Origin of the sequence: Aeromonas sp. 3P (genome assembly GCF_051919745.1) — a bacterium.
Taxonomy (GTDB): Bacteria; Pseudomonadota; Gammaproteobacteria; order Enterobacterales; family Aeromonadaceae; genus Aeromonas; species Aeromonas veronii.
Genome location: NZ_JBQBED010000001.1, coordinates 288358 through 403700 on the forward strand (window position 1 = coordinate 288358; position 115343 = coordinate 403700).

Annotated in this window: 94 protein-coding genes and 2 pseudogenes (2 of these 96 only partly in view); 42 read left to right on the plus strand and 54 right to left on the minus strand. The window is 58.1% G+C overall.

The window, feature by feature from the left end; translation table 11 throughout:
- The 3 genes from ACTG19_RS01275 to ACTG19_RS01285 all read left to right on the plus strand — a co-directional run.
- Nucleotides 1-864, plus strand: partial view of an alanine racemase gene (locus ACTG19_RS01275; RefSeq protein ID WP_113739468.1) — the 3' portion only. The gene continues 300 nt to the left of window position 1, outside the view; only the last 864 of its 1164 coding nucleotides appear in the window; its start codon lies off the left edge, out of view; the stop codon is at nt 862-864.
- 10 nt (nt 865-874) lie between these two features.
- Nucleotides 875-2092: a phosphopentomutase gene (locus ACTG19_RS01280; RefSeq protein WP_439988618.1), complete on the plus strand. Its 1218-nt coding sequence runs from the start codon at nt 875-877 to the stop codon at nt 2090-2092.
- Between the two features lie 90 nt (nt 2093-2182).
- Nucleotides 2183-4369: a carbohydrate-binding protein gene (locus ACTG19_RS01285; protein WP_113739470.1), complete on the plus strand. Its 2187-nt coding sequence runs from the start codon at nt 2183-2185 to the stop codon at nt 4367-4369.
- 93 nt (nt 4370-4462) lie between these two features.
- Here ACTG19_RS01285 and ACTG19_RS01290 read toward each other — a convergent pair whose 3' ends face one another.
- Nucleotides 4463-4840 (minus strand): hypothetical protein, encoded by a 378-nt coding sequence (locus tag ACTG19_RS01290; protein WP_228023714.1) that lies wholly within the window; start codon nt 4838-4840, stop codon nt 4463-4465.
- A 75-nt stretch (nt 4841-4915) separates the two neighbouring features.
- Between ACTG19_RS01290 and ACTG19_RS01295 the strand changes: the two genes are divergently transcribed.
- Complete coding sequence (locus ACTG19_RS01295) at nt 4916-5173, plus strand: ADP-ribosylglycohydrolase (RefSeq protein WP_113739471.1); 258 nt, start codon at nt 4916-4918, stop codon at nt 5171-5173.
- 38 nt (nt 5174-5211) lie between these two features.
- Here the strand turns inward: ACTG19_RS01295 and ACTG19_RS01300 are convergent, their stop codons facing one another.
- A complete protein-coding gene (locus ACTG19_RS01300) occupies nt 5212-5868 on the minus strand; it encodes a HEPN domain-containing protein (RefSeq protein WP_113739472.1) in 657 nt (218 codons plus the stop codon).
- Between the two features lie 543 nt (nt 5869-6411).
- Between ACTG19_RS01300 and ACTG19_RS01305 the strand changes: the two genes are divergently transcribed.
- From ACTG19_RS01305 to rplY, 5 genes are all read left to right on the plus strand, one after another.
- Entirely contained in the window at nt 6412-7689 is a 1278-nt protein-coding gene (locus ACTG19_RS01305; protein ID WP_026035113.1) for an HD-GYP domain-containing protein, read from the plus strand.
- Nucleotides 7690-7809: 120 nt separating this feature from the next.
- The gene (locus tag ACTG19_RS01310) at nt 7810-8232 is read left to right on the plus strand and encodes a CBS domain-containing protein (RefSeq protein ID WP_005333273.1); all 423 of its coding nucleotides are present in this window, start codon (nt 7810-7812) and stop codon (nt 8230-8232) included.
- Between the two features lie 240 nt (nt 8233-8472).
- Entirely contained in the window at nt 8473-12372 is a 3900-nt protein-coding gene (hrpA, locus tag ACTG19_RS01315; RefSeq protein WP_439988619.1) for an ATP-dependent RNA helicase HrpA, read from the plus strand.
- A 95-nt stretch (nt 12373-12467) separates the two neighbouring features.
- Entirely contained in the window at nt 12468-13355 is an 888-nt protein-coding gene (locus tag ACTG19_RS01320) for a hypothetical protein (protein ID WP_439988620.1), read from the plus strand.
- Nucleotides 13356-13471: 116 nt separating this feature from the next.
- On the plus strand, nt 13472-13759 hold the full coding sequence (rplY, locus tag ACTG19_RS01325) for a 50S ribosomal protein L25 (protein WP_005333252.1): 288 nt from the start codon (nt 13472-13474) through the stop codon (nt 13757-13759).
- Nucleotides 13760-13865: 106 nt separating this feature from the next.
- Here rplY and ACTG19_RS01330 read toward each other — a convergent pair whose 3' ends face one another.
- Nucleotides 13866-14258, minus strand: coding sequence for a MerR family transcriptional regulator (locus tag ACTG19_RS01330; RefSeq protein WP_113739475.1), 393 nt, complete (start codon nt 14256-14258; stop codon nt 13866-13868).
- Between the two features lie 122 nt (nt 14259-14380).
- Here ACTG19_RS01330 and ACTG19_RS01335 point away from each other — a divergent pair, with 122 nt between their 5' ends.
- The gene (locus ACTG19_RS01335) at nt 14381-15556 is read left to right on the plus strand and encodes a thiolase family protein (RefSeq protein WP_113739476.1); all 1176 of its coding nucleotides are present in this window, start codon (nt 14381-14383) and stop codon (nt 15554-15556) included.
- Here the strand turns inward: ACTG19_RS01335 and ACTG19_RS01340 are convergent.
- The 11 genes from ACTG19_RS01340 to ACTG19_RS01390 form a co-directional block, all read right to left on the minus strand.
- Nucleotides 15553-16776, minus strand: coding sequence for an EAL and HDOD domain-containing protein (locus ACTG19_RS01340; RefSeq protein ID WP_005360324.1), 1224 nt, complete (start codon nt 16774-16776; stop codon nt 15553-15555). The two genes, ACTG19_RS01335 and ACTG19_RS01340, sit on opposite strands and share 4 nt — an antisense overlap.
- Before the next feature lie 115 nt (nt 16777-16891).
- Entirely contained in the window at nt 16892-18160 is a 1269-nt protein-coding gene (locus tag ACTG19_RS01345; RefSeq protein WP_425890746.1) for an OmpP1/FadL family transporter, read from the minus strand.
- A gap of 252 nt (nt 18161-18412) precedes the next feature.
- Nucleotides 18413-19729: an outer membrane protein transport protein gene (locus ACTG19_RS01350; protein WP_201946388.1), complete on the minus strand. Its 1317-nt coding sequence runs from the start codon at nt 19727-19729 to the stop codon at nt 18413-18415.
- Between the two features lie 402 nt (nt 19730-20131).
- The gene (locus tag ACTG19_RS01355; protein WP_088869005.1) at nt 20132-20911 is read right to left on the minus strand and encodes a DUF3379 domain-containing protein; all 780 of its coding nucleotides are present in this window, start codon (nt 20909-20911) and stop codon (nt 20132-20134) included.
- Nucleotides 20904-21503, minus strand: coding sequence for a sigma-70 family RNA polymerase sigma factor (locus ACTG19_RS01360; RefSeq protein ID WP_439988621.1), 600 nt, complete (start codon nt 21501-21503; stop codon nt 20904-20906). Before ACTG19_RS01360 ends, ACTG19_RS01355 begins: the two co-directional genes overlap by 8 nt.
- A gap of 13 nt (nt 21504-21516) precedes the next feature.
- Nucleotides 21517-23028 carry a hypothetical protein gene (locus tag ACTG19_RS01365; protein ID WP_439989586.1) on the minus strand — a complete coding sequence of 504 codons (1512 nt, stop codon included), beginning with the start codon at nt 23026-23028 and terminating at the stop codon, nt 21517-21519.
- 20 nt (nt 23029-23048) lie between these two features.
- Nucleotides 23049-24500, minus strand: coding sequence for a VWA domain-containing protein (locus ACTG19_RS01370; RefSeq protein ID WP_439988622.1), 1452 nt, complete (start codon nt 24498-24500; stop codon nt 23049-23051).
- Entirely contained in the window at nt 24491-25483 is a 993-nt protein-coding gene (locus ACTG19_RS01375) for a VWA domain-containing protein (protein WP_439988623.1), read from the minus strand. Before ACTG19_RS01375 ends, ACTG19_RS01370 begins: the two co-directional genes overlap by 10 nt.
- Nucleotides 25480-26019 (minus strand): DUF4381 family protein, encoded by a 540-nt coding sequence (locus ACTG19_RS01380; protein ID WP_439988624.1) that lies wholly within the window; start codon nt 26017-26019, stop codon nt 25480-25482. Before ACTG19_RS01380 ends, ACTG19_RS01375 begins: the two co-directional genes overlap by 4 nt.
- Nucleotides 26004-26906, minus strand: a complete 903-nt coding sequence (locus ACTG19_RS01385; RefSeq protein ID WP_113739486.1) for a DUF58 domain-containing protein — start codon at nt 26904-26906, stop codon at nt 26004-26006. The genes ACTG19_RS01380 and ACTG19_RS01385 overlap by 16 nt, the downstream gene beginning before the upstream one ends.
- Entirely contained in the window at nt 26897-27847 is a 951-nt protein-coding gene (locus ACTG19_RS01390) for an AAA family ATPase (protein ID WP_113739487.1), read from the minus strand. Before ACTG19_RS01390 ends, ACTG19_RS01385 begins: the two co-directional genes overlap by 10 nt.
- 182 nt (nt 27848-28029) lie before the next feature.
- On the opposite strand from ACTG19_RS01390, the gene fadI reads away from it, so the two are divergent.
- Together fadI and fadJ are read left to right on the plus strand one after the other, a co-directional pair.
- Entirely contained in the window at nt 28030-29340 is a 1311-nt protein-coding gene (gene fadI / locus ACTG19_RS01395) for an acetyl-CoA C-acyltransferase FadI (protein ID WP_113739488.1), read from the plus strand.
- Nucleotides 29340-31487 carry a fatty acid oxidation complex subunit alpha FadJ gene (fadJ, locus tag ACTG19_RS01400; protein ID WP_113739591.1) on the plus strand — a complete coding sequence of 716 codons (2148 nt, stop codon included), beginning with the start codon at nt 29340-29342 and terminating at the stop codon, nt 31485-31487. Before fadI ends, fadJ begins: the two co-directional genes overlap by 1 nt.
- 168 nt (nt 31488-31655) lie before the next feature.
- Here the strand turns inward: fadJ and ACTG19_RS01405 are convergent, their stop codons facing one another.
- The 4 genes from ACTG19_RS01405 to ACTG19_RS01420 all read right to left on the minus strand — a co-directional run bounded on the left by ACTG19_RS01405 (nt 31656) and on the right by ACTG19_RS01420 (nt 38911).
- Nucleotides 31656-33176, minus strand: a complete 1521-nt coding sequence (locus tag ACTG19_RS01405) for a SpoVR family protein (RefSeq protein ID WP_019445117.1) — start codon at nt 33174-33176, stop codon at nt 31656-31658.
- Between the two features lie 9 nt (nt 33177-33185).
- A complete protein-coding gene (locus ACTG19_RS01410; RefSeq protein ID WP_005360363.1) occupies nt 33186-34457 on the minus strand; it encodes a YeaH/YhbH family protein in 1272 nt (423 codons plus the stop codon).
- A 23-nt stretch (nt 34458-34480) separates the two neighbouring features.
- Entirely contained in the window at nt 34481-36403 is a 1923-nt protein-coding gene (locus ACTG19_RS01415) for a PrkA family serine protein kinase (RefSeq protein WP_005333223.1), read from the minus strand.
- A 591-nt stretch (nt 36404-36994) separates the two neighbouring features.
- Nucleotides 36995-38911, minus strand: a complete 1917-nt coding sequence (locus tag ACTG19_RS01420; RefSeq protein ID WP_439988625.1) for a RecQ family ATP-dependent DNA helicase — start codon at nt 38909-38911, stop codon at nt 36995-36997.
- 355 nt (nt 38912-39266) lie between these two features.
- Between ACTG19_RS01420 and sstT the strand changes: the two genes are divergently transcribed.
- Nucleotides 39267-40517: a serine/threonine transporter SstT gene (sstT, locus tag ACTG19_RS01425; protein WP_439988626.1), complete on the plus strand. Its 1251-nt coding sequence runs from the start codon at nt 39267-39269 to the stop codon at nt 40515-40517.
- Between the two features lie 593 nt (nt 40518-41110).
- On the opposite strand, the gene ACTG19_RS01430 is transcribed toward sstT, so the two are convergent.
- The 3 genes from ACTG19_RS01430 to pabB form a co-directional block, all read right to left on the minus strand.
- Nucleotides 41111-42409, minus strand: coding sequence for a serine/threonine transporter (locus ACTG19_RS01430; protein ID WP_439988627.1), 1299 nt, complete (start codon nt 42407-42409; stop codon nt 41111-41113).
- A gap of 216 nt (nt 42410-42625) precedes the next feature.
- Nucleotides 42626-43192: a CoA pyrophosphatase gene (locus tag ACTG19_RS01435; RefSeq protein ID WP_236375078.1), complete on the minus strand. Its 567-nt coding sequence runs from the start codon at nt 43190-43192 to the stop codon at nt 42626-42628.
- Nucleotides 43193-43234: 42 nt separating this feature from the next.
- Nucleotides 43235-44518, minus strand: coding sequence for an aminodeoxychorismate synthase component I (pabB, locus tag ACTG19_RS01440; protein ID WP_234923094.1), 1284 nt, complete (start codon nt 44516-44518; stop codon nt 43235-43237).
- Between the two features lie 294 nt (nt 44519-44812).
- Between pabB and ACTG19_RS01445 the strand changes: the two genes are divergently transcribed.
- Nucleotides 44813-46339, plus strand: a complete 1527-nt coding sequence (locus ACTG19_RS01445) for a fumarate hydratase (RefSeq protein WP_439988628.1) — start codon at nt 44813-44815, stop codon at nt 46337-46339.
- A gap of 204 nt (nt 46340-46543) precedes the next feature.
- On the opposite strand, the gene ACTG19_RS01450 is transcribed toward ACTG19_RS01445, so the two are convergent.
- Nucleotides 46544-47122, minus strand: a complete 579-nt coding sequence (locus ACTG19_RS01450; protein ID WP_111900926.1) for a PhnA domain-containing protein — start codon at nt 47120-47122, stop codon at nt 46544-46546.
- Between the two features lie 184 nt (nt 47123-47306).
- Here ACTG19_RS01450 and ACTG19_RS01455 point away from each other — a divergent pair, with 184 nt between their 5' ends.
- The 3 genes from ACTG19_RS01455 to ACTG19_RS01465 all read left to right on the plus strand — a co-directional run bounded on the left by ACTG19_RS01455 (nt 47307) and on the right by ACTG19_RS01465 (nt 51497).
- Complete coding sequence (locus ACTG19_RS01455) at nt 47307-48527, plus strand: methyltransferase (RefSeq protein ID WP_113739493.1); 1221 nt, start codon at nt 47307-47309, stop codon at nt 48525-48527.
- A gap of 307 nt (nt 48528-48834) precedes the next feature.
- Nucleotides 48835-50298 (plus strand): chitinase, encoded by a 1464-nt coding sequence (locus ACTG19_RS01460; protein ID WP_113739494.1) that lies wholly within the window; start codon nt 48835-48837, stop codon nt 50296-50298.
- 590 nt (nt 50299-50888) lie between these two features.
- Nucleotides 50889-51497 (plus strand): histidine phosphatase family protein, encoded by a 609-nt coding sequence (locus ACTG19_RS01465; RefSeq protein ID WP_113739495.1) that lies wholly within the window; start codon nt 50889-50891, stop codon nt 51495-51497.
- 130 nt (nt 51498-51627) lie between these two features.
- Here ACTG19_RS01465 and ACTG19_RS01470 read toward each other — a convergent pair whose 3' ends face one another.
- Both ACTG19_RS01470 and smrB read right to left on the minus strand, forming a co-directional pair.
- Nucleotides 51628-52923, minus strand: coding sequence for a sensor domain-containing diguanylate cyclase (locus tag ACTG19_RS01470; RefSeq protein WP_064341229.1), 1296 nt, complete (start codon nt 52921-52923; stop codon nt 51628-51630).
- Between the two features lie 57 nt (nt 52924-52980).
- Nucleotides 52981-53505: an endonuclease SmrB gene (smrB, locus tag ACTG19_RS01475; RefSeq protein ID WP_005333198.1), complete on the minus strand. Its 525-nt coding sequence runs from the start codon at nt 53503-53505 to the stop codon at nt 52981-52983.
- 82 nt (nt 53506-53587) lie between these two features.
- Between smrB and prmB the strand changes: the two genes are divergently transcribed.
- The gene (gene prmB, locus ACTG19_RS01480; protein WP_236267394.1) at nt 53588-54523 is read left to right on the plus strand and encodes a 50S ribosomal protein L3 N(5)-glutamine methyltransferase; all 936 of its coding nucleotides are present in this window, start codon (nt 53588-53590) and stop codon (nt 54521-54523) included.
- Nucleotides 54524-54535: 12 nt separating this feature from the next.
- Nucleotides 54536-55624: a chorismate synthase gene (gene aroC, locus ACTG19_RS01485; protein WP_021230156.1), complete on the plus strand. Its 1089-nt coding sequence runs from the start codon at nt 54536-54538 to the stop codon at nt 55622-55624.
- A gap of 111 nt (nt 55625-55735) precedes the next feature.
- On the opposite strand, the gene ACTG19_RS01490 is transcribed toward aroC, so the two are convergent.
- Nucleotides 55736-56566 (minus strand): substrate-binding periplasmic protein, encoded by an 831-nt coding sequence (locus ACTG19_RS01490; protein WP_019445131.1) that lies wholly within the window; start codon nt 56564-56566, stop codon nt 55736-55738.
- Between the two features lie 348 nt (nt 56567-56914).
- Between ACTG19_RS01490 and ACTG19_RS01495 the strand changes: the two genes are divergently transcribed.
- Nucleotides 56915-58315 carry a DEAD/DEAH box helicase gene (locus tag ACTG19_RS01495; RefSeq protein ID WP_429092845.1) on the plus strand — a complete coding sequence of 467 codons (1401 nt, stop codon included), beginning with the start codon at nt 56915-56917 and terminating at the stop codon, nt 58313-58315.
- A 119-nt stretch (nt 58316-58434) separates the two neighbouring features.
- Here ACTG19_RS01495 and ACTG19_RS01500 read toward each other — a convergent pair whose 3' ends face one another.
- The 5 genes and pseudogenes from ACTG19_RS01500 to cra form a co-directional block, all read right to left on the minus strand.
- Nucleotides 58435-59085 (minus strand): hypothetical protein, encoded by a 651-nt coding sequence (locus tag ACTG19_RS01500; protein ID WP_439988629.1) that lies wholly within the window; start codon nt 59083-59085, stop codon nt 58435-58437.
- 116 nt (nt 59086-59201) lie between these two features.
- Nucleotides 59202-59588, minus strand: a complete 387-nt coding sequence (locus ACTG19_RS01505) for an MAPEG family protein (protein WP_439988630.1) — start codon at nt 59586-59588, stop codon at nt 59202-59204.
- A 225-nt stretch (nt 59589-59813) separates the two neighbouring features.
- A pseudogene (locus tag ACTG19_RS01510) lies at nt 59814-60371 on the minus strand (hypothetical protein).
- Nucleotides 60372-60624: 253 nt separating this feature from the next.
- On the minus strand, nt 60625-61818 hold the full coding sequence (locus ACTG19_RS01515) for an aromatic amino acid transport family protein (RefSeq protein ID WP_439988631.1): 1194 nt from the start codon (nt 61816-61818) through the stop codon (nt 60625-60627).
- A 558-nt stretch (nt 61819-62376) separates the two neighbouring features.
- Nucleotides 62377-63363: a catabolite repressor/activator gene (gene cra / locus ACTG19_RS01520; RefSeq protein ID WP_162628382.1), complete on the minus strand. Its 987-nt coding sequence runs from the start codon at nt 63361-63363 to the stop codon at nt 62377-62379.
- Between the two features lie 296 nt (nt 63364-63659).
- On the opposite strand from cra, the gene fruB reads away from it, so the two are divergent.
- Genes fruB through fruA form a run of 3 tightly spaced genes read left to right on the plus strand, consistent with a single transcriptional unit; the run spans nt 63660 to nt 67470 of the window.
- Nucleotides 63660-64760: a fused PTS fructose transporter subunit IIA/HPr protein gene (fruB, locus tag ACTG19_RS01525; RefSeq protein WP_113739502.1), complete on the plus strand. Its 1101-nt coding sequence runs from the start codon at nt 63660-63662 to the stop codon at nt 64758-64760.
- Nucleotides 64760-65749 carry a 1-phosphofructokinase gene (pfkB, locus tag ACTG19_RS01530; protein ID WP_113739503.1) on the plus strand — a complete coding sequence of 330 codons (990 nt, stop codon included), beginning with the start codon at nt 64760-64762 and terminating at the stop codon, nt 65747-65749. The genes fruB and pfkB overlap by 1 nt, the downstream gene beginning before the upstream one ends.
- Complete coding sequence (gene fruA, locus ACTG19_RS01535; protein ID WP_113739504.1) at nt 65746-67470, plus strand: PTS fructose transporter subunit IIBC; 1725 nt, start codon at nt 65746-65748, stop codon at nt 67468-67470. Before pfkB ends, fruA begins: the two co-directional genes overlap by 4 nt.
- Before the next feature lie 100 nt (nt 67471-67570).
- Here fruA and ACTG19_RS01540 read toward each other — a convergent pair whose 3' ends face one another.
- Nucleotides 67571-67822 carry a DUF1289 domain-containing protein gene (locus ACTG19_RS01540; RefSeq protein ID WP_113739505.1) on the minus strand — a complete coding sequence of 84 codons (252 nt, stop codon included), beginning with the start codon at nt 67820-67822 and terminating at the stop codon, nt 67571-67573.
- A gap of 150 nt (nt 67823-67972) precedes the next feature.
- Between ACTG19_RS01540 and mltA the strand changes: the two genes are divergently transcribed.
- Nucleotides 67973-69124 carry a murein transglycosylase A gene (gene mltA, locus ACTG19_RS01545; protein ID WP_019445143.1) on the plus strand — a complete coding sequence of 384 codons (1152 nt, stop codon included), beginning with the start codon at nt 67973-67975 and terminating at the stop codon, nt 69122-69124.
- Between the two features lie 118 nt (nt 69125-69242).
- Here the strand turns inward: mltA and yfaE are convergent, their stop codons facing one another.
- The 5 genes from yfaE to ubiG all read right to left on the minus strand — a co-directional run bounded on the left by yfaE (nt 69243) and on the right by ubiG (nt 75078).
- Nucleotides 69243-69566: a class I ribonucleotide reductase maintenance protein YfaE gene (gene yfaE / locus ACTG19_RS01550; protein WP_219263875.1), complete on the minus strand. Its 324-nt coding sequence runs from the start codon at nt 69564-69566 to the stop codon at nt 69243-69245.
- A complete protein-coding gene (nrdB, locus tag ACTG19_RS01555) occupies nt 69563-70696 on the minus strand; it encodes a class Ia ribonucleoside-diphosphate reductase subunit beta (protein WP_005336708.1) in 1134 nt (377 codons plus the stop codon). The genes yfaE and nrdB overlap by 4 nt, the downstream gene beginning before the upstream one ends.
- 80 nt (nt 70697-70776) lie before the next feature.
- A complete protein-coding gene (gene nrdA, locus ACTG19_RS01560; protein WP_439988632.1) occupies nt 70777-73044 on the minus strand; it encodes a class 1a ribonucleoside-diphosphate reductase subunit alpha in 2268 nt (755 codons plus the stop codon).
- A gap of 622 nt (nt 73045-73666) precedes the next feature.
- Nucleotides 73667-74362, minus strand: coding sequence for an HAD family hydrolase (locus tag ACTG19_RS01565; protein ID WP_338774864.1), 696 nt, complete (start codon nt 74360-74362; stop codon nt 73667-73669).
- Complete coding sequence (ubiG, locus tag ACTG19_RS01570) at nt 74362-75078, minus strand: bifunctional 2-polyprenyl-6-hydroxyphenol methylase/3-demethylubiquinol 3-O-methyltransferase UbiG (protein ID WP_064341269.1); 717 nt, start codon at nt 75076-75078, stop codon at nt 74362-74364. The genes ACTG19_RS01565 and ubiG overlap by 1 nt, the downstream gene beginning before the upstream one ends.
- A gap of 198 nt (nt 75079-75276) precedes the next feature.
- Between ubiG and gyrA the strand changes: the two genes are divergently transcribed.
- Complete coding sequence (gyrA, locus tag ACTG19_RS01575; protein ID WP_439988633.1) at nt 75277-78015, plus strand: DNA topoisomerase (ATP-hydrolyzing) subunit A; 2739 nt, start codon at nt 75277-75279, stop codon at nt 78013-78015.
- 107 nt (nt 78016-78122) lie between these two features.
- On the opposite strand, the gene ACTG19_RS01580 is transcribed toward gyrA, so the two are convergent.
- Complete coding sequence (locus ACTG19_RS01580) at nt 78123-79520, minus strand: alpha-amylase family protein (protein ID WP_439988634.1); 1398 nt, start codon at nt 79518-79520, stop codon at nt 78123-78125.
- A 262-nt stretch (nt 79521-79782) separates the two neighbouring features.
- On the opposite strand from ACTG19_RS01580, the gene ACTG19_RS01585 reads away from it, so the two are divergent.
- The gene (locus tag ACTG19_RS01585) at nt 79783-79938 is read left to right on the plus strand and encodes a hypothetical protein (RefSeq protein ID WP_005336695.1); all 156 of its coding nucleotides are present in this window, start codon (nt 79783-79785) and stop codon (nt 79936-79938) included.
- Between the two features lie 158 nt (nt 79939-80096).
- On the opposite strand, the gene ACTG19_RS01590 is transcribed toward ACTG19_RS01585, so the two are convergent.
- Nucleotides 80097-81152 carry a PA0069 family radical SAM protein gene (locus ACTG19_RS01590; protein WP_439988635.1) on the minus strand — a complete coding sequence of 352 codons (1056 nt, stop codon included), beginning with the start codon at nt 81150-81152 and terminating at the stop codon, nt 80097-80099.
- A gap of 173 nt (nt 81153-81325) precedes the next feature.
- Between ACTG19_RS01590 and ACTG19_RS01595 the strand changes: the two genes are divergently transcribed.
- The 14 genes and pseudogenes from ACTG19_RS01595 to ACTG19_RS01660 all read left to right on the plus strand — a co-directional run bounded on the left by ACTG19_RS01595 (nt 81326) and on the right by ACTG19_RS01660 (nt 98275).
- A complete protein-coding gene (locus ACTG19_RS01595; protein WP_439988636.1) occupies nt 81326-81913 on the plus strand; it encodes a tetratricopeptide repeat protein in 588 nt (195 codons plus the stop codon).
- A gap of 232 nt (nt 81914-82145) precedes the next feature.
- Nucleotides 82146-84074, plus strand: a complete 1929-nt coding sequence (gene thrS, locus ACTG19_RS01600; RefSeq protein WP_005336690.1) for a threonine--tRNA ligase — start codon at nt 82146-82148, stop codon at nt 84072-84074.
- 21 nt (nt 84075-84095) lie between these two features.
- The gene (gene infC / locus ACTG19_RS01605; protein ID WP_196783562.1) at nt 84096-84626 is read left to right on the plus strand and encodes a translation initiation factor IF-3; all 531 of its coding nucleotides are present in this window, start codon (nt 84096-84098) and stop codon (nt 84624-84626) included.
- Nucleotides 84627-84712: 86 nt separating this feature from the next.
- Nucleotides 84713-84910, plus strand: coding sequence for a 50S ribosomal protein L35 (gene rpmI / locus ACTG19_RS01610; protein WP_005336688.1), 198 nt, complete (start codon nt 84713-84715; stop codon nt 84908-84910).
- A 15-nt stretch (nt 84911-84925) separates the two neighbouring features.
- Nucleotides 84926-85282 carry a 50S ribosomal protein L20 gene (rplT, locus tag ACTG19_RS01615; RefSeq protein ID WP_005336687.1) on the plus strand — a complete coding sequence of 119 codons (357 nt, stop codon included), beginning with the start codon at nt 84926-84928 and terminating at the stop codon, nt 85280-85282.
- Between the two features lie 379 nt (nt 85283-85661).
- Nucleotides 85662-86645, plus strand: coding sequence for a phenylalanine--tRNA ligase subunit alpha (gene pheS / locus ACTG19_RS01620; RefSeq protein WP_113739510.1), 984 nt, complete (start codon nt 85662-85664; stop codon nt 86643-86645).
- Between the two features lie 12 nt (nt 86646-86657).
- On the plus strand, nt 86658-89045 hold the full coding sequence (pheT, locus tag ACTG19_RS01625) for a phenylalanine--tRNA ligase subunit beta (RefSeq protein WP_113739511.1): 2388 nt from the start codon (nt 86658-86660) through the stop codon (nt 89043-89045).
- Between the two features lie 3 nt (nt 89046-89048).
- Nucleotides 89049-89345 (plus strand): integration host factor subunit alpha, encoded by a 297-nt coding sequence (gene ihfA / locus ACTG19_RS01630; protein WP_005300715.1) that lies wholly within the window; start codon nt 89049-89051, stop codon nt 89343-89345.
- Nucleotides 89346-89360: 15 nt separating this feature from the next.
- Nucleotides 89361-93350 (plus strand): response regulator, encoded by a 3990-nt coding sequence (locus ACTG19_RS01635; RefSeq protein WP_113739512.1) that lies wholly within the window; start codon nt 89361-89363, stop codon nt 93348-93350.
- On the plus strand, nt 93337-94581 hold the full coding sequence (locus ACTG19_RS01640) for a response regulator (protein ID WP_113739513.1): 1245 nt from the start codon (nt 93337-93339) through the stop codon (nt 94579-94581). Before ACTG19_RS01635 ends, ACTG19_RS01640 begins: the two co-directional genes overlap by 14 nt.
- A 2-nt stretch (nt 94582-94583) precedes the next feature.
- A complete protein-coding gene (locus ACTG19_RS01645) occupies nt 94584-95225 on the plus strand; it encodes a GNAT family N-acetyltransferase (protein ID WP_113739514.1) in 642 nt (213 codons plus the stop codon).
- 60 nt (nt 95226-95285) lie between these two features.
- Nucleotides 95286-96059 (plus strand): Sir2 family NAD+-dependent deacetylase, encoded by a 774-nt coding sequence (gene cobB, locus ACTG19_RS01650; protein ID WP_005351956.1) that lies wholly within the window; start codon nt 95286-95288, stop codon nt 96057-96059.
- Between the two features lie 91 nt (nt 96060-96150).
- Complete coding sequence (locus ACTG19_RS01655; protein WP_113739595.1) at nt 96151-96627, plus strand: hypothetical protein; 477 nt, start codon at nt 96151-96153, stop codon at nt 96625-96627.
- Nucleotides 96627-98275: pseudogene (locus ACTG19_RS01660) on the plus strand (diguanylate cyclase domain-containing protein). Before ACTG19_RS01655 ends, ACTG19_RS01660 begins: the two are co-directional and overlap by 1 nt.
- 86 nt (nt 98276-98361) lie before the next feature.
- On the opposite strand, the gene ACTG19_RS01665 reads toward ACTG19_RS01660, so the two are convergent.
- From ACTG19_RS01665 to potA, 12 genes are all read right to left on the minus strand, one after another.
- Nucleotides 98362-99366, minus strand: coding sequence for a substrate-binding domain-containing protein (locus ACTG19_RS01665; protein ID WP_439988637.1), 1005 nt, complete (start codon nt 99364-99366; stop codon nt 98362-98364).
- Complete coding sequence (gene rbsK / locus ACTG19_RS01670; protein ID WP_439988638.1) at nt 99366-100298, minus strand: ribokinase; 933 nt, start codon at nt 100296-100298, stop codon at nt 99366-99368. Before rbsK ends, ACTG19_RS01665 begins: the two co-directional genes overlap by 1 nt.
- Before the next feature lie 108 nt (nt 100299-100406).
- Nucleotides 100407-101282 (minus strand): ribose ABC transporter substrate-binding protein RbsB, encoded by an 876-nt coding sequence (gene rbsB / locus ACTG19_RS01675; RefSeq protein ID WP_005360585.1) that lies wholly within the window; start codon nt 101280-101282, stop codon nt 100407-100409.
- A 30-nt stretch (nt 101283-101312) separates the two neighbouring features.
- Nucleotides 101313-102281, minus strand: a complete 969-nt coding sequence (rbsC, locus tag ACTG19_RS01680; protein WP_151286004.1) for a ribose ABC transporter permease — start codon at nt 102279-102281, stop codon at nt 101313-101315.
- The gene (gene rbsA / locus ACTG19_RS01685) at nt 102278-103807 is read right to left on the minus strand and encodes a ribose ABC transporter ATP-binding protein RbsA (protein WP_201979177.1); all 1530 of its coding nucleotides are present in this window, start codon (nt 103805-103807) and stop codon (nt 102278-102280) included. The genes rbsC and rbsA overlap by 4 nt, the downstream gene beginning before the upstream one ends.
- Nucleotides 103808-103843: 36 nt before the next feature.
- Nucleotides 103844-104263, minus strand: a complete 420-nt coding sequence (rbsD, locus tag ACTG19_RS01690) for a D-ribose pyranase (protein ID WP_439988639.1) — start codon at nt 104261-104263, stop codon at nt 103844-103846.
- 207 nt (nt 104264-104470) lie between these two features.
- Nucleotides 104471-105088 carry a glutathione S-transferase family protein gene (locus tag ACTG19_RS01695; RefSeq protein WP_439988640.1) on the minus strand — a complete coding sequence of 206 codons (618 nt, stop codon included), beginning with the start codon at nt 105086-105088 and terminating at the stop codon, nt 104471-104473.
- Nucleotides 105089-105276: 188 nt separating this feature from the next.
- Nucleotides 105277-106302, minus strand: coding sequence for a hypothetical protein (locus ACTG19_RS01700; protein WP_439988641.1), 1026 nt, complete (start codon nt 106300-106302; stop codon nt 105277-105279).
- Between the two features lie 367 nt (nt 106303-106669).
- Nucleotides 106670-107737 carry an extracellular solute-binding protein gene (locus ACTG19_RS01705; RefSeq protein ID WP_335863084.1) on the minus strand — a complete coding sequence of 356 codons (1068 nt, stop codon included), beginning with the start codon at nt 107735-107737 and terminating at the stop codon, nt 106670-106672.
- Between the two features lie 81 nt (nt 107738-107818).
- Entirely contained in the window at nt 107819-108589 is a 771-nt protein-coding gene (gene potC / locus ACTG19_RS01710) for a spermidine/putrescine ABC transporter permease PotC (RefSeq protein ID WP_439988642.1), read from the minus strand.
- Nucleotides 108586-109473: a spermidine/putrescine ABC transporter permease PotB gene (gene potB, locus ACTG19_RS01715; protein ID WP_042083135.1), complete on the minus strand. Its 888-nt coding sequence runs from the start codon at nt 109471-109473 to the stop codon at nt 108586-108588. Before potB ends, potC begins: the two co-directional genes overlap by 4 nt.
- Complete coding sequence (gene potA, locus ACTG19_RS01720) at nt 109460-110563, minus strand: spermidine/putrescine ABC transporter ATP-binding protein PotA (protein WP_439988643.1); 1104 nt, start codon at nt 110561-110563, stop codon at nt 109460-109462. Before potA ends, potB begins: the two co-directional genes overlap by 14 nt.
- Before the next feature lie 201 nt (nt 110564-110764).
- On the opposite strand from potA, the gene ACTG19_RS01725 reads away from it, so the two are divergent.
- Together ACTG19_RS01725 and ACTG19_RS01730 are read left to right on the plus strand one after the other, a co-directional pair.
- Nucleotides 110765-111502: a hypothetical protein gene (locus ACTG19_RS01725; RefSeq protein WP_005351939.1), complete on the plus strand. Its 738-nt coding sequence runs from the start codon at nt 110765-110767 to the stop codon at nt 111500-111502.
- 16 nt (nt 111503-111518) lie between these two features.
- Nucleotides 111519-112205 (plus strand): DUF2987 domain-containing protein, encoded by a 687-nt coding sequence (locus tag ACTG19_RS01730; protein ID WP_429195337.1) that lies wholly within the window; start codon nt 111519-111521, stop codon nt 112203-112205.
- Nucleotides 112206-112308: 103 nt separating this feature from the next.
- Here the strand turns inward: ACTG19_RS01730 and ttcA are convergent, their stop codons facing one another.
- The 4 genes from ttcA to ACTG19_RS01750 form a co-directional block, all read right to left on the minus strand.
- The gene (gene ttcA / locus ACTG19_RS01735; protein ID WP_113739526.1) at nt 112309-113217 is read right to left on the minus strand and encodes a tRNA 2-thiocytidine(32) synthetase TtcA; all 909 of its coding nucleotides are present in this window, start codon (nt 113215-113217) and stop codon (nt 112309-112311) included.
- Between the two features lie 74 nt (nt 113218-113291).
- On the minus strand, nt 113292-114239 hold the full coding sequence (gene uspE / locus ACTG19_RS01740; RefSeq protein ID WP_005345417.1) for a universal stress protein UspE: 948 nt from the start codon (nt 114237-114239) through the stop codon (nt 113292-113294).
- 151 nt (nt 114240-114390) lie between these two features.
- Entirely contained in the window at nt 114391-115146 is a 756-nt protein-coding gene (locus ACTG19_RS01745; protein WP_113739527.1) for an FNR family transcription factor, read from the minus strand.
- Nucleotides 115147-115214: 68 nt separating this feature from the next.
- A protein-coding gene (locus tag ACTG19_RS01750; protein WP_019446375.1) for a sulfite exporter TauE/SafE family protein crosses the window boundary here: on the minus strand, nt 115215-115343 show its 3' end. Its footprint extends 558 nt past the window's final position; only the last 129 of its 687 coding nucleotides appear in the window; its start codon lies off the right edge, out of view — the gene reads right to left on this strand; its stop codon occupies nt 115215-115217.

Genomic DNA, 115343 nt, shown 5'->3' on the forward strand with positions numbered 1-115343 from the left:
AGTCATGTTGGGCATTTGGTTCAACCACCTACTGGGATAGTCCATGAATTGGTGAGTGTCACCAAACCAGAGATTATAACCGTTTATTCTATTGAAAAGGCCAAGGAGATTTCATCTGCTGCAGTTAATGCGAATGTAGTTCAAAAGATTATGGTCAAGTTTTATCAGCATGGTGACATTATTTATCCCAGTCAGGAGTCTGGATTTTTACTAAGTGAGCTGGATGAGGTTATCCAATCATTGTCAGCACTACCGAATATCGCTATAGCGGGGGTCACTCATTTTCCCAGCTTTCTCTATGATGAAGATAAAGATGTGACCGTGGCCACACATAATTTCAGGACAACGATGATTGCCAAAGAGCAGGCTGAGCGAATGGGTTGCCGGATAACACAGGTCAATGTTCCGTCTTCAACTAGTTGTGAAACAATACCGCTAATTGCCTCTCGAGGTGGGACGCATGGCGAACCGGGACATGCTTTGACCGGTACAATTCCATCAAATCAGAATGGGGATCAGCCAGAAAAGATTGCAATGCTTTATTTGAGCGAGATATCTCATCAGCATAACGGAAATAGTTATTGCTATGGTGGTGGATATTATCGGCGTGGACGTATTCGTGGCGCACTGGCAATGGATGGCTCAGATCCACACGGACGCTTCATGCCATTTGTGGCAGGTGATGATGGCAGCATCGATTACCACATCCAGTTGGCGGGAACGTGTCCCGTCGGCACACCCGTTATTATGGCTTTCCGCTCCCAGGTGTTTGTGACCAGGAGTGATGTTGCGCTGGTTTCAGGAATATCGACAGGGACCCCGAAAATCATCGGACTCTATGATTCGCAAGGGCGAGAGTTGTAAGGGAGGGATTATGGCAAGGTTTATTGTTGTCGTCCTCGATGGCTTTGGTATCGGCGAAATGCCGGATGTACTGGCCGAGCGACCACAGGATCACGGTGCCAATACAGCAAGAAAGCTCATTGAGCATTTTTCAGATAAACATCTGCCGACGTTGGCACGGCTTGGATTGTTGAATACGGTGTATCCCGTCAACTCAGTGATGCAACGTAGCCAGGCTGCAAACTGGGGTAAGTCAATGCTGGGCCATGAAGGGTGTGACACCTTTATGGGGCATCAAGAGATCATGGGGACCAAACCGAGAGCACCGCTACAAGCCCCCTTTAGTACATATATCGAAAAGATAGAGGCAGGGTTGATTGCCGCAGGATACCAGGTCAACCGAATATATCGCGATGCGCTTGCCCTACTGGAGGTCAACAGCTGTGTCGTGATCGGGGATAACCTTGAGGCCGAGTTGGGACAGGTTTATAACATTACAGCCAATTTGAACTTGATATCATTCGATGACGTCGTGAAAATCGGAAGAGTAGTCAGGAAATATAATGATGCTGGACGAAACATAGCGTTTGGTGGACTGATTGATTCAATGGATGACATCTATTCAGCCATAGAAACCAAACCAGATAAAAACGGAAATATAGCATTTATTGGGGTCAACGCTCCACGTTCTGGAGCCTATAATAACGGATTTAAGGTTATTCACCTTGGCTATGGAGTCGATCCATCGACACAAGTGCCACACTGTCTTAATCAGGTTGGAATCAAGACGTTCTTATATGGTAAGGTCGCCGATATCGTAGAGAATGAACACGGTGTTTCATATCCAGGAGTAGTCGATACCGATACACTGTTTGATTTATTGCTGCGGGATGTTGTTCGGAAAGATAATGCATTTTTCTGCCTCAATGTTCAGGAAACGGATCTTTCTGGTCACCAACAAAATGCTAGGCGTTACTGGAATACGCTCGAGAGAGCTGATGCCGGATTATCAAAGATATTAGACGCTATGTCCATAAGCGACCTCTTGATTGTTATGGCTGATCATGGCAACGATCCCTTTATCGGACATTCTCTTCATACAAGAGAAATGGTGCCAATATTGTTATTCAGCCATGAATTAAAGGGGCTTGAGTTAGGTGTTCGCGATACCCTATCTGATGTGGGGGCCAGTGTTGCCAAATTCTTTAATGCTCCCATGCCAGAATTTGGCTCGCCCATAAAGTTCTAGTTCGACGATATATAAACACTAATTATGTTCTTTACACCTCACTTTTTATGTTGGTGAGATAGGCTTATATTATTAATCAGGAGTTGCTAGATGAAACATGGATTAAGTCTTTCATTATTAGGTGGCATATTTATTGCGACCACGGCATCTGCCTCAACTGGGGGAATGCAAGAGTTTCTCGATAGTCTCAGAAATTTTGAGTCCGGTATCAATCCGGCACTGAGTCCGTTTTACCTCGATAATCTGGATAACCCCGTTTATACCTACGCTAAGGTCACCAAGCCGGGTCGCCTCGTCAGGGACTGCGCCACAGGGAGTATGGTGCAAGAGCCTACAACGATAAGGCAGTACTTTACCAAACTGGGTCTTGGCAGCATCTATAACGAAAATACCCCTCATGACCCGGGCATGTTCAAGTTGATGCAGTACAGCTCGATGAATGCGTGGGGCTTTGTCGGGTATCAGCTGGGTGAAGCGGTATTGATCGATGGAGGCTATTACAGCCCGCCGACAGTACAGATTGCAGGTAAGGAATACGACAGCTTTTATATGTTCGTGCCCGATTCGACCTGGATCGGTTGTAAAACCGAGGCGCTGGCTGAAATCCCGGGATCAGGCGGTAATCAGGTGTACGTAACGGATATTAACCGCTGGCAAGGGCATTTTATCGGCAAGAACGGGGTCAACAATTTCACCGATTTCATCAAGCCCGATAAACAGGAGTTGGTGATCCGGGATGTCATGCACTTCAACTACAAGGTCATCAGCAAGCTCCTACAAGATGCCAATATGACCTGGGCACAGGCCTTGTCGAAAAGCTGGACCGATACGGATGATAACGGGCAGCAGGTAACGGTCAAGGCAACTATGTCCGGTATCCTGGCCGCTGCTCACTTGCGTGGAGCGTGGGGAACCGCCGAGCTGTTGACCAAAGACAAGATCACGTGTGACGAGCAGGGAACTTGTATCACCAAATATGTGCATAAGTTTGGCGGTTACAACACGCTGTTTGATGTACCGGGTGACAGCGTCACTCAAGGCTCCCCTTACGATGAAGTTCTGATGGCGGGGTGGGGGAATGACACCGTTATCTTGGGGGGTGGCAAAAACCAGCTGCTACTCAATGAGCAGAAGGGCTCTATCACCACGGTTACCGACTTTGTTATCGGCAAGGATAAGATCGTGCTACGTGGCTGGTCCAGCGAATCACCTCTGGCGTCCATGGTGGTCACTCAGGGGAAAAATGGCGCTGAAATAGATGTGGCTGGACAAAAAATCATTCTGAACAACATCAATGCTGGCGATGTACTGGCCAATCCTTCACAAGTGGTCATTCAGTCTATGGTGTACACGCTGGCGTGGAATTCAGGCAAGCAGGTCGTCGCCCAGTTTGACCCCAAGGTGGATCGTATCGAGGGTTCGTCGGGGATCGGGTTCAAGCATCTCAAAGCTTATGAGACTAGCTCTTCGGTGGTTATTGGTCCCCAAGCCGATGACGGCGGCATTTATGCTTCGTATGAGCTGATGGGATTGACGTTGGCCGACCTGTCGCCTGATATGTTCCTCAACGTGACCGGCAGCTTTGATCGTCTGGGTTTTATCGTGCCGCTTGATCACAAAACCTGGGGCTGGAATATGTCGCTGGTGGTGAACAGCTTCAATCCGCAAAAAACGGTGCTGACCGTTCCAAGCAATCAGCCAGTGCCATTTTCTGCTGTAAAGTTGACTCAAAATGGTGCCAACACCGAGCTGACCTTGCTCGAGCCGTTTGCCAAGGGTGACAAGAAGATCGTTATCCTGCGCAATACCGATGTGAAGAGTCTCTCTGAACGGAACTTCTCCGGCTTCAGCGGTCAGTACAAAGAGGTGACGATCGATATTCCCGTGATGTTTGACATTCGTGCTAGTGTCGTCGGCACCGGTGGCTCTATCTCTCCTGCACCGGATACTGCAGGTATTATTCAGGCAAAAGGGGGAAGTGCACTGACAGTTGCGTTCATTCCTGATCCCGGATATCGAGTGAAGAGTATCACCGTCGATGGCGCGGCCCAGCCGGTGGCGAGCGCTTATACCTTCCCCAGCTTGGCGGCCAATCACCGCCTTGAAGTGAGCTTCGAGAAGGGTAGTGCCTGTCCGGCCTCCTGGAACAGCACTCAGGTGTACAACACCGGTGACAAGGCGACCTATGTCGGCAACATCTATGAGGCCAAGTGGTGGAACACCAATAACCAGCCGGACCAAGGTGGTCCCTGGAAGCTGCTAGGCGCTTGTCAGTAAAGTGTGTGCTGACACGTGACCCTAACGCGGTCGCTTCTTATCTAAAAATTCCCGAGCATTGCTCGGGAATTTTTCTTTTGAATTTCATTCCCTTTACCCGTTGTTACTCTTGTGTCTGTCAGACGAGCTGTGTTGTGTCAGCAAATCCGCACTCTTGAGCTTGAAGGTACAGCCTTGCTGGATGAGCTCCTCCCGGTTGGCCAGTACCAGCGGGTAGAGCAGGGGATGTTGTTGATGTTCTCCGTTGTAGCTCACCTGCATCCGCTCCAATGCGTAGTGCATCAAAGGGATGCGCTGGTTAATCAACAGCTGGTTCCCTGTCATGGCATTGTCTCTGGCAATGATTGCCTGCTGACCCTCGCTGAGGCCTGGATTGGGAACGACTACCGCATGGGTGTTCCACTCCAGATCCTGCTCCCGGCCGTGAGGGGAGGCATCCAGCAGATCCGGTTCGCCGCGAAAACGACTCATCACAAAGTCCAGATATTCCCCTTTCTTCTCGCAGTAGGCACGAACGTGCCAGCGGATCCCGTCATAGACCAGAGTGTGAGGCTCGATATTGCGGCCACATCCCCGAATAGCTGCGCCGTGGTGCGCGGCAGCTGGCGGCGAAAGTCACGCAATCAGCTGGGCCATGCCAGCTGGTTGGATGTAGTGGAGGCAGCCCTCTGGTGCTTCTGGCATGGTGACGATTTGGCAAGCGGCGAAGTGTTACTCGGTGTGCTGCTGGGCAGGGATGAGCGGGTGCGGTTGGTCTATGGACTGTTAGCCGGGGCTTTCTATCTGTCAGATCGGACAGATTGAAGCCGCGGCGCCATCGTATCCCGCCATCCTGCGGCTGATTAACCAGCCAGCTCAACCACCGGATAACAGGCATCTCCCCACAGGGTATCGGGATGGGTCATCATCAACTCGATGATCACCGGCACCAGTTTGCCGAGCAGGTTGGCACAATCCTTCAGTTGTTTGCGATTGACCGAGCTGTTCCAGGTCGCACCGCCATGAATTAGCTGGTTGCGCAGGGTATAGAGGCGGTTAAACACCACGCCCAGCAACTGTGGGGTGTTGCTGCTGGCGAGGGCCTGGTTTGCCATCTTCTTGCCTTGTGCCAGCCGCTCCTTCCACTGGGCTTCGCTTATTTTGCCGCTGTGATAATCCCAGAAGCCTTGCAGTACAAACGGGGTATCCAGCAGTATGCGGATACTGCCAGAGAACTCCTGCCAAACCAGATGCTCGATCTTTTTGTGCTCATCCAGGTCGCACAGTTTCTCCAGAAAGCCTTTGAAGGTCTCCTGTTCAGAGAGGCGACGATCGTCCTCGATTTCAGTGGCATAAGCCGCATTGAACGCAATCCAGAGAAAGATAAAGCGGCCATCTTCATCTTCGGCCATTTCAGCACGTTGCAGCCAGCTTAGGGCACGATGAACTCGCAGGTTGAGGTTGCTGGGAGAGTGTTCACGCAGCGTCCGGTGATGGTTTTTCAACTGTTCAAAATTCAACGACGATCTCCTTCTCAATCAGATGAATAGCCAGCTTTGACAACCATACTCTCTGTCCTGCTGCTTGATCATCAGGTTTAGAAGAACTGGCTGGAATAGCAATGTGGTGATAGCAGCGGCTACTTGCGGATGATACCCTTCAGCGTTGCAATGGCCAGCTCCGCCATGGTGGCCGACGATTGTTCCAGTGGGGCATGGTGGCACTCGGGACAGGCCTCAAACCAGGTGTGGCCACGTACCATAACATCGCTCTTGTGAACAACCGTCTTGTGCTAGCCACATGTTGGGCAGCGATAAGTCGAAGGGGGGGGGGTATCGGCATGATATCCTTCAGACAAGTTCCATCTGGCCTAAAGTAACACGACTCAAATTATTGCAGTGAGTTCCTAGTTCACACTCCTTTTAGAGTCAGGAAAATACCATATCCATACACATAAATGACTATAAAACAAGGTAAAAGGCTCAGCTATTGACTAAGTTGATAGAAGGCGAAGGATAAAACAGCGCCAGTTTGATACGACAACATCGCATGGGACCCGGATCATGGACAGAGCGCAGGGCGCAGCCCCCTTTTCGTTGCAAGTGGATCTAAGGCAGGTGGTGTATGCCCTGTCAGCCTCGCTGGATCTGGTGGGCATTGGCGATGTGGCCCACGGTAAACGGGTCGGGATTATGGCTGCCGAGTGCAGCCGGGAGCTGGGGATGAGTGAGGCCGAACGCTGTCTGCTGTTCGAGCTGGGGGTGCTGCATGATATCGGTGTCTCCTCGACCATCACCCATCATCATCTGGTCAGCGAGTTCGATTGGGAGTCCTCCCAGCGCCACTGCGAGGTGGGATATCAGCTGCTCAAGGATTTCCGTTTGCTGGCCCCGCTGGCCCTGCCTATCCGTTATCACCATACCCACTGGCACCTGTTGCGCGAGATGGCCGATGTGGACCCCAATGTAGCCCGTCAGGCCAACCTTATCTTTCTGGTGGATCGCTGCGATGCGTTGGCGGCGCCCTACTATGGTGATGGTTCATTGTTGATGCATACCAACGAGATCCGCGCACGCCTGCAGGATTTCCGTGACGAGTTCTTTGCCCCCGAGCTGGTGGATGCCTTCCTCAAGGCGTCTCGCTCTGAGGCATTTTGGCTGCAGCTGGAAGCGCGCTCCATCAATGATTACATGCTGGAGATGCTGCAGGTGCGGGAGCCTTGCCTGACCTTCAACGGGGAGCTTAAAGCGCTGGCGCAGATCTTCTCCGGCATTGTCGACGCCAAAAGCCCATTCACGATGACGCATTCACTCGGTGTGAGCAGGTTGTCTCGGGCATTGGCCGAGCAGATGGGAGTCAGTGCCATCCATTGTGACATGCTGGAGATCGCCGGTTTGCTGCACGATTTGGGCAAGCTCAGGGTGCCGGACGAGATCCTCGACAAGCCTGCCTGCCTGACGAAAGAGGAGCGGGCCATCATCAATACCCACAGCTTCGAGACTTACCAGATCCTGCGTCATATCGAAGGGTTTGAGGAGATTGCCTGTTGGGCGGCCTATCACCATGAGGAGCCTGATGGGGAGGGCTATCCGTTCCACCTGCCGGCATCCGCCATGGCGCTTGAAGCGCGGATCCTGCGGGTCGCTGATATTTTTCAGGCAATGGTGCAGGACAGACCTTATCGGCGCGGCCTGCCTGCCCGTGACGCATTGACCTTTATGCAGCAACTGGCGGATCAGGGGCGGGTCGATCCCGCTGTGGTAGCGGTGCTGGCCGATCACCTGCCGCAGATGATGATGGCAGCCATTCCGGATCGCGAGCCGGATCATGCCATCAATTGAGGGAGAGGCTGGCCGCTGACTCATACCGCCGCGAGCCAGCTATGCTTGGAACAAGCCGAGCATGGTGCCGGTACCGGCGCACAAGACGCCAGCTTGATGGACTACAGTAGGGGAGCAGATATGGAATCGCTAAAAGCCAAGGATTATATGCAGAGCAGACCCATCACCTTCACTGCCGACATGATGGTGCAAGCTGCGGTCGAGAAATTTCTGAACAGTCATCAGCTCGGTGGCCCGGTGGTGGATGGGCAGGGCCATCTGATTGGCTGGATCTCCGAGCAGGATTGCATCGCAGTGCTGCTTAAAGAGGCCTATCACTGCGAACAGGTGGCGCAGGTCAAGGATGTGATGCGCAAGGAGGTGTTGTCGGTGGGGCCAGATACCAGCATTTTGAGCCTGGCGGAGATGATGATGGGGCAAAAGCCGAAAATCTATCCGGTAGTGGAGGAGGGGCGTCTGCTCGGGGTCATCAATCGTCACAATGTCATGCAGGCCATTCACGCCCAGCTCACCACCTGTTTTGTCCATCACACCCACGGTTAATCCTGTTTTTCTCTCTCCCAAGGCAAGCTTCGGCTTGCCTTGGCTATTTCATATGCTGCGATTTATTCATGTTATGCCATCTTACAATGATTGTTTTGTCATGTTTGAGGATCGGCCAATCTCTCAGTCTTCCCATATATAACGCTACGTTAAGGCTTGCACCGCCCCCGCTCGCTCTTTAGGATCGCTCCCAGCTTATCGATATGGCCCCTCTGGGCACCTATTTAAGGAATTCGTACCTTGTCTCTCTCTATCGAGGCGCTGCGCCGCCGTCTCTCTGCCTGCATGAACCTCGACGCTCGCCGCCTTTCCAGCCGTCTGCACGGGGTCAAGAAGCTGCCTGAAGGCAAACAGGCTGCCGTGCTGGAGACCATCGCTGCCGATCTGGATGCCGCGCAAGCGCGCTATCAAACCCGTCTGGCCGGTGTGCCCAAGGTCACCTATCCGGACAACCTGCCGGTCAGCCAGAAGCAGGCTGAGATCGCCAAGGCCATTCAAAAACATCAAGTGGTGATCATTGCAGGGGAAACAGGCTCGGGCAAAACCACCCAGATCCCCAAGATCTGTCTGGCGCTCGGGCGCGGGGTGAAGGGCTTTATCGGCCACACCCAGCCGCGCCGTCTGGCAGCCCGCACCGTGGCGGCTCGTATTGCCGAGGAGATGGAGTCCGAACTCGGCCACTACGTGGGTTACAAGGTGCGCTTTACCGATCAGGTGAGCGAGCAGACCCACATCAAGCTGATGACCGACGGTATTCTACTGGCGGAGATCCAGAACGACCGGATGCTCACCCAGTACGACACCATCATCATCGATGAGGCCCATGAGCGGAGCCTCAACATCGACTTCATTTTGGGCTATCTCAAGCAACTGCTGCCCAAGCGCCCCGATCTCAAGGTGATCATCACCTCGGCCACCATCGACCCGCAACGTTTCTCCCGCCATTTCAACAAGGCGCCGGTGATCGAGGTCTCTGGCCGCACCTATCCGGTAGAGGTGCGCTACCGCCCGCTCACCAGTGATAAAAGTGAAGGGCTGGAGGAGCGTGACGAGCTGCAGGGGATCTTCGATGCGGTGGAAGAGCTGGCACGCGAAGGGCTGGGGGACATTCTTATCTTCATGAACGGCGAGCGGGAGATCCGCGATACCGCCGATGCCCTGCGCAAACTCAACCTGCGCAATACCGAGGTGCTGCCGCTCTACGCTCGCCTCTCCAACGCCGAGCAGAACAAGGTGTTCCAGCAACATGCCGGACGGCGCATCGTGCTCGCCACCAACGTGGCGGAGACCTCGCTGACGGTGCCGGGCATTCGCTACGTCATTGACCCGGGCACCGCCCGCATCAGCCGTTACTCCTGGCGTACCAAGGTGCAGCGACTGCCCATCGAACCGGTCTCCCAGGCCAGCGCCAACCAACGTAAAGGGCGTTGCGGTCGGGTGGCGGACGGCATCTGTATCCGCCTCTACTCGGAGGAGGATTTTAACAGCCGCCCTGCCTTCACCGACCCCGAGATCCTGCGCACCAACCTGGCCTCCGTCATCCTGCAGATGCTGGCGCTCGGCCTTGGCAATATGGAGGCGTTCCCCTTCGTCGAGCCGCCCGAGTCGCGCCATATCAAGGATGGTCTGACTCTCTTGAAAGAGCTGGAGGCGGTGCGTGAGCTGCCTGCCAACGGCGAGCGCGAAGCCAAGTTGCAGCTGACCGAGACTGGTCGCCAGCTCTCGCGCATCCCCCTTGATCCGCGTTTGGCGAAGATGGTGATCAGCGCGGCGCAGACCGGCTGCCTGAGCGAGGTGATGGTGATCACCGCGGCCCTCAGCATTCAGGATCCCCGCGAGCGGCCCATGGAGAAGAAGCAGGCTGCCGACGAGCAGCACAGACGCTTTGAGGACAAGGATTCCGACTTCCTCGCCTTCGTCAATCTGTGGAATTACCTGAAAGAGCAGCAGGATGCCCTTGGCAGCAACCCGTTTCGCCGCATGTGCCAGAAGGAGTTTCTCTCCTACCTGCGGGTGCGTGAATGGCAGGATATTCACTTCCAGCTGCGTCAGACGGTCAAGGAGCTGGGTTTTAAAGCCAACCATGAACCGGCGGATTTCAAGACGGTGCACTGTGCCCTGCTGACCGGCCTCTTGAGCCATATCGGCAACAAGGATCTGGAAAAGCCTGAATTCCTTGGTGCTCGCAATGGCCGTTTCCACCTCTTCCCGGCCTCGGGTCTGTTCAAGAAGCCGCCCAAGTGGGTGATGGCCGCAGAATTGGTGGAAACCTCGCGTCTCTACGCCCGTATCAACGCAAAAATTGAGCCCGAGTGGGTGGAGCCGCTGGCAGGCCACCTCATCAAGCTGCACCACAGCGACCCTCACTGGTCGAAGAAAAACGGCGCCGTAATGGCCAAGGAGAAGGTGACCCTCTATGGTCTGACCCTGGTCAACGAGCGCACCATCAACTTCAGCCGTATCGATCCGGCGCTGTGTCGTGAGCTGTTTATCCGCCGCGCGCTGGTGGAGGGGGATTTCGAGACCCGTCACCGTTTCTTCAGCGATAACCGCAAGCTCCTGGCCGAGGTGGAGGCGCTGGAGCACAAATCCCGTCGGCGCGACATCTTGGTGGATGACGAGGATCTGTTCCGCTTCTACGATGCTCGTTTGCCGGAGGAGGTGATCTCCTCCCGCCACTTCGACAAGTGGTGGAAAGAGGCGCAAAAGCGGGATCCCGAACTGCTCAACTTCGAGAAAGAGATGCTGATGAAGGGGGATGCGGCCCACATCAGCGATCTCGACTACCCCAACTTCTGGCAGCAGGGGCGGCTCAAGCTCAAGCTGACCTATCAGTTCGAGCCGGGGGAGGCCGCCGATGGCGTGACCCTGCATATTCCGCTGCCGCTCCTGAATCAGGTGGAGGTGAAGGGGTTTGAGTGGCTGATCCCCGGGCTGCGTCACGAGCTGTTGGTGGCCCTCATCAAGTCGATGCCAAAGCCGATGCGCAAAAACTTCGTGCCAGCGCCCAACTACGCCGACGCGTTGCTCGCCAGCATCAACCCCGAGCAGGGGCAGCTCTTGGACGAAATGGAGCGCCAGCTGCGCCGTATGACCGGCGTGACCGTGCCCCGTGAGTCCTGGGACTGGTCTGCGGTGCCCGATCACCTGAAACTCACCTTCCGGGTGGTGGACGACAAACACAAGAAGGTGGCGGAAGGTAAAGATCTGGAGGCCTTGAAAGAGTCGCTGCGCGGCAAGGTGCAGGAGACCCTGTCACAAGTGGCGGACGATGATATCGAGCAGTCCGGTCTCACCCTGTGGAGCTTTGGCGAGCTGCCCCAGGAGTACAGCCAGAAGCGGGGCGGCTTCGAGGTGAAAGCCTATCCAGCGTTGGTGGACGAGAAGGACTCGGTTGCTATTCAGCTGGTGGAGAGCCCGGTGGTGCAGCAGCAGCTGATGTGGGCCGGTCAGCGCCGGCTGGTGCTGCTCAATGTGCCATCACCCATCAAGTATCTGCAGGAGAAGTTGCCCAACAAGGCCAAGCTGGGGCTCTATTTCAACCCGTTTGGCAAGGTGGCGGAGCTTATCGATGACTGCATCGCCTGCGGCTGCGACAAGCTGATCGAGCAGCATGGCGGGCTGGCTTGGGACGAGGCCGGTTTCGAGGCGCTCAAGGAGTATGTTCGCGCCGAGCTCAACGATGCGGTGGTGGAGGTGGCCAAGCAGGTGGAAGCCGTACTGACGCTGTCCCATGAGATCAAGAAACGCCTCAAGGGCAAGATGCAGCTCGACACCGCCTTTGCCATGTCGGACATCCAGCAGCAGTTGGGTAACCTCATTCACAAGGGCTTTGTTACCGAGACCGGCTGGCAGCGGCTGCCTGACTTGCTGCGCTACCTGCGGGCCATCGAGCGGCGGCTCGAGAAGCTAGCCATCGATCCCAACCGGGATCGGGTCTACATGCTCAAGGTGCACAGCGTGGAGTCGGAGTACAAGGCACTGCTCGCCAAGATCCCCAAATCCCAGCTCATTCCCACCGAGGTGGCTAATATTCGCTGGATGATCGAGGAGCTGCGAGTGTCGTTCTTTGCCCAGAATCTGGGGACCCCTTATCCGGTCTCCGATAAACGGGTGCTTAACGCCATCGCTCAGTGCTAAGCTGCTATCTAACTGTTTTAACAGCATGATAGCGGGTGATGAGAAGGGGTTGCCGGTCAGGTAGCCCCTTCAAACCGCAAATCAGGGAGGCAAGGATGCTGGGGATCTGGTTGAGTGTGGCGCAGGTGGTGATCAGCGGTTATCAACCCATCGCGGAACAAACCTGGGTGCAGTTGAACCCGGAATATTACCCGCTGGCTCGCACGCCGCCTGCGATGTTTGTGGCTTGGCGTGGCAATCAGTTTCCGCCGCTGGCCCAAAAGCAGAAGCAGGGTCGCTGGCAGATCCTCTTTCCAGCCCGGCTGGTGCCTCCCTTTGATCTGTTCGAGGGGGAGGCGCAGCTCTCCAAAACCTATCTGGCAAGGCTGCGGCGCATCGACGAGATGGCTTACGGGGTCGTCCCCGGGCAGGCTGTTGCGGCTGGTGCAATCGTGCAGCAGGGGAGTGGTTCCCCTGATTATCACGCGCAACCTGTCGCGCCCTTTATCGCCGAGTTCCGTACACCCCAAGAGGCGTTCGGTGGTGTTGATATACCCAGCGACCCCGACGAGAGCGAACCTCTGCTCGCTCAGCTGGGGGCGACCTTTCGCACTGCGGGGATGAGTGGTGCTAAAGGAGATGAGGGAGTAGCGAGCGCCGATATGGCGCTCGCCAGCCACACGGCTAGCTTATCCGCAGGCAGTGACGCCATGCTTACCCTCTCGGCTCCTGCGGCCGGCGGTTCACAAACCGTGTGTCATCAGGTCGCAGCAGGGGAGACCCTGTGGCGCATTGCCAACCAGTTATCCAGTGCCCGGGGAGCCGATACCTACAGCTATTTGCTGGCGCTGGTGGCAGAGAATCAGCCGCGGCTTGGCAAGAGCATTCGGGTCAGAACGGGGGAAGGACTCTACTGCCCGCGCGCCGAGACCCTGGCGCGGTTTGATGCCCTGAGCCCGGCCCAGCGTCAGCAGCAATTCGCCCGGTTGGAGCAGGGGCGCTAAATGCAGAGTCGGTACCTTGTATCCGAATTTGGCCCGTGGTAGTATTCGCGCTCGTTTTGCGAGGTGCTGACCGGTCGCAGTTAGCACCATAAATTCATCCAAAAGAGATACATACTATGTCTTTCGTATTCCAAGCTGAAGTCCGTTCTGACCTGGGGAAAGGTGCGAGCCGCCGCCTGCGTCAAGCTGACCAAGTTCCTGCCATCGTTTACGGTGCAGGCAAAGAAGCCCTGTCCATCACTGTTGACCACAAGAAAATGATCCTGGCTCAAGAGAAGCCGGAATTCTATGAGTCTGTACTGACTCTGGTTATCAACGGTGAGGAAGTTAACGTAAAAGTGAAAGCTATCCAGCGTCACCCGGTACGTTACAAGCTGATCCACCTGGACTTCGTTCGCGTTTAATAGCGAACCGTCAGGTCGAAGAAAAGCCACTCTCAGGAGTGGCTTTTTGCTATCTGGCATCTTGTGATCGGGCTGAAAGAGCTACCTTGTCAGCCCAGCAAGCTGGTTATCCCAGCTGGCTAAGGGCCTGTTGGCAGCGCTGCTCGGCAGCATCCAGCTCCAGCAGCACCATCCTGATATCTTCCATCTGCTGTTGAAGTGTCTCCCGTTTTTCCTCAACCAGTCCCAGCATGGTTTGTAACTGGGTGCGGCTGCTCTTGTCGGCATCATAGAGATCAAACAACTCGCGGATCTCGGCGAGGCTGAACCCGAGCCGCTTGCCGCGCAGGGTGAGCTTGAGGCGAATCCGATCCTGCTTGCTGTAAATGCGGGTTTGTCCCTCTCGGGCGGGATTGAGCAACCCCTGATCCTCGTAGAAACGGATACTGCGCGTCGTAATATCAAATTCCCGGGCCAGCTCACTGATGCTGAAGCGCCGTCCTTCATCCTTGTTGTTCATACAGACTTCTTGGCGAACTAAATCCTGTCTGCACCTTACCTAAACGTAAACTGCACTGCAACTCTTGTTCCATCGCGTCAGAACCCCTATGTTATGGCCATGTAACAAACAGAGGCAGGCAAATGGATATTGCAATTGTGGCGGCAAAACGGACTCCGATGGGGGCGTTTCAGGGGGCATTGGCAGAGGTCACTGCGCCTGAGTTGGGTGCCTGTGCCATTGAGGCGGCACTGCAACAAAGCGGGCTGCGTCCGGAGCAGGTCGATGAAGTGTTTATGGGCAATGTGCTGGCGGCGGGCGTGGGGCAAGCGCCAGCCCGGCAGGCGTTGTTGAAAGCAGGGTTGCCAGATAGTGTGCCTGCTACCACGGTCAACAAGGTGTGCGGATCCGGCATGAAAGCAGTGATGCTGGCGGCGGATACCATCCGCCTTGGTGACAACAGGGTAGTGGTCGCGGGGGGGGTGGAGAGTATGAGCCGTGCCCCCTATCTGCTGGATAATGCCCGCAGCGGCTTTCGGATGGGGCATCAAAAGGTGCTGGACCACCTATTCCTCGACGGTTTGCAAGATGCCTATGATGGCCAGCTGATGGGGATACATGCCCAGCGCAGCGCCGATCAGGCCGGTTTGACCCGCAGTGCCATGGATGAGTTTGCCCTGGCGTCATTGCAGCGGGCCTGCGATGCGCAGCAAGCCGGCGCGTTTGCATCCGAGCTGGCAAGTGTCTATCGCGGTGATCGCTTGTTGCTGGCCGAAGACGAGCAGCCCGGCAAGGGCAGACCGGAGAAGATCCCTACCCTGAAGCCAGCGTTTGGCAAGGAGGGCACCATTACGGCAGCCAATTCGAGCTCCATCTCGGACGGTGCGGCGGCGCTGATATTGATGGATGGCGCCACGGCGCAAGCCTGGCAGGTACCAGTGCTGGCACGGATCGTCGGTTATCAGAGCCATGCAGCATTGCCCGCCGAGTTTACCTCTGCGCCCATTGGCGCCATTTCACGCTTGCTGGCGCGTCTGGCATGGTCGGTGGAAGAGGTGGATCTCTTTGAGATCAATGAGGCCTTCGCCATGGTCACCATGCTGGCCATGAGCGGGGTCGGCATCCCTCATCACAAGGTCAATGTGCATGGAGGGGCCTGTGCACTCGGTCATCCGTTGGGGGCGAGTGGCGCACGCATTCTGGTGACGCTGATTGCCGCGCTGCGGCAACGGGGTTTGCGGCGAGGCGTGGCCGCGCTCTGTATCGGAGGCGGTGAGGCGACCGCTATCGCGGTCGAAGTGAATGATGAGGCGAATTAATTGGTGGCTTCCATCGCCAGCAGTTGTTCCGTGACCCAGGTGGTGGCGGCCAGATAGAGGTGACTCACCTTATCCTCGCTCAGCCCCAGGCGGGCTGTTCTGGCCGTTACCCGTGACCAGTTGGCGCTCTCGTAATCTTCACAAAACGCGAGGTAGAAACCGAGATTGCCTTTTCGCTCCAGCAGCGCCAGCCGAATATCGTCGATAAGAGGGATAGTGCCGAGCAGCTTGTCCATCGGCTGCTCCATCAGTACATCCAGCAGGGAGAAGAGACCAGTGATAAAGGCCTGTTGTGCCTGCTGGCTCGGGGCGTGGGCGTGGGCCAGCAGTTCACAGAATCGGGCTCGGATCATCGACATCTGGTAGAGCTCGGCGCTCTTGCCCTTGCCGGCGCTGGTCGCGGCTACCAGCGAGACAAAGCGCTTTAGCTGGGTGTTGCCCAGATAGATGGCAGCCTGGCGAAATGACGAAATAGGGTTGGTGTGACCTTTGAGATGGTTGACATAGCGCAACAGCTTGAGAGAGAGGGAGATATCCTGACCGAGTAGCTGCTCAATCTTGTTGATATCAGGCTCTGCCTCGTTGACCACGTTGAGCAACTGCATCACCACGACTTGCGCTGGCTCCATAGTGGCTTGCTTGACCATCTCGGGTCTGCTGAAGAAAAAGCCCTGGAACAACTGGATCCCCAGCTGTTTGACCCGCTCGAACTCCGCCTTGTCCTCTACTTTTTCCGCCAGATAGGTGAGCCCCAGCGTCTGATGCCGCTGGATAAACACTTTGATCTGCATCAGGGGGGTGGCACGAAGATCAAACTTGATGATGTGGATAAAGGGGAGAAAGCGCTCCCAATCCGGCGACATGGTGAAGTCATCGAGTGCCAGTTGATATCCCAGCTTGTGCAGCTGTTTCACCTTTTCCAGCAGGGCATCATCCGGTGGGGAATCTTCCAGGATCTCAATCACCACTTTTTCGGGCGGCAGGCACTCTGCCAATCCCTCCAGCAGCAGTGAGTGGGGAAAATTGATAAAGCAGGGGCGGCCCCCCAACAGCTGATCGATATTTTGTTGCAGAAACTGTTCGACCACCAGGCGTGACGTCGCCTGCTGGGAGGAGATACTCGGGAAGACATTATTCAGACTATCGCGAAAGAGCAGCTCATAGGCATGAGTGTTGAGGTCTCTGTCGAGGATCGGCTGTCTTGCTACGTAGGAATACATGCCTTGCTCCAGTAAAGGTACTGGGTTGATTTTATGGTGTTGCAGAACACTATGCCAGTGTTCACCTTATTGAGTAAGGCAATAATTGGCATAGCGTTTTTTGCAGGGAAGGAATTTAGAAGAGATAGCTCAATTGTGCACCAGCCAGCCAGGCATCTCCTTCGGAAGTGCCCTGGAAGGTGGAGGTCGTCATCGGATTACCCGGTTGCAGCTCCATTTTTTCAGTGACATCCACCTTTTTGCCATCGATCAGGGTCAGCCCCAGATCCACGGTCAGGTTGGGCGTGAACTGATACCCCATTCCCAGGCTGTACCAGAGGCGATCGGCATCCGGGATGGAAATGGTACGACGATCGGCTGGCACCGGGCTGGCGTCATAGGCCACACCGGAGCGCAGTTGCCATTTGGGAGTGACCTGATAGGTCATACCGATGGCGTAGCGCCAGCTATCTTCCCAGTGCTCGTCCTTGATGTGCATGTTCTGCAAATTGTTGAGATCAGCTTCCAACTGAACGAATTTGCTCCAGTTGGTCCAGTTCAGGCTGCCGTGGAGAGCCAGCTTGTCAGTCAGCTGATGGAACGCCGCCAACTCTGCCGTCGCTGGCAACGGCAGATCCAGACTACCGGTATCTCTGATCTCGGTAACGGAGCCATCTGCATTGGGTCGGCCCACGATAGCATCTCCCGAGAGGGTCAAAGTGACATCGTGACGGTAGGAGAGGCCAATTCGGGTTTGTTCGGACAACTCCAGCAAGGTGCCGACATTCCAGCCCCATGCCCAGCCATCCCCTTGCAAATGTTTTGCGATCAGGTTGCGAGAAGGGAAGGTGCCACCGACTTCGCCTTCGCCCTGAATAGCAGAGATCCCGGCACCAATTGACCACATCTCATTGATGCGATAGGCGAGTGAGGTACCCAGATCCATGGTCTTGATATCGGAGACATTGCCAAAGTGTCCCGCGCTGTAGTTATCCGGCATCTTGACGCCAAGGCCGTAGTAAGAGGTTGCCGAGAAGCCTAGTCGCCACTGCTCATTGAGTGGAATGATGAGATAGGCGTTGGGAACCCAGGCTGCGGCGGCGATATCGTGTGCACTGGCATCGGAGGTGACGATACCGGCTTTGGTCGGCAAGCGGGTGTTGCCTTCAATATTGACGTCAGGACTGACATAGATGACTCCGCCAGAGAGCGCCATCTGATCGAAGCGGGTCATGGCTGCTGCATTGCGGGAGAGTACACTGGCGTTATCCGCGATGGCTGCCTCACCGGCAAAGGCGCGTCCCAGTCCTGTAGCGGACTGTTCAGCCAGCTGGAACCCGGCGGCATGAGTCTGACTCGCGATCACCAGCAGGGCGATCGCGGACGGTTTGATGATGGGATGCATGGCAAAATCCTTGCTGTTACCCGAAGGTTCAATCGGTCATATGAATGGAGGCAGGATTTTATATGGTATGACCAGTAAGGCAACGGTAATGGCCAGTATCAGGATAAAACAAGATTAAATGCTGGGATGATGCACTCTAATAGCTTGATTAAAAAAGAAAAACAAACAGGTGTGTGCTACATGTGTACGCTGAACTGGCTTTTCCGGATAAAAAAAGAGCGCCTGACGGCGCTCTTTCAATTCTATCAATAATCAGAACTTCATGTTGAACTGGGCAGAGGCCAGGAAGGCGTTGCCGTGGGAAGTACCTTTCCAACGAGACTGGCCTTTGTGGTCAGAGGTCAAACTCTCGTCTACATCAACTTCTTTGCCGTCCAGATAAGCCATACCGAAGTCAACACTCATATCAGTGTTGATATGATAGGTGGCTCCGGCGCTATACCAGATGCGGTCTGAGTCGGGGATGCTCAGGCTGCGGTATTCAGGTTCGATAGGGCTGTTGTCATAGGCAAAGCCCAGACGAGCTTCCCAAGCAGGGTTGACATACCAAGTACCGCCGATTGAATAACGGAGTGAGTCTTTAAATTTTTCTGGTTTTTGCAAACAGACACCCGGGTTGGCTGTACCAACACCACACTGGGAACCAGTTGCTTTAAGTTCTTCAAAGGCACTCCAATCAGTCCAGTTAACTGAATAGTGCACTGCAAATTGTTGGTTTAGACGATGGTAACCTGCGAACTCAGCTTGAGCAGGCAAATCAAGGTTTAGTTGTCCATCAACAGTTTTACCTCCAAGGCCACCTAAACCTGGGATTAGTGGGTTAATGTCATTGCTGTAATCACCTTTAAATTTGAGGTCAACTTGAGAGCGATATGTGAGAGCTAAACGGTTGTTTTCGTTGATCTCATAAAGTGTCCCAATGTTCCAGCCAAAGCCCCAAGTATCACCTTTCATCGATGAAATTTTGGAGTCGGTGTTTAAGCCAGGGATCGGTAATGAGCCTTTGTATCGATTCAGCTCGGCCGCGCCGTAAACTGCGTTGATACCCGCACCAACACTGAACTGTTCATTAACCCTATAGGCGATATTCGGGTTTATGTTAAAAGTTACCAATTCTGTATCGCCAGCAGCCGAGCCTGCTGTGAAGGTTTTGGAGTATTCGGTGGAGAGACCGTAGTTGGAGAAAAGGCCAATACCCCAAGCCCATTGGTCATTCAATGGTTGGATAAAATAGGAGGCAGGTACGAATGCTGCGGGAGCAATGCCACTTTGACTGGCATCCTTACCGTTTAGAAGGGGGCTTGGAGATGAAAGCTTACCCTCCACATCCACATCCGGTTTGATGTAGGTGCCGGAGACAGAAACTGCCATCTTGTCGAAGGTGGTCATGGCCGCCGGGTTACGGGCCAGCACGGAGGCGTTGTCGGCGATAGCTGCTTCACCGGCATAGGCGCGACCCAGACCGGAGGCCGAGTGCTCGTTCAACTGGAATGCCGCGGCATGGACTTGACCGGTGGCCAGCGCGATGGTGGCGGCAATCAGGCTCTTCTTGAAAATAGTTGTCGTCATGGTGTTCTCTCTTGTAGGCAGATTTTTTTGCCGATATTGGCTGCACGTTCAATGCAAACCTCGACAAAATCCGTTTTTATTTCAGCTTCTTCCCAATCAATTCTGGCGTGATTCTATGGATCTGGTAGGAGGTAAGAAATCAGACCAGTGACAGCAGAATACATAAAAGTGATCGATGTGTTAATCATTTGTTTTAACCTGCTGTTTAATTCATCATTTTCAGGGTCTAAAGGTGGATTATTGACCTGGATTGCCGATCTCCGTCACAAAAATAATTTTGTCAATTTTTCGAAATCTTGAGGCAAATGAGTGACAAAGGGGAGTAAACAGGGAGAGAACAGGCTGCGGCTCGTGACCGCCGCCTGCTATTGAGGATGGTTCTGAGGTTGTTAACCGGCGATGTTAAATGTCCCACTGCAGACGTGACTGCAGAGCATTGGCAACGGGGGCAAGTGGCTCTTTCATCTCGCCAATCAGTACCATATTGGCGCCTTTGAGCTGGACAATCTCCCCTTTGAGGGTGCCATCTTCAAAGGTGGCCTGTTGCAGGGTTAATGGAACATGTTTGGGCACTAAAAAGAGGGTGACTGGCCCCATCTTTCCCTGGATCACCATGTGCAAGGCCGGTCCCTGATAAAACGAGCAGTGATTGACATAGGTCACCTTGAGCCCATCCATCCCGCTTAAGGTGGCGCCATACTTCTCCATCTTGGCATTGATGTTATGCAGATTGACCTGTTCATCGACACCTTCAATAAAGGGTTCTTCGCCATAGACATGAGCCATCGCCACCTGTGCGAGGGAGAGGGCCGCAGGAGCCGTTTCTGGCAGCGTGATCCAGCGGGTGCTCATTCCCAGCAGGAAGGCGACCGATGCAGCCAGGGCGATCTGGCGCCAGGATGTTGATGTCCGGATCTTGACCGGCGCCGTGCCAAGGGGGCGGGATGGCGGCAAATCATCTGGCGCGTCACTGTCTTTCTGCATGGCTTGCCTGAGCAGGATCCGCTCGGCCAGTCCGGCTGGGACCTCTACCTGCATGGCGTGCTTGAGAGTTCTGTCGAACTGCTTCATCTCGTCGAGATAGTTCCGATTGGCCTGGCTTGCTTCAGCGGCTTTGAGAAAATCCGGCAGTTTATCGTTGGGCTGGATCATGGCGTTGCGGCGAAATTCGAGTTCATCCATGTCCGTGTCCTCTTGCTTGGTTCTTCTGCTCCATCGCCTCCTTGATCTGGTTGCGGGCGCGAAACAGTCGGGTCATGACGGTGTTCTTGTTGAGGCCGAGCATCTCGGCAATCTCCTCACCACTGAATCCTCCCACGACTTGCAGCAGCAGTGGCTCCTGGTACTCCTCGGGCAACCGGGCGATGTGACGGTGCAACCACTCGTTCTCCATTTCCTGTTCGCTGTGCAGCGCATCGTGCTGGGGCTGAGGGTGATCGTCGAGATCCACCAGCTCCAGCTGTTTGCGTTCAAAGCGGCGGGCGTTCTCCCGTCTGAGGATGGTGATCAGCCACCCTTTGGCCGCCTTGTCATCCTGCAGGGTGTCGATAGCCTTCCAGGCACGCAGGAAGGTCTCTTGCACCAGATCTTCCGCTACGTTGGGATCCCGGGTCAGCCAGTAGGCATACCGGTAGAGATCGCCATGCAGCGCATGAACCAGTGCTTCAAATTTGGTTTGTTTGTCAGCCATGGGATCAGAGACCGGCGAAGTGGCCGGATCATTTCCACCAATATGCTGCTGAACACGTTTTTTTCTAAAAAACAGCAGTGCCATTGGGCAATCCTTGTCAGGGGGCGTGGCGGCGGGAGCGGGAACTCCCGTGTGCCAGCAGGTAAATCAGGTACGCAATACCGGCGGTTTCATCGGCCCTGAGGGTACGCGCCAGAGCGCGCCACTCGATGGGCGGGCCAGAAGAGGGCCGTGCAAAACAGGCTCGCTCGAGTGCGGCTAGCGCGTTGCCGAGCCGATTATGCCCAGCGTCGGGCAACTGGCCTAATTGATAATAGGAGACCTGCCAGCGCAAGGTCGCCCACTTGATCAGCGCCTTGCGACTGGCATCCGGCTGGTGTTGGGCAAGGGCACGTTGCAGTTGATAGAAGGCGCGCCAGCGGGGCCAGTTGCGCCATAGCGCACGCAGCGTTATGGCCAGCACGACCCACCAAAGGCTCTCTCGCAGTGCCACCTGCGATGTCTGCTGATCAGGTTGCCGATTTGTCGTTGTCTGAAACGTCAGCGTGATGGCGGGCAGGCTAGCCTGCTCAATCCGGCCGCTTTGGGTATTAAACCAGGGCAGATCAATGGGGGGCAGCTGATAGTCGCCGCTCTGATCCGCGACCAGAGTCTGGCGCCACTGTCGCTCAAACAACAGCTTGCCATCACGGTAACGCTCCTGCTGTTGCTCGCCATCGGGATGTGCCTGTATGCCGCTTGGCAGTTGATGGGCCATCAGGGGGGCAAGCTGTATCTGGCCGCTGTCACCATTTTCCATGGTCAGGGTGAGGATCCGGATCAGCGGTTCACCCACTTCCCCCTTGGAGGCCGGTTCAAGCCGTTGACTCAGGGTCAGCCGGGTGGCCACCGGCGTGGCGGGTGCCTTGTCGACCCTCACCTCTAGCGGTGCCGCACGGGCCGAGAGTTTTTGCGCTTTTCCCCCTTGCTGCGTGAGCTGCCCCTGCAAGCGGGGCGAGTCGAGGTACCAGAGTCCCGGCGCTTTTGCCTGAACGAGCCAGCTGCGGGTGAGCCGGCCGGGTAGACCAGCCTGAGCGGGGGCGATCCACTCGTCACTACCGAGGCGACGGATAGTGAAGTGAGCAGAGCTGAGCTCGCTCAACGCCGGGTTTTGCATGCTGGTAGGCAGCCACAGTGTCAGCCGGTAGATCACCGGCTGGCCGGGATAGAGCAGGCCCTGATGATCAAGGCTGGCCTGCATCTCGAGGGGCGAGGGGGCTGCGGGTTGCGGCAGCGCCGCTGTTTTCACCTCTCTCAATGGCAGGGTGAGCGAGGGAGTGAACTCATTTCCCAGCTTGAGCGGGGCAATCATCACCTTTGTATTCGCGGGTGAGTCGCTCTGGTGCAGCGGGATCTGCCAGCGAGTCAGTTGTTGTACCGGGGTGGTGACCCGGCTCATGGTCACTCTGCCCACCGCAAACTGGCGCAGTAGGGGGGTGATCTCCAGTTCGCTGCTCTGGCGCTCGCCATCCGCTTCGATGATCAGCAGCCAATCGCTGGGGTCGGCCCCCGGCAGCAGCTCTGCCCGAGGGGGCAAAGCCCAGCAAAGTGGACTCGCGAGTGCGAGCAACAGCCCCCATCCTGCCCGTGTCACCAGGGCTCCTCCACCTTGATAAGATCCCGGCGCAGCGCCTCTTTACGCAGTCGCTGCTCCAGCAGCAATACAGGGGGAGAGGGTGGCAGGGGCATTGCCGTCGTCTGCTGAGCTGCCGATGGTTCGGGTTGCTTGCTGTTGCTGGTATCGGGAGCGGCGGTCGCTCCACCCTGTAACAGAGAGAGGTTATAGAGCGCATCTTCATGGCCGGGTTCGAGCGCCAGAGCGGCAAGATAGGCCTCTTTGGCTGCGGCAAACTCCCCCAGTTGCAGCAGGGCATTGCCGCGGTTGTAGTGGGCAGTGGCGCTTGCTACTTCCTGATAGGCTGCGATAGCTTGCAGATAGACTCCGGCCCGATACCAGGCGTTGCCGCGCCAGACTGGATCGTTGAAGGTGCGGGCAGCCCGCTGAAAATCCCCCTCTTGATAAGCCTGCATCGCTTGCAGATCCCCCCTCTCTGTTGCTTGCAGATCTTGTGGCGCAAGCAATTGCCACCCCACCATCAGCGCCATCATCAACCGGGCGCCGACTCTGGCCAGCAAGGCCAGTGGTAACAAGGGGATCAGCAGCCAGGGGCCAAGATCCAGTGGTGCCGGGGTGAGGGCCGAGGTGGTGGTGGGCAGCGGTGCAAAGTGAGGGACATCGCTATCAAGCCATTGCAGCTCACCGCCGAGGCGATTGGCCAGTGCGGCAATGGCCTGACTATCGGGGGCGGGCAACTGCGCGGGCATGCGGGTGGCAAACCCCAACTCATTGGCCGGAATGGCGGGCATGGGGGCCGGTTGACCGCGGCTGGCAAGCAGAATATCGAGGCGTGCCGACTGGGTGTGGCGGCAAAGAAGGCGTTGCTGGCAGGGCCACAGGGCGGCGATTTGGGTCATCTGATTCTGGGTGAGGTTGTCGGTGATCAGCAGCAGACGCGCTTGTTCTCCAGGGGCCAGCTGCTTCATGGCAAGTTCCACCGCCCGTGCCGGGTTGCTGCCCTGCAGCGGCATGATATCGGGGCGCAAGTCGGGCAGTAGCAGCGAAAGGGCCTGATGATCCCGGGTTGGCGGCATGGCGAGGTAGGCGTCGCCTGCGTAGAGGATCAGCGCAATGCGCTCGCCCTTGGCGCGGCTCAGCAGCTGCTGTAATTGCCATCTGACCCGGGTCGCCCGATCTGGTTTGAGGTCGGTGGCGGTCATCGAGCGTGACAAGTCCAGTAGCCAGATATCGAGCGGTGCTGCAGGCTGCTGTTGCAGCTCACCGCGCAGTGCAGGTCCACTCAGGGCCAAAATGATGGGCAGGGTTGCCAGCCAGAGCCAGGGACGTTGAGGGCGGGATGCTGGCACCAGATAAGCCTGCATCGCAGGTGCGAGCAGCGGGGGCTGGCGACGACGGTGCCACCCTTGCCAGAGCCAGGGGATGAGTGCGATCAGCCACAGGGGGCGGAGCAAGATCAGCTCCATCTGCGCGCGCCTCGTGCCAGCCAGTTACGCACCATGCGAAACTCCAGTCTGCCGTGCCCTGATGGCAGAAGCAGCAAGCCACAAAGCAGTGCCAATGGCCAGGGGTAGAGCTCGATCACCGGCTGGTACTGGGCAATCGGCATAGGGGCAGGTTCAAGGGCATTGAGAGTCGCATTGATGGCATCGAGATCGCTTTGGGTTCGCGCCCTGAAATAGCGCCCCTGTCCTGTTTTTGCCAGCTCTTTCAGGAGCGGTTCGTCCAGTTCGCTGCTGGGATCGGCCTGACCGCTGCCCGCCTCATCGTAGGGTTGGATAAAGGTATCGGGATCGGCCCCGACCCCCAGCGTGTAGATCCGTATTCCCTGCGCTGCGGCGAGTTTGGCCTCCTGCAGCGGGTCGGCATTGCCTGCGGTATTGCGGCCATCAGTGACCAGCAGCAGGGCGGTGGGGCGACCCGGATCCCCATGCTGACGTGCCAGCTGGATCGCCTCGCCAAGGGCGGTGGTTCGGCCGACCAGATCAAAATCGAGCTCGTCGCTCAAGGTCAACAGCGCCGGGATCTCCTGAGTGAGGGGAGAGAGCAGATAGGCGTGATCGGCAAAGACGATGAGGCCCACCCTGTCTCCGGCCCGTTTGGCGATCAGCGCCTTGATCTGCTGGCGCACCGCCGTCAGCCGTGCTTGCTGCTCGCCGTTATCGAGCATATCAGGGGTGCGCATGCTGTCTGACAGATCCACCGCCAGCAGCAGATCCCGACTCCCCTCATATTGGACCACCGGTTCCCCCCACCACTGGGGGCGGCAGAGGGCGAGGATAAGGGCGCACCAGAGCAGCATGGCGCGCCAGAGCGGCAATCCGGCCTGAGGGCGCAGTAGTGCAAACCCGGGGTGAGCCAGATAGCCGTGGCGCAGGGGCGGCAAGCCGAAGCGCACCAGCAAGGGGAGCACCAGCGCCAGCGCAAACCAGGGCCAGGCCAGGATCATGGATGCCTCAGTGCGGCTTTACGCCCCGAGCGGGGAGAGCGTTGCAAGAAGAGGGTTTGACCCCAACGGCGATAATGTTGCCGCAGCAGTTCGCACTGCTCGCGAGTCGGGTTCTGGCTGCCATAGAGCCAACTGCTCCAGTGAGACGAGAACTGGCTAAAATTGCTGCCGCCGTGACGATCGACGAAGGCGAGCCACGCCTCTCCCTGAAGCTGGCGCGCCTCGGGCCAGCGTTGCAATGCTTCATGACGTAGGGCCTCCTGTATGCGTGCCACCAGCAGTGCCGGATCTCCCTCCAGCTGACGACACCAGTGGCGGTAACGTATCACCCTGCGGGCAGTCAGGACGATCAACAGCAGCAATAGACCTGTGATCAATAGCCACAATAGCGCCTGCACTCTGGGATCAAGACTCTGTTCAATCAGATCCGGCCCCGGGTGGATGTCTCGCATCAGAGCGGCCAGCGGCGGAGTGATGGCGTCGGAGGCGGGACTGGCGCTGTCGAGTTCGGCGGGGGAGATCATCCCTGATGACATAACCCCTCCTGCCACTGCTGTTGCAGCGTCTGGCTGTTATCGAGCAGATAGAGACGCTGCACCAATGGCAACAGCAACTGCTTGCCGTGGGCTAGTTGCTTCTCGGCGACATGCCGGTAGCGCTGGGAGAAACCGGCATGGCCCCCATCCAGCCAGCCCTGATAGTGCTGCCCTGGCCGATCGATAGCCACTGGCAGCTGGCCGCCAGGGGGAAGGGCTGCCTCAAGGGGATCGCGGATCTGCCAATAGTGAATATCATGGCGCCGGGAGAGCAGTTGCAATTGCTGACAGAGCACCGACTCGCAGGGTCTGTGATCGGTGATGATCGTCAGCTTGGCACCGTGAGGCAGCTTCACGCCGGACAAGGTGTCGGCCAGCGAGTGAGAAAGCGCCCGGCGGGCCAGCCCTTGCTGATAGTGATGGCAGAGGGATTCGAGCAGGGGCAGCACGTTGCCGCGCTGGCTCTGGTGATGGGGGATAAGCCCGTGGCAGATCAGGGTGTTGTGCTGCTTCTCCCCTTGCCAGATCAAGGCTGCTGCCAGCTCGCACCCCAGACGCGCCTTGAGCTGAAGCGTGGAGCCGAAATACATGGCGGGAGAGAGATCGAGCAGCAGCCAGTGCGCCTGATCCAGCTCCTCGCGATAGAGGCGGGTATAGGGACGACCGAGGCGTGCGGTCACTCGCCAGTCGATATGGCGTACCTCGTCACCAGCCTGATAGGCGCGCAGCTCCCGAAACGTGAGTCCGGGAGAGCGGCCCGGTTTGCCGCGTTCGCTGCTGCTTCTGCCTGCGTGAGGTGGCTTCCTGGCCTTGGCCCAGAGCCGGATATTGAGCAGCCGTGGCAGCGACAGGGCGATATCGGGATGCAGACTGGGATCTAGGGGCATGGCACCTGATCCAGCAGTTGGGCGATCAGGATATCGTTATCCAGATTGTCGGCCAGTGCCTGATAGCTGGGTATAAGGCGGTGGCGCAGCACCGGATAGGCTTGCAGCTGGATATCTTCCGGCAGCACATAATCACGTCCGGCAAGCCAGGCTCGGGCGCGGGCGGAGCGAGCCAGCCCAAGTGTGGCGCGGGGGCTGGCCCCTACGGCAATCAGTGGCTCAAGGGCAGGGCAAAGACCACTGCCCGGGCGAGTGGCGCAGACGAGCTCCACCAGATAGTGCTCCAGTCGGCTTTGCATGGTCACCGCCAGCACTTCGCTGCGCGCACGCTGCAAGCTGGTCTGACTCAGGGTCACTGGCGCCGCGCCAAGTTGTTCGCCGCTGGCGTTGAGCTGCAAGATGGCGAGCTCCATGGTGGGGCTCGGGTAATCCACCATCAGCTTGAGCAGAAAGCGGTCGAGCTGCGCCTCCGGCAGGGGATAGGTTCCCTCCTGCTCGATGGGGTTCTGGGTGGCGGCCACCATAAAGAGGGGTGGCAGCCGCCAGCTCTTTTTGCCCACGGTGATCTGGTGTTCGGCCATGGCTTCCAGCAGTGCAGATTGCACCTTGGCCGGTGCCCGGTTGATCTCGTCCGCCAGCACCAGATGATTGAACAGGGGGCCTGGTTGGAATACAAAACTGGCATCCTGCGGGTGAAACACCTCGCTGCCGGTGAGATCGGCGGGAAGCAGGTCGGGAGTAAACTGGATACGGGAAAAGCGTCCCTCGACGGCGCCAGCGAGCGCCTTGACGGCGCGGGTTTTGGCAAGACCGGGTGCCCCTTCGATTAATACATGTCCTTCACATAACAGGGCAATCAGGAGCCCTTCTATTAGTTCCTCCTGCCCCAGGATCTGACTGCCAAGATAGTCCCTAAGTGCTCTGAACTCGGCCGTTGCCATGCGATAAACCCGTTGTTTTTATGGAAGTTGATCTTTTTATACTCCAGTTGCTTCCCAAGGGCGAGCAAAGGGGCCTTGCCGCGCTTAATTTAGTTTCAATCAGCTGTATGAAACTTGTGATTGGATTGTTAAGATGTGGCGCAATGAGGTCAGACCTCTGCCTTTTAAACCAAGGAGCCAGGATGAAACAGCCATTGAAACTGACGACTCGCCAGGGCGAACGGATTGCCGTCGTGGCGGGGCTGCGTACCCCCTTTGCCAAGCAGGCCACCGCCTTTCATGGCGTGCCTGCAGTCGATCTCGGCAAACTGGTGGTGAGCGAGATGCTTGCCCGTACCGATCTCGACCCCAAGCTTATCGACCAGCTGGTGTTTGGTCAGGTGGTTCAGATGCCGGAAGCCCCCAATATTGCCCGCGAGATCGTGCTCGGTACCGGCATGAGCGTCAATACCGATGCCTATAGCGTCTCCCGCGCCTGCGCCACCAGCTTTCAGGCGGTGGCCAACGTCACCGAATCCATCATGGCCGGTACCGTAGACATCGCCATCGCTGGCGGTGCTGACTCCTCCTCCGTACTGCCTATCGGAGTGAGCAAGAAGCTGGCCCGCGCCCTGGTGGATCTCAACAAGGCGCGCAATCTGCAGCAGCGCTTCAACATTTTGCGCCAGCTGCGGGTCAAGGATCTGCTGCCGGTGCCGCCTGCTGTGGCGGAATACTCTACGGGACTTTCGATGGGACAGACCGCCGAGCAGATGGCCAAGAGCCACCAGATCAGCCGCGAGGCGCAAGATGCGCTGGCGCACCGCTCCCACACTCTGGCCGCGCAGGCTTGGGCTGATGGCAAGCTCAGCGGTGAGGTGTTTACCGCCCATGTACCGCCCTACAAATCACCGCTGGAGCGGGACAACAATATCCGTGAAAGCTCGGATCTCGCGAGCTACGCCAAGCTCAAGCCGGTGTTTGACCGAGTCCATGGCACAGTCACTGCTGCCAATGCGACCCCGCTCACTGACGGCGCCGCTGCCGTGCTGTTGATGCGCGAAGGTCGGGCGAAAGAGCTGGGCCTCGAACCGCTTGGCTATATCCGTAGTTTCGCTTTCTCGGCCATCGATGTCTGGCAAGACATGCTGATGGGGCCCTCCTACGCCACGCCGCTGGCGCTGGATCGTGCCGGTATCACGCTCGGTGACCTCACCCTGATCGACATGCACGAAGCCTTTGCCGCCCAGACCCTGGCCAACCTCAAGATGTTTGCCAGCCACGAGTTTGCCCGTGACAAGCTGGGCCGCGATCAGGCCATCGGCGAGGTGGACATGGAGAAGTTCAACGTCCTCGGTGGTTCGCTGGCCTATGGCCACCCCTTTGCCGCGACCGGTGCGCGGATGATCACCCAGACCCTGCACGAGCTGCGTCGTCGCGGTGGGGGACTGGGGCTCAACACCGCCTGTGCGGCGGGTGGATTGGGCGTGGCTATGGTGTTGGAGGTTGAATGATGAGCGCTAAGACTTTTTCCCTGGATGTTCGCAAAGATGGCATCGGCATCCTCACCATGGATGTGCCGGGCGAGAGCATGAATACCCTCAAGGCCGCCTTTGTGGAGGAGATCCGCACCGTGCTGGCCGAAGTGAAACGCAACAAGGATTTGATCGGTCTGGTGATCACCTCCGGCAAAAAGGACTCCTTCATCGCTGGCGCTGACATCACCATGCTGGCCGCCTGCACCAGTGCCAAGGATGCCGAGACCCTGTCGCGAGAAGGGCAGGAGATCTTTGCCGAGATCGAGGGGCTGACCATTCCTGTGATCGCCGCCATTCACGGCCCCTGCCTCGGTGGCGGGCTGGAGCTGGCGCTGGCCTGCCATGGTCGGGTGGTGACCGATCACGGAAAATCTGTGCTGGGATTGCCGGAAGTTCAGCTCGGTCTGCTGCCGGGCTCTGGCGGTACCCAGCGTCTGCCGCGCCTCATCGGGGTGGCCAAGGCGCTGGATCTGATGCTGACCGGCAAGCAGGTTCGCGCCAAACAAGCCAAGAAATTGGGGCTGGTGGACGATGTGGTGCCGCCGTCAATCTTGTTGGATGCTGCTATCAAGCTGGCCAAGAAGGGAAAACCGCGCCATCAGTTGAAACGGGATCTGCAGGGCAAGGTGCTGGAGACCAACAAGCTGGGCCGCAAGGTGCTGTTCGATCAGGCCAGCAAGGGGGTGAAAGCCAAGACCCGTGGCAACTACCCGGCGCCGGAGCGGATCCTGGATGTTGTGCGCATCGGCGTGGAGGAGGGGATGAAGGCCGGTCTGGCCGCGGAATCCCGCCACTTTGGCGAGCTGGTGATGACTGCTGAGTCTGCCGCCCTGCGTTCCATCTTCTTTGCCACCACCGAGATGAAGAAAGAGGTCACCTATCAGGGGGCCGAGCCGCGCAAGGTGGCCCATGCCGCCGTGCTGGGCGGTGGTCTGATGGGGGGCGGCATTGCGTTCGTCACCGCTACCAAGGCGGGAGTGCCGGTGCGGATCAAGGATGTGGCAAGCGCCGGGATCGGCAATGCCATGCGCTACAGCTATGACATTCTGGCCAAGAAGCTCAAGCGCCGTCACATCCTGCGCAGCGAGCTGGAAAAGCAGATGAGCTTGCTGACCGGCACCCTCGACTACTCCGGTTTTCACCGGGTGGACATAGTGGTGGAGGCGGTGTTTGAAGATCTCAATCTCAAACACCAGATGGTGAAAGATGTAGAGCGTGAGTGCGGTGAACACACAGTGTTTGCCTCCAACACCTCTTCCTTGCCCATTAACCAGATTGCGGCAGAGGCGGCGCACCCGGAGCGAGTCGTGGGGCTGCACTACTTCAGCCCGGTGGACAAGATGCCGCTGGCGGAGATCATCCCCCACGCAGGTACCAGTGCCGAGACGGTCGCCACCACTCTGGCCTTTGCCCGTGCTCAGGGTAAAACGCCTATCGTGGTGAAGGACGAAGCCGGTTTCTACGTCAACCGCATCCTGGCGCCCTACATGAACGAAGCGGCGCGACTGGTGCTGGAAGGGGAGCCGGTGGAGGTGCTGGATAGCGCACTGCTGGACTTTGGTTTCCCGGTTGGCCCCATCACCTTGCTGGACGAGGTGGGGATCGATGTGGGCGCCAAGATCTCCCCTATTCTCGAAAAAGAGCTGGGCGGCGAGCAGTTCCAGGCGCCCAAGGCGTTCGACAAGCTGCTGCAAAATGATCGCAAGGGACGCAAGAACGGCAAGGGCTTCTATCTCTATGGCAAGGCGGCACCGCGCAACAAGCTGACCGGCAAAGAGGGCAAGAAGACGGTGGACGAGAGCGTCTATGGCGTGCTCGGCATCAAGCCTTCTGCCAAGCTGGCCCGTCAGGAGATCGCCGAGCGTTGCGTATTGTTGATGCTCAACGAAGCAGCGATGGCGCTGGATAGCGGTGTGGTGGCGTCGGCCCGTGATGGCGATATCGGCGCCATCTTCGGCATCGGTTTCCCGCCCTTCCTCGGCGGCCCGTTCCGTTATATGGACACGCTCGGGATCGATCATCTGGTTGGCCGTCTGGAGTATTACCAGAAGCGCCACGGCGACCGGTTCGCCCCCTGTGCCCGTCTCAAGGCGATGGCCGCGGAGCAGCAGAACTTCTACTGATAACCGCTGCAGAGTGACCGCAAAGCAAAGAGGCCCGCACACCATGCGGGCCTCTTTCTATGTTGTGGTTTGTTCGGGTTGTACGGCTTGGGCAGCGCTCATGCTGGCAGAAGCAACCGATTAAAAAACGGCCCACCGAAGTGGGCCGTCGAGATATCACGTCACGGGTCAGATCCCCGGTTTGCGCTCCGGGCAACGACCTATGATATCGGGTGGCAGCTCGCCGTTATCCTGCTCTAGCACCACGTCGAATCCCCACAGTTGATGCAGGTGTTTGAGCACCTCATGGCGAGAGTCGCCAAGGGGGATGCGGTTGTGGGGCACATAGCGCAGGGTGAGGGAGCGATCCCCCTTCACGGCGACGTTGTACACCTGAATATTGGGCTCCAGATTGCTGAGGTTGTACTGGGCCGACAGGGTATTGCGCACCTGACGGTACCCCTCGTCATTGTGGATGGCGGAGACTTTCAAATAGTTCTTCAGATCGTCGTCATCAATGGCGAACAACTTCATATCCCGCATCACTTTCGGGCTTAAGAACTGGCTGATAAAGCTCTCATCCTTGAAGTTTTGCATGGCAAAGTGGAGGGTTTCGACCCAGTTGCTGCCGGCATAGTCGGGGAACCAGTATCTATCCTCCTCGGTCGGGTTCTCGCAGATGCGGCGCAGGTCGGTAAACATGGCAAACCCCAGCGCATAAGGGTTGATCCCCGAGTAGTAGCGGCTGTTGTAAGCCGGTTGATAGACCACATTGGTGTGGCTGTGCAGCACCTCCATCATGAAGCGATCGCTCAGCTTGCCCTCGTCATAAAGGTGATTGAGGATGGTGTAGTGCCAGAAGGTGGCCCACCCCTCGTTCATCACCTGGGTCTGCTTTTGTGGATAGAAATACTGGCTGATCTTGCGCACTATGCGTACCACTTCCCGCTGCCAGGGCTCCAGCAGGGGGGCATTCTTCTCGATGAAGTAGAGAATGTTCTCCTGGGGCTCTGCGGGGTAGCGCCTGTCCTCCACACCAGCGGCTTTATGCTGCTTGGGCAGGGTTCGCCACAGCTCGTTGACCTGAGTCTGCAGATAATCTTCCCGCGCCTTCTGACGCCGCTTCTCCTCGGCCATCGAGATCTTCTGGGGACGCTTGTAGCGATCCACCCCGAAGTTCATCAGGGCATGGCAGGAGTCGAGCAGCTGTTCCACCGCCTCGATGCCATGCTTCTCTTCGCACTGGGTGATGTAGTTTTTGGCGAACAACAGGTAGTCGATGATGGAAGAGGCATCGGTCCAGGCCTTGAACAGGTAGTTGTTCTTGAAGAAGGAGTTGTGACCGTAGCAGGCGTGTGCCATCACCAGCGCCTGCATCGGCATGGTGTTCTCCTCCATCAGGTAGGCGATGCAGGGATCGGAATTGATGACGATCTCGTAGGCCAGTCCCATCTGGCCGCGCTTGTAGTTGCGCTCGGTATGGATAAAGCGCTTGCCGAACGACCAGTGTTGATAGCCGATGGGCATGCCGACGCTGGAGTAGGCATCCATCATCTGCTCGGCGGTGATCACCTCGATTTGGTTGGGGTAGGTGTCCAGCTTGTAGAAACGGGCGACACGGGCGATCTCCTGGTGATAGGTCTCCAGCAGATCGAAGTTCCAGTCTGGTCCGTCATCCAGTGGCGCTACACGTTTTTCTGTTTCGATCATGTGACCTCCTCACGCCGCTTGTTTCTTGAACAGCTCGCGGAACACCGGATAGATATCCTCGACCTTGCGAATGTGCTCCATCGCAAAGTGGGGGAACTGGCTGGCTACCGACTCATATTCGTGCCACAGGGTCTGGTGGGCACGGGTGGTGATCTCGATGTAGGAGTAGTACCTCACCCTTGGCATGATGTCCCGCGCCAAGATCTCCCTGCACTGCGGTGAGTCATCAGCCCAGTTGTCACCATCCGACGCCTGCGCCGCATAGATGTTCCACTGGTTTGCGGGGTAACGCTCGTTGATGATGTCATTCATCATCTTGAGGGCGCTGGAGACGATGGTGCCGCCAGTCTCCTGGGAGTAGAAGAACTCGTGCTCGTCCACCTCCTTGGCCTGGGTGTGGTGGCGGATGTAGACCACCTCGACGTTCTTGTAGGTCCGGCTCAGGAACAGATAGAGCAAGATATAGAAACGCTTGGCCATCTCCTTGGTGGCCTGATCCATGGAGCCAGATACGTCCATCAGACAGAACATCACCGCCTGGCTGGAGGGGACGGGCCGTTTGACGAAGTTGTTGAATTTGAGATCGAAGGTGTCGATAAACGGCACCGCATCGATCCGTCGTTTCAGCTCCCGGATCTCCTTCTCGAGCAGGGCGATTTCGGCAAAGTGTTCGTTGGGATCGGTAGCCAGCAGGGCCAGCCGATCTTCCAGTTCATGCAGTTGGCGTTTCTTGCCAGCTTGCAACGCCATGCGCCGTGCCAGCGAGTTTTGTAGCGAGCGCACCACGTTGATATTAGCGGGCACCCCGTTGGAGGTGTAGCCCGCCCGATAGGTTTTGACTTCCATCAGCTGATTGAGCTGGGTTTTCTGCAGCCTGGGCAGCTCCAGATCTTCAAACAGCAGATCGAGATACTCATCCTTGGAGATCTGGAACACGAAATCATCTGCCCCTTCCCCCTGATTGGATGCTTGTCCCTCGCCGGAACCCTGTCCACCGCCCCCTCCTTTGGGGCGGTCAATCTTGTCGCCGGAGACGAACTGATCATTGCCGGGATGCACCATCTCCCGTTTACCTCCGTGCCCCTGATGAAAATGGGGCTCGCCGATATCCTTGGTCGGGATGCTGATGCTCTCACCCTTGTCTACGTCCTGAATGCTGCGCTTGGAGACAGCATCCGAGACCGCTTGTTTTATCTGCTTCTTGTAGCGGCGGATGAAGCGCTGCCGATTGACAGCGCTTTTGTTTTTGCCGTTGAGCCTGCGGTCGATAAAATGCGCCATAACTCCCCCTTGAACAGTCAGGGTCAGGATGACTTGCGTACCCTGAGATACCATTCGGAGAGCAGTCGCACCTGTTTACGGGTGTAGCCTTTCTCCATCATCCGTTCGACAAAGTTATCGTGCTTCTTCTGCTCCTCGGCCGAGGTTTTGCTGTTGAAGGAGATAACCGGCAGCAGCTCTTCCGTGTTGGAGAACATCTTCTTCTCGATCACGGTGCGCAGCTTCTCGTAACTGGTCCAGTTGGGGTTACGGCCTGCATTGTTGGCCCGGGCACGCAGCACGAAGTTGACGATTTCGTTGCGGAAATCTTTCGGGTTGCTGATCCCGGCGGGTTTTTCAATTTTCTCCAGCTCACTGTTGAGGGACGCTCTGTCAAACAGCTGGCCGGTCTCGGGGTCACGGTACTCCTGATCCTGGATCCAGAAGTCGGCGTAGGTGACGTAGCGATCGAAGATGTTCTGACCGTACTCGGAGTAGGACTCGAGATAGGCGGTCTGGATCTCCTTGCCGATGAACTCCACATAGCGTGGGGTCAGATAGCCCTTGATGAACTCAAGGTAGCGGTCGTGCAGCTCTTGCGGGAACTGCTCGCGCTCGATCTGCTGCTCCAGCACATAGAAGAGGTGCACCGGGTTGGCGGCCACTTCCGCATGATCGAAGTTGAAGACGCGGGAGAGGATCTTGAACGCAAAGCGGGTGGAGAGACCATTCATTCCCTCATCCACCCCGGCGTAGTCGCGATACTCCTGATAGCTCTTCGCCTTCGGATCGGTGTCCTTCAGACTTTCGCCATCATAGACCCGCATCTTGGAGTAGATGCTGGAGTTTTCCGGCTCTTTCAGCCGTGACAACACAGAGAACTGGCCCAGCAGCTCGAGGGTGCCCGGGGCGCATTTGGCCTCGGTCAATTCGCTGTTGATCAGCAGTTTCTCGTAGATCTTCACCTCTTCGGAGACGCGCAGGCAGTAAGGCACCTTGACGATGTATACCCGGTCGAGGAAGGCCTCGTTGTTCTTGTTGTTGCGGAACTGCTGCCACTCTGATTCGTTGGAGTGGGCCAGCAGAATGCCGTCAAAGGGGAGGGCGGAGAGCCCCTCGGTGCCGTTGTAGTTACCTTCCTGGGTCGCTGTCAGCAGCGGGTGCAGCACCTTGATAGGGGCTTTGAACATTTCCACAAACTCCATAACCCCCTGGTTCGCTTTACACAGCGCACCTGAGTAGGAGTAAGCATCGGCGTCATCCTGGGCGAAGTGCTCCAGCATGCGGATGTCGACCTTGCCGACCAGTGAGGAGATATCCTGGTTGTTGTCATCACCGGGTTCCGTTTTGGCGATGGCAATCTGATCGAGGATGGAGGGATTGACCTTCTCCACCTTGAACTTGGTGATGTCGCCGCCAAACTCGTGCAGGCGTTTGGCCACCCAGGGGGACATGATGGGACGCAGGTAACGGCGCGGGATGCCGTACTCTTTCTCCAGGATCTCCCCATCCTCTTCGATATCGAACAGGCAGAAGGGGTGATCATTGACTGGTGAGCCCTTGATGCGATAGATGGGCACCTTCTGCATCAGGGATTTGAGTTTCTCTGCCAGCGAGGATTTACCGCCGCCAACGGGGCCCAGCAGATAGAGGATCTGTTTCTTCTCCTCCAGCCCCTGGGCTGAGTGTTTGAGGTAGGAGACGATCTGTTCGATGGCCTCTTCCATCCCGTAGAAATCCTTGAAGGCGGGATAGCGTGCCACGACGCGGTTGGAGAAGAGTCGGCTCAGTCTGGGGTTGGCTGAGGTGTCTACCATCTCCGGCTCACCAATGGCGGTCAGCAGACGTTCGGCTGCGGAGGCGTAGCAGGCTTTGTCCTGCTTACACATATCCAGGAACTCCTGGATGGTATATTCCTCTTCTCTCGCTTTTTCATATCGCTGTTGGTAATGCTCGAATATGCCCATAACTTTGCCCTCGTTATAGTCGCTTACCCTGAAAAAAGTGGATGACTGCTTTTGTGTTGTGCGCTTTTAAAGCCTAGTCAACAGACTCCAGTAATCCATCACGGTTGATAGGTTAAATTCTGAAGAAACCTGCCCGATCCTTGTGCGGGGAGGGTCAGTCAACAACACCGCTATGTTACTGACTGTTAAATTATTTTTGCCACGATAGTGAGGTAAATGTCAAAGACATAAAAAATAAATGTTTATGGGAAAGAGGGAACTTATTGCGAAAAGATTAAGGGGTTTGACGAAAGGCAATGGGGCTGCGGGTTGGCGGGGTTATGGATGAGAATGTCATTACGTGAACGTCAACGTAAATTGCTTTGTTTGGAGTTTTGGCTCTAATTTTTACATTGACGCTACATTTTGAGTGCCCTAGATTGGCGATGTGTGAGCAGCAAGATGCTTTAGCAAGAGAGTTGACTGTTGCCTCACCAAGCTCTGTTTAAGCACGTTTCCGTTGGCTTGACCCTCGCAACCGCGAGGGTCTTCTTTTTCTGCGTCTGTAAACGCTTGTTTCTGCTGGTGGCTATTGACGCAGCCAGCACTCACCTAGCAAGGGTAGGCTTGTTGCACTGCCGCCAGGACGCGGGCAAACGGGTACGCGGCCAACTGGCCTGCACCCGCCAGCGATTTGGCTTTGACCCGGCTGGTCAGCGGGGTGGTGATGCCGCACAGGAAACGGGCCAGAACACGCGCATCCACCGAACCTGTTTTGGCAATCAGCGGATCGCACCAGGCGCGGATCCCCGCCTCGTTTGGCATGGTCAGTGGGGGCAGGGGAGGGAGATGTGCCACCTCGCCGCGACAAACCGAACAGTGGCCACAATGAACCGGCGCCACCTCATCGGCAAAATAGCTGGCGAGGCGGTGACTCAGGCACTCATCCGAGGTGAAAAAGTCGAGCATGGCTTGCAGTCTGGCCAGCTCACTTTGCTCTTTTTGCAGGAACAGGGTGTGCAGGGCGTTTGCCTCCTGCTCGTTGTCCCACCCCTGACGGGTGATCCGGTAGACCTCGGTCATCTGTTTGCTTTCAAGCTCGATCCAGCCTTGCTGCTGCAGGTAGTCGAGCGCCGCAACCGCCCGCTGTCGCTCTCCCTGATAGCCCTGCCAGAGGGCGTCAAAGTCCATGGTGCACCAACTGCGGGCTTGCGGGGCACAGGCGAACAGCTGCTCCAGAAACTGGCGGCGTTCCGGATTGAAGCGGCTCACTATCTCGCCTTTATCCAGCACAAACTTGAAGCGGTAATCTGCGTAGTAGCTGTAGGCCGGGGTGATGATGCCCGCCATCTCCAGATAGACCAGCAGGGTTTTAAGGGGCAACTGGCGGATATTGGTGTCGTTGGAGAGGCGCAGCAGGGTGAATTCCCACTCGCTCCCGCTCTGCTTGATGATGGCAAGCAGCTGGAGGATGGCACTCAAATCCGGCGTATCACCGTAGACGAAGTTCTCCAGCACCGGCAGTTGGCTCTGGTTGGCCAGCACGATACAGCGCGATGGCTGGCCATCTCGTCCGGCGCGGCCAATCTCCTGGCTGTAGTTCTCAATGGATTTGGGCAGATCGTAGTGAATGACCCGCCGGATATCCGCTTTGTCGATACCCATACCAAAGGCGATGGTAGCGACGATGCAAGCCACCTTGCCCGCCATGAAGTCGTGCTGGGTCTGGCTGCGCAGCGCCGAGTCGAGTCCGGCATGATAGGCGCGGGCGTTGATCCCTTCTCTAACGAGTTGTTCGGCGCAGGCTTCGGCGGTGTGTTGCAAGGTGACGTAGACGATGGTGGGGACCGCCGGATCGTTGGCCAACTCCTGCGCGAGCCAGCCATCCCGCGCGTCGGGCGCTAGGGGAATGACCGCCAGATCAAGATTGGGGCGGTAGAAACCGGTGACCACGACCCCCTCCGGCGCTATGCCGAATTTGGTCTGCATATCCTGAATAACCGCCGGTGTGGCGGTGGCCGTCAGCAGCAACACCTGTGGGATCTTCAGGTCATGGCGATAGCTCGGCAGCTTGAGGTAGTCGGGGCGAAAGTTGTGGCCCCACTCCGAGATACAGTGTGCCTCATCGACGACCAGCAGCGAGAGCGGCACTTGCTGGATAAAGCGGCGAAAGCGCTCGTTTTTGAGTCGCTCTACCGAAATCATCAGGATCTTGAGCTGGCCATCCAGCGCCTGCTGCATCACTCGTCGGCTCTCCTCCGGGCTCTGGCTTGAGTCGAGGGTAGCGGCGCTTATTCCCTTGCTTTTGAGGAAGGCGAGTTGATCGTGCATCAGCGCCAGCAGCGGCGAGATAACCAGGGTCAGGTGAGGCAGGGCGAGGGCAGGCAGTTGATAACAGAGGGACTTGCCGGAGCCGGTGGGAAAGATGGCGGCGGCACTCTGACCAGCCAGCACCCGGCTGATCACCGCCTCCTGACCTGGCCTGAGTGCGGAGAAACCAAAATATTGGTTGAGCAGGGATGGGATCATGGCAAGGCTCCGCGGCAAATGGGGGATGATAGCACAGCGATGCCGGTCACGGGTGACACAGGAATGGTCGTGAGGGTGAGGGCAGAGAGTGTCGATAAAACGTACAAAAATGGGTGGTTGCGCTGTAGTTAAGGTTTTGTTGCGGTTTTTTGTGATGGAAACGGGATATTTTTTGGTGAGTCTCTGGAAAAAAAAGATGGCGAATGGGATATTCCGTCATGCAATCCGGTGACTGGCGGATCGGCCCGACAGAAGGCTGGCCACAGACACCACATTCGGGCGACAGGGGTCTCCCGATGAGTGGTTGCAGACAGGACTCATGATTCATGCACTACGGTGCTTAGGGACTTTTTTGATGACACAACAACACCCCCTCCTTCGGCTGGTCAATAGCACCAGCCTGGTCAGCCAGATCCTGGTTGGTCTGGTATTCGGTATCTTGCTGGCACTGTTTGTGCCCGAGTGGGCGAAAACGGCAGGTCTGCTTGGCAGTCTGTTCGTTGGTGCACTGAAAGCGGTAGCTCCGCTGCTGGTATTCGTACTGGTGATGGCGGCCATCATTGGTCACAAACAGGGTCAGAAGACCAATATTCGCCCGCTGCTGGCGCTCTACCTGTTTGGTACCTTCTCTGCGGCCGTGGTCGCGGTGATTGCCAGCTTCCTGTTCCCCTCCAACCTCCATCTGGTGGCCAATACTGCCGAGATCACCCCGCCGGGCGGGATCACCGAGGTACTGCAGACCCTGCTGTTCAACGTGGTGACCAACCCGGTCAAGGCGCTGATGGATGCCAACTATATCGGGATCCTGGCGTGGGCCATCGGTCTGGGTATCGCCATGCGCCATGCCAACGAGAGCACCAAGGCGCTGATCACTGACCTCTCTCACGGTGTCTCCGTCATCGTGAAAGCGGTGATCCGCTGCGCCCCGCTCGGTATTCTGGGGCTGGTAGCCTCCACTCTGGCAGAGACCGGTTTTGACGCCCTGTTTGGCTATGCCCAGTTGCTGGTGGTGCTGATCGGCTGCATGTTGTTTATCGCCTTTGTGGTCAACCCGTTGATCGTGTTCTGGAAGATCAAGCGCAATCCTTATCCGCTGGTGCTGACTTGCCTGAAAGAGAGTGGGGTTACCGCCTTCTTTACCCGCAGCTCTGCCGCCAACATTCCGGTCAACATGGCGCTGTGTGAGAAACTGCGCCTGCCCAAAGATACCTACGCGGTCTCCATCCCGCTGGGTGCCACCATCAATATGGCGGGTGCGGCCATCACCATCACTGTGCTCGCCATGGCGGCGGTACATACCCTGGGGATGGAAGTGGACATGGCAACAGCCGTGCTGCTCTCCGTGGTCGCCACCATCAGTGCCTGTGGCGCATCCGGTGTAGCTGGTGGCTCTTTGCTGCTGATCCCGCTGGCATGCAGCCTGTTTGGCATCAGCAACGATATCGCCATGCAGGTAGTTGCGGTCGGCTTTATCATCGGCGTGCTGCAGGATTCTGCCGAGACAGCCCTCAACAGTTCTACCGACGTGCTGTTCACTGCCGCAGCTTGCATGGCCGAAGATGAAACCCTGCAGGATGTGGCTCCGGTACCGAGCCGCGAAGCCTGATCTCGTAACGGTCAGTTTCGCAACACACTTGCGCCCTCTTCGGAGGGCGCTTTTTATTGTCGGCTTTGCTCTCTTTTCCTCTTTGATCAATCTCATTGGCTGATGTGCCGGACATTCTGTCGCCCTTGTTCAGGGCGCTGTCTTATCTTTATCCCTTTGAGTCGTGCTTCCTCCTTCTGTTGTGCGTTACATATCTTTGTCTGTTCTGCTAACAGCCGATTGCTATGGCTTACCCCAGATCTTCAAGACAATCACAGCATCACAGCATCACAGCATCACAGCATCACAGCATCACAGCATCACAGAAGAACGAAGATAGCTGGCTGCGGCAGATGAGCTCAACCCGTCCTATCAGACACGCCATCATGGTTTGGTTAGGGGGAGTAAACGTGTTGGCGATATTGAGCTGCGGGCATGAGTGGTTAGTCATGTTGATGCCCGACGTGCTCAGTCATGGCGCTGGTGAGCATGCAGATATCCAACAAAGGGAATAATAAGGAGGGAGCAGGGCAATTGCGGAGGCACAGATTGCAGAGATAAAAAAGCCAGCCGACTGTTCGGCTGGCTTTTTGCTATCAGTGGCAGGTGGGGGATTAACCGACCAGCTGATAGAGGATGGCGGAGATGGCGATCATCCCCATCACAGCGACAAATACGTTGCTGATATGGCCCTGATATTTCGCCATGGCAGGTACGCGCTTGATGGCGTACATCGGCATGATGAACAGGATGGTGGCGATGATCGGGCCGCCCAAGGATTCAATCATGCCCAGGATGGAGGGGTTGGCAATGGCAGTGCCCCACAGGGTCAGGATGAAGAAGGCGATGATGAACATCTCGACTTTCTTGGCGTTCGGCTCTTTGCCGGACTTGCGCATGTTCTGCACGATCATCCCTTTCAGACCTTCACGGGCACCCAGATAGTGGCCGAAGAAGGAGGAGACGATGGCCACGAACGCAACCAGCGGACCGAAGTAGGAGATGATGGGGCTGGCATGCTGGTTAGCCAGATAGGAGAGCACGGCGATGTTCTGAGCCTTGGCTTCCGCCAGCTGGGCCGGTGTCAGGCTCATGACGCAAGAGAAGACGAAGAACATCACGAAGCCCAGCAGCACCATGGCGGTACGCTTGAGGATGGCATCGGCTTTCTCGACAGCCTGATCACCGTGGTCGCGGCGCTGGGCCAGGGAGAAGCTGGAGATGGCCGGGCTGTGGTTGAAGGAGAAGACCAGTACCGGGATGGTCAGCCACAGGGTAGTGGCGAAATCCTTGGCAGAGGGCACTTGCTCCAGCGCCGCGCCGGTCCAGTCCGGGATCAGGTAGAGGGAGATACCGGCCAGAATGGCGATCAGCGGATAAACCAGCAGCTCGGTCACTTTCAGCATCAGCTTTTCACCGGCCAGCATCACCGACATCATGCCCATGATCAGCACGATGGAGAGGATCCAGTGCGGCGGGGCACTCATCTGCAGCTGGTTGACCATGAAGCTTTCCACGGTGTTGGTGATACCCACGCCGTAGATCAGCACGATGGGGTAGATGGCGAAGAAGTAGAGCAGGGTGATTAATTTACCGGCACCGACGCCAAAGTGCTCTTCCACCACTTCGGTGATGTCTGCGTTTGGCTTTTTGGAGGAGAGCACGAAGCGGGCCAGACCACGGTGGGCCAGATAGGTCATGGGACCTACCAGCAGCGCCATGACGACCAGCGGCCAGAAACCGCCCATACCGGCGTTGATCGGCAGGAACAGGATCCCCGCGCCAACTGCGGTCCCGAACAGACTGATGACCCAGGTAGAGTCGCGTTTTTCCCAACGAGTGGTTTGAGTAGAGCTGATCCCTTGCTCTGTTGACGCCGCAACTCCCTGCGTGCCAGTGACTGTGTTTGACATCTATCTCACCCCGAATGTGTGGTTCTTATTAAGTCGGCGCAAGGATACGGTTTTTCTAATCAAAAATGTTGATCAAATTCATCTTTACGGCACGAAAAACCGCACTTTCTTATGGAAATGTGATCAAAACAAGAAAAATTCAATTATTGTTTATCAATTGGCACGTTATTTTAGTGTTAATGATTAAATCTCGCTCAGTCAAATGTAGGTGAATTGTTATTTTGCGAGATGCTGGGCTAGCTGGTTGATCATGCTGGCGGTAGCCCCCCAGATAAAGTGCTGTTGCCAGGGGATCCAGTAGATGGTGTGTGCTTTCCCCCCTCTGGAAAGGGTCAGGGGGATGTGGTTGCGCCGATCCAGCAGATGGGTCAGCGGCACTTCGAAGGCGTGCTCCACCTCATCCGGACTCAGGATGAGGGGATAGTTGCCATCGAGCAGCCCCAGCACCGGCAGTACCTCGAATCGTGACACCGTATTGAGCGGGTTGAGGGTGCCGATCACCTCGATCAGCCGGGCCGGAATGCCGAGCTCCTCTTCGGTCTCCCGCAGCGCCGTGGCAATCAGGTTCTCGTCGCCGGGATCCTGTCGCCCGCCGGGGAAGCTGATCTGCCCCCCATGATGACGCAGCCGGGGGCTGCGCCGGGTCAATAACACGCTGAGCCCCTCATCGCGCATCACCACCGGGATCAACACCGCCGCCGGACTGAGCCCGCCGATGGCGAGTCGATGGGCCGGGGCGGGTCGCTGCAACTGGAAGCGGGTCAGCAGTTCGTGGCGATCCATGGCGGGGAGCTCTCCTGTGCGTTGGCCTGACAGTGGGGAGGGTTACAGCGCCGACAGCGGCGGCAGGATGCGGGCAACCTTGTCATAGGTCTCCTGATATTCGCTGTCGGCGTCGGAGTCGGCGATGATGCCGCCACCGGCCCAGCAGTGCAGACGACCCGCTTCGGCGATCAAAGTGCGAATGCAGATGCTGGTGTCCATCCGGCCATGCTGGCTGAGGTAGCCGATGCTGCCGCAATAGGCATTGCGGCGCTGTGGCTCAAGCTCTTCGATGATCTCCATGGCGCGGATTTTGGGGGCGCCGGTGATGGAGCCACCCGGGAAACAGGCCCGCAGCAGATCGACCCCTTGCCAGCGTGCATCCAGCTCACCGTGGATGGTGGAGACCAGATGATGTACCGCTGGAAACGACTCCACCGCAAAGAGATGAGGCACGCTGACCGAGCCAGGCCGGCTGACCCGACCGATGTCGTTGCGCAGCAGATCAACGATCATCAGATTCTCTGATCTGTCCTTGTCCGCCTGTGCCAGCTCCCGCGCGACTTGCCGATCGGTGGCCGGATCGGGGTGGCGAGGGCGAGTGCCTTTGATGGGTTTGGTTTCGATATGGCGGCCATCAAGCAGCAGGAACCGCTCGGGGGAGAGGCTCAGCAGTGCACTGTCCGGCAGGCGGATAAAGGCTGAGAAGGGGGCCTTGTTGGCGGTTACCAGCAGGCAATAGGCCTGCCACTCATCCCCCTGATAGGGGGCGCTGAAACGCTGGGTCAGGTTGATCTGGTAGCAATCCCCCGCGGCAAGGTATTCCTGAATGCGGGCAAACTTCTCGCCATACTCGGCGCGGCTCATATTGCTCTGCCACGACCCCTGCAAGGCAAAGGCAGGGGCCGGTTTGGCCTGTTGCTGTTCAAGCCAGGCCAACCGGTTGGCAAGGCCAGCTTCATCCCCCCAGTGCACCAGCTGCCAGTCGCCGGTCGCCAGATTGCGCAGCAGTGCCCAGTCGTAGATGCCCACCGCCATGTCCGGCACCGCGATATCGGCGGCGGCCTGCACCGGCAGTCGCTCGAAGCGGCGGCCCAGATCATAGCCAAACAGGCCGAGGGCGCCGCCAATAAAGGGTAGGTGAGTGGCGCACAGTTCCAGCTCCCCCAGCAACTGTTGCTGGGTATGGGCCAGCAGGGCGAGGGGATCTTCGTGGTGTTTGCTGATATTCGCCCCGACACGCAGAGTGGTCACCTCGCCACGGGTTTCGAGGGTCGCCAGCGGATCGGCAGTGATGATATCAAAGCCGTTATCGGCACCGAGTGGTCCCGCCGATTCCAGCAACATGGCCCACGGCTGATGTTGCAGGCGGGCAAAAAGCTGATGGAGTTCAGCACTATGGTCTAGATGATGGATATGAAGTGTTGGCGTCATTTTATGTTACACAGGCAACAGTTTGGTTCCCGAACCCTAGTCGGTGCTGGTGGGCAAGCGTATCATAGGTGTCGGTGACTTAAGAAAAAACTGCCGTGTCGTTCGTTTTTTGTTGGTTGATAGTTTTTAGCCAGCACGTCAGCACGGCCCATCATATGGAAGCCCTTGCCCTGCTCTGTGGCAGAGACAAGGACCAGTGAGGATGATATGAGCATTATAAAAAAACAGGATTTCATCGATTCTATCGCAGATGCCCTCCAGTACATCTCCTATTACCACCCGTTGGATTTTGTTCAGGCTGCCAAAGCGGCGTATGACCGCGAGGCCAACCCGGCCGCCAAAGATGCGCTGGCCCAGATCCTGATCAACTCCCGCATGTCCGCCGAAGGTCATCGTCCGCTCTGCCAGGACACCGGTATCGTGACCTGTTTCGTCAAGATCGGCATGCAAGTCCAGTGGGACAGCGACATGACGGTGCAGGAGATGGTGGACGAAGGGACCCGCCGTGCCTACACCAATCCTGACAACCCGCTGCGCGCCTCCGTGCTGGCCGATCCGGCCGGCAGTCGCAAAAACACCAAAGACAACGCCCCTGCCGTGGTTCATATCGACATGATCCCCGGCAACAAGGTGGAAGTGAGCATCGCGGCCAAAGGCGGCGGCTCCGAGAACAAATCCAAGATGGTGATGCTCAACCCCTCTGACGATATCGTCGAGTGGGTACTGAAAACCGTGCCGACCATGGGCGCAGGCTGGTGCCCACCCGGCATGCTGGGCATCGGCATCGGTGGTACTGCCGAGAAAGCGGCGGTGCTGGCCAAAGAGGCTCTGATGGAGCACATCGACATTCAGGAGCTGATCGCCCGTGGCCCGCAAACCACCGAAGAGAAGCTGCGGGTCGAGCTCTACGACAAGGTCAACAAGCTGGGGATCGGTGCCCAGGGTCTGGGCGGCCTCACAACCGTGCTGGATGTGAAGGTGAAATCTGCGCCGACTCACGCCGCCTCCAAGCCGGTGGTGATGATCCCCAACTGCGCCGCGACCCGCCACGTTCACTTCGAGCTGGATGGTTCAGGGCCCGCCGAGCTGACCCCGCCGAAACTGAGCGACTGGCCGGAGATCACCCGTGAAGCGGGTGGCAACGTGCGTCGCGTCAACGTTGATGGCATCACCAAGGCCGAACTGGCCAGCTGGAAGAGCGGTGATACCGTGCTGCTCTCCGGCAAGATCCTCACAGGTCGCGACGCCGCCCACAAGCGTATCGCCGACATGCTGGCCCGTGGTGAAGGGCTGCCGGAAGGGGTCGATTTCACCAACCGCTTTATCTATTACGTTGGCCCGGTCGATGCGGTGCGCGACGAAGTGGTCGGCCCGGCAGGCCCCACCACCTCCACCCGTATGGACAAGTTTACCGACATGATGCTGGGTGAAACCGGCCTTATCGGCATGATCGGCAAATCCGAGCGGGGCCCGAAAACCGTCGAGAGCATCAAGCAGCACAAGGCCGTCTATCTGATGGCGGTGGGCGGCGCCGCCTATCTGGTGGCCAAGGCCATCAAGAAGGCGCGCGTGGTGGCTTTTGCCGATCTCGGCATGGAAGCGATCTACGAGTTTGAAGTGGAAGATATGCCGGTGACCGTTGCGGTCGATTCCGAAGGCAACAATATCCACGAAACCGGCCCGACCTACTGGTCTGCCAAGATTGCCGAGCTGGATGGCAAGCTCTCCTCCTGAGTTACCGCTTTCGCTGCCGGTTAACGGTATCGGCCTGTAAAGAAGGCGCGTCCATCCGGATGCGCCTTTTTGCTTTGGCTGGCCTGTTATGGGCTCCAGTTGGCCGTTTGCGGCAAGCAGGTATAAAAAAAGGATGGCGTGACGCCATCCTTTTTCGTTGTGCTTGTGCTCTGGTAGTAGACAGCAGAGCAATCGTCCTTGGCTTTAGGCCTTTTTCAGGTAGGCGGCCACCAGTACGATCTGCACGCCGTTGACCTTGCCTTCGATGTGGAGCGGGTTGTTGGTCAGACGGATGCCCTTGACCAGGGTGCCGCGCTTGGCGGTGAAACCGGCGCCTTTCACGTCCAGATCCTTGATCAGGGTAACGGAGTCGCCCTCTTGCAGCACGGCGCCGTTGGAGTCAACGGTCGGTACGCTGTCATCATCTTCGTCAGCAATACCAGCTTCAGCCCAGGCCTTGGCTTCGTCTTCCATGTACATCATGTCCAGCAGATCCTGAGCCCACACTTCACCCTTGCCGGAGAGTGTTTTCAGCTGGCGCCATGCCATCACCTGCACCGCAGGCACCTGGCTCCACATGCTGTCGCTCAGGCAACGCCAGTGGTTCACCACCAGGGTATCCGGTTGTTCCAGCTGACCACGGCAGGTGTCACAGATAGCAACGCTGTGATCATCGTCGCTGGCGGGGGAGTGAGGCACCACGAAGGCGGTCAGCGCCTGCTCGGCGCTGCACAGTTCACACTTGGCGCCCGCGCGCGCTTGCAGAATGGCGTTGATGGTCATGTTGTTGGTCCCATAGCTAGTGGTAAAGCGACCCGCGTTGGGCGGGGCGCGTGAAAGAGGGGGCGGAATATAGCATAAAACCCCGCACTTTGTCAGGTCTGCCCTGGCTCACAAGGTTGGCTGTGCTGTTGCGCGGCGCTGATCGTTTGGTATTGAGAGTGCAATTTGAAGCGGGATAGCTAGAATGAGCCTCCTTTTTGACTGCAAGGCAGGGGCATTCGTGCTGGCTCAACGTTTTCAACAACTGGATCGACTGCTCACCCGCTACCGACGCTGGTGGCAATATCAGCCATATCATCATTTGACCATGGCCTTTGCCGATGAGGCGCCCGAACTGGCGGCGTTACTCAATGGGCTGACGCTCGGCCAGCTGGCAGAGCTCGATGCGGATATGGATGCCCTCAGCAGTCTGCTTGCCCCCTGGATTGCCGAGGGCGCCGAGCTGCAGCAACTCAGCCAGCTTGCCCCGTTTACCCCGGAGCCCATCACTTGCAGCAAGGAGATGGCACTGCATATGCCGGGGCGCAAGCAGGCCCAGATCGAGTCGTTCACCGCCTGTTTGCCGGCCCATCAGGGCCCCTATCTGGAGTGGTGTGCCGGCAAAGGGCATCTTGGGCGACTTGTATCGCTCCATCGACAGGCTCCGATCCTCAGTCTGGAGCTGCAAGGGCAGCTTTGTGACGAAGGTCGGCTGCTGGCCGAGCGGGATGGTGCCAATATGACCTTTACCTGCGCCGATGCCTTTGCCCCCGAATCGGCGGCGCTGATCGTCCCTGAACATCACGCTATGGCACTCCATGCCTGCGGCGAGCTGCACACCCATCTGCTGGAACGGGTAGCCGAGCGCAGTGCCAGTGGAGTGACCATCTCTCCCTGTTGTTATCACCTGATCCGCAGCAGCCACTATCGCCCGCTGTCGTTGGCGGCCAACGCCAGTGAGCTGGTGTTGAGCAAGGCGGATCTCAAGTTGCCGCTACAGGAGACGGTGACTGGCGGTGCGCGGATCGCCCGCCTGCGCGAGCAGGAAGTGGTGTGGCGGCTCGGGTTTGACTGCCTGCAGCGTCAGGTGCGCGGTGTGGATGAGTATCTGCCGGTGCCCAATATGCAAAAGAGCCTGCTGACCGGCACCTTCGAGGCATTCTGCGTTTGGGCTGCAGAGCGCAAAGGGATTGTGCTGCCCGCCGGGCTCGACTACCCCGCCTGGTTGGAACACGGGGAGCGCCGCTTTGGCGATGTCGCCCGCATGGAGCTGGTGCGTCATTTGTTTCGCCGTCCCCTCGAGATCTGGCTGGCGCTGGATCGCGCGCTCTTTTTGCAAGAGCAGGGCTATCGGGTCGAAGTGGGGGAGTTCTGTGCCAAACCCATGACCCCGCGCAATATCCTGATCCGTGCCGTGCGTGCCTGACATCCGGCTATTTTGAGCATTTTTCTTGAACATTGATGATGGCTGACAGGTTGAGCCTGTCAGCCATTTTTTTCATCACGAACAATGGCCGTATGGCAGGCCACCTTGCCGTCTCAACTGTTCTTAAAATGGGCGAAAGATCACGCTCTGGCGTTTTCGTTTGGGTTCTTTTTCTTTGTTTCAGCTGCACTGAATATCACAAGGTGAAATGGCTCACAAATTTTGCTTATTTCTTAATTCTCATCGTGAATTTAGTTGTTGAAACACCTACTCTTGGAACGCATTAATTCAAAAAAGGACGATAAACATGTTCAAACCCAAGCGTTGTGCCTGGCTGATAGCTGCCGCCTGCGCATTGCCAAGCTATGCCGCAATGAGTGCAGCCATGAATATTCAACCCGATCCGAAAAATGCGGGAGGATATGTGATTGCGGCTCCGGATCTGGCCGCCGTGGAAAAAGCCAAGACGGCTAATCCCATGTATGCAATATGGGCCAAGGCATTGGCGACACGGTCAAATAAAATCGTTGATTCCATTGAACCGGGTCTGGCAAGCAATCCTGACAACGTAAAACGGGTTGAACGGGTATTTCCTCAATCTGAATGGGAATATTTAACCCAGATGGCAGCGCCGGAATATACTTATGTCCGCTTCTTGCGAGCCATCGGTAAATTCCCTGCGTTCTGTGGCGAATATACTGACGGGCGTGATTCTGATGCGATCTGTAAAAAATCCATTGTGACGGCCTTTGCCCACTTCTCTCAGGAGACCGGTGGCCATATTGCCAAGGAGAACGTCTCCGATAACCCGCTGGGGCTGGAGGAGTGGCAACAGGCGCTGGTGCATGTGCGGGAGATGGGCTGGTCAGAGGGACAGACCGGCTACACCACCGGCTGTGGCCAGAACGACTGGCAGAACAAGAAGTGGCCTTGCAGCACGGGTCAGGGGTACTTCGGCCGCGGCGCCAAGCAGCTTTCTTACCACTTCAACTACGGAGCCTTCTCCGAGGCGATGTTTGATGGCGATGCCTCCGTGCTGCTCAACAACCCGGGGCTGGTGGCGGACTCCTGGCTCAACCTCGCTTCTGCCATATGGTTTTTCCTCACCCCGCAGGCCCCGAAACCGGCCATGCTGCACGTGATTGATCGCACATGGGTACCCTCCAAACGGGAAGTGGATGCCGGTATCGGCTACGGCTTTGGTACCACCATCAACGTCATCAACGGCGGCATCGAGTGTGGTGAACAGAACAAGGACAAGGGGCAGCCGGTCAATCGCATCCGCTATTGGGAAGGGCTGGCCAACCACTACCAGATCCCGATCAAGGCGGATGAGAAGAACACCTGCTGGCAGCAGACTCCCTATGGCAGCCTCAATCTCAACGGTGCTACCGACGTGCTCTATACCAACTGGGATGGCAACTGGAAGTACTATCCGGATCGCCCGGGCGGTTACTCCTTCGAGTGCGAGCTGGTGGGCTTTCAGACCGCTTATTCTGCGCTGGTGCCGGGTGATTACGAGAAGTGCGTGACCAACTTCTACGGCTCCCACGCCAACTGGCCGAAAGTGCGGATCGTCGCCAAGCTCGATCCCGCCCCGGTCGATCCGGTTGACCCGCCGGTTGATGGTCAGCCTGCCTGGGATGCCAGCAAGGTCTATACCGCTGGCAGCAAGGTGAGCTACAAGGGCGCCGTCTATCAGGCAAAATGGTGGACGCAAGGGGATGATCCCGCCAAAGGTGGCCCCTGGGCGTTGGTGACGACCCAATAAAGAGACAGTCCATCCATTGATAAGGAGAGGGGGCTTAGCCCCCTTTTAATATATTTTTTGCGCAGGGGGCAATATGTGCAGCGATTAAAAAAAAACCGTCAATCTGGAGGGGGAACTGTATTTGTCAGCCAGCTTTTCTTTTCCATTTAAAGTGACGTAAACGATCCATATTAAATTTTATTGATGGCTGGATTTAATGTTTTAACCTTGCTACGCAGCAATATTAAAAAGCGTTGAGTGATGTTTTGCTAAACGATGGGTTCGCAGAGCACACCCATGATGCCATCCTTCTCGTATTTATGATGAGGGTGTCTATTCTTCTCATCTATCAATGCATGGTATCACCTTGGCGACATTTATTTCACAGAGAGAAAAATGAACATATTGGATGTAAAAGTCGTATGTATCTATTTGTTTACGGATGAGAGTATGTAGTTCGGCGGATTTTTTTACTGCGAGCGAGGTAATCTTGCTCGATTTAAAATAGTTGTTAAGGTGCGCAGATGAATGGGGATTGTCGTCTCGTTATCTGAATGGGAAGTCGTATGCGGTTTAATCACTAAGTAGATAGCAGGAAAGAGGAGTGCACCATGGAACTGGTGGTGATCCGCCATGGCGATACGCAAGCCAATGCGGACGAGCGCTATCAGGGCGCGCTGGATATCGGGCTCAATGACGATGGCGTGCTTCAGATATCCCGGCTGGCTGAGAAGGTGGCTGTGACAGAGCCGCCGTTCGATCGGCTGCTGGCATCCCCTCTGCTTCGAATAAGGGAGAGCGCTGCCATCTTGTCTCGTCAGTTGGGATTGCCTGTGGAGCTTGTGCCTGCCTTTCGTGAGCGGGATGTCGGCCTGTTTGAAGGGCTGACGCAGGCAGAAGCAAGGGATCACTATCCCGAACTGTGGGCGCGCAATATCACCCGGCGCTGGGCTGAAGCTCCTACCGGTGGTGAAACCATTGATGAGGTGATTGCCCGGGTCTCGCAGGGACTCACGGAACTTGCTTCGACCATGCAAGGGGAGCGAATACTGCTGGTGGCGCATGGTGTGGTCGCCAAGGTGATCCGTGCCGTCACGATTGCCGGATTTGATGACTTCTTCGAGTGGCAATTGCCCAACGGCGGCATGCTGTCGGTGAGGCTCTCTCTGGCTGATGGCGGCCCACTGCGCTTTAGCCGTCCCCTTGATGGTTGTGATTGAAAAGTGCACCAAAGGCAAAACGAAAAAAGCAGCGCTACCGAAGAGAGTAGCCTGCTTTTTGTGTACGTTGTGGTTGGTTATCTCTGCAGGCACTGGTTAGCAGTGTCACCAGAGGGAAGGGCGTGCGCCATCAGATTGGCTCCGGTTCCTCTTTGCGGCAGCAGTTGCGCCCCTGTTTCTTGGCCAGATAGAGGGCGGTGTCGGCTCGTCTAACCATCTTCTCTACAGTGTCATGGCTGCCCTTGCTGGCGCTGATCCCGATACTGATGGTGAGGGAGATCTCAAGAGCCCCGTCCAGTGCATGGTGCTGGGATTCGATGGCTAGCCTGATCCGCTCGGCGCTGGCCCAGGCGAGCTCGAGGGAGGTTTCCGGTAGCAGCACGATAAACTCTTCGCCACCCCAGCGACCCAGCATGTCCACCTCCCGCAGCTGTTTGCTGATCCGTTTCACCAGACTCAGGATTGCCAGATCTCCCTGCTGATGGCCAAAGGTGTCGTTGACTTCCTTGAAGTGGTCGATATCGATCAGCAGCAGGCTCATGGTATGGCCAAAACGCTGGCAGCGTTGCATCTCGGCGTTGACCAGCTCGTTGAAGCGGCGCCGGTTGGCAATGCCGGTGAGGGGATCCGTGGTGGCGGCGACCTTCAACTCCTCCACCAGTCGGGCTCGCTCCGAGATATCCCGCAAGATGGCGGTCATCTCGGTGGTCGGGCCCAGATTGATCTTGGCGATAGTCACCTCCAGCGGAAATTCGCTACCGTCGCGGCGCAGACCCATCACCGAGGCGCGGGCATGCATCGGGCGCGAATTGATGGGGGAGCTGCTGAAAGCTTTGAAATAGGTTTCGTGATTGGCGCGAAAACGCTGTGGCAGCAGGGTTTCCAGCCGCTTGCCGAGATAGCTTTCGTCGATGCCGAACATCTCGCAGGCGGCGGTATTGATAAGCTCGATGCGTGACTCGCTGCTGACACTGATGATGCCGTCATAGGCGGAGTTGACCACCGCTTCGAAGCGACGGCGACTGGTGGTGAGCGCCTCTTCCAGCTGCATCCTGGCGGTGATGTCGATGGCGGTGACGATGATCCGGTTGATCCGTGCCTGCTCGGGGATGATGGGGGAGAGAATAAAGCGCCACCAACTGGTGCGCGACAGGCTGTCGATGGGCAGCTCGCTCTCGAGCCCTGTCTGCATGCGCACACATTCGTGCATTGGCGGCTCGATGGTATTGGTGATGTAGCGGGGAAACATCTCGCTCAGCTGTTTGCCAATGCTGCCAAGGACATCCAGCTCGAACGCCTTGGCAAAGGTATCGTTGGCAGAGACCAGCACAAAGTGATCATCCTTGTCGAGGCTGAACACCGCCACGGCTGCGCCGATGGCGTCGAGAGATGACTTTATGTCGGCATGGGAACCCTGTGTAAACATGCGACCTCCACGGCGAATAACATATTGATATTCAGTATAGTGTGGTCGTTTGGCTAACTACTCTTCGATATCCAGCAACACCAGAATGGCGCTGTCGCCGCCCCATTCGCGGGGAGCCTGATGGAAGGCGCGAACATTGGGGTGCTGGGCCAACCAGCTGGGAATGCGCTGCTTGAGAATATGTTTGCCGATGCCGTGCATCACCGAGGCGACGTGAATGTTCTCTTTCTGGCAGAGGGTGAGCAGGGCGGCCAGCTCCTGTTTTGCCTGCTGCTGGTTCATGCCGTGCAGATCGAGGTAGATCTCCGGCGGATAAATCCCCCGCTTGAGCTTTTTCAGCTCAAATTTTGACACATCTTCCCGCACGTAACGGGTCGGCCCATCATCGTCGAGATGGGGCTGATACTCATCGCTGAAATAGTGGTCAACCCCAAGCTTTTCGCGGGTTTCGCGCAATTCGCGTTTCTGCTTGACCGGGCGTAACTCGGCCCTTATGGTATCTTGCTTGATTTTCCGGGTACCTTTTATCGCATCGCGGAACAGCAGGGTTTCCTCGTCTGTCGGTGAGGGCGTTTTTTTCATCAGATGCTCATGTATTAGGTATGCGTCTTGCCCGCAACGTAAACGGGGCTCGGGCCGGATATTACTCGACTTGGAGGTGGATTTGGACAAGATATTTATCGATGAGGTGGTTGCCGAGATGCACACCATCCAGGACATGTTGCGTTGGGCCATGAGTCGTTTCAACGACGCCGGGATTTTTTACGGTCATGGAACCGACAACGCCTGGGATGAAGCTGTGCAGCTGGTACTGCCCGCGTTACATCTGCCACCGGATGTAGACCCGGCCATGCGCCACTCCCGTCTCACCAGCAGCGAGCGTCACCGCATCGCCGAGCTGATTATCCGCCGCGTACAGGAGCGGGTACCGGCCGCCTACCTGACCAACAAGGCCTGGTATGCCGGTTGGGAGTTCTACGTGGACGAGCGGGTGCTCATTCCCCGTTCCCCCATTGCCGAGATGGTGGCCAACCGTTTCGCGCCCTTCCTCAAACATGAACCGACCCGGATCATGGACTTGTGCACCGGCTCCGGTTGCATCGCCATCATCATGGCCCACGAGTTCCCGGAAGCGGAAGTGGATGCCATCGACATCAGCATCGATGCGCTGAACGTGGCCGAGCGCAACATCAACGATCACGGGTTGGAGCAGCAGGTCATTCCGATCCGCTCCGATCTGTTCCGCGATCTGCCCGCGGGCGACAAGTACGATCTCATCGTCTCCAACCCGCCCTATGTGGACTCCGAAGATATGTCGGATCTGCCGGACGAGTTCCGTCACGAGCCCGAGCTGGCGCTGGCGTCCGGCTCCGATGGTCTCAAGCTGACCAAGCGTCTGCTGGCCCATGCGGCAGATTTCCTCAAGGATAACGGCGTGCTGGTGGTCGAAGTGGGCAACAGCATGATCCATCTGGAAGCCCAGTTCCCCGAGATCCCCTTTACCTGGGTTGAATTCGAAAACGGCGGCCACGGCGTCTTTGTGATGAGCCGTGACGAGCTGGTGCAGTATCAGGATCATTTCGCCATCTACAAGAACTAAGCAGGAGCGCGCATGGCAGGGAACAGTTTTGGTCAACTCTTTCGGGTCACCACCTTTGGCGAGAGCCACGGCCTGGCGCTGGGCGCTGTGGTCGATGGTTGCCCGCCGGGGCTGGAGATCAGCGAGGCGGATCTGCAGGGGGATCTGGATCGGCGCAAGCCCGGTACCTCCCGCTACACCACGCCGCGTCGCGAGCCGGATGAGGTGAAGATCCTCTCTGGGGTGTTTGAGGGCAAGACCACCGGCACCTCCATCGGGCTGCTCATCGAGAACACCGATCAGCGCTCCAAGGATTACTCCGACATCAAGGATCTGTTCCGGCCGGGTCACGCTGACTACACCTACCACCAGAAGTATGGTCAGCGGGACTATCGCGGCGGTGGTCGCTCCTCGGCACGCGAGACCGCGATGAGGGTAGCGGCGGGGGCGATCGCCAAGAAGTACCTGAAACAGGTGCATGGCATCGAGATCACCGGTTTTCTCTCCCAGCTCGGCCCCATCAAGGCTGAGGCGTTTGACGCGGCGCAGATTGAGCAGAATCCCTTCTTCTTCCCCGATGCGGGCAAGCTGGAAGAACTGGATCAATACATGCGTGACCTGAAAAAAGAGGGCAACAGTATCGGTGCCAAGGTGCAGGTCATTGCGCGCAATGTGCCGGTGGGCCTGGGTGAGCCGGTGTTTGATCGTCTCGACGCTGACATTGCCCATGCCATGATGGGCATCAATGCGGTTAAAGGGGTGGAGATCGGTGACGGCTTTGCGGTGGTGGAGCAAAAAGGCTCCGAGCATCGTGACGAGATGACCCCGGCGGGCTTTGCCAGCAACCATGCGGGCGGCATTCTGGGTGGGATCTCGTCGGGTCAGGATATCGTGGTGAGCATGGCGCTCAAACCGACTTCCAGCATCACTGTGCCGGGCAAGACCATCAATACCGAAGGCGAGGCTATCGAGATGATCACCAAGGGTCGTCACGATCCTTGTGTCGGCATCCGCGCCGTGCCCATCGCCGAAGCCATGCTGGCGCTGGTGTTGATGGATCACCTGCTGCGCCATCGCGCCCAGAATCAGGGGGTGTTGACCCATACCCCACAGCTACGCTGATCGCAGTTGCTGCACATCGACTGATCGCTCCCTGTTTGGGGAACAAGTTCGACAATACCAAAAAGGCGACCTTCGGGTCGCCTTTGCTATTTCAGGTGGCGGCTTATCCCGTCAATGCTTGCGGAGAGTGCGGGTCAGCAGATCCGCGGCGCCCGGATCGGCATTGAGGCGACAGCTGGGGGGCGAGAACTTGTTGTGGGGTTTGGGCAAGGCATGAATGGCCTCGTTGACTTTGAGGATCTGTTCTTCGCTCACGCTGTTCTTGGCAAACATCAGACTGACCGGCTGGTGGTGTAGCAACAGCTGGCAGCTGATAAACTCTTCGGCCCCCAGCTGGGCCAGCCGGTAGCGGGCATATTGCCACTCCATGATGATGCCATCGAGGCGGCGGGCCAGCAGCAGATCGATCATCCGCTCATCGGCGTTGTATTCGGTCGCCATTTTAAGCGCCGGGCAGCTATCCATCTGATGCATGGGGCGGGTGCCGCGCAACTTGCCTATCTTGAGTCCTTTCTCGTTGCACAGCGCGGGCAGATTATCGAGCTGTGCCCAGCGATCCTGATGGCCGGGAATAGGGTCATTGCTCAGCAGCACATAGGCACTCTGGCGGTAGGGGGTCGAGAAGCGGGCATAGCTCTGGCGCTCCGGCAGAGGGAGGGCGGCCATCGCCACATCCAGCTGATCGTGCTCTACCAGATGCAGTGCCCGTGCCCAGGGAAGCTCGCGAAACTTGGGGGCAAAGCCCGCTTGGGTAAGGATCTGGCGGGTCAGGCTGACATCCAGCCCATCCAGCTCACCCCGGTTGTTGATTTGGCTGAAGGGGGGCCAGTGGCTCCAGGCCACGGTCAGGGTCTGACTGGCCTGCAGGGCAGGGCTTAGCAGCAGAAGCAGCAGGCCAATCCTTGCCTGCCAACTGCCGCGGGGACGATATGGCGTGGTCATAGCTAAACCTCGTTATTCTGTTCTTCTATCCCGTGCTTTTGCCCTGCGAGCCATGCCTGCGAGGGCTGATATTGTGTTGCCAGTTAATAGTGTGGTGCGTGCGACATCAATCAACGGGATTATTCGGGGGGCAGGAGAGGGATTTTCTGTTCGTGCTGGGAGGAGCATCACATTTTTCTCGTTTATCCCGGACAACTCCGTTAGACTGCGCCTCTATTCTTTCCCCTTTGCTCTGCTCCCCGGGGAAATCGTTGTTTTCTCAATAGGCCCAGATCTTGTGAGATGGCATCGGCTCAGCAGAGGAGCCCCACCACAAATCCCCGGCGCCCCTATCTCTAGCAGGTAATTATGAGTTTTACTTCCCTCGGTCTGGCCGAACCCTTGTTGCGTGCCGTTGCCGAACAAGGCTACGACACCCCGTCTCCCATTCAGCAGCAAGCGATCCCCGCCGTTCTGGCTGGCCGCGATCTGATGGCGGCGGCCCAAACAGGGACCGGCAAGACCGCAGGCTTTACCCTGCCGATGCTGCAACGTCTGATGGAGAGCAAGCGCAAGGTTTCTCCGAACCGCATTCGTGCGCTGGTGCTGACCCCGACTCGCGAGTTGGCCGCCCAGGTGGGCGAGAGCGTGCGTAACTACGGCAAACACCTGCCGATGCGCAGCCACGTCGTGTTCGGCGGCGTCAGCATCAATCCGCAGATGATGGCGACTCGCCGTGGTCTGGACGTGCTGGTGGCCTGTCCTGGCCGCCTGATGGATCTCTATAACCAGAACGCCGTCAAGTTTGACGAGGTTGAGATCCTGGTACTGGACGAAGCGGATCGCATGCTCGACATGGGTTTTATCCGCGACATCCGCCGCATCCTGGCCCTGATGCCGAAGAAGCGCCAGAACCTGCTCTTCTCCGCCACCTTCGCCGACGAGATCCGCGAACTGGCCACCGGTCTGCTGGATAACCCGGCGGTGATCGAAGTCGCCCCGCGCAACAGCACCGCCGAGCGTATCGAGCAGTTGGTGCATCCGTGCGACAAGGCCAACAAGATTGCGCTGCTGAGCCATCTGGTCACCAGCAACAATTGGCAGCAGGTACTGGTGTTCACCCGTACCAAGCACATGGCCAACCGTGTTGCCGAGACCCTCGACAAGAACGGCGTCAGCGCCGCCGCCATCCACGGTAACAAGAGCCAGGGTGCCCGTACTCGCGCGCTGGCCGGTTTCAAGGATGGTAGCGTCAAGGTGCTGGTGGCGACCGACATCGCCGCCCGTGGTCTGGACATCGACAAGTTGCCGCAAGTGGTCAACTTCGAGTTGCCCAACGTGGCGGAAGATTACGTTCACCGCATCGGTCGTACCGGCCGTGCCGGTGCTGCCGGTCACGCCATCTCCCTGGTCGCGGCCGATGAAGGCAAGCTGATCAAAGCCATCGAGCGTCTGACCAAGCAGAACATTCCCTGCGAGCAGGTGGCCGGTTTTGAAGCCTCCCGCGAGACCCTCGACAACATCGCCCGTGGTATCGGCGCGCCGCTGCGCAAAGAGCCCCGCGATCCGAGCGAGCAGCGCCGTGCGCCGCGTCCGCAAGGTCAAGGCCAGCGTCAGGGGGCCGGTCGTTCCGCCTCCAATGGCAATGGGGGTGGTGCACGTACCGGTAACGGTGGCAAGCCCAAGCCGCAAGGTGGTCAGCGTCCAGCTGATGGCGCTGGCAAACCGGCTCAGGCCCGTCGTCCACGTCGCTCTACCCACAACCAGTAAGGGGCTCGGGAGCTTGACTCCCCTGCTATGCGGTTGACTGAAAAAGCCCTGCCAATTTGGCAGGGCTTTTTGTTTTTTCAGCCATGTAATCGGCACTGTGTGGTGCTGTGAGAACCGCACTAGATGGCGGAGAGGTACTGCTTTTGCATCGCCAACCAGCGCCCGTTGTTGATAAACACCAGCTGTACCTTGAGCAGGGCCGCAATTTCCGCCCGGTGCTTTTTATCGAGGTAGAGAAAGACCTGCTCTTTGGTGATCTTCTGCCAGGGGGACGCCAGTGCAGGTTGAGAGGCGGGGCGCATCTTGATGAGCCAATCCACTTTGCCTCGATGCAGTTGGGCAAGCCCCTGCTTCTCATCGTTCAACCAGATGACCTGATAGTTGCCGAGGAAGCGCTCGCACCACTGGATGCCGCGCAGGCAGCCAATCACGGTATCCTTGGCAGGGGGCCAGCTCGGGTTATCCCGTGGCTGACCATAAATCGCCGCCTCCGAGATGGGGGCACCGATCTGCAGCAAGTGGGGATAGGTCTGATCAAAGCCCTTTATCCGGGCCATATCGCCATCGACGGCATGGTCTGCCTCAATCAACTTTTCGCAGCGGGCATAGGTGCAGGGGATCAACTGAAAGTCGATGCCGGCCCGGCCAAACCAGTCATGAATAAAAGGGCGCAATATCGCTGTGTGTTCGACCGCTGCCGCCAGCTTTAGCGGGGTTGCGTGGGCAACGGGAATCAGCCCGACAAGCAATAACCAGCCAATCCACTTCATATCGCACTCCTGAATCGGGCTTATTCAAGCAGAACTGTTGCGACTATCTGTGCAGTAAAGAATAGCCGATGGGGATGGCTGCCAGACCGCTTCGCCAGCTATTCGTGACGGCCGGGTCAGGGGCGCAGCGCCGTGATCAGGATATGGGCAGCGCTCACCAGGATCACTGTGAAGGTCAGCCCCATTCCCACAACCCGATAACGGAAGTTCTCCGGCGTGCGGCTCATGCCAAAGGCGTGGCAGAGGCGGCCAAGCAAGAGGGCGCTCCCCAGCAGATGGATAAGCCAGGGGGTCTGGTTGCTGGTTTCGACGAAATAGATGAGCAGCAGGGCGAGGGGGACATACTCGGCAAAGTTGGCATGCACCCGCATGGCCCGCAGCATGGCGGGGTCATCCCCATGCCCCAGCGCCACCTTGCGGCTATGGCGGGTGCGAATGGTTCGAATGCTCAGCAACACAAACAACAGGGCGAGCAGGGCCGCGTAAACAGGCAGTATGGTCATGGTATCTGGCTCCTTGTGTGATGATATCGAGTGGCTGGTGTTCAGAGACGCGATATTGCTCGGCATCTCAATGGCTTGCCTTGAGGGTAGCAGCAAACTGCCTTAGCACGACCGTCATCCACTCACTCGCCATCGGCCAAGCGCAGGCGCAAAAAAAACAGCCCTGCCGAGGTGGCAGGGCTGTTTTTTGATCATATTGATGGTGGGCAGAGCAGGGCCCCGTCATTACCCCTCATAAGGGAGGGAGGAGTGGTGCAGCACGATGCGCACCTTGCCATCATCCCCCTTCTTGAAACCCCAGGTCTTGTCGACTGTAGTTTCCTTGTTGTCGCGATCTACCAGATGCACCTTGCCCATGGTCAGCGCCATGTCGCCGTTGATATAGAGGGCGGCATTGTCATAGCGATAGCTCTGCCAGTTTTTCAGGGCGAACCCTTTGTCGGTGGGGTAGGCGCTGTTGTTGCCGACAAAGTAGGCCAGCGCCCCCTCGCGGTTGGTGCGAAAGGTCTGCACGCCACCGGCAAGGGTCGGCTTGAACAGCACCGGCCCCTGCTGGTAGCCGTAGGCGCTGTCGAGCACCGACTCGGCGGTCGCCTTGGCGCGCTCAATCCCACCGGCGCGATAGTCATCGCTTATCTTGATGAGCGCCGCGCCCTAACCATCCTGCGCGGCCTTGATCTCCGCCTCGGTAATATTGTTGTTGGCGATTTCGGCGGCGCTGAGTGCGCCGCTGGCGGCAAGCAGGACGAGGGCAAGGGTGCTCTTCTTGAGGTGCAACATCATTGTTTTCAAACTCCTGATAGCGATAAACGAGCGGGCAGTGTAGCGAAGGGGCATGAACGGTTTTTGAACTGATTATTCAGGGTTGGGTAGTAAAAAGGTCGGTATATAGCTGAAGGTTTGGGTGTTTGTTTGGTAAGGGGCGCTGTCTTAATTAATGGCGGATGCCTGTATCCAACTTGATTTCTTTTCCAACAAAAAGCCCCGCCAAGTTAATTGGCGGGGCTTGGCTATTTGGGGCATTCAGTATCGGGGATTACAGCGCTGGCAGCATTCCAAGGCTGACGCTGATCTGGACGCCAACAATCAGCACGCCCATGGCGGCGGCCACACCCAGCGCCACTACGCCACCCGGGGCGCGGTAGTGGTGGGCAGGCGCCTGTTTGCGGCTCTGCCACACCAGCGCCACCGGCAGCAGCACCGCGAGGATCGCCAGCGCAATGGCGGCGTAGCCGAGGGCCATGATAAAGCCCTGCGGGAAGTAGAGGGCAAACAGCAATGGCGGCACAAAGGTGATGAGGCCAGTCTGACTGCGGCCCTGCCAGTTGTCCTTGCGGCGGGTCACCTTGGCCATAAAGTCGAACAGTCCCAGCGTTACCCCGAGGAAGGAGGTGGCGAGCGCCAGATCGGCAAACAGGTGCATCGCCTGATTAAACGCAGGCCAGCTCACCAGCTTGCCGACGTTGGCCAGCAGGCTGTCCAGCGCGCCGCCGGTTTGCAGCAGGGCTTGCTGGCCGAGCAGACCGAGGATCGCCACCTGCCACAGCACGTAGAGGATCAGCGGCAGGGCTGAGCCCCAGATAAAGACCCGACGCAGCTGTTTTGGGCAGTCACCGAGGTAGAGCATCACGCTCGGAATGGAGCCGTGAAAGCCGAACGAGGTGAAGATGACCGGCAGGCCCGCCAGCAACAGGCCCTGACCCAGCGGCATCGAGAGCAGATGCTGCCCTTCAGTGCGGGGCAGCAGCAACGCCAGCACCACCACCATGATCACCAGTTTGACGGTGAACATCAGCCGGTTGAGGTAATCCACCGAGCGGGTGCCAACACAGACCATGCCGCCAAACAGCAGGGTAAAGGCCCAGGCGGCCTGCTCCTGGGTCAGGGTCATGCCCGCATCGGCCAGCGCCTGTGCCAGCAGGCTGCTGCCACCGCTGATGTAGGCGGAGGCCAGCGAGTAGAACAGCATCAGGATACAGAAGGAGGCGATGCGCTTGCCCCAGGGGCCGAGCAGATGGTCCGCCAGCTGGTGCAGGTACCATTTGCCGGTGTTGAGGCTTGCCTCTACTTGCAGCATGGCGGTGAAGGCCATCAGGGCCCAGAGGCCGACCATCAACATCAGGGTGGCGGGGCCGCCGAGGGAGGAGGAGGCCAGCGGCAGGGCCAGCATGCCGGCGCCTATGGTGGTGCCGGCAATCAACAGGGTGCAACCCAGGGTTTTGGTATTCATGTTATCCATCCGAACGTAGCGGTGTCAGTGCAAACAGGCGATGTCAGCAGTGACGTCAACAAGAGGGGCCGATTGGCGTTATCAGAAGGAGCCTCCGGTGATAGGGCCGGAGGCTAGCAATATCGGAACGGGAACATCTGTACCTAAAACCTGTCAGTTGTAAAAGGTGGTTGCCACGTTAGCGGATCAAAATAGCGGAAACAACCCCTTTTATACGGATCTTGTGCTGGCTTGTGGCAACAAGTGGAAATAAATGATGACAGTGATAGCTAATTGCAGAAAAAATCACCGAAAAAATGACTGGCAGGGGCTCATTGATACAGGTCAGCCAAATGGTTGCTGCACGGATGGGGGAGTGCCTTGTCCTGGCGTTGGCGTTTAGTTGCGGGGTGAAAAGAGTGTAGAGGCCGGTTGTTTAGTCGGCCAGACGGTAGAGAAAGTAAAGCGGGCGGGTAGGGTTGTGGGGGAAAACAATAAGGCTGCCGATGCTGGCAGCCTTATTGTCATCTGTTCGCTTTACCCACCCATTGACAGCAAATCGGGTCTGCTGCGGTCAGGTTAGCGACGGCGCTTGAGGGTGCGGCTCACATAGTGCAGCCCGCTCTGGTAGTCGCCGTTCACCGCCTTGAGCGCTAGCTCCAGCGCCTGGTTGGCCAGCGCGTCGTGCTGCTGGGGCAGGGAGTTGATGCCAAAGGGGAGGAAGTCGAGCAGGCGATCGTCCCCGAAGGTGGCCATGGCGAGCTGGCTCATGTCGATCTCTTGCTCCAGCAGGTAGTCGAGTACCCCCTCCATAAGGATATAGGAGGTAGTGATCAGCGCTTCGGGCAACTGGCCCAGCTGCTGGTGCAGATCTTTGATCAGGCGATACCCCTCAAGACGGGAGAAGTGATTCCCCTCACACAGGTGGCGAGCCGCGCTATGACTGGCGACCGCCTGCTCGAAACCGGCTTTGCGCTCCTGACTGATCGTGAGTGCCGGCAGCGCGGTGATCAAGGCGATATGGCGCAAGGTCGGGGTAAGCAGGGAGCTGGTGAGATCAAAGCTCGCTTTCTCGTTTTCACTGGCGACGGTGACGAACTTGTCGGCGGCCATCGCCCGGTCGATGGCGAGGATCTGGCTGCCTTGCGCCTGCAATTTACCGTAGAAGGGGTCGTCCGGCGGCAGGCAGCTGGCCACCAGCAGGGCATCCACATGGCGGCTCACCAGCATCTGGGCCAGCTCTTTTTCGGTGGCGGGATCATCTTCCGAGCAGACAATGAGCAGCTGATAGCCCTGCGCCCGAGCCCCCTGTTCCAGCCGTTTGGCCAGCTTGGCGTAACTGGCGTTTTCAAGGTCGGGCAGGATAAAGCCGAGGGTCTTGGTCTGGCCGCCGCGCAGGGAGGCGGCGCGGCTGTCCGGCTGATAGTTGTGGGCGGTGACCACGGCCATCACCTTGTCGCGGGTAGCCTGACTGATGCGGTATTGGTCGGCCTTGCCATTGATCACATAGCTTGCCGTGGTGCGCGAGACACCGGCGAGGGCGGCGATTTCATCCAGTTTCATCATATTGGCTCTGTTTGAGTTGCAAGGCCCACGGTCACTGCCGGGTGAGGGCACCGAAAAGTGTGCGCGGGATCATATCATTGAAAAGCACTCTTTGTGGGTACTTGATCAATTCGCTGAAACGATTCAGTCTGAGTGTAAGTGAAACGATTCAGCCTGTCAGCAACGAAGAGACCCAGTGGCCTGAAAATCGGGCCCCGATCACAGTGAACCGTGTTCGGGTCTATTGTCAGCTGGCGAGTTATCCGAATGTTCAATTGTGACGTACCGGCGCGGCCGGAACCTGATGGAGAGTCTCTATGTTGAAGTTGGCGCGAGAGCAGATCTTGCTGGGGCAGTCGGTGGCGACCAAGTCGGACGCCATTGCCCTGCTGGCAGGCAAACTGACCGAAGCCGGTCTGGTGGAAGCGGGCTATGTGGATGGGATGCTGGCCCGTGAAGCGCAGCATGCCACCTATCTTGGCAGCGGCATCGCCATTCCCCACGGCACCACCGATACCCGTCATCTGGTGAAGAGCACCGGCGTCATGGTGGCCCAATTCCCTCATGGCATCGAGTGGGACGAGGGGCAGATCGCCTACGTCGCCATCGGCATCGCCGCCAAGTCCGACGAGCATCTGGGCATTTTGCGCCAGCTCACCCATGTGCTGGGTGACGAGCAGGCGGCAGCTCAGCTCAAAGAGGCCACCGATGCCGACACCATCATCAACATCCTGACCGGTGCCACTGCCGCCAAAGAGGTGCAATACCTGACCCTGGCTGACTTCCCGGCCGATGATCGCGACCAACTGCTGCTGGGAGCAGCCGCCCGCGCCAAGTCTGCGGGCTGGGGCGATGCCGCCATGGTGAGCGCGCTGCTAGCAAGCGAACCGGCCTATCTGGGCGAGGGCATCTGGCTGGCGCGGGCGCAAGCGGCCCAGACTGGCTGGGTGCTGGCCACCCCGAGCAGCGAACTTCACGCAGGGGAGCTGCCGGTCAGCGCCATGCTGCTACTGTGCGCCGCAGATAGCGGCCATCTGCCGCAACTGGAGAATCTGGCCAAACTGGCAGCCGCTGGTCAGCTGGCAACGCTGGCGGGCGGCGAGGGGCTTGCCATGTTGCAGGCGGGCCCCGCCAGCGGTCTTAGTGAAACCTTCACCATCATCAACCCCCACGGCTTGCACGCCCGTCCCGGCGCCATGCTGGTCAAGGTGGCCAAAGAGTTTGCATCCGACATCCGGGTGGCCAATCTGGATGGCAGCGGCGAAGCGGTTTCCGCCAAGAGCCTGATGAAAGTGATCGGTCTTGGGGTCAAATGCGGGCACCGTCTGGCGTTTCGCGCCGAAGGGGCTGATGCCGAAGCCGCCCTCAAGGGGATCGGTGAGGCGATCGCCGCTGGTCTCGGCGAGGGGGCACACTGATGAAGATTGTCACCATTACCCTCAACCCCGCCCTCGATCTCACCACCCGCCTCGAGGCGATGAGCCTTGGTGAGGTCAATCTGGTGAGCGAGGCCAACCTGCGCGCGGCGGGCAAGGGGATCAATGTCGCCATGGTGCTCAAGGATCTGGGCCGCGACGTAGGCGTCACCGGCTGGCTGGGCGCTGACAATGAGCAGAGCTTTGTCTCCTTGTTTGCCGAGCGCGCGCTTGATGATCACTTTGTCCGTGTCGCTGGCAGCACCCGCATCAACGTCAAGATTTCCGAGCAGTCTGGTCAGGTCACCGATCTCAACCTGCCGGGGCTCACCATCGAGCAAGGGGAGGTGAGCGCGCTGGAGCAGGCCATCGACGAGTTGGCTCCGCATGCAGAGTGGTTCGTGCTGGCGGGCAGCCTGCCCAAAGGGGTGGCCCCGGATTACTGCGCTCAGCTGATCCGCCTGCTCAAGGCCAAAGGCAAGCAGGTGATCTTCGATTGCAGCGGCGCGGCCTTAAGCGAAGGGATCAAGGCGGCGCCGACCCTGGTCAAACCCAATCTGGAGGAGCTGAGCCAGTGGGTGGGTCGACCCATCAAGACCCTGAGCGAGCAGGCCGAGTGTGCCCGCGCGCTGCAGGCAAGCGGCATCCCCAACGTGGTGATCTCCAACGGCGCCGATGGCCTCATCTGGTTTGCCCCGGATGCCGTCTGGCAGGCCATTCCGCCGCGGATGCAGGTGGTCAGCACGGTCGGTGCTGGCGACTCCCTGGTGGCCGGTCTCGCCCATGGTCTGAGCCTTGGCTGGGCGCCGGAGCAGACCCTGCGGCTGGCCACCGCCGTCTCGGCCTTGGCGGTCAGTCAGGTTGCGGTCGGTTTTAACGATATCAGTGTGCTCAACCCCTTGCTTGAACAGGTGCGTTTAGAGCGTCTGGAAGCGCTGGCACCGGTTCAATGCCATACCCCCTCAATGGAAAACTCAGGAGATGCCCAATGAAAGCAATCTTGGTTACGGCTTGCCCGGCGGGCATTGCCACCAGCTTTCTCGCTGCAAAACGGATAGAACAGCAGGCCAAACTGGCTGGCTGGGAACTCACCCTCGACGTCGGCTCCAGCGTGCAGCCCCGCCAAGTACCGAGCAAGGAGCAGATTGCTGCCGCCGATCTGGTGCTGGTTGTCGCCAGTGCCCCAGTGGATCTCGCTGCCTATGATGGCAAGCGGGTCTATCAGGGCAGCATGGATCTCGCCCTGCAGGATCCGGCTGCCTTGCTGGAAGCAGCCGACAGCGGCGCCAGCCTCTATCGCCATCAAGCCGCGCCTGCTGCCGCCAAACCGGCCGCTGCTGGCAAGCGCATCGTGGCAGTGACAGCGTGCCCGACTGGCGTTGCCCACACCTTTATGTCGGCAGAAGCGTTGGAGACCATGGCCAAACAGCTGGGTTACCAGATCCGCGTCGAGACTCAAGGCTCGGTCGGTGCCCAGAATGCCCTGACCGCCGAGGAGATTGCATCTGCCGATCTGGTGTTCCTCGCCACCGATATCGAGGTGGACATGGCGCGCTTTGACGGTAAGCCGGTCTATCGCACCAGCACCGGCGCGGCATTGAAGAAAACCCGCGCCGAGCTCGACAAGGCGTGGAACGAGGCGACACTCTATCGCCACAGCGGTGCCAGCCAGCCCAAGAAAGAGGAAAAAGCCGGCCCCTACAAGCACCTGCTGACCGGTGTCTCCTTCATGCTGCCGATGGTGGTGGCGGGTGGCCTTATCATTGCGCTCTCGTTTGTGTTCGGTATCGAAGCGTTCAAGGTGGAAGGCACCTTGGCTGCTGCCCTGATGAAGATCGGTGGTGGCTCCGCTTTCGCCCTGATGATCCCGGTGCTGGCCGGTTACATTGCCTACTCCATCGCTGACCGCCCGGGTCTCGCTCCCGGCATGATCGGCGGCATGCTGGCAAGCTCGCTGGGTGCCGGTTTCCTTGGCGGCATCGTGGCCGGTTTCCTAGCCGGTTACAGTGCCAAATACCTGAGCGACAAGGTACGTCTGCCGAATACCCTGGAAGCGCTCAAGCCGATCCTGATCATTCCGCTCTTTGCCAGCCTGTTTACCGGCCTGGTGATGATCTACGTAGTGGGTGGCCCGGTGGCCGGCATCATGAATGCCATGACCGAGTTCCTCAACAACATGGGCTCTGCCAACGCCGTGCTGCTGGGGGTCATCATCGGCGCCATGATGTGCTTTGACATGGGCGGCCCGGTCAACAAGGCGGCTTATGCCTTCGGTGTCGGCCTGCTGGCCTCCAAAACCTATGCCCCCATGGCTGCTGTGATGGCCGCCGGTATGGTGCCGGCACTGGGGATGGGAATTGCCACCTTCCTGGCCCGTACCAAGTTCATCAAGGCGGAGCAGGAAGCGGGCAAAGCATCCTTCGTACTGGGTCTGTGCTTCATCTCCGAGGGGGCCATTCCGTTTGCCGCCAAGGATCCGATGCGCGTTATCCCGGCCTGCATGGTCGGCGGCGCCCTGACCGGTGCGCTCTCCATGCTGTTCGGCTGCGAGCTGATGGCACCCCACGGCGGTTTGTTCGTGCTCTTCATCCCGCACGCCATCAGCAACGTCATGATGTATATCGTTGCCATTGCCGCAGGCTCGCTGCTGACCGGTGTCTCCTACGCCATGCTCAAGCGCGGTGAAGAGCAGGCCAAGCTGGCCACGGCATAAGCCTCGCCCCTTGGTAACACGTCATAACCAAGAGCGGCCTTGGGCCGCTTTTTGTTTTGTCGGGAGGATAGGTAACCTGTGAGGGGAAGATAGGGAGTGGTTAAAACTCCCAGCCTTGTTGTTCTGGCAACTGGGGTTGCGCTCCTTCCAGCGCTTTGCGCCGCGCAGCCTCAACCCGCGCCTTGCGGGCGCGGCACAGACGCATCACATCCTGCTGCTGGGCGGGGGTCATGGCGAGCCAATTGAAACGCTCGTCGCGATTGCGCAGGCACCCCTTGCAGTAGCCTTTGTTGTTCACTTCGCAGACCCCGATGCAGGGGCTCTGCAGCGGGAATATTTCGAGCTGTTCCATCCATCACCTCGCACATCCTGTCACCTTGTTATAACCCAGCGGATCCCCTTTGGAGAAATCCTGCTTCAAGTGATTGATGTCGTTTGCTTTCCCCCTGCAAATTTGGCATCTTCCCCGCCGAGCATGGCTCTTGGCGTTATATGAGGACATATGAACAAACACGCGTACTGGCTGACCGCCGCAGTGCTGGGACTGGCCGGTTGTGCGGGCAACTCTGACAAAGCAGAAGTGCCCAAAAAACAGACCGACAACAGATGCTTTCTTAACTGCGAGGTGCCGGAAAATCTGGGCAAGCAGTATCTGGACGGGACCTTGCCAGAGGATCTGGTGAGGGTAGAGCGGGTCAATAGCCGTGCGCGTGCCGACTACAGCAAGTTTGGCCCGCAAAGCAGACTGGTATTGGAGCGCTCCGGCAAGATGACCCGCCGTTATGGCGAGCTCTATCACCAGCTCTCCCGCTGGGTGGCGGGCGGCGGCAATCCTGCCGACATCACCCGTTACGGTATCAGCCTGGCTCAGCTGGGCGGTGCCGATCGCATGGGTAACGTGCTGTTTACCGGTTACTACTCGCCGGTGCTGGAAGTGCGCCACCGCCCGGATGCCAAGTACAAATATCCCATCTATGCCATGCCCAAATGTGGCGGTCGCTGTCCGACCCGGGCCGAGATCCATCAGGGGGCCCTGGCCAACCGCGGGCTGGAGCTGGGTTACAGCAAATCCCTTATCGACAACTTCCTGATGGATGTGCAGGGCTCCGGCTTTGTCCATTACGGAGATGACGATCGGCTGCAATATCTGGGCTACAGCGGCAAGAACGGCCACGGTTACGTCAGTATCGGCCGGGTACTGATCGACCGCGGTGAAGTGCCCAAAGAGCAGATGTCGATGAAGGCCATCAAGGAGTGGGCCAACCGTCAACCGGAGGAGAGCGTCAAGGAGCTGGTGGAGCAGAATCCCTCCTATGTCTTCTTCGAGCGTCGCCCCACCAATGACGTGATCGGCGCAGCCGGTATCCCGCTGCTGCCGCTGGCGGCTGTTGCCGCCGACAAGACCCTGCTACCGATGGGGACCCCGATCCTCGCCGAAGTCCCCTTGCTCGATAAAGAGGGCAACTGGACCGGCAAGCATCAGCTGCGCTTGTTGATTGCGCTGGATGTGGGCGGGGCGGTGAAGAAGGGGCACCTCGATCTCTACCACGGCATGGGTGAGAAGGCCGGTGTCGCGGCCGGTCACTACAAGCACTTTGGCCGTGTCTGGAAGCTGGGCCTGCACCACGGGCCGACTGCCGCCCCCTGGTTGTAATCCTCTGAGGGTTTGGGCGTCTGTCATCGGGCGCCCAGGCAATGTGAAGAGACAAAAATAGCCGCCGGATTGCTCCGGCGGCTTTCTACTTTGTGCGAGTTGCCAGTCTGTGGCTGCGTCAGCTCTTCTGGATATCCAGCCGGATGGCGCCGACCGGTTTGCAGCAGCAGGGGAGGCACTCCCCTTGGGCGACGAATGCCAGCGGCATCGCAGGATAGTGCACCTTGCCAGCCATCAGCGGAGTGCGGCAGGCGCCGCAATAGCCGCTGCGACACTGGAATTCCACATGATGACCATGGCGCTCCAGGGTCTCCAACACGCTTTCGCCGGGATGGGCGTGCAGCACGGCACCATCCCGGGTATGTACCCGTGGTGCCACGACCGCATGCTGTTCGGCAGGTGCGTGCGGGGCAGGGGTCAGCGTGTTGGTGGCGTCACTCACAGCTCGAAATCACCCAGGTCGTCGGCATTGACTTCGCTGTCGATCTGACCGACCAGATAGGAGCTGACCTCTACCTCTTGCGGCGCGACCTGCACGTTGTCGGATGACAGCCAGGTGTTGATCCAGGGGATCGGGTTCTGCTTGGTGCCGGCAAAGGCTGGCTGCAGGCCGACCGCGCTCATGCGCAAGTTGGTGATGTACTCCACGTATTGGCAGAGGATGTCCTTGTTCAGGCCGATCATGGAGCCGTCCTGGAACAGGTACTCGGCCCACTCTTTCTCCTGAATGGCCGCTTCCTTGAAGATCTCGAAGCAGGCCTGTTCGCACTCGGCGGCGATCTCGGCCATCTCCGGGTCATCCTGGCCGGTGCGCATCAGGTTCAGCATGTGTTGGGTGCCGGTGAGATGCAGCGCTTCGTCGCGGGCGATCATCTTGATGATCTTGGCGTTGCCTTCCATCAGTTCGCGCTCGGCGAAGGCAAAGGAGCAGGCGAAGCTGACATAGAAGCGAATTGCTTCCAGCGCGTTGACACTCATCAGGCAGAGATAGAGCTTCTTCTTGAGCTCGCGCAATGTGATGGTCACTTCGCGGCCAGCGACGGTGTGGGTCCCTTCACCATGCAGGTTGTAGAGGGCGGTCGCTTCGATCAGGTCGTCGTAGAAGTGGCTGATGGAGCCGGCGCGCTTCAAGATCTGCTCGTTGGTCACGATGTCGTCGAACACCTGGGCGGGGGTGTTGACGATATTGCGGATGATATGGGTGTAGGAGCGAGAGTGGATGGTCTCGGAGAAGGCCCAGGTCTCAATCCAGGTTTCCAGCTCCGGAATGGAGACCAGCGGCAGCAGCGCCACGTTGGGGCTGCGACCCTGAATGGAGTCCAGCAGGGTCTGGTACTTCAGGTTGGAGATGAAAATGTGCTGCTCGTGGGGTGGCAGGGCCTGATAGTCGATGCGATCACGGGAGACATCCACCTCTTCCGGACGCCAGAAGAAGGAGAGCTGCTTCTCGATCAGCCGCTCGAACACTTCGTGCTTTTGTTGATCATAACGGGCTACGTTGACCGATTGGCCAAAAAACATCGGCTCTTTGAGCTGGTCGTTTTGGGTTTGGCAGAAAGTTGAATAGGCCATGGTTACCAGAATATGTGAATAGAGAAAACAGGAGAGCGGGAGCTTCATGCTCCCGCCCGGTTATCAGTTCTTGCCGTGACTTAGATTTTGCAAGCCCCGCCAGCGCAACCGTCATCTTGCAGGTCGGTCTGGGCATCGTCTGCACCATCACGGGTGTTGTGATAGTACAGGGTCTTGAGGCCGTATTTGTAGGCGGTCAGCAAGTCCTTGAGCAGCTGTTTCATCGGGACCTTGTTGCCTTCGAAACGGGCAGGGTCGTAGTTGGTGTTGGCGGAGATCGCCTGATCCACAAACTTCTGCATGATACCGACCAGCTGCAGGTAGCCGTCAACGCTCGGTTGCTTCCAGAGCAATTCGTATTGATCTTTCAGGCGATCATACTCGGGCACCACCTGTTTGAGAATGCCGTCTTTGGAGGCCTTGACCGACACCAGACCGCGCGGCGGCTCGATACCGTTGGTGGCGTTGGAGATCTGGCTGGAGGTCTCGCTCGGCATCAGGGCGGTCAGGGTGGAGTTGCGCAAGCCCACGGACTTGATCTCTTCGCGCAGGCTTTCCCAATCCAGATGCAGCGGCTCGTTGCACAGCGCATCCAGATCCTTCTTGTAGGTGTCGATGGGCAGGATACCTTGCGCGTAGGCGGTCTCGCCAAACAGCGGGCAGGGGCCGAACTCGCGGGCCAACTGCACGGAGGCTTTCAGCAGGTAGTACTGAATGGCCTCGAAGGTACGGTGAGTCAGCGCCAGACCGGAGCCGTCGGAGTAACGGGCACCGTTTTTGGCCAGGTAGTAGGCGTAGTTGATGACGCCGATCCCCAGGGTGCGACGACCCATGCTGCCCTTCTTGGCGGCGGCAATCGGGTAGTCCTGATAGTCGAGCAGGGCATCGAGGGCGCGTACGGCCAGATCGGCCATCTCTTCCAGATCTTCCAGCTTCTCGATGGCACCCAGGTTGAAGGCGGAGAGGGTACACAGGGCGATCTCGCCGTTCTCGTCGTCGATGTTGTTGAGCGGCTTGGTCGGCAGCGCAATCTCGAGGCAGAGGTTGGACTGGCGCACTGGCGCCACGCTCGGATCAAACGGGCTGTGGGTGTTGCAGTGATCCACGTTCTGGATGTAGATGCGACCGGTACCGGCACGCTCCTGCATCATCAGGGAGAAGAGATCGACGGCCTTGAGGGTCTTCTTGCGAATGGCCGGATCCTGCTCGTACTTGACGTAGAGTTCTTCGAACTTGTCCTGATCCGCGAAGAACGCATCGTACAGACCCGGCGCATCGGACGGGGAGAACAGGGTGATGTCACCGCCCTTGATGAGGCGCTGGTACATCAGCTTGTTGATCTGCACGCCGTAGTCCATGTGACGGACACGGTTCTCTTCCACGCCGCGGTTGTTCTTCAAAACCAGCAGGCTTTCCACTTCGGTGTGCCACAGCGGGTAGAACAGGGTCGCCGCACCGCCGCGCACGCCGCCCTGGGAGCAGCACTTCACGGCAGTCTGGAAGTATTTGTAGAAGGGGATGCAACCAGTGTGGAACGCTTCGCCGCCACGGATGGGGCTGCCCAGACCGCGGATGCGACCAGCGTTGATGCCGATACCGGCGCGCTGGGAAACGTAACGCACGATGGAGCTGGCGGTGGCGTTGATGGAATCCAGGCTGTCGTCGCACTCGATCAGTACGCAGGAGCTGAACTGACGGGTCGGGGTGCGCACACCGCTCATGATCGGGGTCGGCAGGGAGATCTTGAAGGTCGAGACCGCATCATAGAAGCGTTTGATGTAGTCCAGACGGGTATCTTTCGGGTACTTGGAGAAGAGGCAGGCCGCTACCAGGATGTAGAGGAACTGCGGGCTCTCGTAGATCTCGCCGGTGACACGGTTTTGTACCAGATACTTGCCTTCCAGCTGCTTGACCGCCGCGTAGGAGAAATCCATGTCGCGCCAGTGATCCATGTGCGCGTTCAGCTCTTCGAATTCAGCCTGGGTGTAGTCTTCCAGCAGGTGTTTGTCGTACTTGCCCATGTCGACCAGACGAGCCACGTGCTGGTAGAGGTGGGGCGGTTCGAACTGGCCGTAGGCCTTCTTGCGCAGGTGGAAGATGGCCAGACGGGCGGCCATGTACTGGTAGTCAGGGGTCTGCTCGGAGATGAGGTCAGCCGTCGCCTTGATGATGGTTTCGTGAATGTCGGCGGTACGGATACCGTCATAGAACTGGATGTGGGACTTGAGCTCTACCTGGGAGACCGACACGTTGTCGAGCCCTTCGGCGGCCCAGTCCAGCACGCGGTGAATTTTATCCAGATCGATGGGTTCTTTGTGTCCGTTACGCTTCGTCACAAACAAGTTCATTGGCTGATGACCTTCAGTTGATTCCCGAAAAACCATCGCACAATGGCGCCACCCAGGCTCCGGCGGTGTGCGGGAGTTGGGTAGAGATTGTGCGATGAATCACAAGATGTAGTGTTATTTTAAGTTCGAGCTACAAGATAGTGAGGTCAGCCCGCCATTGCAATGTGTGGATAAGTGACGAGCTGTGGATAAATTGTGAGTCTTGCCCCATCAGTTAGTGACCGCTCACAGTGAGCGGGTTTTCATTCGTCCGCTCCGCTAAAAGCAAGTCTCCCGATCGAAGATGGAAAATTTAAATAACTTTTTTTGCTTGCGAAACGGGGGGCTTTTTACTAGCAAACGGCGGCTGATTATCCCTTATGCAACAAGGGTCAAAAGCTGTCCAGTTGTCGCAGCCGCGGGCTCAGCGTGGCAAGGGCTTTGCATCAGATGACGGTGGTTTGTGGCCGTTTTGTGACGGTTGCGAGCTTGTCAAATGGGTATCCAACAGGCAGAAAGCTGCCTTTATTATCCATGAATAGACGAGTGATGGTGGCGCAGGACGCAGGAGCGTAAAGGAAGAGATGCAAGGGCGAAGAGTCTCTTCGCCCCGTTATCGCATATCAGCCGGTAAGGCTGCGCGTTACGCCTTGGCCGTCAACTCGTAGCGCAGCCAGTGGTGCAGGGCCTGCACGGTATCAAACTGCAGATCGGCGCCCCACTGGGCGGGATCTTCCTCATCATTGAGATAGCCCCAGCCAGCGACCGCAGTGCGCATGCCGGCATTGCGGCCTGCTTCGATATCCCGCACATGATCCCCCACATAGAGGCAGTGAGCCGCCTCGACCCCCAGCTTCTCGCAGGCAAAGAACATGGGGGCGGGGTCGGGCTTGCGTACTGGCAGGGTATCGGCACTGACGGTGACGCCGCAGCTGGCGAGCTGTGGCAGGGCCGCCAGCAGTGGCTCGGTGAGAAAGCCCGGCTTGTTGGTGACTATGCCCCAGGGGAGCTGTTTCTCGTCGAGCCACTCGATAAGATCCACCATTCCCTCATAGGGACGGGTACCGACGCAGAGATTGGCCGCGTAGTAGTCGAGCAGGGCATTGCGCAGGCGCGTGGCCCCCAGCTCTTCAAGCGGTTCATCGCCGAGGCCCGCTTTCAGCAGCCCGAGCGCTCCGTGGGAGGTGGTCTGACGAATGATGTCGTCAGAGAGCGGCGCAAAGCCTTCGCTGATCAGCACGTGGTTGACGGCGGCACCCAGATCCGGGGCTGTGTCGAGCAGGGTGCCATCCAGATCGAACAGCACACCGCGCAGGGGCAGAGGGCGAGAGTCGCTCATCAACCTTGCTCCGGGCGGACAAACTCCACCATATAGTTGACGTCGACATTCTTGCCGAGCTTGAAACTGTTGGAGAGCGGTGCATAGTGCACCCCGCTCATATCCCGCACCAGCAGGCCAGCTGCTTCACCCATGCGACACAGTTCGGCCGGGGTGATGAATTTTTTGTGATCGTGGGTACCCTTCGGCACCATCTTCATCAGGTATTCGGCCCCGATGATCATCATCAGATAGGATTTGGGGTTGCGGTTGATGGTGGAGACAAACACCCGGCCGCCCGGGCGCACCAGGGTAGCGATGGCGCGCAGCACGGAGGCAGGGTCCGGCACATGCTCCAGCATCTCCATGCAGGTGACTACGTCATACTGGCCTGGCACTTCGGCGGCATGGGCTTCGGCGGTGATCTGGCGATATTCGAGCTCAACACCCTGCTCAAGGGCGTGCAGGCGGGCGACGCCGAGGGGCTCCTTACCCATGTCGATGCCGGTGACCTTGGCACCACGGCGGGCCATGCTCTCGGAGAGGATGCCGCCACCACATCCGATATCGAGAATGCGCTTGCCAAACAGACCGCCACTTTTGTCGGTGATCCAGTCAAGGCGTACCGGATTGATTTGATGCAGGGGTTTGAATTCACCTTCCATGTCCCACCAGCGGGAGGCGATGGCTTCAAACTTGGCGATTTCTGTCAGATCGACATTGGCATCACTGTTCATTTTTCGAAGATCCTGTGGCAGGGCGCCCGCTTCTGAGTCATGGGCGCAATCTATTGTCCTGGCGGGCATTATAACGGACGGACTTTGTCACACCAGCCCGATCTGATACCCGATTTGTGGCTTAAGGTATTTGGCTCAGTGTGTTACCATGTCGCGCTGTTTAAGCCAAAGAACAACTAATTAGGGATAAGGCTTTCTATGAGCGATCTGGCCAGAGAGATCACGCCGGTCAACATCGAAGAAGAGCTCAAGAGTTCCTATCTTGATTACGCCATGAGCGTGATCGTAGGACGAGCTCTGCCGGATGTGCGTGATGGCTTGAAACCGGTTCACCGCCGCGTTCTGTTTGCTATGAACGAGTTGGGGAACGACTGGAACAAGCCCTATAAAAAATCGGCCCGTGTGGTCGGTGACGTAATCGGTAAATATCACCCGCACGGCGATGTCGCTGTGTATGACACCATTGTCCGGATGGCGCAGGATTTCTCCATGCGTTACATGCTGGTCGATGGTCAGGGCAACTTCGGTTCAGTCGACGGCGACAGCGCCGCGGCGATGCGTTATACCGAAGTGCGGATGGCCCGCATCTCCCACGAGCTGCTGGCCGATCTGGACAAAGAGACCGTGGACTGGGTGCCGAACTATGACGGCACCGAGATGATCCCGGCGGTCATGCCTACCAAGGTTCCCAACCTGCTGGTCAACGGCTCCTCCGGTATCGCGGTGGGCATGGCGACCAACATTCCGCCTCACAACCTCACCGAGATTGTCAATGGCTGCCTGGCGCTGATCGAAAACGGCGACCTCACCATTGACGAGCTGATGACCTACATCACCGGCCCGGATTTCCCCACCGGCGGCATTATCAACGGTCGTTCCGGCATCGTGCAGGCGTACCGTACCGGTCGTGGCTCCATCTATGTGCGGGCCAAAGCTGAAGTGGAAGTGGACGAGAAGACCAGTCGCGAGACCATCATCGTTCACGAGATCCCCTATCAGGTGAACAAGGCTCGACTGATCGAAAAGATCGCCGAGCTGGTCAAAGAGAAGAAGATCGAGGGCATCAGTGCCCTGCGCGATGAGTCTGACAAAGACGGCATGCGCATCGTTATCGAGATCAAGCGCGGCGAGTCCGGCGAGATTGTGCTGAACAATCTCTACAAGCACACCCAGATGCAGACCACGTTCGGCATCAACATGGTGGCGCTCGATAACAACCAGCCCAAGGTGATGAACCTTAAAGAGATCCTGGATGCGTTCCTGCTGCACCGCCGTGAAGTGGTGACTCGCCGGACCGTGTTCGAATTGCGCAAGGCGCGGGATCGGGCGCACATTTTGGAAGGTCTGGCGGTTGCGCTGGCCAACATCGATCCCATCATCGAGCTGATCCGTCACAGCGCGACCCCGGCCGACGCGAAAGCGGGCCTGGTTGCCAAGGGCTGGGAACTCGGCAATGTGGCCGCCATGCTGGAAAAAGCGGGCGACGACGCGGCACGGCCAGAGTGGCTGGAGCCCGAGTTCGGTATCCGTGAAGGTCAATACTTCCTGACCGAACAGCAAGCCCAGGCCATCCTTGACCTGCGTCTGCACAAGCTGACTGGCCTCGAGCACGAGAAGATCCTGGAAGAGTACCAATCTCTGCTGGATCTGATCGCCGAGCTGCTGCACATCCTGGCGAGCCCGGCTCGTCTGATGGAAGTGATCCGCGATGAACTGCTGGCTGTGCGTGAGCAGTATGGCGACGAGCGTCGCACCGAGATCAGCATGTCCAGTGCCGAGATCAACATCGAAGATCTGATCACCCCGGAAGACGTGGTGGTTACCCTGTCTCACCAGGGCTATGTGAAGTATCAGCCGCTCTCCGACTACGAGGCCCAGCGCCGCGGTGGTCGTGGCAAGTCGGCCACCCGGATCAAGGAAGAGGACTTTGTGGAGCGTCTGCTGGTGGCCAACACCCACGACACCATTCTGTGCTTCTCCACCCGTGGCAAGGTCTACTGGCTCAAGGTTTACCAGCTGCCGGAAGCGTCCCGTGGCGCCCGTGGTCGTCCGATCATCAACCTGCTGCCGCTGGAAGAGGGTGAGCGTATCACCGCTATCCTGCCGGTGAAGGAGTATGACGCCGAGAAGTATGTGTTCTTCGCCACCGCCAACGGTACCGTGAAGAAGACCAGCCTCTCTGACTTCAGCCGTCCGCTCTCCTCCGGTATCCGCGCCATCAACCTTAAAGAGGGTGATGAGCTGATCGGGGTGGATATCACCGATGGCAGCAACGAGATCATGCTCTTCTCCGACGCGGGCAAAGTTGTTCGCTTCGCGGAAGGCAGCGGTCGCGCTGATGCCGATGTCAGCGATGACGTTGAAACCGACGACGATGCCGGTAATGACGATGATGGCAGCGACAACGGCGAAGGCACCGAAAGCAAGGGTACCTTCAAGGGCGTGCGTCCCATGGGTCGTACCGCCGCCGGTGTCCGTGGCATCAAGCTGGGCGCCGGTGACAAGGTGGTTTCCCTCATCGTTCCGCGCGGCGAAGGTGCCATCCTCACCGCCACCGAGAACGGTTACGGCAAGCGGACTGCGTTGGCCGAATACCCGACCAAGAGCCGTGGTACTCAGGGCGTTATCTCCATCAAGGTGGATGAGCGCAACGGCAAGGTGATCGATGCGATTCAGGTCGAAGATACCGACCAGATCATGCTGATCACCAACGGCGGCACTCTGGTGCGTACCCGTGTTGCCGAGGTGAGCGTCATTGGCCGTAACACCGGCGGTGTCCGTCTGATCCGTACCGGTGAAGACGAGACCGTGGTTGGCCTGCAGCGTATCGCCGAGAGCGACGAAGACGAGAACGACGCTTTGGCCGTTGATGGTGAGGTATCTGAAGGTACCGATACCGCGACCGGCACTGATGCGGTCGATGCTGGCGACGAGTAATCGTCACCGGTTACCCGAGCAACGTCTCTGAGCAAAAAGAGCGACCCTGGTGGTCGCTCTTTTTATTTGTCTGCTTTTTATGACTCTCCGCTGATCTTACGGCTGGATCACTCCTGCAGCCACATTCTGGCGCTGCGGGCGGGAATGGCGACCCGTACCCACTGGCTCTGCACGTTGACCACGGCGCCTTGGTCGAGCACGTCACGATAGTTGCGATACCAGTTCATCTCGAACCTGGCGGTATCGAGCCAGTACTCCTGCTCATAGTCGCACTTGTTGATACCGACCAGCCCCTGTTTGCCCCGTTTGAACAGCACGAAGCAGTCACCGCTGCCGACCAGCTGCATGGGTTGACCCTGCACCGCATTGTGGAAGCGGATCATCCCCTTGAGATCGGCTCGCTGGTAGTAATCCTGCCAGCGCAGTCCATCCTTGGCCTGGGTCTCGCCGTGATCCGAATAGACCAGTGGCGAGCCACCATCGCGCCCAAGCAGGTAGGCATAGGCCAGCTTCTCGTCAGTCTGGCTTAAGATCTGATAGCGGAAGCCGTCGTTGGTGGGGATGTCGTGGGTCACGGCAAAGGTGACGGCGCGATTGCCCGGTAGCGCCTGACCATAGGCGCCCGGATCCGCCAGCAGGTTCATGCTGCCACCGTAACTGAAGGCACCGCGCAGGGAGGCAAACAGCGGAAAGTCATAGGCTCCCTGGCCGCTGCTGTCGAGGTAGGGTTTGAGGAAGCGCTCGTAATCGGTGCTGCCTGCGCCCCCTGTGGTGATCACCTCGCCAAAGACATGCATCCCCTGTTTGATCTCGGGGGTGAACACGGCATTGATCTGGTAATCGCTCATGTGTTTGACCGCATCGACCCGAAAACCCTTGATCCCCATCCCCTTAAGCTCCTTGAGATAGGCCTGTTGCTGGCTCACTACCCAGTTGTTGGGATCCAGATCCGGCAGCCCCTTGTCACCGGCACCACCACAGAGTCGCCAATACTGGACATGACCCGGATCGCTCCAGTCGCTAATGCACCCTTCGGGATGAAAATCCTGACCGGAGAGGAAGTTTTGCCCGAGATCGCCAAACAGTTTCTGGCGCTCGAAATAGGCCGGGTTGCTGGCGTAGCTTTGCAGCAGCTCGTTGCCGGGATAGTTGAGATCGCTGCGTTTCCAGCTTTCGTTGGCCATGTGGTTGAGCACCACATCGGCATAGACGGCGATACCTCGCGCCTTCATGGCGGCGATCAGCTGCTCGAGATCCTGCTTGTTGCCAAGAGGGGAGTCGACAAGACGCAGATCCTGCGGCTGGTAACGAGCCCACCACTCGTTGCCTGATGACTTGAGAGGCGGCGAGATGAGTACCTGTTTGTAACCGGCTGACTTGATAAGATCGGCTTTGGCGGTCACTTCACTGTACTTCCAGTTGAAGGCGTGCAGTATGACGTCGGCGTGCGCCAAGGGGGCGATCAGCATACCTGCGATCGCCCATATTCCCGCTGTGTGTTTCATTATTGTGTCCCTGTTTTTATAGATGCCTGAATGGGCAACTCAGCTTTGGCGGGAACAGAGTGAGCTGCAATCAACAACCTGCAGATTTGTGACCGCTTTCAGTATGATTTCGCCGAATATGTGAACTGTTTCGGCTTTTCCTCGCCACCGCCAGTTGCCTTTTTACAAGTGATTTTTTTGTCATTTCCCTGTCATTACCAGCCGTTATCCTGCCGGGCGAGTGGTGGGTTGTTGCCATCACCTTCACCGTCAGGAGCTGCATATGACCAGTTGGATCACGTGGGAAATTTGGTGGAGCCGGGTATGGGGCGAGTCAGAGGTGCCACAGTATGAAGAGGATGAGCACGAAGTGGCTCATGAACCCTCGCGACTGCCGGTTGAAATGGTGCAACAGGGCCGGGATCAGCGCGCAGGCTAAGGCGTTAGCCTTCTCTTTACCGGGTAGCGCTTTCTTGTCGCGACATGACTACTTCGTTGGAAAATTCTGAAAAGCGGGGTTTCCACAGGATGTGTCGCGGCAGGTCTTCCTTTCAACCTCTTGGCACACCTGATGTGTGAAGGGCGTGAACAGGGGGATTAGAAGAGCGGCAGCTGCTCCCCGGGGCGGATAAACCCATCCAGTCTGAGCTGAATATGGCGTTTGCCCAGATCAAGTCGTTTGCTGATAAGGCGAAAGCGCTGGGCCAGCAGATCGGCAAAGTGCCCCTCACCGCGCATGCGGGTACCGAAGGCGGTACTGTTGAGCCCGCCACCGCGGCTGGCTCGCAACTGATTCAAAATAGCCTCCTTCTGGCCCGGATAGTGGGTATCGAGCCAGTCACCAAATAGCGGCGCCAGCTCGTGGGGCAGGCGCAGCAGAATGTAATCGGCGCAGCTGGCGCCAGCCTCGGCAGCCGATTTGATGATCTGCTCCAGCTCCGGCTCATTGAGCCGCGGGATCATGGGGGCGGCCAATACCCCCACCTGTATACCAGCGTTGGCCAGCTTCTCGATCACTTTCAAGCGGCCGGTGCCCGTGCTGGCGCGGGGCTCCAGCTGTCGGCGCAGGGTTTCGTTCAAGGTCGTCACCGACACCATCACCTGACACAGTCCCTCTCTGGCCAGCTCGGTCAACAGATCAAGGTCGCGCAAGATCATGGAGCTCTTGGTAATGAGCCCGACCGGATGGCGGTGGGCAAGCATCACTTCCAGCAACTGCCGGGTGAGGCGATAGCGCTGCTCGATGGGTTGATAGGGGTCGGTATTGGCGCCAATGAAGATGGTCTGTGGCTGATAGGCCGGTTTGGCAAACTCCCGGCGCAGCAGGTCGGCTGCATTGCGTTTGGCAAACAGCTTGCTCTCGAAATCAAGGCCAGGGGAGAGCTCCAGATAGGCGTGACTGGGTCTGGCATAGCAGTAGATGCAGCCGTGTTCGCACCCCTGATAGGGGTTGATGGAGCGACCAAAGGGGACATCCGGCGAGCTGTTGTAGCTGATGATGCTGCGTGCATCGATCTCCCGCACCTCGGTGCCAGGCACAGAGGGGGTGAATGCGGCATCCCAATCAGATGGTTGCCAGCCGTCATCGACCGCTTCGACAAGGGGGCCGCTAAAACGGTGATCGATATTGTGGGGGCTGCCTCGTCCTGCCATGGTGTGCACCGATACTGTTTATACATACAGTTATTTTGCAGGTGCACCGGATAAATGACAACAACTGCTGATCGACCGGGTGCAAAAAGGGTTGTCGCAGGGATCTCTTGCTTGATCGCAACGCTACATTTCGTTTACATAGACGAAATGAGAACTGGATCACGGAAATCATCATGAGCCCCACCACTTCCCGCTGGCTATTTATCGGTCTGATTGCGCTGGTTATCTGGCGTCTGCTTCCGCTCTCCACCGAGCAGGAGATGGCTGCTGCCAACCGTGCCTGGCGTACCGGTCATTTCGATGAGGCGACCCGGATCTGGTCGCCACTGGCCGATCAAGGCCAACCTCGGGCGCAAGCCTTGATGGGCTGGAGCCATGAAGTGGGGCAGGGGAGCGAGCAGGATATCCATCAGGCCATCACGCTCTATCGCCAGTCGGCGCTGGCAGGGGATCCCTTCGGCCAATATCGGCTGGCAGAGCTCTATCTGCGTGGTGTTGGGGTCAAGCGAGATCTGCGCCAAGCCTTTCACTGGATGGATCAGGCTGCCCGTAATGGTGATGTCCCGGCCATGCTGAAAGTCGGCGTCCTTCATCTGATGGGGGTCAGCGGCAGGGTCGATCTGCCTCAGGCGAAGCAGTGGCTCTATCAGGCGGCACAAAAGGGCAACAAGCTGGCGCTTCAGGTGCTGCAGGAGCTGGCGCTGGCCGAGGAGGGGAGCAGTGACTTTGATTTCAACTGGCAATCCCTGCTTGGTGAATAGTCGGCAGACGACTCATTTGACTGTAGAAAATATCTGCAAATCCGATACAGCACGCCCGACTTCTGGTAGCATGGGGCCGTTTTGGCTTGGTTTGTCACGTTAGACATGTGGTTTACGTGTCAGGCCGTCTTCGCAAAGTGCTGTGGAGAACCAAAACATCACCTTTTTGAATCTCTTTTCCATCCCGCATGTGACCTTTGGTAGGGGTCACCACTGTATAAGGAAACACATAATGCCAATCATTACTCTGCCTGACGGCAGCCAACGTCAATTTGCCCACTCTGTTTCCGTCATGGATGTGGCTGCGGACATCGGTCCCGGTCTCGCCAAGGCGTGCATTGCCGGTCGGGTAAACGGTGAACTGGTAGATGCGTGCGAGCTGATCGAAGCCGATGCTGCGCTGGCCATCATCACCGCCAAAGACGAAGAAGGTCTGGACATCCTGCGCCACTCCTGCGCCCACTTGCTGGGTCATGCTATCAAGCAACTCTGGCCCCAGACCAAGATGGCCATCGGTCCTGTCATCGACAACGGCTTCTACTATGACGTTGATCTTGACCGTACCCTGACCGATGAAGATCTGGCTGCCTTGGAAGAGCGCATGCTGGCGCTGGTAGCCAAGGATTACGACGTCATCAAGAAGAAAGTCTCCTGGCAAGAAGCGCGCGATGTATTCGAGGCGCGCGGCGAGTCTTACAAAGTCGAAATCCTGGATCAGAACATTGCCCGTGATGACCAGCCAGGTCTCTATCATCACGAAGAGTACATCGACATGTGTCGCGGCCCGCACGTGCCCAACATGCGTCACTGCCACCACTTCAAGTTGCTGAAGATGTCCGGCGCCTACTGGCGTGGCGACTCCAACAACAAGATGCTGCAGCGTATCTACGGTACCGCCTGGGCTGACAAGAAGCAGCTCAAGGCCTATCTGCAGCGCCTGGAAGAGGCCGCCAAGCGCGACCACCGCAAGATCGGCAAGCAGCTCGACCTGTATCACATGCAGGAAGAAGCACCCGGTATGGTGTTCTGGCACAACGATGGCTGGACCATCTTCCGTGAGCTGGAAACCTTTATCCGCGGCAAGCTCAAAGAGTACGACTATCAGGAAGTGAAAGGTCCGTTCATGATGGACCGCGTTCTGTGGGAGCGTTCAGGTCACTGGGAGAAATACGCCCAGGCCATGTTCACTACCCAGTCCGAAAACCGCGAGTACGCCATCAAGCCGATGAACTGCCCGGGTCACGTCCAGATCTTCAACCAGGGTCTGAAGTCCTACCGCGATCTGCCGCTGCGTATGGCCGAGTTTGGTTCCTGCCACCGCAACGAGCCGTCCGGTTCCCTGCACGGTCTGATGCGGGTGCGCGGTTTCACTCAGGATGACGCTCACATCTTCTGTACCGAAGAGCAGATCATGGAAGAGGTCTCCGGCTGTATTCGTATGGTCTATGACGTCTACGGTACCTTTGGCTTCGAAAACATCGTGGTCAAGCTCTCCACTCGTCCCGAGCAGCGTATCGGCTCCGATGAGATGTGGGATCGCGCCGAGAAAGCCTTGGCCGAAGCGCTGGAGCTCAACGGTCTGAAGTACGATCTGCAGCCGGGTGAAGGGGCGTTCTACGGTCCCAAAATTGAATTTACCCTGCACGATTGCCTTGATCGTGCGTGGCAATGTGGTACCGTGCAGCTCGACTTTGCCCTGCCTGGTCGTCTGGGTGCCACTTATGTGGGCGAAAACAACGATCGCCATGTACCTGTGATGATCCACCGGGCCATCCTGGGTTCTATCGAGCGCTTCATCGGTATTCTGACTGAAGAGTACGCCGGTCTGTTCCCGACCTGGTTGGCACCGACTCAGGCTGTGGTCATGAATATCACGGACAATCAGGCCGATTATGCGGTGAAAGTAGCCAAAGCATTGAATGATGCGGGCCTTCGCGCAAAAGCGGACTTGAGAAATGAGAAGATTGGCTTTAAAATCCGCGAGCATACTTTGAAGCGAGTACCTTTCATGCTGGTCTGCGGCGATAAAGAAGTTGAAGCCGGTAAGATTGCAGTACGGACTCGTAAAGGGGCTGACCTGGGCACTTATCCTGTTGAAGAGTTCATCGCTCTATTGACCCAGGAAGTTCAGACCCGCGGACAAAAGAAAGTGGAGGAATAAGCTATAAAAGGCGGAAAAAAACTGGGCAAGCAACCGCAAGCCCGCGCTCACCGGATCAATGAAGAGATCCGTCTGAAAGAAGTTCGTCTGACTGGTCTGGATGGTGAAGCCATTGGCATCACATCCATTCAGGATGCTCTGAACTTGGCCGCAGAGGCCGGAGTTGATCTGGTAGAGATCAGTCCAAATGCTGAGCCGCCCGTTTGCCGGATCATGGATTACGGCAAATTCCTCTACGAAAAGAGCAAAACAACCAAAGAACAGAAGAAAAAGCAGAAAGTCGTCCAGGTTAAGGAAATCAAATTCCGTCCTGGCACTGACGAAGGCGACTATCAGGTAAAACTACGCAACCTGGTTCGCTTTCTGGAAGACGGGGACAAGGCTAAGGTCACCCTGCGCTTCCGTGGTCGTGAAATGGCCCACCAGGATCTTGGTATCAAGGTTCTGGAGCGCGTCAAGAACGATCTGGAAGAGTTGGCCGTAGTCGAGTCGTTCCCGAAAGTCGAAGGCCGTCAAGCTGTGATGGTCCTCGCACCTAAGAAGAAATCTTAAGGCCCACAAGAAATTGACTCATGGGGCTTGCCTCATGACTTGGTTCGCCTTGCGATTTTGTTGTCACTCACAATGCGGAGTATGAAATGCCGAAGATGAAAACCAACCGGGGTGCTGCAAAGCGCTTCAAGAAGACTGGCTCGGGTCGCTTCAAGTGCAAGCACAACCACCTGCGTCACATCCTGACCAAGAAGAGCAGCAAGCGTAAGCGTCAGCTGGGACCGAAATTCATGGTTTCTGCTGCCGACCACAAACGTGTTGTCGCTTGTCTGCCGTACGCATAAGGGGGGATGTGAAAAATGCCAAGAGTTAAACGTGGTGTGACTGCTCGAGCTCGTCACAAGAAAGTAATGAAAGCCGCCAAAGGTTACTACGGCGCACGTTCCCGTGTTTACCGCGTAGCGGTACAAGCGGTAACCAAAGCTGGTCAGTATGCCTACCGTGACCGTCGCCAGAAAAAGCGTCAGTTCCGTCAGCTGTGGATTGCGCGTATCAACGCTGCAGCCCGTCAGAACGGTCTGTCCTACAGCCGTCTGATCAACGGTCTGAAGAAGGCTTCTATCGAGATCGATCGCAAGATCCTGTCCGATATCGCCGTTCACGACAAAATGGCTTTCACCGCCCTGGTTGAAAAAGCTAAAGCAGCTCTGGTTTAATCCAGTCCTGTTATAAACGCTAAAAGGAGGCTCAGGCCTCCTTTTTTGTATCTGTCATTTGCGGTTTTACATTACTTCTCCCTTTGTCCTATCCATATTCTGTCTACTGTTTTACACGTGCTACAGTTTTCTCCACACAAGGCGATATGTGCGAGATGCCCTGTTCTACAAATGCTTTATATGCCAACAAACTAAATGTTTGTTCCACTATTTCAGGAGTGGCGGTGAGCCGATGAGACTCGCTTGATATAACAAAATGATTTGTAGGGAGAAAAGCCCACCTTAGCTATGGTCAGCGAAGGGGCTTTTTTTGTATTATTCCCCTCTTGACCTTATTTAGCCTAAAGGCTCCTGTACCGGGAGTGGTGACGAGGAAGACATGCAACAGCTTGAAGAAGTAGTCGGCCAAGCCAGAGCCGAAATTGAGGGCGTGAGCGATATCGCGACCCTCGACGAAATCCGGGTCAAATATCTGGGTAAAAAGGGCTTTTTTACCGAGCAGATGAAGGGCCTGGGTGCCTTGTCTGCCGAAGAGCGTCCCGCCGCGGGTGCCGTGATCAACCAGGCCAAACAGCAGGTTCAGGATGCGCTGAACGAGCGTCGTGAAGCGCTCGAAGTCGCCGTGCTGAGCCAGAAGCTGGCTGCCGAGACCATCGACGTCAGCCTGCCGGGTCGTCGCATCGAGAATGGTGGTCTGCACCCGGTAACCCGTACCATCGAACGCATCGAGCGCCTGTTTGGCGAGATGGGCTTCAAGGTTGCCCGCGGTCCCGAGATTGAAGATGGCTTCCACAACTTCGATGCGCTGAACATTCCGGCTCATCACCCGGCGCGTACCGATCACGATACCTTCTACTTCAATCCTGATCTGATGCTGCGCACCCACACCTCCGGTGTGCAGATCCGCACTATGGAACATCAGCAGCCGCCGATCCGCATCATCGCGCCGGGCCGCGTCTATCGTAACGACTACGACATGACCCACACCCCGATGTTCCATCAGGTTGAAGGTCTGCTGGTTGACGAGCATGCCAGCTTTACCGAGCTGAAGGGCATTCTGCACGACTTCCTGCGCAACTACTTCGAGGAAGACCTGACCATTCGATTCCGTCCTTCCTACTTCCCGTTCACCGAGCCGAGCGCTGAAGTAGATGTGATGGGCAAGAATGGCAAGTGGCTGGAAGTGCTGGGCTGCGGCATGGTGCACCCGAACGTACTGCGTTCGGTCGGCATCGATCCGGAAAAATACTCCGGCTTTGCCTTCGGCATGGGCGTTGAGCGCCTGACCATGCTGCGTTACGGGGTCAACGACCTGCGTGCCTTCTTCGAAAACGACCTGCGCTTCCTCAAGCAGTTCAAGTAAGGGCAAGAGAACATGAAATTCAGTAAATCCTGGGTGATGGAGTGGGTCCGCACCGAGTTGAGTGACAATGCACTGGCCGAGCAGATCACCATGGCCGGTCTGGAAGTGGACGCCGTGGAAGCGGTGGCTGGCCAGTTCAACAATGTGGTGGTGGGTGAAGTGGTCGAGTGCGCCCAGCATCCTGACGCCGACAAGCTGCGGGTGACCAAGGTCAACGTGGGTGAAGCCGAGCTGCTGGACATCGTCTGCGGCGCGCCAAACTGCCGTCAGGGCTTGAAAGTGTGTGTGGCCAAAGTAGGGGCGACCCTGCCGGGTGATTTCACCATCAAGAAAGCCAAACTGCGTGGCCAACCGTCCCACGGCATGCTCTGTTCTTTCAGTGAGCTGGGTATCGACGTTGAAGCCGATGGCATCATCGAGCTGCCGGCCGATGCTCCCATTGGTACCGATATTCGTGACTACCTCAATCTGAACGACGTCTCTATCGACGTGGATCTGACTCCGAACCGTGCCGATTGCCTCGGTATCGCGGGCCTGGCCCGTGAAATCGGCGTGCTGAACAGCGTTGACGTGGTCGAGCTGACCTGGGCGCCTGCGGTTGCCACCATCGATGCTACCTTCCCGATCCGGGTTGAAGCGCCAGCAGATTGCCCCCGTTATCTGGGTCGCGTCATTAAAGGGCTGAACCTGCAGACCCAGAGCCCGCTCTGGATGCAGGAGAAGCTGCGCCGTGGCGGTATCCGCTCTATCGATGCCATCGTCGACATCACCAACTACCTGCTGCTGGAATACGGTCAGCCGATGCACGCCTTCGATCTGGCTACCCTGGAAGGGGAACTGGTGGTACGTCGCGCCCACGCTGACGAGCCGATGACCTTGCTCGACGGCAACGAAGTGAAGCTCAAAGAGACTACCCTGGTGATTGCCGATGCCAAAGGTCCTGCCTGCATGGCCGGTATCTTCGGCGGCAACCGCACCGGTGTCTCCGAGACCACTACCGACATCTTGCTGGAGTGCGCCTTCTTCGCGCCGCTCTCCATCACCGGCCGTGCCCGTGCTTACGGTCTGCACACCGACTCCTCCCATCGCTTCGAGCGCGGGGTGGATCCGGAGCTGCAGGCCAAGGTAATGGATCGTGCCACCCGTCTGCTGCTGGACATCTGCGGCGGTGAAGCCGGTCCGGTCATCGAGGTCAAATCCGATGCCCATCTGCCGAAGGCGGCACCCATCAAGCTGCGTCGCAGCAAGCTCGACAAGGTGATCGGTATCAGCGTGTCGGATGCGCAGGTGGTCGAGATCCTGACTCGCCTTGGCATGCAGGTTACTGTGGATGCTGACGGTTGGACTGCGCTGGCACCCTCCTGGCGTTTCGATATCGCCATCGAGGAAGACCTCATCGAGGAAGTGGCTCGCATCTACGGCTACAACAACATCCCGAACCTGAAACCGACCGCCTCTCTGGCGATGGTTGAGCAGGCAGAAGGGCAGGTGGCCTTGAAGCGCGTACGCGACCTGCTGGTTGACCGCGGTTTCCAGGAAGCGATCACCTACAGCTTCGTCGATCCCAAGACCCAGCAAACCCTGTTCCCGCAGAGCGATGCCATCGTGCTGCCAAACCCGATCTCGGTCGAGATGTCCGCCATGCGGGTCTCTCTGTTCCCGGGTCTGGTGCAGGCCGTGGTTTACAACCAGAACCGTCAGCAGCCGCGTGTGCGTCTGTTCGAGCAGGGTCTGCGTTTCGTCAAGGATGAAAGCGCCGAGAACGGCATCCGTCAGGAGCCGATGCTGGCCGGTATCATCACTGGCAACCAGAGCGACGAGCACTGGGATATCAAAACTCGCGCAGCCGACTTCTTTGATTTGAAAGGGGATCTGGAAGCGGTGCTGGACTTGACCGCCGAAGGGGCCACCTTTACCTTCGAGCGCACCGAGCACAGCGCCCTGCACCCGGGCCAGAGCGCAGCCATCCTGCGCAATGGCGAGATCATCGGCCACATCGGCGTGATCCACCCGAGCCTCGAGAAGAAGCTGGGCCTCAAGAGCCGCGCGGTGATGTTTGAGCTCGAGCTGGACAAGCTGACCCCGGCCAAGGTGCCTGTGGCTGCCGAAGTTTCCAAGTTTCCGGCGAACCGTCGCGACATTGCCGTGGTGGTCGATCGTCAGGTTCTGGCAGGTGATGTGCTTGCGGTAATTAAAAAAGTTGGCGGAAATCAGGTAGTTGGAATAAACTTGTTTGACGTATACCAGGGTGCTGGTATGGCAGAGGACAAGAAGAGCCTGGCCATCAGTCTTGTATTGCAAGACACCCAGCGCACCCTGGAGGAGAAAGAGATTGCCGAGACCGTAGACAATGTCGTGCGGGCCCTTGGTGAAGAGTTGAATGCATCCTTGAGGGATTGATCTATGGCGCTTACCAAAGCCGACATTGCAGAGCACCTGTTCACCCAGCTCGGGATGAGCAAGCGTGAAGCCAAAGATATGGTGGAAGCCTTCTTTGAGGAAATCCGACAGGCGCTTGAGCGTGGTGAACAAGTCAAGATTTCAGGCTTCGGTAACTTTGACCTTCGTGAGAAGAATCAGCGTCCCGGACGCAACCCCAAGACGGGCGAGGATATTCCTATCAGCGCCCGCCGCGTGGTGACCTTCCGGCCTGGCCAGAAGCTCAAGGCCAGGGTAGAAAATGTTGAACCCAACGAGTGATAAAAAGCCAGGCAGATGCCTGGCTTTTGTTTTCAGATGACCAAATTCCCCGTTTTTCTTCTGGGTGCCGTACTGGCACTGCCATTGCTCGCCAAGCCTTTGCAGACCACAGTGCTGCCGTTGGCGCCGGCGACCCAGGCTTATGTAAATTCACTGAGTCAGCTTTCGCTCTGCTATCCTGCGACGCTTCCTCCACCATACTTGATGGCCGAGGGGGGACTGCTCAAGGATCGTCTCGCCCGGTTGCAGGAGCTATTCCCGGTTCCCCTCGTGCTCAAAGAGTTGCCCGATTGGCAGACATTGCGCAACGGGCTCGCAGAGGGTGACTGCGACATCATTCCCTATGTTGGAACCCGCAAGAAGGCCGTGGAGGGTATGCGGTTAAGCCGTCCGATGATGGAGACCGATGCCGCCATCCTCTACAAGGGTGAAAATCTCAAACAGGCCCGCTTTCTGGTCTACTCGGTGGCAGACTCTGCCCGCCTGCTGCACGAGCTCTATCCTCAGGCGCGCATTATTTCCCTAAAAAGCGGAGAGAAGGTCTACGACGCGCTGCAGAGTGGCAAGGGTGATGCCTATCTGGGGGACTATCTGCAACTGCGCTATCTGATGCGCGAGTTTCCTGCCGATGGGTTGCGCCTGCGCCGCCTGTTTGGTGAGGATAGGATCATCAGCTATCGCCTGATGATGCGTGATCAGCCGGAGTTGGCCAATCTGGTGGACACCCTGATCCGTCATATGCCCGCCGGTACTATCTATACCGATCTGGCTCGCTATCTCGATCAGGGATCGCTCTACGTCAACCAACCCCACTTCAGCGATACTGAGCAGGCCTGGTTATCCGGCCGCGGGCGTACCATTCGCCTGGTGGTCAATCCCGAGTTGATGCCCTATAGCGGCGTCAATGAGCTGGGGGAGGCGAAAGGGTGGAGCGCGGATGTGCTGCGCTGGGTCACCCAGGAGACCGGCCTGAAATACAAGCTGGTGCCTGCCGCCAGCAAGGCGGAGGCCGTAGAAAAGCTGCGCCGTGGTGAAGCGGACATGATGGCCGGCTTGCCGGAATCCCCGGCATTGACGGATCAGTTCATTTTCAGTCGGACGATCTCCACCAACCGGTTTGCCTTGATCAGCAAGCGCAAGCTGGCTGCCGATCGCATGGCGCAGCTCAAGCGGCAGCGTATTCTGGTGCCGGAGTCCCTCTACGATCCCTCCTTGCTCGCCCTGCTCGGTGATCAGGAGTGGCTTCGCACCGACGGCCTCGAGCAGGGACTTGCCGCGATCAAACAGGGCAAGGCTGACGCCATGCTGAGCGAGCTTTATCAGCTGCAATATCCCCAGCGTACCAACTTGCTGGACGGGCTCGATATCGAGGAGCTGGAAGATCGCTTCAGCCTTGGCTTTGCCATCAACAAGAGTCAGACCGAACTGGCCGGGGTGATGGATCGCAACCTGATGGCACTGACCAGCACCCAGATCGACGAACTTAACCAGCGCTGGCGCCGCTTGCTCGTCGTGCAGCAGCCCGGCGTGAGCTACGCCGCCTGGTTTGGCTCCATTGCCATGGCACTGCTGATCAGCGGCATTGTCATCGGCGGGATCTGGCGCTCTCGCCAGCAACTGGCACGGGAAGTCGCCCAGCGTCACGCTGCCGAGAAGGCGCTGGCCATCGAGAGCGAGCTGCGGGAAACCATGTTTCAGGCGTTGCCGGTGCCCGTCTATCTGCGCAATAGCCAGGGCAAGGTGATCAAATCCAATAAACAGGGGCGACGTCTGGCCCTGCGCTATTCGCAGCAGTTGATGCTGCCGCCGGTTCAGTCCCAAAAAAGTGAAGGAGAGCTGGTGCTGGGGGATCAGGTCTTCGCCTATGCCCAGCATCCGCTGCGGCTCGACAAGCAAGCACCCGCCACTGATCTCATCGCCCTGTCGGATATCAGTGTGCTGCGTGAGCAGGCCCGTTTTCTGCGTCAGGCAGAGCGCCGCCTGCGCGCCCTGACCAATACCGTCCCCGGCGTGGTGCTGCAGTTTATGTTCGAGCGGGGACGGGTAGGGGGTATCGAGTTTATCAGCCGGGGCTGTTACGAGCTGCTGGGGCTGGCGAGTCAGCAGATCCGTCGTGAGCCCAAACGGGTGCTCATTATGCTGGAGCGCGAGGATCGCTGTCGGGTAAGCCGTGAGATGTTCGCCATGTTGCAGGCTGGCAAACCCTTCGCATTCACCATGCGCTACCACCATCCGACCAAGGGTCTGCGCTGGTTGCAGCTCTATGGCCGTGGCCGCAGTCAACCGCAGGGTTGGCGAATTTATGCGGTGATGCAGGATGCCACTGCCAGGGTCGAGCAGGATCAGGCATTGCAGCACTCCCATGAGCAGGCGCAACAGGCAGTTCTGGCCAAGGGGCGCTTTTTGGCTGCCATCAGCCACGAGATCCGCACGCCGATGAACGCCATGCTCGGCTTGCTGGAGTGGCTGGCCAGCACTCCTTTGTCGAGAGAGCAGGATTCGGCGCTGGCGCGGGTGCGTCAGGCGGGGGATGAGTTGCTCGGCCTGCTCAACGATGTGCTCGACTTTAGCCGCAACGAAAACAGCAAACTCTCCCTCTCGCCGCAACCCACCGATTTTGCCGAGCTGTGCGAGCACGTGGCGGCGGTGCACTGGACCAAGGCGCGGGCCAAGGGATTGCAACTGCGCCTTAAGTTGGACCCGGCTCTGCCAGCCCTGCAGACCCTCGACCCTCACCGGGTACGGCAAGTGCTCCACAACCTGCTCTCCAATGCCATCAAGTTCAGCCTGCGTGGAGAAGTGGTGCTGTGGGCCGAGGTGGTCGCATCGACCTTGCGCTTTGGTGTGGATGATCAGGGACCGGGGATCACCGCCAAGATGCGTACCACGCTCTTTATGCCGTTCGAGCAGTTTGCCGTTGAAGGCCAGCTGCGGGCGCCTGGCACCGGTCTTGGTCTGGCGATCTGCAAGCAGCTGATCGAGCAGATGGGTGGGCTTATCGATGTCGAGGGGCGCGCCGGTGGTGGTAGCCGCTTCTATTGCGAGTTGCCCCTGAAGCGGGTGCAGCAGGAGCCGGACTGGCAGCCCAATGTGCGGCAGCTGGCGCTCTCTTTACCGCACGATGAGGCGCAAGCACTGTCGCCCTGGCTCAGTCGATTGGGGATCGCCACCGTCAGCAACGCCGTTGATACGCTGCAAGCGGAGGTGGACGAGAAGGGGCTCTACTATTGGGCCTGGCAAGGGGAGTCCTGGGTGCCCGGGACCATCATCACCCTGCTGCAGCCACGGCTGACCCCGGATCAACCGGTCGCAGGCACCCAGCCCGGGCTCGGCATGCGGGTACTGCTGGTTGAAGATCACGATGTCAATCGCGAGCTGATCAGCCTGCAACTGGGGCAACTTGGTGCCAGCGTTATCACTGCCGCCAACGGGCAGCTGGCGCTGGAGATGCTGGCGCAACAGGAGGTGGATTTTGTGCTGACCGATCTGCAGATGCCGGTGATGAACGGGGCCGAGCTGTGCAGGCAGTTGCGCCAATCCGCCCGTTGGGCCCGTCTGCCGGTCTATGTGATCACCGCAGATCTCAGTGATCAGGCGGCAAGGGAGCTGCAATCCTGCGGTTGCGATGGCCATCTGGACAAGCCGGTAGCTCTCAAGGAGCTGGCGACCTTGCTGCGCCATATTGCCAAAGAGGGGAGCAATGCTGTCGTCCCGACACCGGTTGCCTCGCTGCTGACCGATGAACTGGCCGCCCTTTATCTGGAGGCTACCCGTGATGATTTGGCCGAACTTGAGCGCTGCAGCACAGAAGAAGATGAAGTTGGCGTGAATGCTGCTTTACACAAGTTGAAGGGGGCCGCCAGAATGGTAGGGGCGACCGCGTTGGTGGCGGTCATTGAAGAGTGGCAACAGGCGCCCCATCCGATGCTGCAAGCCAGATTGAACCGGGCACTGGATGAGTTCAGCCAGCAGTTTTCAAAGAGGGCTCAAGATGATCATCACTGATGAAGAATTACTGGCGTTGCTCGATTCGGAAGAGCATGAGGCGGCAGGATTTTGCCCCATTGTGCTCTATGCCCTCGACAGCACCGCCCATGAGTTGGCCAGCACCATGACATTGCCCTCCTATGTCACGCTGCACCGTACCCGACCGGATGCCTGCTGGCAGTGGGAAGGGCTGTTTGCGGCCGGCGCCATCGCACTTTACGACCCCGCCGCTCATCAGCAGTCGGACTACTTCCCCCAGTTGCAGCAGCATGAGGGAATTTACGCTATTGGCGAGAATTGGCTGGGGGGGCTTGCCGCCAGTTACCGTAACTGGTGCAACTGGCTGGCCGCTAACAAGGTGCTGCTGCTCGAGGATCACCCGTTTCAGGGGATGCAACTGCAACAGACCATCGCCGGGTTGGGGCTCTCCTGTCAGTGGGTACAGGATGAATCGGCCTGTCTTGCGGCATTGTCGGCAGGCGACATCAGCCTGCTGGTGTGCGATCTCAGCCTGGTGGAGCAAGATGCCATCAGTCTGCTGATGAACCAGCCCCAGTTGCAGGAGGCCGGGCTGCCCATCGTGCTGCTTTCGGCCCATGAGCAGACGCTGATCGACGGTGCCCGCCGCCTGCTGCACGATGCCGGTTTCAATATTCTGGCGGCGCTGGCCAAGCCGCTTGATTGTGACGAGCTGCTCAGGTTGCTGCGTCGACTCTATCTGGGCCCGCTGCGTCAGCAGCGCTTGAGCGGCCAGCGCCGCTCCATTCGCCGTTGGCAGGGGGAGGTGCAGGGTCAGCTTGGGCTGCTCTCCAGTCCCGCGACCCCTCATCCGGTCTGGCTGGCGGTGACCGGCTTGCCCAGCCGCTGGGAGGCGCTCAAGGAGTGGCTGACGGAGCAGTCGCGTACCCCAGCCGAACTGACCCTGCTGATCCACCGTCGTGACCACCTGCTTAGCAATGCCGATCGCTTCGCGCTGGTGCTGCAAGCCAGCCTGGCGGGGAGCAAGCTGGCGCTGCTGCTCGATAACAGCCAGCATCTGCCATTCGATCTGCTGGAACGTTTGCCGCTGCAAGCCTTGCTGCTGGGGCAGGGGATCTTGCCGGAGATGGAGTCCTTGACCGGTGACTCCCTGCTGGGACGCTTTATGGCCCGGGTTCGAGAGCTGGGGATCGCCGTCTATCTGGATGATCCTTACAACCTGCTCGATGTCGAGGTGTGGCGAGAGCACGGTATCGCGGGGCGCTGGTAATTATGCCGCGCTACCTCTGCTGGCCCATGCACCGGGAGCGCCTTGGCAAAGGACTGGAGGGCTGGCTCCATCCGGTTTCCCGAGCTGCGCTGCCACTGGCGATGCAGGTCTCCGGGGTGCCTTGCCTGCTGCGCGAGCTGCATGGGGTGGCGCCTGCCCGCATGCTGGCCGCCTATGATGCGCTCAGTGAAGAGAGCATCTATCTGCGCTTTATGCGCCCGAAACGGACACCGCCACCGGAACAGGTGGCCCAATTTCTCAATTACCATCCCGAACAACAGATCTCGCTGTTGCTGACCGATCTGGCTGGTGAGCCGCTGGCTCAGGCGCAATCAATCCGTCGCCGCCTTCATCCCGATCGGGCGGAGTTCTCCTGCATCGTAGCGGACCACTTTCAGCACAAGGGGGCGGGGCGGCGCATTCTGCTGGCGCTGGCACTGCTGGCCAGGGCGGACGGGATCCGGGAGTGGACGGCGGAAGTGTTGGCCCAGAACCGGCCCATGCTGACACTGCTCAAGCGCCTTGGCTTGCCGCTGACCCTGGTGACCGGGCGGGAGATGGTCTTTGTCAGGCTGGATCTGTCGGTACTGGATGCCTGGTTAACCGCACCGCCAGCGGCGCCGCTTAAGACCAAGGGCGAATAGTGACACTTTTTTCCCTGTGCTAAGGTCACATTTATTGTGCGGGGATAGACGGAGCAGCTTATGGCGCAGTCATATAAACATATCGTGATCCTGACCGGCGCGGGGATCTCTGCCGAATCCGGCATCAAGACTTTTCGTGCCTGCGATGGTTTGTGGGAAGAGCACAAGGTCGAGGATGTGGCGACCCCCGAGGGGTATGCCCGGGATCCCGAACTGGTGCTGCGCTTTTACAACTCCCGCCGCAAACAGCTGCAACAGCCCCAGGTCCATCCTAATCCGGCCCACTATGCGTTGGCCCGCCTCGAGCGACTGCTGCCCGGCACGGTCACCTTGGTCACCCAGAACATCGACAATCTGCACGAGAGCGCTGGCAGCAAGAACCTTATCCATATGCACGGCGAGCTGCTCAAGGCCCGCTGTCCCGAATCCGGTCAGGTGATCGAGTGGCGCGGTGATCTCCATCAGGACGAGCTCTGCTCCTGTTGCCAGTTCCCCCAGCCGATGCGTCCTCATGTGGTCTGGTTTGGCGAAATGCCGCTCGGGCTGGATCGCATCTACAGCGCGCTGGCCCAGTGCGATCTCTTTATCTCCATCGGCACCTCTGGCGCCGTCTATCCGGCCGCCGGTTTTGTCCATGAAGCGGGATTGAACGGGGCACACACCATCGAGCTCAATCTCGAACCGAGCGAGGTAGGTAGCCAGTTTGACGAAAAACGCTATGGCCCAGCCTCCCTGCTGGTGCCAGCCTATGTCGATGAGTTGCTGGAGGCGTGCGGCATTCATCAACCGAGGCAAGTCGAGGGGCACAACTGGATGGAGATGCGCGGTCCCTGAGCTACTGTGCGACGGGACAGTTGCAATGGTTCGGTGAAATCGCCACACTGGCAACCATTTAAAAAATGGGACGCAGTTGGCGCAAATTACCATGATCGCAGTCAAGCAATGGATCGCTTTTTTTCTCCTGGTGCTGGCCAGTGCCAGTGCATCGGCCTCCATCCCCCTGATGACCCTGATACTGCCAGATGGCCAGCAGGTGACCCTCGATGAGGCGGCCCTCTCCGCCTTGCCACAGACCGAATTCACTACCACTACTCCCTGGACTCAGGGCGCCCAGCACTATCGCGGGCCGACCCTGTCAGCCGTGCTGGCGGCGCAAGGGATCCAGGATGCTCGCAAGATCGCCGTTTCGGCCCTCAACGGCTATCAGCAGGTGGTGGATCTGGCCCTGTTCGACGGCGTGCCGCTGACCCTGGTGCGTCAGGAGGACGGCAAACCGCTGACCCGGCGCAACAAGGGGCCGCTTTGGCTGCTCATCCCGTTCACCACCTATCCCAAGCTGGACGTGCCCGCCATCCATAACTGCATGGTGTGGCAGGTGACCCGCATCGAGATCGTCGATTGATGGGGCTATCCCGCCAAATATGCTGTTGGTTGCGGTGTCGCTGCTGTTTCTGCTCTCGTCGGGCAGCAGCCTCTATCTGCAGTATCGGCAGGAGCAGCTGGTCGATACCTTCTACCGCAATGTCCACTGGAACATCAGCCAGGTGATGCTCGAATCCCAGCGTTTCCTCTACGATCTGCAGCTCTACCGGGCTGGCAGACAGTCGATGGAGACCCTGAGCCTCGATTACGATCTGCTGTGGAACCGGCTCGATATCTTCCTCATCAGCAGTGAAACCGCCGAGATGCGCCAGCGGCACGGGCTCGGCAAAGTGCTGGCCACCCTGTTCGAGCAGATCAAGCAGCTCGAACCCCAGATGGAGGCTGGTGCGCTGCGCGAGGGGGCTGAGCTTGCCCGTTTGCAGGAAGCGATCGCCAGCCAGACCCGTCTCATCGAACAGATAGGGGATCAGATCCTCTCCGGCCAGGAGCGGGAGCATTCGGTCAGCCAGATCCGCAACAGCCTGTTCTGGCTGCAGATCTGGCAACTGATCCTGCTACTGACCGGTGGCGCTCTGGTCGCAGCCCTCATTCGCGCCAATCTGGCGAACCGCCGGCTTGCCCTGCTCGATCCCCTGACCCAGCTTGGCAACCGCCGTGCCCTGCAGGAGCAGCTCTCTCGCGCTCTGCATGCCGATGATGTGAGCGCTTTGGTGGTGCTCGATCTCAAGCGCTTCAAGCAGGTCAATGATCTGCTGGGTTATCAGGTCGGTGATCGGCTGTTGCAGATGGTGGCCAACAAGCTGCAGCAGGCCCATGGCAGCCACGCTTACCGGCTCGGCGGAGATGAATTTGCCGTGGTGCTGACCAAGGCGAATGATGCGCTGGAAACCGCTATTCATGAGCTGGTGGATCTGCTCCATTTCGAGTTCGTGACCCGGGAGTGCAGCTTCGATCTGGCCTGTCGGCTCGGGGTTGCCAAGGCGCAGCAACAGGATGCCGCCCGGCTGCTGGATCAGGCCATCCTGGCCCTTAACCAGGCCAAGCGTAGCCAGGAGGGGGCGATCAGCTGGTTTGAGCCTGCCATGCTGCAGCAGTTGCAGTTGAGTCAGCAGCAGCTTCATCAGCTGCGAGAGTGGTTGGCGGAGCGCGAGCCAGCACCGCTGCGAGTGGCATTGCAGGCGCTGACGGACGGGCAGGGCAACGAGATGTGGCAATTGGCGCTTGAGTGGCGTGAGCAGGGAGTGCCCTGTCAGATGCGCTGGCTGCAGGAGTGCGGTGTGCTGGGGCCCGTGTTGGCCCGTGTGCTGCAAACGCACGAGGCGCAGTATGCCGATGGTCGGGCACTGCTGGTCCCGCTCGACAACCAGGCCCAGCTGACCCATCTACTGGCCTATTTGCCGGAGGCTTCCCGTACGCCGCTAGTGTTGCTGGTACCGACGCTACAGCCAGATGGTGCCTTGCTGGCGGGATTGCGGCAGCAGGGTTGCACTCTGGCGCTCAGAGAGATTGGCAGTGCCACCTCGGCGCAGCTGGCAGCCGGCTGGCCTGTCCGCTACTGGCTGCCACAGGGTGATGAAGATGGCGAGTTGCTGCAACCGCTGGCCAGACGATTGGGGTTGGTACCACTGCAAGTGCTGGCGGCCAGGGAGACCAGGTCGCTGGCCTGAGGGCAAAAAGCGGTATTGCACCGGCAAGAGATAAAACGAAACAAGGCGACCTCGGGGTCGCCTTGTTCGTTTATTGCCCCTGAACGTCAGGGGCAGGGCGCGCAAGATTGTCTGATCACCAGGTCGGGGTCGACAGTGATCAGGTGATTCTCCACTGCCTCGCCGTTGATACGCGCCAACAGGCGGGTGACGGCGAGGCGCCCCAGCTCCTCTTTGGGCTGGTTGACGGTGGTGAGCGGCGGCGACAAAAATTCGGCCAGCGCCACATTGTCATAGCCAACGATGGAGATATCCCGCGGGATCACCAGCCCGGCCTGATGGGCGGCACTGATGGCCCCCATCGCCATCATGTCGTTGCAGACAAAGAGGGCGGTGGGACGCTCGGGCAATGCCAGCAGACGAGTCATCGCCTGATGGCCGCTGGCGCAATCAAAGTCCCCCTCCTGGATCCAGTCAGGATTGAGCGTGAGACCTGCCTCCTGCAACGCCTGCTCAAAGCCAGCTTGGCGCTGGTTGGCGGGGGCGCGGCTGTGGGGGCCTGTGATACAACCGATGGCGGTGTGGCCCAGCTCAATCAGATGGCGGGTCGCGAGATAACCACCGTGGAAGGAGTTGTCGGCGATAAGATCCACATCCTCGCTAACCAGCCCCCAATCCATCACCACCACCGGCAGGCTCTTGAGCCAGTCGAGCTGGTTGAACACCTCCTGTTGGCCCTCGCTGCACATGATCAGCAGGCCATCGACCCGCTTGCGCAGCATCATCTTGAGGTAGGAGAGGGCGGTTTCTGCCTGCCCTTCGGTGTTGCCCAGCATCAGGTTGTAGCCCTGCTCGAAGCAGTAGCGTTCCACCCCGCGTACCACCTCGGCAAAGAAGGGGTTGCTGGAGGTGGTGACCAGCATGCCGATACTGTTGGTCTCCTTCACCTTGAGGCTGCGGGCCACCAGACTCGGGGCATAGTTGAGATCACGCATGGCGGTGAAGACCCGCTCGCGGGTCTCCTCGGCCACAAAACGGGTCTCGTTGATGACGTGGGATACGGTGGTGGTAGAGACCTGGGCCCTCGCCGCCACCTCCTTGATATTGGCCATCAGTGCCCCTTCGCAGTCTGCTCAAGCAGGAAGGCGTCGACCTCCTGTTTGCTCGGGATGGAGCTCTGGGCACCGAACCGAGTGACGGAGAGTGCCGCCGCCCCGTGGGCAAAGCGCACCGCGCTGTGGAAATCGGCACCGGCCAGTTCCGCCGCCAGCAGAGCGCCGTTGAAGGTATCGCCCGCGGCAGTGGTATCCACCGCCTTGACCCGAAAGCCCGGGATCAGCTGTTGCTGCTGGGCGTTGCTGCAATAGACCCCCTGCGACCCCAAGGTGATCATCACGTCCGCAATCCCCATCTGGTGGAAACGGGCAGCCGCCTCTCGGGCGCTCGATTCATCGGTGACTTTGACGCCGGTCAGCAGCTCGGTCTCGGTCTGATTGGGGGTGACAAGGTCGACCAGCGCCAGCAATTCGCTCGAGAGCGGACGGGCAGGGGCGGGGTTGAGCACCACCCGGGTGCTGTGGGCGCGAGCCAGCCGTGCAGCTTCATGGACGCTCTCCAGCGGCACTTCCAGCTGCAACAGCAGGGTGTGGGCGTCGGCGATCATCGCTTCGTGGTTTTTCACCACGGCAGGGGTGATGGCCCCGTTGGCTTCGGCGGAGATGCCGATGCTGTTCTCCCCCTCATCGCTGACATAAATGATGGCGATGCCTGTCGGGAGCTTGGGATCGAGCTCGACGGCGCTGACGTCGATGCCATCTTTGGCAAAGCCGGCTTTCATCTGGTGGCCGATGGCGTCATCACCGATGCGGGCGATAAAGGAGACGGGGGCGCCAAGGCGGGCGGCAGCGACTGCCTGATTAGCCCCCTTGCCACCGGGCACCACCTGATAGCTGTGGCCGGTCAGGGTTTCACCCGGGCGAGGAAAGTGGGGAACGCGCAGCACGTGGTCTGCATTGACACTGCCCAGAACGACGAGACGATTCATGTTGACTACTCCTGATGCATCTTGGCTTGAACACTGTGATTGAGTGAGCTCAAGCCGGGAGGCACCTGAACGAGAGGAAAAAGGGGAGGCGAGCCTCCCCCTTCAGATTTATTTGCTGACCACTTGCAGCGGTACCGGAATGGATTTCTCGACCGGCTGACCTTTCAGCACCTTGTCGGCAGTCTCGACGCCGATGGCACCAATCAGGGCAGGTTGCTGGGCCACGGTGGCGGCCAGTTTACCCTTGGCAACGGCGGCTTTGCCATCGTCAGTACCGTCGAAACCGACGATCATTACCTCTTTCCCGGCAGCCTGCACCGCGCGGATGGCACCCAGCGCCATCTCGTCGTTCTGGGCAAAGACTGCTTGAACGGTCGGGTGGGCTGCCAGCAGGTTTTCCATGACGTTCAGGCCCTTGGTGCGGTCAAAGTCGGCCGGCTGGGAAGCCAGCACCTGCAGCTTGTTGGCCGCCACGGCCAGGGCAAAACCTTCGCCACGGTCGCGGGCGGCGGAGGTACCGGCAATCCCTTCCAGCTGGATCACCTTGGCACCGGTACCCAGTTTCTCGGTGATGAAGTCACCGGCCAGCTTGCCGCCTGCCACGTTGTCGGAGGCGATGTGGGCCTTGACCTCACCCTGCGCGGCGCCGCGGTCCAGGGTCAGCACCGGAATGCTGGCACGGTTGGCCAGACGAATGGCGTTGCCGACCGCTTCGGAGTCGGTGGGGTTGATCAGGATGGCGCCGACCTTGCGCACGGTGAGATCTTCCATGTTGGAGAGCTCTTTGGCCGGGTCATTCTGGGAGTCCAGTACCACCAGCTCGTAGCCAAGCTCCTTCGCTTTGGCTTCGGCACCCTCTTTCATGGTGACGAAGAAGGGGTTATTGAGGGTGGAGACCACCATTGCCAGGGTTTGATCGGCGGCCTGGGCGGTGCCCAGCACGGACATGATGGCGGCAGCGAGCAGGGTATTGAGCTTTTTCATCATTTCATTCCTTGTGTGTGGCTTGTCTTATCAACGATTGCTTTTGTTATCGATCATCACGGCAAGCAAGATCACGCTGGCCTTGGCGATCATCTGGTAATAGGAGGATACGTCGAGCAGGTTGAGGGCGTTGTTGAGGAAGCCGATGATCAGCGCCCCTATCAGGGTACCCATGATGCGGCCCTTGCCGCCCATCAGGCTGGTACCACCCAGCACCACCGCAGCGATGGCATCCAGCTCGTAACCCATGCCCGCCGTCGGCTGGGCAGAGGAGAGGCGAGAGGTAACGATAAGCCCTGCCAGCGCCGAGAGCGCGCCGCACAGACCATACACCGCCAGTTTCACCCGATCCACATTGATACCGGAGAGGCGGGTAGCCGATTCGTTGCCACCCAGCGCGTAGATATAGCGACCGAGGCGGGTATGGTTGAGCATGAACCATGCGAGCAGGAAGACGATAGCCATCAGCCAGATGGGCACCGGCAGACCGAACAGGTAACCGGTACCGAGCCAGGCGAAATGATCGGCGCCGTCACTAAAACCGGTGGAGATGGGGCGACCCTCGGTATAGACCATGGTGATGCCGCGCAGGGCGGTCATGGTGACCAGAGTGGCGATAAATGCCTGCACCTTGCCCTTGGCAATGATGAGACCGCTGACGCCACCCAGCAGGGCACCGACACCCAGAGTGAGGGGCACCACCAGCCAGATGGGCAACTCCATGGCGACCATGGTGGCGGCCAGCGCGCCGCACAGGGCCAGTACCGAGCCGACCGACAGATCGATACCGGCGGTAAGGATAACCAGCGTCATGCCGACCGCCATGATGGCGTTGACCGAGGTCTGGCGCAGGATATTGAGGAGGTTGTCGGCGGTGAAGAAGTTGGGGCTCAGAAAGGAGACCACACCAATCAGGACCAGCAGCGCGACCAGGGATTTATTCTCGATCCACCACGCCTTGCTCATAACGCCACGGCGGGAAAGGGTTTGGGTTGTCATTGGGATGCCTCTTGCTCTGCTTGCCACTGTTTACCGACTGCCGCCGCCATCAGCTTCTCCTGATTGGCATCGCGGGTGTTGAACTCTGCGCTGATGCGCCCTTCGTGCATCACCATGATGCGATCACTCATGCCGAGCACTTCCGGCATCTCGGAAGAGACCAGAATGATGCTCATCCCCTCCTTCTTGAACTGGTTGATGAGCTGATAAATTTCCTTCTTCGCCCCCACGTCGACGCCGCGGGTCGGCTCGTCGAGGATCAGCACCTTGGGCCGGGTCAGCAGCCCTTTGGCGATGGCCACCTTCTGCTGGTTGCCGCCGGAAAGCAGCTTTATCAGCTGATCCTGACTCGGGGTCTTGATGTTGAAGAGGCGCACATAGTCGCTCACCGCCTGCCGTTCGGCCTTGCCGTCGATCTTGCCGTTGCTGATGAACTCGTCGAGGGCGCAGAGACTCATGTTTTCGCGCACCGACAGCTCCAGCACCAGCCCATCCCCCTTGCGATCTTCGGAGATATAGGCGATGCCTGCGGCCAGACCATCCGCCGGACTGGTTGGCACCAGCGCGTGGCCATCTACCGTGATTTCACCGCTGCTGATAGGGCTGGCACCGTAGATAAGCTTCATCAGTTCGGTACGGCCGGAGCCCATCAGGCCGCTAAAGCCCAGAATTTCCCCCTGACGCAGGGAGAAACTCACACCGCGCACGCCGGGACCGGCCAGATCTTTCACCTGCAGGCTGACGGGGCCGAGCTCGCGCTCAAGACGCGGGTACTGCTCTTCCAGCCGGCGGCCCACCATCATCTCGATGATCTTGTCTTCATCCAGATCGCTCACCGCCTTCTCGCCGATCCACTTGCCATCGCGCAGCACAGTGACCCGATCGCAGATCTCGAAGATCTCTTTGAGGCGGTGGGAGATATAGACGATGCCGCAACCTTGCTCACGCAGCTCGCGGATCACCTTGAACAGCTGTTCGGTCTCGGTATCGGTCAACGCATCGGTCGGCTCGTCCATGATGATGACGCTGGCATCGAACGACAGCGCCTTGGCGATCTCCACCATCTGCTGTTCGCCGATGGAGAGATCCCCGAGTCGGGTATCCGGCCCGTGTTTGACGCCAAGTCGCGCCAACAGGCCACTTGCCCGCTCGCGCAGCTGTTTGTGGTCGATGCTGCCAAAACGGGTACGCGGCTCGCGCCCGAGGAAGATGTTGGCGGCAATCGACAACTCCGGCAGCAGGTTCAGCTCCTGATGGATGATGCTGATCCCCTGATCCTGAGAGTCGCGGGGGCCCTTGAAGTGGACCGGCTGGCCGCGGTAGCTGACGCTGCCCGCATCGGCCTGATAGATACCGGTCAGCACCTTCATCAGGGTGGATTTACCGGCGCCATTTTCACCGAGCAGGGCCATCACCTGGCCCGGATAGACCCGCAGACCCGCTTCGTCGAGGGCGCGCACACCGGGGAAGGTCTTGACGATCCCGGTCAGCTCCAGAATGGGTGAGAGGGGGGAGGTTGTGCTCATTTGCAGCTTCCTTGAAGAGGCCTTCTTTGAAGAATGTCAGAACGCCACACCGGCGCAGAGGATCAGGTTGGCGTAGGGAGTCACCTCGCCGCTGCGCACGATCGCCTTGCTCTGGCGGGAGCGGGTTTTGAACTCTTCGTGCAGGTAGTATTCGATGGCGATGGGCTTGCCCTGGGCGGCTGCGTGCGCCTCAAGCTGATCGACCAGTGCCTGATGGGCGGCGGGGCTGATCTGCTTGATCTCGCTTGCCATGATCGCTTTCTCCACCACCAGATCGGTGAGCAGGGCGGTCAGCACGGTTTCGAGGCTGGGGGTGCCCGCCATCAACGCCAGATCAATCCGCTCCGGCCCTGCCGGAATGGGCAGCCCCGCATCGCAGACGGTGATCTCGTCGGTGTGGCCCATCTGTGCCACCAGAGCACTCAGGGGAGCATTGAGCAGTACGCCTCGTTTCATACAGCACCTCATCAGGCTTTCGCCATCGCAGTTTCTTATCAGGCAACCGGTTACGCAACCGGTTGCGTTATGACGCAAAGATAGGCTTTTTAGGATGGAAGGGCCACGGCAAAACCACGGAAATGTGAAAACGATCTCAAAGGCGGGGGAGGAAAGAGATAGAAGGGTGCCAGCAGAGCCTCGGCACCCTTTCTATTGATTTTTTACTTAGTTGGAGAGGACTTTGTTGACCGCCGGACGGGTCAGCATTCGGCGATAATGATCGGCCACTTTGGGGAATTCACTGATCTCGACCCCATCGCTTTTCAGCCAGCCCGCGACCACGAACAGATAGATGTCCGCCACGCTGAACTGCTCGCCCAGTACCCAGGGGCCAGCCAGATAGTGCTGCTCAATCTGGGCAAAGCCATCGCGCATATTGCTGGCGACTTTCTGCTGCATGGCGGCAATGGCCTGCTCGTCATCAGCCCAGCGGCTGCCACGGCGGCCGTGGGCGTGGGAGACATGCACAGTGGAGGCGAGGAAGCTGTTGACCTCCTGCATGCGGGCCAGCAGGAACGGGTTGTCCAGCGGCGCCAGTTTGGCATCGGGGAAGCGCTGCGCCACATAGAGCAGCAGGGCCGGGGTCTCGGTCAGGGTGCCCTGATCGGTGACAAGGGCAGGCACCCGTCCTTTGGGGTTGATGGCAAGATACGCAGGATCACGCTGCTCACCGGCGGCGAGGTTGACGAGACGGGGTTGGAACGGGGCATTCGCTTCCAGCAGGGCAATCTGCACGGCCATGGCACAAGTGCCGGGAGCGAAATAGAGGGTCAGATCGGACATGAATACTCCTGATTGGCTCAGGCCACCCGCGATATCGGCGAAAGATTACTTCGCGTAGCACCACGGGCAGTCATGAAAAAAGAGAGGGGGCAACGTTTGCCCCCCAACCAATCTACACCCCTAAGGGGTAATGAAAAAGCGCAGAATTAATCGGCTTTGGCCACCTCGGCTATCCATATGTAATATTTTTAGTGGCAACCACAATAATGATAGGGGACACCACTCCGACAGAAACACTTTCTTAAGGCTTTACCTGTAACCAAGCATTTTAAACTTAATATTGCCCCATTTTTGTCCACTGGGCCTAATGGGTTGTCCCAGATGATATATGGTCTTTCACGGATTTTTTCTAGAAACGCTTTAGGCGGATATGGATTGGCCACAACAATAACACAGCCTTGTGGAAGAGAGTCTATTATTTTATCGATTTCTGGTCTATCACATTCGAAGTAAGATATTCCAATAAATAAACAGTAGTCACTGGTTTTTAGCTTATTTTCAAACCATTGATTAGCAGGATCGACCCATTGATATGAAGCGTATTTGTTAGCTTCATTTGGAATTATGCATAGAGCTTGTCTCCTCGGAGACATAAGTTCATGTTGCTCAAGCCTGATAATTCCAGTGTTGTTTAGATCAATAAAATTATTTAATGGATATTGAGGTGTATAAAAAATACTATTTGGTGTGATTTCAAAGTCCACAGAACCATGTGGTTTAACTAATGGAATCCCGTAACCATGGTGATTTACTTGAAGAGAATAGTATTCACGTTTTAGTCTATCTAAAGAAGTTTCAAGCAGTAGATCATAGTTCAACGAAAATGCAGCTGTAATTTCGGATTTATGTAATTTCAACCATCGAAACCAAGCCCAATCGGTAGAAAATAGATCACGTTGTTGCTGGCTATACATTGAAAATGCAAGCGTTAAGAAATGTCTCGACTCTAGTGTCGTTTTGAAGCTGTCTAAACCAATGCTTTGGCAATAGCCCTCGTCCAAGGCCAATTTAAATACGTCAAAGTGAGGTTTATCTGAGTTCAATTTATACAAAGTGTCTAATCTATACAGGCTAGTTAAGAGGTTTTTTCCCGTTGAAGGGCAAGTAACATCCCAAGTGATAGGCTCCTGTGAGTTAAATTTATGCGCTAACCCTGAAAATTTTCCAAAGCTAATCGAAAAACCATTACCTACGACTAAGGAAATTTTTGGCATTCTAACCTCAAAAAAATCTAATACACGCTTAAGGGGCTGACAACGCTACCGTCAATTTTTCATATAATTCCGTAACCACAAAACCTACGCATAGTAGAACTACTAGGTGTTATCGGTTTCGATAATACAGTACTGTCATTGCTGATAAATGCATCTATTGTGCCTATATCTGCACAATGGGGCAACTCTGAATCTGAATGGAATGACCCACATTCACTGCTCGCCCCCTAAAAATTTTTATGCAGCTGGCTGCTTGGGGGGACTTACAAGGATTGTTGCGTTGAGAAAAGGGGCTGGTGGTGAAAATGAGAAGGGGGCGATTGCCCCCTTTATCCATTAACCCCGTCAGGGGGAATTAACCGCCGATTTAACCCGCTTTGGCCACCATGGCTTTCAGCTGCAGGAAGTACTGCTCGTAGAGGCGGGAGGCATCACCCACATCGGACTGGAACTCGCCCTTACGTTTGATCTCGTCGCTCGGGAAGACCATGGGGTTATTGCGAAACGCCGGGGTGAGCAGGGGAATAGCATCCTTGACCGGGGTGGGGTAGCCAATTGCCTCGGCCACCTTGGCGGCCACATCGGGGCGCATCAGGAAGTTGATCAGGGCGTGGGCCTCTTTCACATGCTTGGCCTTGGCCGGGATGGCGAGGTTGTCCATCCAGAGCACGGCGCCTTCTTCGGGGTAGGTCATCTGGATGGAGGGGTATTCGCGCTGGGCGCCGTAGGCCGAGCCGTTCCACAGCATACCGATATTGACCTCACCGGCGATAAAGGGGTCGGCCGGGTTGTCGGAGTTGAATGCCTTGACGTTGGGCATCAGCTTTTTCAGGTATTCGAACGCTTCGGCAATTTGCGCCTTGTCTTGAGTGTTGGGGCTGTAACCCAGCTGCACCAGCGCGATATGGAACACCTCGCGGGCATCGTCCATCAGCAGCAGGCTCTCTTTCCACTCCGGTGCCCAGAGCTGCTTCCAGCTGGTGACCGGCTGCTCGATGATGTCGGTGTTGGTGCCGATCCCGGTTGCGCCCCAGATATAGGGGATGGAGTAGCGGTTGTCCGGGTCGTACTCGTGGTTGAGCAGGGTAGGGTCGAGGTGCTTGAAGTTGGGCAGCTGGGCGCGATCCAGCGGCTGCAGCATCCCCTCTTTGGCCATTTTCGAGATGAAATAGGTGCTGGGCACCACCACGTCATAGCCGTCGCCATGGGTTTTCAGCTTGGCGTAGAGGGTCTCGTTGGCTTCGTAGGTGGAGTAGATCACCTTGATGCCGGTCTCTTGCTGGAACTGCTCCAGTAGGCCGTCCGGCACATATTCCGACCAGTTGTAGAAGTAGACCACCTTGTCATCGGCCGCGTGAGCGCTCTGGCTCAGCAGCGGGGTGGTGAGGGTGAGGGCGGCTGCCAGCAGGGCGCCGGCCTTGTGTTGGATTGTCATCAACAACTCCTTGGGGTTATGGGGCCTTGCGGCCCACCGTGACAGAGTTCGCCAAAGATGGCGGGGACGAAACGGGCAGGGTCAACCCTGCCGTTTACGCAGTAACAGTTGCGCCAGCAGCACCATCCCGAGGGAGGCGACCAGCATCAGGGTGGCCAGGGCGTTGACCTCGGGGGAGACCCCCACCTTGACCATGGAGTAGATCTTGAGCGGCAGGATCTCGTAGGCCGGGCCGGTAACAAAGGAGCTCACCACCACGTCGTCCAGCGACAGGGTAAAGGAGAGCAGCCAGCCCGCCATCACCGCCGGCAGGGCCAGCGGCAGTATGATGCGGCGCAGGATGGTCCACTCGCCAGCCCCCAGATCCCGGGCGGCTTCCAGCATCCGCACATCAAAACCGCACAGCCGCGAGTAGACGGTGATCACCACGAACGGCAGGCAGAAGGTGATGTGGGCGATCAGCAGCGACCAGAAGCCCAGCGCAATGCCGGTCACCACAAACAGGGTCAGCAGCGAAATGGCCATCACGATATCGGGGGACATCATCACCACGAACAGCATGCCGCTCACGTACTGTTTGCCGCGAAAGCGGTAGCGAAACAGCGCCACGGCGGTGAGAGTGCCGATCAGGGTCGCTGCGGTGGCGGTGAGGGCGGCGATAGTCAGTGAGTGCTGGGCCGCCTGCATCAGGCTGGCGCTGGCAAACAGCTTCTCATACCAGCCCAGGGTAAAGCCGCGCCAGTCGATGCCATATTTCGACAGGTTGAAGGAGTTGGCGATCAGCACCCCGATGGGCACATAGAGATAGCCAAACACCAGCAGCAGGAACAGAGCTTTCAGTGAGCGCATCATGCCAGCTCCCCCTTCTTGCTCAATAGCTTGCCCGCCCGCCAGTAGCAGTAGACCAAGAGCGCCATCAGCACCGTCAGCATCACGCTGATGGCCGCACCAAAGGGCCAGTCACGGCTGTTGAGGAACTGGGTCTTGATCAGGTTGCCGATCAGCAGGTGCTTGGCGCCCCCCAGCAAGTCGGAGACGTAGAACATCCCCATGGCGGGCAGGAACACCAGTAGACAACCGGCGATGATGCCGGGCAGGGTGAGGGGCAAGATGATCCGCACCAGCCGCTGCCAGCCGTTGGCGCCAAGATCACGCGCCGCCTCCAGTAAACGGCCATCCAGCTTCTCGATGCTGGAGTAGAGCGGCAGCACCATAAAGGGGAGCAGCACATAGACCAGCCCGATGATGACGGCCACCTCGGTATACATCATCTGCAGCGGCCGCTCGATAAGCCCCAGATCCAGCAGCCAGCCATTGATCAGCCCCCGGGTGCCGAGCAGCACTTTCAGCGCATAGGTGCGGATCAGGGAGTTGGTCCAGAACGGCACCACCACCAGAAACAGCAGCAGCGGGCGGATACGCGCTGGCAGATGGGCCAGCAGCCAGGCAAAGGGGTAACCCACCAGCAAGCAGATGGCTGTGGCGAGCAGCGCCAGCCAGAGGGAGTGGAGCAGCACTTCGAAATAGAGCGGGTCCAGCAGGCGGCCATAGTTGCTCAGGGTAAAGAGCGGCGCGATAAGCTCGGACTCGTCACGGGTGAGGAAGCTGACGCCGATGATCATCAGGTTGGGCAGGAAGACAAACAGCGTCAGCCAGCCCAGGATCAGCGCGATGGCCCCGTTGCGAAAGCCGTTGTGGGCAAAGCTGTGTGGTACCCGCAGATTAGTGAGGCTCATAGGGCAACACCACCTCCCAGCTGTCAACCCAGTGGATCGCCACCTCCTGACCGAGACGGTAGTCAAAATCGGGGTCATCTTCGTCGAAGAACTCGGAGATAAGCAGCTGTTTTCCGCTCTCTAACGCGATCACCGAATCCAGCGTCGCCCCCTTATAGTTGCGCTCGCGGATGTTGCCCCGCAGCGCGCCACTTTGATCGTCATCCTGATCGAGAATGCGCAGATCTTCCGGGCGCAGCAACACCAGCACCTTGTCGTCTGGCTGGAACGGCAAGGTGGTATGAAGCAGGCACTCGCGCCCCTCTACCTCGGCCTGCCAGATGCCGGGCTCGCGCTGGCTGATCAGCTTGCCATCCATCACGTTGATCTCGCCGATAAAGCGGGCCACGAACAGGTTGGCTGGCGATTCGTAGATATCGCGCGGGGTGCCGCGCTGGATTATCTTGCCGCCTTCCATCACCAGGATGCGATCAGACATGGTGAGCGCCTCTTCCTGATCATGGGTAACGAAGACAAAGGTGATGCCAAGGCGACGTTGCAGCGCCTTGAGCTCGCTCTGCATCTGTTTGCGCAGCTTGTAGTCGAGCGCCGAGAGGGATTCGTCGAGCAGCAGCAGGCGGGGCTTGTTGACCACGGCGCGGGCGATGGCGACCCGTTGCTGCTGGCCGCCGGAGAGCTGATCCGGGCGGCGATTGGCCAGCTCGGTGAGTTGCACCATGGCGAGAGTCTCCTCGACCCGCTGGCGGATCTCGCTGGCCGGTACTTTCTGCATCTCGAGGCCAAAGGCGACGTTTTCAAACACCGTCATATGAGGGAAGAGCGCATAGCTCTGGAACACGGTGTTGATGTGCCTGTGTTCGGCGGGGATACGGGTGATCTCGTCACCGGCCAGATGGATGGTGCCACCGTCTACCGATTCTAGCCCGGCCAGCAGGCGCAGCAGGGTGGTCTTGCCACAGCCGGAGGGGCCTAGCAGGGTAAGAAATTCACCATCGTAGATTTCAAGGTCAAGGTCACTCAGGATCACCTTGCCATCGTATTTTTTGCTGATCTTGTTCAGCGCGACAATTACCTGTGGATTGTTCATCATCCGCCAGTCTCACCCCAGCCAGTGGCCATCGTGTTGAAAGAGGGCCGCATTCTATGCAGCCGACACATGAAATTAAAGGCTTTTTGGCCCGAAGTAGCCGCAACTGCGCAGGAAAAACGGCTACGAATAGCAGACCAAATCGCTATAATGTGCCACCTGATTTGGTCGTTTTCGATATTGGATAGTCAATTGAGTAATAAAATGCGTATTGGCGGCTCCCTTGAGCAGTCTCTGAACCAGGGCTACCGCCTTGACCTGAAAGGGGTCATCCAGGAGGGATGGCAACAGACCCGCCGTACCGGATTTGGCCTGCTGCTGGCGATTGTCGGGGTGACGGCGATCTGGATCCTGCTAAGCAATGTGCTGCTGTTGCCCTATCTGGGGGATGACAGCCAGATGAATGTGGCCATGGTGCTGAGCCTGCTGATGACGGTGGTGATGGCCCCCATGACCAGCTCCCTCGATATGCTGGGGTTGCAGCAGTCGGTCGGGGTGCGCGCCCGTGCCAACCAGGTGTTCGACTTCTTCCGCCACTTTGTACGCCTCGGCATGTTGAGCCTGCTTGGCAGTCTGCTCACCAGCCTGTTTGGCCCGCTATTCGATCTGCTGGGATTGCCTGCCGTACTCTCATTCATTCCCTCGGCCCTGATCGGCATGGGGCTGCTCTTTACTGTCCCGCTGGTGCTGGAGCGCGGTCTGACGCCGCCCCAGGCCATTCTGGTCTCTCTCAAGCTCTTTGCGCGCGGCTGGCCCAGCATTGTGCTGTTCCACGGCGTGATGACCGCGCTCTTCTTCCTGGCTCTGATCCCCATGGGGTTGGGGCTTATCTGGGTGGCACCGCTCTATTTCAACTGCAAGGGGATCCTCTATCGGGATCTCTGCGGGGTGGGGGTAGAGGTTAACGAGGTGACAGAAGGCCCCAACCATTTCAATGCATGATGCAAAAGGATGTTGAATGACCCGTCGATATGGAGTGACCAAGGCTGTGCGCCAGAGTCTGCTGGCCACGCTCTTGCTGCCAGGGCTGGCGCTGGCTGAGCCGGTGCTGGATCTGCAATACAGCACCTTCTACAGCCAGATGAAGACCTTTGCCAAAGGGGAGTTTGGTCACGCCAGACTGGGGTTTTATCTGACCGATCCGCAAAATGGTCAGCGCTGCGGCCTCACCTTTGCCCGGGTTGCAACCGACAGCAAGGAGGTCGCGGGCGAGGTAACGGTCGATAGCGAACTGCGCCTGCCTTTTGATGAGGATCTCAACCTCGACAAGGGGATCGTGACCGTCGGCCTGAAAGAAGAGCACGCCACTTGCGATATGACGGTACAGGTGATGGCCGACGCACCGAATGGCCCCGAACTGCCGCTGGCGGAGCTGGCGGCCCGTCAGCAGCAGATGCAGTTGCTGCTCGACAAGATGGCGGGCATGGTCGGCAAGCACTTCCTGCCGAAGATGGAAGGGGTACGCATTACCCTGGTGCAGCAGAGCGGAACAGCTTATCTGATTGATGGCGCCCGTCAGGAGGCGCTGCCCTGGCAGGAAGGCCATCTGCTGCTGAGCAATGAGCAACTGGCCGCGTTCGCCACCGGGCAACTGCGCCTGCAGGGTGAGGTGCTGCGACTGACCCCCTGGTTGCATAAAGGGTGAGATCGGTCGCGCTGTCACCGCAGTGACAGGCCAATCCAGAAAGCAAAAAGGAGCGATGATCGCTCCTTTTTTTATTGCGTGGCGTTTGCCCTGTGAGCGCGGCTTAGCGCACTTCAATCACATCCAGCATGTCCATCTCGTCGATATCCAGCAGCGGCGCCTTTGGCATCTCGGGCGGATCAAACGCCTTGTCGCCGCCATCAATGATGCCGGAGTCGCGGTTGATGCTCTTGAAGTCAAACAGCTTGTGGTCGAGCAGGTGGCTCGGGATCACGTCCTGAATGGCGGTGAACATGGTCTCGATACGACCGGGGAAGCGGCGATCCCAATCCTGCATCATCTGCTTGATGGCCTGACGCTGCAGGTTCTCTTGCGAGCCGCACAGGTTGCACGGAATGATGGGGAAGGCTTTGACGTCGGCGTAGCGGATCAGATCCTTCTCTTTGCAGTAGGCCAGCGGGCGGATCACCACGTTCTTGCCATCATCGCTCACCAGCTTGGGCGGCATGGACTTGAGCTTGCCACCGTAGAACATGTTGAGGAACAGGGTCTCGAGGATGTCGTCGCGGTGGTGGCCAAGGGCAATCTTGGTGCAACCCAGCTCCTGGGCGGTGCGGTAGAGAATACCGCGGCGTAGCCGTGAGCAGAGGGAGCAGGTAGTTTTGCCTTCCGGTACCTTCTCCTTGACGATGGAGTAGGTATCCTCTTCGACAATCTTGTACTCGATGCCGAGGGAGTCCAGGTACTTGGGCAGCACATGCTCGGGGAAACCGGGCTGCTTCTGATCCAGGTTGACGGCAACCAGATCGAAATGGATGGGGGCACTGGCTTTGAGGCTCATCAGTATGTCGAGCATACCGAAGCTGTCCTTGCCGCCGGAGAGGCAGACCATGACCTTGTCGCCCTCTTCAATCATGTTGAAGTCGGCAATGGCCTGACCCACGTTGCGCCGCAGGCGCTTCTGCAGTTTGTTAAAACTGTATTTTTCTTTGGCGTTCAGCTCTTCTAGCATGCTCGTAAAACCCGGGACACAAATAAGCGCGTTATTATAGCCATGTCCCGGGGGAGGGCAAGGTGCCAGGCACCTTATGATTGATTGCGACGACTGTCGACCGGGCAGCTGTAGTCGGCCGGTTTGAGGATCAGGATGTCGCAGGAGAGGCGGTCAATCACATGTTCGGCAGTATTGCCGAGCAGAGCAGCAGAAAGCCCGGTACGGCCGACGCAGCCCATGATCATCAGGGTCGCCTTGAGCTCTTCGGCCATATCCGGCAACACCTCTTCCGGTAGCCCCTCTGCTACCCGGGTCCAGAGATGACCGATCCCGAACTTGTCGGCATGGCTTAGCAGCAGGCTTTCGTGGTGTTTGCGGATCGCCTCGTTGTAGGCGTTGGGGTCAAACTCCGGCAGCTCGATGGCCACGTTGACCGGAGTGCCCGGGTAGGTGTTGACCAGATAGAGGTTGGAGCCCAGCAGCTCGGCGATGTCGCTCCCCTCCTGGGTGATCCGTTCGTTGAGCAGTTTCTGATCCGGATCGTCACTTGAGCAGTTGATGGCGGCGATGATGTTGCCGCCCCGTTGCCAGTGCCCCTCCTTGACCAGCAGCACCGGACAGGGGCATTTGCGCAGCAGATGCCAGTCGGTGGGGGTAAAGATGAAGGTTTGCAGGAAGCTGTGATGGTGTGTGGCTTTGACCACCAGATCGTGACGCTGCTCCAGCACTTCCTGAATGACGCATTCGAAGGGACGATTGTGCCAGACTACTTTCACTTCGCACTCGATCCCCTGTGCCCGATAGGGGGTCAGGATCTCGTCCAGCCACTCACGTCGCTGTGAAATGACGCCGTCGCGCATCTCTTGCCGCTCGTCCACCGAGAGCATGGCAGTCATTTCATACGAGAAGTCATAGATGGTGAGCAGCAGGGTCAGATGGGCGTTTTCGTCCAGCTCGGCGACTTTGACTGCCCGTTCGAGGGCGATTTGACGCTCCTCTTCTGGATTGATAACCACCAGAATATTCTGATATTTGACCATCTTCTCCTCCTTGGAAAAGTCCAATGACAGCAGAATCTTAGCCATTACAGCTTAGCGCAGGAGGAGGGTATGGGGAACGTACCGGATCACATTCCAGAGGAAAGGATCCGGCAGGGAAAGCAGGAAAATAGCGGGAGGGTAAGCGGAAAAATCAGCTGCAGGGCGGGCGAGTAGCTCCGGCCATCATGCCCAGCGCGACCTGATCCAGCACGGTAATGTATTTGCCTTTGACGCTGATGAGACCGGACTTCTGGAAGCGGCCGAGCAGACGACTGATGGTCTCGACGGTCAGCCCCAGATAGTTGCCAATGTCACCACGGGTCATGGAGAGACGGAACTCCTTGGCGGAGAAACCGCGCTCGGAGAAGCGTACCGACAGATTGTGCAGGAAGGCGGCGAGGCGCTCTTCGGCATTCTTCTTGGAGAGCAGCAGGATCATCTCCTGATCGCCCATGATTTCGTTGCTCATCAGACGCATGATCTGCTGGCGCAGCTTGGGCATCTTGCCGGAGAGATCATCCAGCACTTCAAAGGGGATCTCGCACACCATGGCGGTTTCCAGCGCCTGGGCGAAGGAGGGGTGTGCTTGTTTGTGGATGGCATCAAAACCGACCAGATCGCCAGCGAGGTGGAACGCGGTGATCTGCTCATCCCCTTGCTCGGTGATGGTGTAAGACTTGATGGTCCCGGAACGGATGGCATAGAGCGATTTGAACTCATCGCCAGCCTTGAACAGCTCTTCACCCTTCTGGATCGGCTTCTTGCGCTCGATGATGCTGTCCAGCTGATCAAGCTCGTTGTCGTTCAGAGTGAAGGGAATACAGAGCTGACTGATGCTGCAATCCTGGCAATGAATTGCACAGCCACCGCTCTGGATACGTCTGCCAGGTTTCTTTTCCGGGATCATAGGCTCATACGAATAATTGATTTATATCAAACAAGTTTACCATCAACTCATCCGTTTTGGATAGGGTTTCAAAAGGAAGCAATGCCAATCCAGAAGGTATGTACCCCGAACAAAATGAGCAGCAGGGCACCGCCAAGGCGCAAACTGCGCAGGGTGAGCCAGTATCTCAGGCGATCGGCGAGCCCGCCCAACGCGAA

What these genes read in the sequence shown, in the direction of transcription:
- potC (WP_439988642.1), bottom strand. Translation starts at nt 108,589, where the DNA reads ATGATGCGCTCACTGAAAGCTCTGTTCCTGCTGCTGGTGTTTGGCTAT.
- rpmI (WP_005336688.1), top strand. Translation starts at nt 84,713, where the DNA reads ATGCCGAAGATGAAAACCAACCGGGGTGCTGCAAAGCGCTTCAAGAAG.
- rplY (WP_005333252.1), top strand. Translation starts at nt 13,472, where the DNA reads ATGTCTTTCGTATTCCAAGCTGAAGTCCGTTCTGACCTGGGGAAAGGT.
- ACTG19_RS01635 (WP_113739512.1), top strand. Translation starts at nt 89,361, where the DNA reads ATGCCTGGCTTTTGTTTTCAGATGACCAAATTCCCCGTTTTTCTTCTG.
- ubiG (WP_064341269.1), bottom strand. Translation starts at nt 75,078, where the DNA reads ATGAACAGTGATGCCAATGTCGATCTGACAGAAATCGCCAAGTTTGAA.
- ACTG19_RS01450 (WP_111900926.1), bottom strand. Translation starts at nt 47,122, where the DNA reads ATGACCATCAACGCCATTCTGCAAGCGCGCGCGGGCGCCAAGTGTGAA.
- ACTG19_RS01305 (WP_026035113.1), top strand. Translation starts at nt 6,412, where the DNA reads ATGGACAGAGCGCAGGGCGCAGCCCCCTTTTCGTTGCAAGTGGATCTA.
- ACTG19_RS01335 (WP_113739476.1), top strand. Translation starts at nt 14,381, where the DNA reads ATGGATATTGCAATTGTGGCGGCAAAACGGACTCCGATGGGGGCGTTT.
- ACTG19_RS01420 (WP_439988625.1), bottom strand. Translation starts at nt 38,911, where the DNA reads ATGATCCCATCCCTGCTCAACCAATATTTTGGTTTCTCCGCACTCAGG.
- ACTG19_RS01370 (WP_439988622.1), bottom strand. Translation starts at nt 24,500, where the DNA reads ATGGAGCTGATCTTGCTCCGCCCCCTGTGGCTGATCGCACTCATCCCC.
- pabB (WP_234923094.1), bottom strand. Translation starts at nt 44,518, where the DNA reads ATGTTGCTGGAATCGGCGGGACCACTCGGTGCCGATAACGGCTTTGAT.
- fruB (WP_113739502.1), top strand. Translation starts at nt 63,660, where the DNA reads ATGTTGAAGTTGGCGCGAGAGCAGATCTTGCTGGGGCAGTCGGTGGCG.
- ttcA (WP_113739526.1), bottom strand. Translation starts at nt 113,217, where the DNA reads ATGCTAGAAGAGCTGAACGCCAAAGAAAAATACAGTTTTAACAAACTG.
- ACTG19_RS01350 (WP_201946388.1), bottom strand. Translation starts at nt 19,729, where the DNA reads ATGACGACAACTATTTTCAAGAAGAGCCTGATTGCCGCCACCATCGCG.
- ACTG19_RS01340 (WP_005360324.1), bottom strand. Translation starts at nt 16,776, where the DNA reads ATGTATTCCTACGTAGCAAGACAGCCGATCCTCGACAGAGACCTCAAC.
- ACTG19_RS01730 (WP_429195337.1), top strand. Translation starts at nt 111,519, where the DNA reads ATGACCCGTCGATATGGAGTGACCAAGGCTGTGCGCCAGAGTCTGCTG.
- ACTG19_RS01430 (WP_439988627.1), bottom strand. Translation starts at nt 42,409, where the DNA reads ATGTCAAACACAGTCACTGGCACGCAGGGAGTTGCGGCGTCAACAGAG.
- thrS (WP_005336690.1), top strand. Translation starts at nt 82,146, where the DNA reads ATGCCAATCATTACTCTGCCTGACGGCAGCCAACGTCAATTTGCCCAC.
- ACTG19_RS01410 (WP_005360363.1), bottom strand. Translation starts at nt 34,457, where the DNA reads ATGGCGCATTTTATCGACCGCAGGCTCAACGGCAAAAACAAAAGCGCT.
- ACTG19_RS01640 (WP_113739513.1), top strand. Translation starts at nt 93,337, where the DNA reads ATGATCATCACTGATGAAGAATTACTGGCGTTGCTCGATTCGGAAGAG.
- ACTG19_RS01280 (WP_439988618.1), top strand. Translation starts at nt 875, where the DNA reads ATGGCAAGGTTTATTGTTGTCGTCCTCGATGGCTTTGGTATCGGCGAA.
- sstT (WP_439988626.1), top strand. Translation starts at nt 39,267, where the DNA reads ATGACACAACAACACCCCCTCCTTCGGCTGGTCAATAGCACCAGCCTG.
- ACTG19_RS01595 (WP_439988636.1), top strand. Translation starts at nt 81,326, where the DNA reads ATGAGCCCCACCACTTCCCGCTGGCTATTTATCGGTCTGATTGCGCTG.
- ACTG19_RS01405 (WP_019445117.1), bottom strand. Translation starts at nt 33,176, where the DNA reads ATGATCGAAACAGAAAAACGTGTAGCGCCACTGGATGACGGACCAGAC.
- ACTG19_RS01590 (WP_439988635.1), bottom strand. Translation starts at nt 81,152, where the DNA reads ATGGCAGGACGAGGCAGCCCCCACAATATCGATCACCGTTTTAGCGGC.
- ACTG19_RS01515 (WP_439988631.1), bottom strand. Translation starts at nt 61,818, where the DNA reads ATGAATACCAAAACCCTGGGTTGCACCCTGTTGATTGCCGGCACCACC.
- pheT (WP_113739511.1), top strand. Translation starts at nt 86,658, where the DNA reads ATGAAATTCAGTAAATCCTGGGTGATGGAGTGGGTCCGCACCGAGTTG.
- rbsB (WP_005360585.1), bottom strand. Translation starts at nt 101,282, where the DNA reads ATGAAAAAGCTCAATACCCTGCTCGCTGCCGCCATCATGTCCGTGCTG.
- ACTG19_RS01655 (WP_113739595.1), top strand. Translation starts at nt 96,151, where the DNA reads ATGATCGCAGTCAAGCAATGGATCGCTTTTTTTCTCCTGGTGCTGGCC.
- ACTG19_RS01445 (WP_439988628.1), top strand. Translation starts at nt 44,813, where the DNA reads ATGAGCATTATAAAAAAACAGGATTTCATCGATTCTATCGCAGATGCC.
- pfkB (WP_113739503.1), top strand. Translation starts at nt 64,760, where the DNA reads ATGAAGATTGTCACCATTACCCTCAACCCCGCCCTCGATCTCACCACC.
- nrdA (WP_439988632.1), bottom strand. Translation starts at nt 73,044, where the DNA reads ATGAACTTGTTTGTGACGAAGCGTAACGGACACAAAGAACCCATCGAT.
- ACTG19_RS01330 (WP_113739475.1), bottom strand. Translation starts at nt 14,258, where the DNA reads ATGAACAACAAGGATGAAGGACGGCGCTTCAGCATCAGTGAGCTGGCC.
- rplT (WP_005336687.1), top strand. Translation starts at nt 84,926, where the DNA reads ATGCCAAGAGTTAAACGTGGTGTGACTGCTCGAGCTCGTCACAAGAAA.
- rbsD (WP_439988639.1), bottom strand. Translation starts at nt 104,263, where the DNA reads ATGAAACGAGGCGTACTGCTCAATGCTCCCCTGAGTGCTCTGGTGGCA.
- aroC (WP_021230156.1), top strand. Translation starts at nt 54,536, where the DNA reads ATGGCAGGGAACAGTTTTGGTCAACTCTTTCGGGTCACCACCTTTGGC.
- cra (WP_162628382.1), bottom strand. Translation starts at nt 63,363, where the DNA reads ATGATGAAACTGGATGAAATCGCCGCCCTCGCCGGTGTCTCGCGCACC.
- ACTG19_RS01705 (WP_335863084.1), bottom strand. Translation starts at nt 107,737, where the DNA reads ATGACAATCCAACACAAGGCCGGCGCCCTGCTGGCAGCCGCCCTCACC.
- ACTG19_RS01285 (WP_113739470.1), top strand. Translation starts at nt 2,183, where the DNA reads ATGAAACATGGATTAAGTCTTTCATTATTAGGTGGCATATTTATTGCG.
- ACTG19_RS01645 (WP_113739514.1), top strand. Translation starts at nt 94,584, where the DNA reads ATGCCGCGCTACCTCTGCTGGCCCATGCACCGGGAGCGCCTTGGCAAA.
- rbsK (WP_439988638.1), bottom strand. Translation starts at nt 100,298, where the DNA reads ATGAATCGTCTCGTCGTTCTGGGCAGTGTCAATGCAGACCACGTGCTG.
- ACTG19_RS01355 (WP_088869005.1), bottom strand. Translation starts at nt 20,911, where the DNA reads ATGGATGAACTCGAATTTCGCCGCAACGCCATGATCCAGCCCAACGAT.
- ACTG19_RS01565 (WP_338774864.1), bottom strand. Translation starts at nt 74,362, where the DNA reads ATGAGCGACTCTCGCCCTCTGCCCCTGCGCGGTGTGCTGTTCGATCTG.
- ACTG19_RS01345 (WP_425890746.1), bottom strand. Translation starts at nt 18,160, where the DNA reads ATGCATCCCATCATCAAACCGTCCGCGATCGCCCTGCTGGTGATCGCG.
- ACTG19_RS01435 (WP_236375078.1), bottom strand. Translation starts at nt 43,192, where the DNA reads ATGGATCGCCACGAACTGCTGACCCGCTTCCAGTTGCAGCGACCCGCC.
- ACTG19_RS01495 (WP_429092845.1), top strand. Translation starts at nt 56,915, where the DNA reads ATGAGTTTTACTTCCCTCGGTCTGGCCGAACCCTTGTTGCGTGCCGTT.
- ACTG19_RS01695 (WP_439988640.1), bottom strand. Translation starts at nt 105,088, where the DNA reads ATGTCCGATCTGACCCTCTATTTCGCTCCCGGCACTTGTGCCATGGCC.
- ACTG19_RS01540 (WP_113739505.1), bottom strand. Translation starts at nt 67,822, where the DNA reads ATGGAACAGCTCGAAATATTCCCGCTGCAGAGCCCCTGCATCGGGGTC.
- ACTG19_RS01745 (WP_113739527.1), bottom strand. Translation starts at nt 115,146, where the DNA reads ATGATCCCGGAAAAGAAACCTGGCAGACGTATCCAGAGCGGTGGCTGT.
- ACTG19_RS01505 (WP_439988630.1), bottom strand. Translation starts at nt 59,588, where the DNA reads ATGACCATACTGCCTGTTTACGCGGCCCTGCTCGCCCTGTTGTTTGTG.
- ACTG19_RS01320 (WP_439988620.1), top strand. Translation starts at nt 12,468, where the DNA reads ATGCTGGGGATCTGGTTGAGTGTGGCGCAGGTGGTGATCAGCGGTTAT.
- uspE (WP_005345417.1), bottom strand. Translation starts at nt 114,239, where the DNA reads ATGGTCAAATATCAGAATATTCTGGTGGTTATCAATCCAGAAGAGGAG.
- ACTG19_RS01470 (WP_064341229.1), bottom strand. Translation starts at nt 52,923, where the DNA reads ATGTTTACACAGGGTTCCCATGCCGACATAAAGTCATCTCTCGACGCC.
- ACTG19_RS01390 (WP_113739487.1), bottom strand. Translation starts at nt 27,847, where the DNA reads ATGGCAACGGCCGAGTTCAGAGCACTTAGGGACTATCTTGGCAGTCAG.
- ACTG19_RS01310 (WP_005333273.1), top strand. Translation starts at nt 7,810, where the DNA reads ATGGAATCGCTAAAAGCCAAGGATTATATGCAGAGCAGACCCATCACC.
- rbsC (WP_151286004.1), bottom strand. Translation starts at nt 102,281, where the DNA reads ATGACAACCCAAACCCTTTCCCGCCGTGGCGTTATGAGCAAGGCGTGG.
- potB (WP_042083135.1), bottom strand. Translation starts at nt 109,473, where the DNA reads ATGAGCCTCACTAATCTGCGGGTACCACACAGCTTTGCCCACAACGGC.
- gyrA (WP_439988633.1), top strand. Translation starts at nt 75,277, where the DNA reads ATGAGCGATCTGGCCAGAGAGATCACGCCGGTCAACATCGAAGAAGAG.
- ACTG19_RS01580 (WP_439988634.1), bottom strand. Translation starts at nt 79,520, where the DNA reads ATGAAACACACAGCGGGAATATGGGCGATCGCAGGTATGCTGATCGCC.
- smrB (WP_005333198.1), bottom strand. Translation starts at nt 53,505, where the DNA reads ATGAAAAAAACGCCCTCACCGACAGACGAGGAAACCCTGCTGTTCCGC.
- ACTG19_RS01360 (WP_439988621.1), bottom strand. Translation starts at nt 21,503, where the DNA reads ATGGCACTGCTGTTTTTTAGAAAAAAACGTGTTCAGCAGCATATTGGT.
- ACTG19_RS01375 (WP_439988623.1), bottom strand. Translation starts at nt 25,483, where the DNA reads ATGATCCTGGCCTGGCCCTGGTTTGCGCTGGCGCTGGTGCTCCCCTTG.
- pheS (WP_113739510.1), top strand. Translation starts at nt 85,662, where the DNA reads ATGCAACAGCTTGAAGAAGTAGTCGGCCAAGCCAGAGCCGAAATTGAG.
- cobB (WP_005351956.1), top strand. Translation starts at nt 95,286, where the DNA reads ATGGCGCAGTCATATAAACATATCGTGATCCTGACCGGCGCGGGGATC.
- rbsA (WP_201979177.1), bottom strand. Translation starts at nt 103,807, where the DNA reads ATGAGCACAACCTCCCCCCTCTCACCCATTCTGGAGCTGACCGGGATC.
- ACTG19_RS01585 (WP_005336695.1), top strand. Translation starts at nt 79,783, where the DNA reads ATGACCAGTTGGATCACGTGGGAAATTTGGTGGAGCCGGGTATGGGGC.
- ACTG19_RS01500 (WP_439988629.1), bottom strand. Translation starts at nt 59,085, where the DNA reads ATGAAGTGGATTGGCTGGTTATTGCTTGTCGGGCTGATTCCCGTTGCC.
- potA (WP_439988643.1), bottom strand. Translation starts at nt 110,563, where the DNA reads ATGATGAACAATCCACAGGTAATTGTCGCGCTGAACAAGATCAGCAAA.
- ACTG19_RS01455 (WP_113739493.1), top strand. Translation starts at nt 47,307, where the DNA reads ATGAGCCTCCTTTTTGACTGCAAGGCAGGGGCATTCGTGCTGGCTCAA.
- fruA (WP_113739504.1), top strand. Translation starts at nt 65,746, where the DNA reads ATGAAAGCAATCTTGGTTACGGCTTGCCCGGCGGGCATTGCCACCAGC.
- ACTG19_RS01385 (WP_113739486.1), bottom strand. Translation starts at nt 26,906, where the DNA reads ATGCCCCTAGATCCCAGTCTGCATCCCGATATCGCCCTGTCGCTGCCA.
- ACTG19_RS01460 (WP_113739494.1), top strand. Translation starts at nt 48,835, where the DNA reads ATGTTCAAACCCAAGCGTTGTGCCTGGCTGATAGCTGCCGCCTGCGCA.
- ACTG19_RS01415 (WP_005333223.1), bottom strand. Translation starts at nt 36,403, where the DNA reads ATGGGCATATTCGAGCATTACCAACAGCGATATGAAAAAGCGAGAGAA.
- fadI (WP_113739488.1), top strand. Translation starts at nt 28,030, where the DNA reads ATGAAACAGCCATTGAAACTGACGACTCGCCAGGGCGAACGGATTGCC.
- nrdB (WP_005336708.1), bottom strand. Translation starts at nt 70,696, where the DNA reads ATGGCCTATTCAACTTTCTGCCAAACCCAAAACGACCAGCTCAAAGAG.
- ACTG19_RS01490 (WP_019445131.1), bottom strand. Translation starts at nt 56,566, where the DNA reads ATGACCACGCCATATCGTCCCCGCGGCAGTTGGCAGGCAAGGATTGGC.
- ACTG19_RS01380 (WP_439988624.1), bottom strand. Translation starts at nt 26,019, where the DNA reads ATGTCATCAGGGATGATCTCCCCCGCCGAACTCGACAGCGCCAGTCCC.
- ACTG19_RS01665 (WP_439988637.1), bottom strand. Translation starts at nt 99,366, where the DNA reads ATGGCCAATATCAAGGAGGTGGCGGCGAGGGCCCAGGTCTCTACCACC.
- ihfA (WP_005300715.1), top strand. Translation starts at nt 89,049, where the DNA reads ATGGCGCTTACCAAAGCCGACATTGCAGAGCACCTGTTCACCCAGCTC.
- ACTG19_RS01465 (WP_113739495.1), top strand. Translation starts at nt 50,889, where the DNA reads ATGGAACTGGTGGTGATCCGCCATGGCGATACGCAAGCCAATGCGGAC.
- ACTG19_RS01290 (WP_228023714.1), bottom strand. Translation starts at nt 4,840, where the DNA reads ATGAGTCGTTTTCGCGGCGAACCGGATCTGCTGGATGCCTCCCCTCAC.
- mltA (WP_019445143.1), top strand. Translation starts at nt 67,973, where the DNA reads ATGAACAAACACGCGTACTGGCTGACCGCCGCAGTGCTGGGACTGGCC.
- fadJ (WP_113739591.1), top strand. Translation starts at nt 29,340, where the DNA reads ATGAGCGCTAAGACTTTTTCCCTGGATGTTCGCAAAGATGGCATCGGC.
- ACTG19_RS01700 (WP_439988641.1), bottom strand. Translation starts at nt 106,302, where the DNA reads ATGCCAAAAATTTCCTTAGTCGTAGGTAATGGTTTTTCGATTAGCTTT.
- ACTG19_RS01725 (WP_005351939.1), top strand. Translation starts at nt 110,765, where the DNA reads ATGCGTATTGGCGGCTCCCTTGAGCAGTCTCTGAACCAGGGCTACCGC.